Source organism: Arthrobacter sp. PM3, assembly GCF_003352915.1.
Classification (GTDB): Bacteria; Actinomycetota; Actinomycetes; order Actinomycetales; family Micrococcaceae; genus Arthrobacter.
Map to the genome: position 1 here is coordinate 3,558,286 of NZ_CP022314.1, position 115,343 is coordinate 3,673,628.

Genomic DNA, 115,343 nt, shown 5'->3' on the forward strand with positions numbered 1-115,343 from the left:
CCTCCATGTCCATGTAGGGTTCGCCGCCCTCGGTATACATGTAGTCCTCGGTGGGCTTGTTGAAGTATTCGAAAAAGCCGTTGAAGACCGACGGCGTCAGGAACCCGAGCATCTGCGTGTTGTGGGAGTCGAACGCGAAGGAGTGGATGGTTCCGGCGGGAGCGTGCAGGAAGTCGCCCTTGGTGAGAAGGACCTCGCGCCCGTTGGCATAAATCCACATCCGGCCCTCCGTGCAGAGGAAGTTCTCCGTGTGCTGTTCGTGGAAATGCAGCGGGATGTAGGGCGACTTGGCGCCTTTGGTGTGGACGGCAAAGTAGTTCGAACCCGTGTTCGCCGGCCGGGACAGGTACGTGAACATCGTCTGGTAGCTGACCATCCGCTCGCCTTCGCCGGCGCTGAGGAAGTACGGGCTCTGGGCGGCCGGCAGGCCGGCGTCCTGCCGGAACGCCGGGGCCACGCGCTCGATCTCCGGAAACGTCATCCCGAATTCCGCGCCGACGTCGGCGTACTCCCGCAGGCTGGGCTTCCGGCCCGGCGTCACCGGCGGGACGTGCGAATCCACGGGCGTCCCGATGCGTTCGTAATACGCTTCGGCGCCGCCGGGCGTCATCCAGTTCAGGAAGCGCGTGTAGTGGCTTGCCATCCGGTAGGCGTGCGGGGTTCCCGGCGGAATCACCACGGAATCTCCCGGCGTCAGGATGCGGCTTTCGCCGGGAAGCCAGACGTGCAGGATCCCATCGAACACGTAGAGGGTCTTGTGTTCCACCGTGTGGCTCACAAACGGTGATTCGGCCCCCATGCCGCCGGAGACATAGGCAGCACTGAAGATCCCGCCGGTGTCCGACGCGCGGGCGATCACCGTGACGAGCTGCCCGTTGATTTCGTAGCGGGCGCCCTCCCCGGAGGCCATGTAGTAGGGGACCGCAGCGCCCGGCAGCGCGTTGGCCACGGGCAGCTGTTTGTTCATTTCCTCAACGCTGAGGGACATCTCTTCCTTCTTTCCTGTGGGTCGACCTTGTCTGTCGGTCGAGCGCGGTCTGCCCCAAGACTGCCTTCGATTCTGCCCCGGGACGACTCCCGTTTCCAATGGATGAAACACTTCATAGTCGGGTGGCCGCGCCGGGCCTAGAGTGCCGGGGCGGCCACGGATACGGTCCTAAGTCCCTATTTCGGCGTCAGCGGACCCGGTTAGGGTGGCGTGAGGCGCATGGCGGTCCGTGATTCGAGCCGGTGCGCCCCCATTCATGAATCAGGCAGTCAGGCAGCTCTGCATCAATCGGTGTCAGGCAGCCAGGAATCCGGGGGGTACGTTGTCCAATGATTCAGTCATGACCTGGTGTCCGGGCGATCCGGGCCGTGCGGCGGCAACGGAGCCGTCGGAACGGAACGACACCCAACACAACGATTCCACCGGGCAGTCGTGGGACGGAGTGTTCCAGCCGGCAATCCCGGCGGCCAGCCGCGGCGGCTACTGTCGCGACCACTGGCCGCCGCTCTAGTGCCACCGGCAGTGCGCGGTTGACTGCTATTTACCCAGGATTTACGTGACCGGCCTTGTGGGCGTCTGCGGGCCGCAGAAAGACTAAGTAGACGGGCTGACGCCATCGGTTCAGCCGGCAGAACCAAACCAGCGGGCAGCAGCGAAGCTTCCCTTTCCACTCCAGGGCAACGTTGTCCGGACAGGGAGCCCGCGGACCGGGAGGACCATCATGGCAGGCACATTTGAACTCTTCGTCGACGCCGATGCCCGCTTCAGGTTCCGGCTCCGGGCACCTGACGGGGCGGTGCTGGCCGTCTCCAAGGCCTTCATGGACAAACCTGCAGCCGTAGCCGGCATCACCGCCGTGCGCGAGTACGCCGGCATGGGCCTCATCAGTGACCTCTGCCCCGCGGGCCCTGCCCCGGAACCGGCCGCGCCCCGCCCCAGGCCGGCCTCCACACCGGTTCCCGCCGTGGACCGCCGGGTGCACGACAACGACCTCCGCATCCGCGCCAGGGCCCTCCGCCGCCCGTCGCACGGGGCCGGGGCGGTCGGCGTCTCCTGAGGACTCCGGGACAGGCCTAGGGGACCATTCCGGCGTGCACCGGAACGAAATCGATCTTGTTGGCCGGGTGCACCGTCTTCTTTGGGGCACGTGAGTACCCCTTGGCATCCAAGTGGTTCTGCAACCGGTAGTCTGCCAGGGCTTCGTCATAGATGCCGTTGAGCCGCCGGCCGGTGTAGACCTGCTCTGAGCCGTCCGTGAACACGATGCTGATGAGTGCCGTGTCCGGGAAATGCCGGTTCATGCGGATGAAGCCTTCGGCGTCCTGTTTGAGATTGATCATGTGGTTCCCACTTTCGCGATCGAGATGATCCAGTCTGACGCTTCCGCCCTGCGTCCTCCAACCTGTTGGCGGTCCTCGTCCGCTGACCGGGCATGCGCCTACTCGGCGGCGTAGGCGTTCACTGCCTGCTCCAGCACCGGGCTGTAGAGGTCCCAGGAATCGGCGGGTGCGGCAGCCACCACAACACTGCTGCCCCGGGTTCCTGTAACGAGGCACGCTATTTCCCGGTACTTGTGGGAGCCGACGCGGGTGACATACGTGTCCTCCACGCAGGAACCGGAGCCTCCGCGGAACGCCATGCCGGCGCGGAAGGACAGCCGGTCCGCTGAGGCGGCGTTCTCACCCGTGAGGTGGGCCAGCCGGAACTCGGACCAGTTGGCCTGCGATTCCTCACCCTCCTGCGGCGTGGCGTTGAGATACAGCCTGAGCTCGCCGCCGGGGCCCGTCACGGTCGCGGAGACGCTGCCGGGGTCGCCCGGCGCCGGTGTGGCCTCAGGCGGGACGGACAGCACGGCGGTGGCGTCCGGAAGTTCCAGCGACTGCCAGCCTGCAGGCGCCGGGCCGCTGCGGAACCACGCGAACGGCGTTGCGCCGGACACAGGCGCGGCCGGCCCCCGGTTGCCCGGCGAACCGCAACCGGCGGCGGCCAGCACCGCCGTCGTCCCCAGCAACACAGCGCAGAGCAGCGTCCCGGAGTTTCGCGGGCGACGCCGGCCAGCGGTGCTACCTGTTGCCGTCACCGTCATCCGGTCCTCCGTTGTTATCGGCGTCGTGGTCGTTCCCTGCGGGCGGCCGGCCCGGCGGAACCATGGGCCGCGGGGCCGGGGCGGCTGGAGGTACCACCTGTCGGGGCGCCGGCGGCCGGACGGCCGGAACCGGTGCCGGGGCAGGCACGGCCGGTACGACGGGTTGCGGTGCTGCAGGCTTTGGTGGAAGGGGCTGTGGTGGAAGGGGCTGTGGTGCCACCGCCGGCGGCGCGGCGGGGACAACGCTGGCGGGGTCCTTGGGCGGCGGCGGGGCCGCCTTCGTTGCCGGCGCCGGTGTGACGGTGGCCGGTGACGGAACTCCTGCTGGCCCGGCGAAACAGGCGCCGAGCAGCAGGGTGGTGCCCAACGCGGCAGCAGCATACGCCGGGCGGGAAAACTTCATGGTGCGCTCCTTGGTGGGAAGGCCGGCCGTGTTCAGCCGGGCTGTCGCTAGAACGGCCCCGGCAGCGTGCGGGTTCAACGCGGTCCCCGTTTCCCAAGGAAGCGGGGACCGGTGAACCGTTGGGCCGCTGGCGTCGTAGTACTTCCAGGGAGGCGGAAAATGGCCGATCAGGAGGCCGAGCTGCTGCGGTCGCTGCACGAGGCCTACGCTCCGGCGCTACGGCGCTTCGTCATGAAGCTGACCGGTGACGGTACGCTGGCCGACGACGTCGTACAGGAAACGCTGATCCGCGCATGGCAGCACCCGGCGGTCCTGCAACGCCCGGAGGCGGCCGTGAGGGCGTGGCTCTACACTGTTGCCCGCAACCTGGTGATCGATGACCGGCGCAGTGCCCGCCGGCGCCATGAAGCCCGGACCGACCAGTTCCCCGAGGTTCCGGAAGCTGACCGGGTGGACCGGATCCTGGACGGCTGGGTGGTGTCGGATGCCCTGGCCGGGCTGACCGCCGAGCACCGCGCCGTTGTTATCCACGCCTATTACCGGCGCGAGACGACGGCGGAGATCGCGCAGAGCCTCCAACTGGCGGAGGGAACGGTGAAGTCCCGGCTTCACTATGCCCTGAAGGCGATGCGGCTGGCGTTGCAGGAGGGTGGCGTGACGCCATGAACCACAGCGGGACGGATGAGTACCGGAGCTGGGATGCCGCGTACGTCCTGGGGTCCCTGGTGTCCGCGGAGCGCCGTGAGTTCGAAGAACACCTGGCCGTCTGCCCGGGATGCCGGGCCGCCGTGGCCGAACTCGCCGGGCTGCCGCCGCTGCTGGCCGCGTTGTCGCCGGACGAAGCCCAGGCGATCGGGACGGCCGGGAGTGAACGGCCGGCCCGGGAGTTGGTTCCTGCACTGGCGCAAAGGGTCCGGCGGGGGCGCCGGCGCACGCGTCTGGCAGTCACCGGACTGGTGCTGGGCGCGGCCGCTGCCTCCGGCGCGCTCGCCGTTGCGGTCACGGCCCCCGCCCCGGTGGCCGTGCAGACGCAGGCGGTACCGCAAACGGTCCTGAAGTTTTCCCCCGTGACGGGGAGCGCGCTGGTGGCACAGGGGACGCTCACGGGTCAGTCGTGGGGAACCCGGATCGACTGGGAGTGCACCTACACGCCGTCCCCGGCGGACATCCCCTCGCCGGCGGGGCCCGGCGGGCATCGCGCACCGGAAGAGTACGGTCTGGTGGTTGTCGACGCCAGGGGGATCTCCACGCAGGTGGCCACCTGGACGGCAACGCCGGGTACGACGGCCACCCCGACGGCGACCACCGCGGTCCGGATCGAGGACATCCGCCGCGTCGACATCGTTGCCGTCGGGAGCGGGCGCACGTTGCTGAGCGCTCCCGTGTGAGGCGCGATGGACTCTCCGGAAGTTGCGGACTTGCCCTCACTCAAGGGGAATGAGCCGGGCCGTGTTCGCAGTGAGCCAATCCCTGAGCGAGATGCCCAGATGGTTGTCCCCCCGGGGGTACGTGATCCAGACCTTGCCCTTGCGGTCAAAGTCCACGTTCACCAGGTTGTCGAAGCCAGTGCGTGGCCAGCGGGGGACGGGACGATCGTCGGTGAACTCGACAAGGCGCTGCGGAGCCGTCAGCCAAGCGGGCTCCTTCCCGGGCTTACGGGCAGGTAGGGAGACAACGCGGCCCGACGCCGGGATGAGGCCCTTCGGATTGACCAGTTTCCGTGTGGCGCTGCCGCCTTCGAACGTGCTCAGGACAGTGTCGATGTTGACAAAGTCGTCGCCACCGAAGGTGGTTGAACGGCGGTAGAAGCAGATCCGGCCGTCGACAGTGAGGAAGGCCGTGCCGTCATCTTCGTTTTCCAGGGGCCAGCCGAGTGACTGGGCGACGAAATGCCACGTGGCCCAGTCGGTGCCCGCGGTGACGGCGGCAAGGCTGGTCGGCACGGCGTGCTTTCGCAGCCGCTTGCTCGCGCGTCCCAAAAGACGTTCCATCCGATCAGCCGCGACACGGCGTGCCGACTCGTAGATACCGGGGACACTCTCGTTGCCGGCGCGTCCGGCGGCGTGAGTGCGCGCCATGACCCGTTGCGTTCCATTCCCCGCATTTTCAAACGACATCGCAGCTCCCCGTTCGACCGCCTCGCATCCAGGGAACCGGCGGTTCCGGGGCAAGGCAGGGACTCCCGTTTCAGCCTAGGTCCATGGCGGCGGCGGGGCGCCCCGAAGCGCTAAATGTTCATCGAACGATCACCAGCCCCGTTTCGTGACGTCTCCGTCAGCCGGTGCGGAGCCCGCGGGTTTTGCAGAGACAATGGAGACGTGACCTCCCCGACCGCCCCCCTGGACCCCGCCCGCCTCAAGCGAGTCTTCGACCTCGGCGCCATCGGGGCCGGCCTGACTTTTGCCGGGTCCTTGCGGGATCTCGCCGCGGCACTGCAGTCCGGGGGAGGCGCCGCCGTCGTGCAGGCTCCGCCGGGTACGGGCAAGACGACGCTGGTACCGCCACTGCTGGCCAACATCGCTTCCGGCGGCAGCACCGGCTTGCCACGGATCGTGGTCACCCAGCCGCGCCGCGTGGCCGCACGCTCGGCCGCCCGGCGGCTCGCCGCCCTGGACGGCACCCGGCTCGGCGACCGGGTCGGCTACACGGTCCGCGGCGAACGCCAGTCCGGCCCGGATACCATGATCGAGTTCGTCACCCCGGGCATCCTGCTGCGCCGCCTGCTCGCCGATCTGGGCCTTGACGGCACCGACGCCGTGATCCTCGACGAGGTCCACGAACGCGGCCTGGAAACGGACCTCCTGGTCGGGATGCTCGCCGAAGTCCGCCAGCTGCGCGGCGACCTCGCGCTCGTCGCGATGTCGGCAACCCTCGACGCACCCCGCTTCGCCGCCCTGATCGGTGCACCGGCAACAGGTGATGACGACGGCGGCCCGGCGCCGGTGGTGGACTGCCCCTCCGCGCTGTTTCCCCTGGATGTGGAGTGGGCCCCGGCCCAGGCGGCACGGCTCGACGAGCGGGGTGTCACCCGGGCATTCCTGGACCACGTGGCCGACACCGCGGCGGCGGGGCACAGTGCCGCGCTGGCTGCCGGGCACGACATCGACGCCCTGGTGTTCGTTCCCGGCGCCCGGGAGGTCTCCCACGTGGCCGCCCGGCTTCGCAGCCGGAGCCGCGCCGGGATTCTCGAACTCCACGGCCAGGCGGCCCCGGCCGAGCAGGACCGCGCCGTCTCCGGACGCCGTCCCGGCGAGGCCGCCCGGATCATCGTCTCCACGGCGCTCGCCGAATCCTCCCTCACCGTCCCCGGCGTCCGCCTGGTCATCGACTCCGGGCTCGCGCGCGAGCCGCGGCGCGATTCCGGCCGCGGGATGTCCGGCCTTGTCACGGTGTCCTGCTCCCGGGCGTCCGCGGACCAGCGCGCCGGCCGTGCCGCACGCCAGGGCCGGGGCACCGTGATCCGCTGCTACGACCAGAAGGCCTACGGCGCCGCGCCGGCACACCCGACGCCGGAAATTGCGGCCGCGGACCTGACCGGCGCCGCCCTGGTCCTTGCCTGCTGGGGCGCCCCCGGCGGCCGCGGCCTGGCCCTGCCGGACGCGCCGCCCGCAGCCGCGATGGACGACGCCGTTGAAGTGCTCCGGGAGCTGGGCGCCGTGACACCGGCCGGCCAGGCCACCGCCTTGGGCAAGGTCCTGGCCCGGATCCCCACGGACCCCCGGCTGGGCCGCGCACTCCTGGACGGTGCGGCGATCGTGGGCCAGCGCAGTGCGGCCGAGGCCGTGGCCGCCGTCTCGGGGGACCAGCGCGCCCCGGGCGCCGACCTCACGCGACTGGTGGCCGCGCTGCGCACCGGCACGGATCCCGGGTCCCGGCGCTGGGCCGAGGACGTCCGCCGGATGGAAGGAATCGCACGGCAGGAGGCATCGGGCCCCGGGGCCGCCGCACCGTACGGCCCCACGGGCTCCGGCGAGGCGGTCGGCGTCGTCGTGGCCCTGGCCTTTCCGGACCGGGTGGCGCGCCGCGTCCCGGGCGACGGACCGGAACGGTACCAGCTGACATCCGGGACGCGGGCCGGGCTGCCGGCCGGCAGCCCCCTGTCCGGGCATGAATGGCTGGCGGTGGCAGAGGTTACGCGTGCGGACGGCCGCGACGCCGCGGGGACAGGCGCCGTTATCCGGGCGGCGGCGCCTCTGACACCGGAGAACGCTGAGAATGCCGCCCGCCATCTGCTCGTCGAGACGCTGGAGGCGCGGTTCAGCCAGGGCCGCGTCTCGGCCCGGCGGGAACGGCGCCTCGGCTCGATCCTGCTCTCGTCCACCCCGGTGCGGCCCTCAGCGGAGGAAGGCCGGGCGGCCGTTGCCCGCGGTTTGGCCAACGAGGGGCTGGCAGCCATCGGCTGGTCCGGCGCGGCAGAGGCCTTGCGCCGCCGGCTGGCCCTCCTGCACCGGGAACTGGGCGAGCCGTGGCCGGACGTGGCCGAACCGGCTCTGCTGAGGAGGCTGGACGAGTGGCTGGCACCGGAACTCACAGCGCTGGCAGGCGGGGCACCGACCGGCGGGATCGACCTCGCCGGACCGCTGAGCCGGCTGCTGCCCTGGCCCGAGGCATCACGGCTGGGTGATCTGGCCCCGGAAACCCTGGCGGTCCCCAGCGGCTCCCGGATCCGGATCGACTACCCCGCGGCGGACGACGCCACCGGACGACCGGTAGTCGCCGTCAAGCTGCAGGAATGTTTCGGCTGGGCCGAAACGCCGCGACTGGCCGGCGGGCGTGTGCCCGTCCTGTTCCACCTGCTCTCACCGGCCCGGCGGCCGCTGGCCGTGACTGATGACCTCGCCTCGTTCTGGTCCGGACCCTACGCCCAGGTCAGAGCGGAAATGCGTGGCCGTTACCCCAAGCATCCGTGGCCTGAAGACCCCTGGACCGCACCCGCGACGGCCCGAACCAAGCCGCGGGCCTGACGCCCGGCCGCTCCCACGAACCCGCGCGCGCTCCTCCTGTTTCCCCAACGGTCACAGATCAGGCATCCAGTCTTCACCCGCGCGAAACACCCCATCCGGCACACTGGAACCAGCACCGGACGCGGAGAACCGCATCCTGCTCCCTCGCCCGCCGGACTGGATCCGGCCGGCCGCGGCCCGCGGAAGGGGCCGCCACCCTCGCCGCACACCCGGACCACATCGCTCCGGACTGCGCCGCAGCCATCCTGCCGGCAGCCTGCAACCGCGGCGCCCGGCAACCCTTGATTCCCGTACCCCTTGGAAGGACCATGCCATGATCAAGACCAGAGCCGGCCTCGTACTCGAAATCGAGGCAGAGACCGCAGCCCTCCTGGCCGAAGAACTGGACGCCGCCGTCGCCGTGGCCCGTGCCCGCGCCATGGAAGAGAGCCGGCACGGCATCCTCGTCACGCGCCACAGCCCGACACTGTTCACCGTGGCGGTCAGCGCCGAAGTGCCGTACGGACTGACCCTCGAGCGCGGCTGACAGACACCTTGCCGGCCGCCCGGCCCTCGCGCCCCGGGAACAACAGGCGCATGATGAAGGAGGACGACGCCGGCGGACCTCCCGGCACGCGGGACGCCGCCTAACCGCTGCCCCGCCAAGGTATGAAGAGTGATGGCCATGCACTTCGCGTTCGTCTCCATTCCCGCGCACGGCCACGTGAACCCGACGCTGCCGCTTGTGGCCGAACTGGTCCGCCGCGGGCACCGCGTCACCTTCTTCACCGCCGCCGACTTCGAACCACAGATCCGCAACGCCGGTGCGGACTTCCAGGCTTCCGGCGTTAACTGGCTCGCATCGCTGCCTGCCCTGGGCCCCGGCCAGCGGACCCAGGCGCACCTGATGCTGCCGCTCATGAACGAGGTGTTCGAAAACCTTCGCTCGAGCTTTCCCGCCCTCGTGGACCGGCTCCGGCAGGACCCGCCCGACGCCGTCTGCTTCGACGCGATGACCCTCAGCGGCGGCATGGCGGCGGAGAAGATCGGTGCCCCGGCCATCGCACTGATGCCCACCTACGCCACCAATGAACACTTTTCGCTGCGGAAACTGATGCCGGCCCCGCCGCCGGAAGGGGCCGATGACATGGCGAAAGTCGCGATGGCCATGGGCCGGCTGGTGGCCGAGTTCGCAGCCGAGCAAGGGGTGCGCACACCGCGGATGTTCGACGGGCCGCCTGCGCCGTTCAACATCGTCTTCCTGCCCCGCGAATTCCAGCCCATGGGGGAGACCTTCGATGACCGCTTCCGGTTCGTGGGCCCCAGCGTCAGTGGCCGGGACGACGGCGGCGGTTGGGCCCGGGAGGGAACAGGCCCGCTGCTTTTCATCTCGCTCGGGACCACCCCACTGAATAACCGGCCCGACTTCTTCCGGATGTGCCTTGAGGCGTTCGGCGGGAGCGAATGGGAGGTTGCCATGGCCGTCGGGGAGCAGGCCGGGCCGGCCGGATTCGGCGCCGTGGCGCCCAACGTCCGGATCCGGCCTTTCTTCCCGCAACTGCAGGTGCTCCGCGAAGCCGATGTGTTCATCACCCACGCCGGCATGAACTCCACCATGGAAGCGCTCTACTTCGCGGTCCCGATGCTGGCCGTGCCGCAGCAGCCTGAACAGGCAGCCACCGCCCGCCGGCTGGAGGAGCTGGGACTCGGCCGGCAGGTGGCGGCCGAAGATGTGACGCCGGAGGTGCTCCGGGCCGGAGCCGATGGGCTCCGTGCCGACGCTGAGGTCCGGCGGAAAGTGGCCGCCATGAGCGAGATCGTCCGCAGCGCCGGCGGAGCCGCGGCCGCCGCCGACGCCATCGAAGCGCACGTGCGGCACGGGGCCGGCAGGTTCGGGGCCGTCGGCTAGGGCAGCGGATTCCCGGCGGTCCCGCCGCGGGTCTTGAGGAACTCCGCCACCGCGGGCGCCAGGGACGCCCCGGTCTCGTCCGCGCCGCGCTTCACGCCGGCCACGGCAAAGGAGTGGTCGCCGTCCTCACACCACTGCACGGTGGCCGACGGCCCGATCCTGGCGGCCACAGCCTCCAGCAGTTCCGGGGTGGCGAACGTATCGCGCGTACCCTGCAGGAACAGCATCGGCAGGGTGAGCCCGTACAGGTGCTCATCACGGAGCTTCTCCGGTTTCCCGGGCGGGTGCAGCGGATAGCCCAGGTACACCAGTCCGGCGGCGGGCATGCCCTCGGCCACCGCCATGGAGGCCATGCGCCCGCCGAAGGACTTCCCGGCGGCCCACAACGGCTGCCCGCCGGACCGCGACGCGGCGGCGTCCATGGCTGCCCGCCAGGCAGCGATCGCCGCCGGCGGCCGGTCCGGAAACTTCTTTCCGGCCTCGCGGTACGGAAAATTGAACCGCAGCGTGGCGACGCCGAGACCGTTCAGGGCCCTCGTGAATCCCGACAGGAACGGATGGTCCATCCCTGCGCCCGCACCGTGGGCGACCACCAGGGTGGCGAAGGCGCCGTCAGGGCCGGCGAAAACGCCCGACACGGTGGTGCCGCCGACGTCGATGGTGATTGGGGACTCGGGGGAGCTCATGCGTCCATCATGCCGGTTCCGCTCTTCAAATGCCCACGTCAGGAGCGTACGTTGTCCCCATGGCCAGGGAAGAAGCGCATCTGACTGTCAGCGGACCCAGCGGCGACCGGGAGCTCAGGGTGTCCAGCCCCGGCCGGATACTCTGGCCCGGACCGGGGCTGACCAAGCTGGACCTCGCCCGGTACCTGGTCGACGTCGGCGATGCCTTCATGGCTGCGAACGGGGGCCGGCCCGTGACCCTGCAAAGGTTCAAGGACACCGTGGACGGCGAACAGTTCTTCTCCAAGAACCCGCCCAAAGGGGCCCCGGACTACATCAGGTCGGTCGACGTCGTCTATCCCAGCGGGCGCTCGCATCCCCAGCTGGTCATCGACGAAATCGCTGCCGCGGTGTGGGCGGTGCAGATGAACACGGTGGTGTTCCACCCCTGGGCCTCCCGGGCCGCCAACCCGGACAACCCGGACGAACTGCGGATCGACCTTGACCCGCAGCCGGGCACCGGGTTCGCCGAGGCCGTGCCGGTCGCGCACGAACTGCGGCGTGTGCTCGCCGAGGCCGGCCTCGAGGCCTTCATCAAGACCTCGGGAAGCCGTGGCATCCATGTTTTCGCCCCGATCGAGCCCGCCAGGGAATTCCTTGACGTACGCCACGCCGTCATCGCAGCAGCGCGCGAACTTGAACGGCGCATGCCCGCCCAGGTCACCACGGCCTGGTGGAAGGAAGAACGCGGTCCCCGGACTTTCGTCGACTTCAACCAGGCCAACCGCGACCGCACTATGGCGGGGGCCTACAGCCCGCGCGCCCTGGCGAACGCAACGGTGTCGTGTCCGATCCGCTGGGAGGAACTCGACGGCGCCGATCCGGATTCCTTCACGATCCTGACTGTGCCGGACCGGCTCAAAGCGGCCGGGGACCCGTGGGCCGGCATGCATTCCAGCGCGGGCACCATCGACCTTCTCCTTCAGTGGTGGGAGCGGGACCTCGCGGCCGGGCTGGGGGAACTGCCGTTCCCGCCGGACTTCCCGAAGATGCCGGGGGAGCCGCCGCGGGTGCAGCCCAGCCGGGCGCGCAGTAAGGGCTGACCGCGGCCCTTGGACTCCTACCAGGTCAGGTCCTGGGCCTTGATCTCGTAGTGGCCGTCGCGTTCGGTAAACGTGGCCCGGTATCCGCGCTTGACGCCGTTGACCACCATTTGGCAGTCCGTGTGCGTGTTCACCTTGATGTCCGGGAAGTTCTTGCACTCGACCTCGGAGATGGTGACCCCGGGATCCTTGGGCTTGGCGCGGGCCTTGATCCGCTCCGCCAGGATCCTGCCGCTGGTCTGCGGGTCGAAGACCAGTATCGACGGCAGCGGCGTGGCGGTCACGGTGGTGGTGGCACCGGGGGTGGCGGCGGGGGCTGCGCAGCCTGCCATCAGGAGGGCCGCTGCCACGGATGCCGCACATGCTGACCAGAGGTTCTTCATCGCCGACCACATCCATTCGACGCCCGTCCAGAGACCGCCGGGGACCCGGGCTGCCCAAAACCCAACGATGTCCTGCCCGGCTTGGGGAATTCTTGGGTCGGCAGCCGGTGACCGTGCGGGGGACGAGCGGTGGCCCGGTTTGTCTGTATACCCCGGGGGGTATTACTCTTGAGGGGTGACAAAGAGGTGAGCGATCCTGGCCGTCCCCGCCCTCGTATACGGGGTGGGTATTCCGCTGGCCGCGGCCATCCCCAGCTCGCTCGTGGTGGTCGGGGCGTCCTCCGCCGTCGCGGTACTGCCCCGGCTGCGGGGCGGCGTGAACTGGCGGCTCGCGCTGATCATCGGTGCGGCCGGGACGGCCACCGCCTATCTCGGCGCCATGGTCAACCGGCTGCTGGACCCACGGGTCCTGCTCCTGGCGTTTGCCGCCATCATGGTTCTCGCCGGCCTCCGGATGCTGCGCCCCACGCAGGCCGAGGGCGGTGCCTGTGCGCTGCCCGGCGGCGGAGTCAACTGGCGCAGCTGCCTGCCCAAGGCCGTTGCCACGGGCGCCGTCGTAGGGTTTCTGACCGGGCTGCTGGGCGTTGGCGGCGGGTTCCTGATCGTTCCCGCGCTGTCTCTGGTCCTGGGGCTGCCCATGGCACTGACGGTGGGATCGTCACTGGTGATTATCGTCATCAACTCGATCGCCGGCTTCACCGCCCACCTCGGCGACCTGCATCTGGACTGGGCCGTCACCGGGGCCTTCGCCGGGGCGGCGATGATCGCATCGCTGGCAGCGGGGCGGCTCGGCACGAACATCCCGGACAAAGCGCTCAAACGCGGCTTCGGCGTCCTGGTCCTCGTCATCGCCGCCTATGTGGCGGGGCAGGCGGTCATGAGCTGAACAGGAAACGAATAACCAACAACGACACGAGGACGAAACGCCGGAGGCCGCGCCTCCGGCGTTTCGGCGTTTGGGCATTTGGTGTTGCTGCGGCAGCGGTAGCCCGCAACCCGCAGCCGCCTGCGGTCGGGAGGGCGAGTGTCAGCTGTGGGAGCGGCGCAGCAGGCCGCGGAAGGAAACCCCGACGGCGCACACCAGGGGAGCCAGCACCGCCAGCAGCACCACAGTGTTGGGCCGGAACATCATCCGGCCCGAGGGGCCCTTGGCGTAGACGCCGAGCGGAAGCACGAAGCCCCCGCCCCCGCCGCCGCTCCCGCCGGGGCCGGGCTCGCCTTCGGGACTGCTGCCTCCGCCGAAACCGAAGGACACTACGGCCACGGGGATGATTTCTTCGCCTGCGATTGTCACGGCGGGGCCGTACGCCCGGGTGACACCCACATTCTTGAAAGCGTCCACCAGGGACGAGAAGGACTCAGTCATAGGACACACCATAGGCAACCGTGCCCCGGCGGCGCCAGAGTCCCGCTGATCCGAAATCCGCCAGGCCCGAAATTCCGGGCCCGGGTCTGGTTGCGGCCCGGGTCGTGCCTCTAGATTTGAGCTTGCGGGCGGTTTGGGCCAACGATGTACCGCCAAACCGCCGACGGCGTGGCACGGGAAGCGAGGCACGGGACATGGTGAAACCCACTACTGCGACATCCACGACGGCGGCGTCACGGCTGGCCGGCGCCTTGGCGATCGTCCTTGGCACCGAGGGCATCCCTCTGCGGCTGCGGGCCTGGGACGGCACGGAGGCCGGCCCGGACGGCGCGCCCCTCGTGGTTTTCCGGTCCCGGAAGGCCCTGCGCCGGATGCTGTGGTCGCCCGGGCAGTTGGGACTCAGCCGCGCCTACGTGGCTGGCGACATCGATGCACCCGGTGACATTTTCGCCGCGTTCTCCGCCCTGAGTGCGGCCGGGAAGTTCACCGAGCCCGGCCCGTTCCGGCCGCCCACCCCCGGTGAAGTCTTCGCGCTGCTCCGGACCGCCGTCCGGCTCGGTGCGCTGGGACCCAACCCGGCGCCGCCGCCGGAAGAAGCACGCGTGGGCAAGTACGGCCGGCGGCACTCCAAGGGGCGTGACGCCGCGGCCATCTCCCACCACTACGACGTCGGGAACGACTTCTATGCTCTCGTTCTGGGCCCCTCTCTGGTCTACTCCTGCGCGGTGTGGGAATCGGAGGACGCCGGGCTGGACGCCGCCCAGGCGGCCAAGCTGGACCTCGTCTGCCGCAAGCTGGGGCTGCAGCCCGGTATGCGCGTGCTGGACGTGGGGTGCGGGTGGGGCAGTTTCGCGCTGCACGCGGCGCAGCGTTACGGGGTCGACGTGGTCGGGGTGACGCTCTCGGTCGAACAGGCCGCCCTCGCCCGCAAACGGGCCGCCGACGCCGGGCTGACCGACCGGGTGGACATCCGGGTCCAGGACTACCGCGATGTCGACGACGGCCCGTACGACGCCATCAGTTCCATCGGCATGTCAGAGCACGTGGGCCGCGAGCAGATCCTGCACTACGCGTCCAGGCTGCAGCAACTGCTCCGCCCGGGCGGCCGCCTGCTCAACCACGCGATCTCCTGGAATGCCGGCGCGGCCGCGCCGGACCCGGACTCCTTCATTCCCCGCTATGTCTTCCCGGACGGTGAGATGCTCAGCCTCGCCGAGATGGTGGCCGCGCTCGAAGGGGCGGACCTGGAAGTGCTGGATGTTGAGGCGCTGCGGCCCCATTACGCCCTGACGCTCCGGGCGTGGGTGCGGAACCTGGAGGACAACTGGGAGGAAGCGGCCCGGCTCGCCGGCGTGGGACGGGCCCGTGTCTGGCGGCTCTACATGGCCGCGAGCGCGCTTGGATTTGAAGCCGGCATCACCGGGGTCAACCAGGTCCTGGTGCGGCGGGCAGGCGGTACGGAACCGCCCTTGCGCCGCTCCGAATGGATCTGAGGCCTGTGCCGGGCCCGGGCCCTGTCGGGGTGCCGTGTCCCGGCTGACCGGCGCACTGCGCGGGGATAGGCTGTCATCATGAGCAATACCGAAGTCGCGCCCCAGGAGATCCTTTGTGAGACCGACGGGACCTGCGCCGGCGTCGAACTGCTGGTGCCGCGGCAGGTTCCGCTGGGCGGCCCGCGCGCGATGGATGTCCGGCGCACGCTTCCGCAGCGCCAGCGGAGCCTGATCGGCGCCTGGTGCTTCCTGGACCACTACGGCCCGGACCAGATCGGCGAGTCCGGCGGCATGAAGGTCCCGCGCCACCCGCACACCGGGCTGCAGACCGTCAGCTGGCTGTTCACCGGGGAGATCGAACACCGGGACTCCGCCGGTTTCCACGCCGCCGTGCGGCCGGGAGAAGTGAACCTCATGACCGCCGGCCGCGGCATCAGCCACTCCGAATACTCCACCCCGGACACCACGGTGCTGCATGGTGCCCAGCTGTGGGTGGCACTGCCGGACACCGTCCGCCACATGCCCCCCACGTTTGAGCATTACCGGCCCGAACCGGTCAGCGGCAACGGATGGACCCTGCGCGTCTTCCTGGGGGCACTCGCCGGATCTGTATCACCCGTTGCCACCCACACGCCCCTGCTCGGTGCGGAACTGCTCCTGGACGCCGGGGCCGAACTGACACTGGACACAGACACGTCGTTTGAACACGGGCTGCTGCTGGACTCGGGCACTCTCACCCTCGACGGACACGCCGTGCCAACAGATCACCTCGCCTACCTTCCGACCGGTCACGGGTCCCTGACCCTGGCAGCGGGAAGCGACGGAGCCCGGGTCCTCCTGATCGGCGGCGAACCCCTGGGCGAACAGATCGTGATGTGGTGGAACTTCGTCGGCCGCAGCCACGAGGAAATTGTCGCCTACCGGGCCCGGTGGCAGGCCGAGATCGGCGCGGAGCCCGGCCCGGTCACGGGAGTGCCGGACTCCGGCGAAGACACGGCGCTGCTGTTCGGCTCGTTCCCGCCCGGGCAGCCGGCGGCCCTGCCGGCCCCGGCCCTGCCCAACGCCCGTATCCGGCCGCGCGGCTGAACCGGCTACACAGAAACGCCCGTCCCATCGAAGGAGAACCCGCTTGAGCGCGATCACCGTTGCCAACAACCCGGAGCGCAGCCGTTTTGAAGTGCTCGACGCCGATGCCGACGCCGGGTCCGTGATCGGGCAGGCCGCCTACGTGGACGACGCCAGGTCGGGCCAGCGGATTTTCTATCACACGGTGATCAACGAGGAATATGGCGGGCGCGGACTGGCCAAGGTGCTGGCTGAGCAGGCCCTGGACGCGACCGTGGCCGAGGGGCTGGTGATCGTCCCGGTGTGCCCGTTCATCAAGAAATACCTGAGAAAGCACACCGGCTATGCAGACCACGTCGCGGCAGTCACTTCCGCGCATCTGGACTTCGTAAGGGACTCCCTGGCCCAGCGCGTCCATCAGTGACTTCCGAGGCCCCTGAGGAGTCCGGGACCCGGCTCATGGATGCGTGCACTCATGCATGCGCCAGGAACCGCTCCACCCGACGATCGGGAATGAGCCAGAGCGCCGCCACTGCTGCGTAGGTGGCGATGCCCAGGACGGGGTTCACAAAGGTCAGGGCCATCCCGGCGATATACAGGGCCGGGGAGCCCTTGCCCTTCCAGTCCCGCCCCATGGCCTCGTCCAGCGCGCCACCCCGCCCCTGCTGACGGATCAGCGTGATTTTCAAGATGTAGTACGCAATGGCCGCGAGCAGCAGATTCAGTCCGTAAACCAGGACGGGCACCTGTGCCAGACCGGCATCGTTGATCCAGCGCGTGGTGAAAGGGAAGAGGGACAGCCAGAACAGCAGATGGAGGTTGGCCCAGAGGACCCCGCCGTTGATCCTGCCGGCGAGATGCAGCATGTGGTGGTGGTTGTTCCAATAGATCCCCACGTACACGAAGCTCAGCACGTAGCTGAGAAACGTGGGAAGCTCGTGGAGCAGTGCCGGCCATGTGGGTTCGGCCGGGACGTGCAACTCCAGGACCATGATGGTGATTACGATGGCCAGCACGCCATCACTGAAGGCCTCCAGCCGGTTCTTGTTCATGTGGCGCCTTCGGGTCGGGCATCGTGGCCGATGCCAGGGGCGGCCGCCACCGGCCACGGTGCCTGCGACACCAAGGATCTAGCCCTCGGCTTCTTCCCCGAGCTCTGCCTCAAGCTCCGCTTCGACCACTGCGAGCGCGAATCCGAGTGCCTGTGCCAGGTTGCCCGAGGCCGCCACGATCCGGGGCGTGCCAACAATCGGGGCCACCGCGATCAGGATTCCCTGGACATCCTCCAAGGTGACGCCGACTTCAGACGCGGTGCCGGCATTGAGCAAGTAAGACGCCGGCGGGGCATCGACCGCCGCCAGGGCCGCGATCCGGGCCAACATCAGCTCGCGCGGCTCCAGGGTTGAGCGTTCGATTGACACGGCCGTGATATCGGCCAGGGCGTCCAGGACAGGGGTATCTTCTTCGGCCATGGTCATGCCTCCATCTGGATTCTGTGGTTCTGTGGCGGGTGGTTGAGTGGTGGGTGATTGTGCGGCGAGTGGCGCGGCGCGAACGGACCGCGACGACTCGGCACCAACGTAACCCTGTGGCGTGGAGCCGGGCATCACCCGAACGGCATGAGGCGTCCGCCCGCGCCGCCGGACTGCGGGCCGCTTCTTCGGCGGCGCGTTGACGGCGGGCCGTGCGCGGGCCACAATCGCAATAGCTGGAGCCGATGCGCGTTTGCGCGCCCGGCAGGAACTGACCACGGCAACCAGTGCCGGCGGCGGTTCCTGACGTCAGAGGGAGGTCGCCGATCATGGCCGAGACCAAAGTCAAGCACCTGAGCGTCGAGGAACGTGCCGCCGAGGGCAAGGGCGCCCGGAAGAAGACGCCTGCCGACAGCCATACGGGCTGGGCTCCCGCGCCCGACCGCCCGGACCCGGTGGCGCTGCTGGAGGAACAGAACCTCACCCGCGAACAGGACCTCGTGCCCGTCCGTCACGGCCGGATGCTGGCCTCGCCGTTCACGTTCTACCGGGGGGCCGCCAAGATCATGGCCGCCGACCTGAAAGACACGCCGCGCGCCGGCCTGATCTCCCAGCTGTGCGGGGACGCCCACCTGTCCAACTTCGGCGTGTTCGCCTCGCCCGAGCGGACGCTGCTCTTTGACCTCAACGACTTCGACGAGACGCTTCCGGGCCCGTTCGAGTACGACGTCAAGCGGATGGCCGCGAGTTTCACGATCGCGGCGCGCAACAACGCGTTTACCAAGCAGGAAACCCGCGATGTGACCCTGGCAGCCGTGCGGGCCTACCGGGAAGCGATGGCGCAATTCGCGCAGATGGGCACACTGGATATCTGGTACGCCCGGCTGTCCGAGGAACAGTTGATGAAAACAATGGAATTGGCCGTGGCAACCCAAAAGGGGAAGGCCCTCAAAAAGGCCGCCGAGGGCATGGAAAAGACAGCACGGGCGAATGTCGCGAAGGCCCGCACCCGGGACAGCCTGCAGGCACTCTCGAAGCTCGGTGAACTCGTCGAGGGGAAGTACCGCATCGTCAGCCAGCCGCCGATCGTCATCCCCGCCCGGGAGCTGGGCGACTCGTTCGGCCTGAACGCCGATGAACTGCAGCGCGTGATCCGGCACCAGCTTCGGTCATACCGGGCCTCGTTGCAGGACGACCGGCGTCGGCTGCTCGAGCGGTTCGAAATCATCGACGTCGCCCGCAAGGTGGTGGGCGTCGGCAGCGTCGGCACCAGGGCCTTCATCGCGTTGCTCCAGGGGCGCGATCAACAGGATCCGCTGTTCCTCCAGGTCAAGGAGGCCACCCGTTCGGTGCTCGAAGACCACTTGCCCAAGAGCAAGTTCAAGCAGCCGGGCGAGCGCGTGGTGCAGGGGCAGCGGATGATGCAGGCCGCGAGCGACATCTTCCTGGGATGGACCAAGGGTGAACAGGAAGACCGGTACCTGTACTGGCGCCAACTGCGCGACATGAAGGGCTCAGCCGTTGTGGAATCGATGAAACCGCTGGGCATGAACGTGTATGCCAACGTCTGCGGCTGGACCCTGGCGCGGGCGCATGCCCGGTCAGGCGACCCGATCGCCATCGCGGCCTACCTGGGCAAGAGCGCCAAATTCGAGGAGTCGATCACGGACTTCTCCGAACGCTACGCCGACCAGAACGAACAGGACTACCAGGCCTTCGCCGATGCCGTGCGGTCCGGCCGCCTCGAAGCCACCGAGGGTCTCTAGGCCGGCGGGAAGGATCGCGGGACGGGCCGGGCATGTTCCCGGGAAGGACGTGCCGTGGCTGATCACCTCGATGGGCGGCAGACCTCGCTCTGGGTTGCCACGGCCGGCACCACCGGCTATCCCGTGCTGGACGGGGATCTTGAGGCGGACGTGGCGGTGGTTGGGGCCGGTGTAGCCGGCCTGACCGCTGCGCTGGCCCTCAAACGCGACGGACACGCCGTCATCGTCCTGGACGCTGCCCGCATCGGAACGGGTGTCACCGGACACACCACCGGCAAGGTCACAGCGCTGCACCGCCTGGCCTACACCGAACTCGCTGACCGGCACGGCCCGGAGATTGCGCGCACCTACGGGCAGGCTAATCAGGCCGCGGTCGGGCACATAGCGGGCGTCGTGGCGGAAGAGGGCATCGACTGCGACTTCCGGACGGTGTCCAACTACACGTACGCGGAATCCGACGACACCCTTGCCCGGGTCCGCGACGAAGCGGATGTCGCCGCCCGGCTGGGCCTGCCCGCGGCTTTCACGTCCGACGTGCCGCTGCCTTTCGCCGTCCGCGGCGCGGTCCGGTTCGAGGACCAGGCGCAACTGCACGCGGTGAAATACCTCCACGGGCTTGCCCGCGCCGTCGACGGAAGCGGCAGCCGCGTGTTCGAGGACTCGCGCGTCATCTCGGTCCGCGACGGCCGCCCGGGCAGCGCGGCAACGGTGCGGACCGCCCGGGGTACAGTCCGGGCGCGCGAGGTAGTCATCGCCACCAACGTGCCGTTCGGCGACGCCGGGTCGTCCGCACGGGGCCTCTTCCTGCACCGCTCCTACATCGTCGCCAGCCCGTCGCCGGCGGAACGGCTGCACGGAACGTTCATCAGCGTCGACGAGCCGATGCGTTCGATCCTGGCGGCCGACGTCGGCGGCGACAGCTATGTCCTCACCGGGGGAGAGGGACACCCGGCAGGCGAGGCCGGCGACGCTGCCGCCCGCTACCGCCGCCTGGCGGCGTTTTCCCGGGAACGCCTCGGGACCGGTGACGCGGGCTTCCGCTGGTCCACACAGGACAGCATGCCGCTGGACGGACTGCCCGTCGTGGGGCGCATGTCCCCGGGCGCCGGGCATCTCCACATCATCACGGGGCTGCGCAAATGGGGCCTGACCAACGGGACCGCCGGCGCGCTCATCCTGGCCGACACCCTGTCCGGGCGGCACAACCCCTGGGCGGCCGTGTTCGACAGCACCCGCACAATGCCCGCCGGCCCGGCCGGCAGCACACGCCCCGGGCCGGCCGCGCCGGAAGAACCCGAACAGCCCGAACAGCCGCAGGCCAATGCGCGGGAAACCGCGGACGCCTTGCGCCCGGGCGAAGGCGCCGTCGTTGAGGTCGACGGCCGGCCCACTGCGGTCTTCGCCACCGAAACCGGAGACCTCCTCGCCGTCTCCGCCATCTGCACGCACCTGGGCTGCACTGTGGAGTTCAACCCCGACGACGCGACGTGGGACTGCCCCTGCCACGGCTCACGCTTTGCCGTCGACGGCACAGTCATCCAGGGTCCCGCGGCCGAGGACCTGCCACGGAGGCCGCTACCTTGAGCCGGCCGGCACGGCCGGGTGCGTGCGGCGGAGCCGTTCCAGCGTGAGCACGTCACGGCCGAAAGAGAAGGCCAGCAGCCCGAGGGCCGCGCCCAACACCAGGACCCCGAGCCACGGGGGGACGCCGGGCAGCAGGGCAAACAGCAGCGCGGCCGGTTGGATGGCTCCGATGACCTTGCGCACTGGGCTGGACGGCAGTTGCGCCTGCAAGGATGGCCGGAACCATGCGGCGGCCTGGAACGCGTAGTACATCAGGCCCATAGCCCACGGCCAGGGTCCAAACATTGCCGACGCCGCGCACGACAACGCCAGGACAAGGGCGGCATCCGTGTCCGAATCCAGCCGTGCGCCCTCGTCCGTCGCCGCCCCGGTCCGCCGGGCCACCCGTCCGTCCACGGCATCGAGCAGGAACGCGGCCGCCCCCAGCAGCACGATCAGGCCGGGGTCCCCGGACCGGGCGACAAGGCCCCACACGGCCAGCGCGGCGCAGCAGGCCACCACGACGGCCCGGCCCAGGGTGACCCGGTCCGCCGGGGTTGAAAACCGGGGCCGGCGGGCAAGAACGGAACCACCGGCCCGGAGGATCACCGCGGCACCGGCGGCCAACCCCGGAAACCAGAGCGCAGGATCAGGTTCGAACCCGGTGGCGAGCCAGAGCCCGGCCACCAGATAGGCGCCGACGGCAAGGCCGGAATCGGCCACGGCACGGCGTGCTCCGGCGCTCAGTGACGCCCCGCCGCCCGCTTCCAGTCTGTTCGCCTCCACGATGTCCACCGTAACCGTCTACACCGCGGACCGTGCACAGCCCGGAAACCGCCACGGCCCGCGCAGCGGATCAGCCCGGCTGCCGGGGCGCCCGGCGGCCGGTCCGGACGAAGCCGACGGCGGCCAGCACGGCTCCGGCGCCCTCGGCCACCGCGCTGGCGGTCTTCTCGAAGAACCAGACGGGATCGTACATCGCAGGGAACGGCCCGAACGCCGGAATGTCCACGTAACGGTAGAGGACCACCGCCACGAAGGCGCTGAACGCCACGGCGAACGCCACCGCGTAGGCGGCCCTGCTGCCGCGCAGCAGCACGTACAGCCCTGCGAGCACCGCCGCGGCCGACTCCAGGAGGAACAGGGTGCCCTGGCCCATCCCCGCGGAATTTCCCGCCTGGTAGCCCGGAGCCAGGTGGACATGGACACCGGCGTCGATGAACAGGGCGGCGGCCGTCAGGATGCGCAGGGCCATCCCGGACCCGCGGACGCCCGGCGCCCGGCCGGGCCGGCTTTGGACGCTCATTTGACGATCAGCGTCCCGTGCATGCCCGGGTGGAACGTGCAGTGATATGGGTAGGATCCCGGTCTTGTCGGCGCGGTGAAGGTGGCGGTCCCGCCGCCGCCCTTGGCCTCGGCATCAAACGCCGGGCCGTCGTCGGCCGTGACCGTGTGAGCCGCGGTATCCATATTGACCACCGCAACCGTCGCGCCGGGAGCCACCGTCAGCGGATCGCCGTAGGCGAAGTCCTTGATGGTGATCGTGACGGCGCCGGTCGCCGCACCGGATCCTGCGCCCGACGCGGACGCCGGAGCGGATGCGGTCGACGCCGGCATGCCGCTGCCGCCCGCGCACCCGGCCGTGCCGAACAGGATCAAAACCACGCCCAGCGACTGCAGCTTCCGGCCAGCACCCACGGTGTACCACCCCGAACCGATCATGGAAAAAGCGCGAATGAACGTCCTCGTCTCATTGTGCACCTGCGTGGCGGGATAGCGTAGGCACTGGCAGGCACTCGGGCTGCGCAGGAGGGAAGACGGCATGAAGCGTGACAAGTCCGGGCCCGTTTCTCTGACGGTGCTCATCGCCTTTGCAGCGAACGTCCTCGTCGCCGCGGCCAAGACCGTGGCGGCGCTCATTTCCGGCTCGGCATCCATGACCGCCGAGGCCGCTCACTCCTGGGCCGACACCGGCAACCAGGTCTTCCTGCTCATCGCGGAACGGAAGGCGGCCAGGAAACGGGACAAGTCCCACCCCATGGGCTACGGGCGAGAGGCCTATGTGTGGTCCATGATCGCCGCGTTCGGCCTGTTCACCGCCGGGGCAGTGGTGTCCGTGATGCACGGGATCCAGCAGCTGATCACCCCGGAGCCGCCAGGGGACTACGGGATCGCCTACGTGGTACTGGCGGTTGCCTTTGTCCTGGAAGGCGTGTCCTTCACCCAGGCCCTGCGGCAGACCCGGAAGGCGGCACGTGAATTTGACCGCAACACCCTGGAACAGGTCCTCAAAAGCTCCGACCCCACGCTGCGCGCCGTTTTTGCCGAGGACGGGGCCGCGCTGATCGGCCTCCTCATCGCGTTCGCCGGCATGGCCCTGCACCAGGCCACCGGGTCGTCCGTCCCGGATGCCGTGGGATCCATCCTCGTCGGCCTCCTGCTGGCGGGGATCGCCGTCGTGCTGATCGAACGCAACCGGCGCTTCCTCGTGGGGCAGGCCGTCCCCGCTGACATCGAAGCCGGCATGGCCCGCCGGCTCCTGGAGCACCCGGATATCGAGCGCCTCACCTACCTGCACCTCGAATTCGTGGGCCCGCGCAAGCTCTACGTCGTGGCGGCGGTGGACATGCAGGGGGACCGCCGCGAGCACGACGTCGCCGCGGCCCTCCGCCGCGTTGAACGCGAACTCGAGGACCACGAAACCGTCGAAGAGGCGGTCCTGACGCTCTCCACCGCGGACGAAGCGTCGCTGGTGTTTCCCGCCGGCTAGGAACAGTCCGGACTCAAGCGCCGGACATCGGCGCGCCGGCACCGGCCGGTGGCTCAAGCCGGGTACCCGAGCCCAGCAACGCCTCCAGCACCGGCGACGGGCTGGGCCCGGCCAGCAGGTATCCCTGGCCCATGTCGCAGCCGAGGGAACGCAGGAGCTCCAACTGGCCGGTGTCCTCGATGCCTTCGGCGATGACGGCCAGGTGCAGTTTCCGGGCCACCTCGAGGATGCCCTCCAGCATCGCCGCGGCCTGGGCGTCCCGGGGCAGGCCGGACAGGAAGGACCGGTCAATCTTGAGGATGTCCGCGGGCAGCACCGCGAGCGTGCTGAGCGAGGAAAAGCCGGTCCCGAAGTCGTCGATGGCGATGCGGACACCGAAGCTCTTCAGCCGGTGCAGGGCGCCCACCCCGCCGTCGGCGCTCGTGGCCAGGGCGGATTCCGTGACCTCCAGGATCACCTTGTCGGCCTGAACCGCCGGATTGGCCAGAATGCGTTCAAGGGCGGCGAGGTTCCGGTCGCTGGACAACTGCAGGGTGGAGAGGTTGACCGAGACCCAGATGTCGCCGGCGGTCCCCGGCGAGCGGCGCCACCCGGCAACGTGCCGGGTGGCCGTGTCGAGCACCCAGCAGCCGATGGGACCGATTTCGCCTGTCTCCTCCGCCAGCGGGATGAAGTCCGCGGGCCCCAGCCGGCCGAGGGTCGGGTGCTCCCACCGGACCAGGGCCTCCACTCCGAGGATCGTGCCGGTCCCGAGGTCAACCACGGGCTGGTAGTCAAGGCGCAGCTGCCCGGCCTGCACGGCCGAGGCAAGATCGGCCCGGAGCGCTGCGCGGTAGGTCATTTCGTCATAGCCGTGGGCATCAAAGAGCTGGAAGCGGCCTTTGCCCCCGTGCTTGGCCATGTACATGGCGAAGTCCGCCTGCCGCATCAGCTCGGCCGGGTCCGTGGTTGCCGCCGTGCGCTGGGCGGCGCCCATACTCACCGTCACTTTGAGCCGGACCTCGTCAATGGAGAACGGCTCGCGCAGCGCCGCCTGGATGCGCCCGGCGACATCGGCCGTGGCCGTGCCGGCGTCGTCCATCACGACGATCGCGAACTCATCGCCGCCCAGCCGGGCGACGAGGTCGCGGGCCCGCACACAGCCGCGCAGGCGCTGGGCCAGTTGGATCAGCAGCGCGTCGCCGCCTTCGTGGCCCAGTGAGTCGTTGACGTCCTTGAAGTCGTCGACGTCGATGATCAGCAGACCCTCGCGACGGTCCTTGTGCCCGGCGCCGGCAAGCCCGGCCTCCGGCCCGAACACGGCTGTCAGGCGCTCGGTGAGGACGGCCCTGTTGGCCAGCCCCGTCAGCGGATCATGCGTGGCACGGAATGTCAGTTCCAGGTGGTTGTCGTGCACCGTGGCCGCCATGGAATTGAAGGCTTCGGCCAGCTGGCCCAGCTCATCGTTGCGGACAACACTGATCCGGTGGCTGAAGTCGCCGGCCTGCAGCTTCAGGACGCCCTGATAAAGGCTCTCCACGGGGCGCACCAGGTATTTGGTCATGCGGCGGCGGAAATAGAACACGCCGGCCCCGGCGAGCACAAAGAGGGCCGTGCGGCCGGCCACGACCATCTGCTGGAGCTGCGCGCCGTAAGCGACGCCGTCGTCGAGGGCGTCCAAGGAAGCGCGGCGCACATCGGCCAGCAGCGCCCGTGCCCGGGCGCCCGACGCGGCTAAAGCCGGGGCCTCCGCCACGTGGTCGCCGTGAAGGCCTGCCACCTGGCTTCCCCACAGGCCGTGGGCGGCCAGCCCCTCCTGCCACGCATCCCTGGCCTCGCGGACGGTGGAGAGCATGCCATGGTCTTCGGGCAGGATCCGGGCGGCCGCGTCGAACCGTGCGGTGACGTCCTTCTGCTGCTGCAGGAAAGCCGCGGTGTCGACAGGCGCCGCGGACAGCAGCTGCAGGGCGGTTTGTTCGTGGGCATCGAGCGCCGACCGTAACTCGGCGACGGCCTCGGATTCGAGGCGGTGCTCGGCGGTCGCCTGCTGAATCTGATCCGTGACCACACGGACACCCACCACCGTCGCAGCGGCGCCCGCAAGCAAGGCCAGGAGCATCAGGGTAAACACCCGGGACCATTCGCGCTTCAGGCTGCCCATGCGGGCGGGCCGCCGGCTGCACCGCCGCGGACCGGCCGCGTCACCGGCCGGCGGGGCTGCCCGGGCCGGGCCGGGTTCCGGTGCACCGTTGGCGGCGCCCGACGGCGGTGCAACAGCAGGGTCCGCCAGCTTGCTGTTGGAGTCACTCATGGGGGTCAGCCTCCGGCCACGTGCCGGCACTCGCCGCATCGTCAAACAGGAGCGTAGCCGAACCCGCCGCGCCGGGTCATGTCGGGCGCCTTTCTGACACTATTGTGAAGCATGTGACAGGAGGGGATAACCTCCGTCTTTTCGCCGCCGGTCACCCGGCCGTCACCCGGCGTTAATGTACGGGCCTTAGCCTGATTCCTTAGGCAGCATCCAGCTTGGACACCATCCGCATCCGCCGGGAGGAAAAGACGATGGCCGATATCGCTGCAGTGCTCGGACGACTCACGCCGGACGAACTCGATGAACTGCGTTCCCTGGGACCCGCCGGCCATCTCAGCCGGCGCCTCACGGACGCCTTGGACCGCGCGGCCGGCGGCCCGGGAGCCGGGCGCGGCTACTACGTCCCGAACGGGAGCGTCAGCTCCACGGGCGGCCCGCACATGATCCTGCGCAGTGACGTGTCCGGCTGGCTCTTCGGGACGGCGCAGCAGGCGTAAGGAACCGCCCGGCGTCGCGCCACCCGCGCCGGGACACACGCCGGGTTCCTGCCCTACCAGCCCGAAAGGAGTCATACTGGCTGGAAAAAGGGAGGGTTCCTGGATTGCGGATTCTGCTGGTGGAAGATGAGCATGCCCTTGCGGAGACAGTCCGCCGCGGACTGAAGAACGAAGGCTTCGTCGTCGACGTCGCACACGACGGCATCCGTGGCCTGTCCGCGGCGCTGGAGAATCCCTACGATGCGATCCTCCTGGACCTCATGTTGCCGCGGATGAACGGCTACGACGTCCTGAAGGAGCTGCGGCAACGCAAAGTCTGGACGCCGGTGCTGATGCTCACCGCCAAGGACGGCGAATACGACCAGACCGATGCCTTCGACCTCGGTGCGGACGACTACCTGACCAAACCCTTCAGCTTCCTGGTCCTGGTGGCCCGGATCCGGGCACTCATCCGGCGCGGGGCCCCGGCACGGCCTGTGGTCATGCGGCTGGGGACGCTGTCCCTGGACCCGGTCAGCCACAGCGTGTGCCGCGGGCAAACCCCCATCAGCCTCACAGCCCGGGAATACGGGCTCCTCCAGTACCTGATGCGCCGGCACGGCCAGATCGTGTCAAAGGCGGAGATTCTGCAGAACGTCTGGGACCCGGCCTTCGAGGGCGCCGACAACGTCGTCGAGGTCTACATCGGCTACCTGCGGCGCAAGATTGACGCCCCGTTCGGCCTGCACACACTGAGCACCGTGCGCGGCATGGGCTACCTGCTCAGCGCCGACCCGAGCCCTGGGTCCCGTGACGGCGGGTTCCCCGGGGCGTGAGGACCGGCGGCTCTGCCGGGTCAGGACTCGGAAGCGCGATCTCGAACCGGCAGTGACCCGGGGGTGCCTCCGTGGGGCGGATGGTCCCGTGGTGGGCCGCCACGATACCGGCGGCGATCGCCAGGCCCAGGCCGCTGCCGCCGCCTTCGCGGGAGCGGCTGCCGTCGAGCCGGACGAACCGTTCGAAGATCCGGTCCCGGTCCGCCTCGGGGATGGGGTCGCCGTCGTTGTCCACCGTGATGATGACCTGCTGCCCGGCGGTGTGCAGGGCCACGTCGATCCGGGACAGGGCGTGGCGGTCGGCGTTGTCCAGGACGTTCCGCAGCACCTGGGCCAGGCGGTGGGCGTCGCCGCGGATCCTGGCCGGGACGAGGTCGGCTGAAATCCGGTGCCGGCTGGTCGAACGCAGCCGGCGGATCTCCTGGTCCAGGATGTCGTCGAGGTCGACGTCCTCGTGTTCGACCTTCAGGCCGCCGTCGTTGGCCTTGGCCAGTGTCAGCAGGTCCTCGACGAGGAAGCTCATGCGGGCGGTCTCCTCGGCCAGGACGTCCTTCATTTGGAGCCACATCTCCCCGGTGGGGTCCGCCGCCGCGATCTCGATTCCCGCCTTCAGCGTGGCCAGGGGGCTGCGCAGTTCGTGGCTGGCGTCCGAGACAAACCTGCGCTGCTCGCTGTCCGAGGCCTGAAGCCGGTCCAGCATCGTGTTCATGGTCAGCGCCAGGGCGTGGATTTCATCATGTGTCGGCGGCACGTCGACGCGGCCGTCGAGCCGGCCGGCGTTGATCCGGGCCACCTGGCCCCGGATCCGCTCCACCTGGCGCAGGGAACGCCCCACCAGCAGCCACACGGACACGGCCACGGTGCCCAGCAGCAGCGGGGTTGCCCCCAGCATGAACCACGCGACCGTGGAGATGGTGTCGGTCTGGATCTGCGACGTCTGGGCCACCACCACCGTGTACTCCACGCCGCGTGCGCTGGCCCCGACCGTCACGATGTAGTAGTCATCCGTGTCGCCGATACTTGGAAGGCCGGACACGTCCTGGACCGAGGTCCGGCCCGGCCCGGGCCGCTGGGCGGAGAGCGGGGCATCGGCAACCGCGGGATCCGAGGCGGCCACCACATACCCGGCGCCGTTCAGCACCTGGACGTACTGGCCGGCGTGGGCGGTATCGATGATGTACGCGCGGGCGTCCTCGACGTCCAGCTCCTCCATTTCGGCGACGACGTCCAGGGCTTTCTGCCCGGCCGCGATTTCGGTCGATCTGATCAGCGATGTCTGCAACAGCACCAGGAGGATCACGCCGCCGAGCAGCAGAGCCACCGCCACGACGCCGACGGCGACCGCCGTCGAACGCTTCCTGACGCCCCAGCGCGTCGCGCCGCTGCCGGAATCCCCGGAGCCGGCCTGCCTGCCCACTGCCATGCTCCAAGGATGCGCCAAGGAGGGGGTCCGGACAACCATTGCGGCCACATTGGCCGCCGCCGGCGCGCCGGGCGCGGTTCTCAGGCTCTTCTCAGGGCGATGGGGGAGAGTGTGGATAGGACTCCGGATGCGGGCCGCTGGTCATATCGGCGCCCGCCTGTCCACAGATTCCGGCCGCACGCTCTCCTCAACCAGCGTGCGGCCGGACACTTTCTACCCGGAGCCAGACAAACTGCCGCGGCTGCAGGACGATCCCGGTGTCGAGGCGCACCGTGCTGCCGGTCAGGACGTCGACCGCCCCGGGCGCGAAACCGGACAACGTGTCAGGCGAAACCTCCTGCGGGCCGTCGCCGAAGTTGGCGAGCACCAGGATCAGCGTGCCGTCACCCGGGCGCTGATACCCCAGGACGCCCGGGGTATTCGTGCGGAAGCCAAGCAGCCGGGTGCCCGCCAGCTCCGGGGTGGCGGACCGCACCGAGATCATCCGGCGCAGCCCGGCGTAGACCGCCCCGGCGGGCGTGCCCGGGTCATCGCGCAGGGCGTAGCCTGCCGCCGGATAGTGCGGCCGGTGCACCCAGCGGCTGTCCGCCCCGTGCCCCGCCTCGCGGGTGTACTGGTAGTCGTTGAGCTGGCCGACCTCGTCACCGAGGTACAGCAGCGGGACGCCGCCGGTGCTGAACGCCACCGAATGGGCCAGGAGGATCCGTTCCACGGCGTCGTCGGAACCGTCCTCCAGCCCGCACAGGGACGCCGTCGTGCCGGAAATCCGGCAGTCCCGGGTGCGGGGGTTGTCCTGGAAGGGCACGCCGCGGGCGAAGCTTCCCGGGAAGCGGTTGACGTAGAAGGAGTTCAGGAACCGGCGGTGGTCGAAGCTATTGACGCCGAGTTCGGCGGCGTCCTCGTCCGCGAACGTCCAGCCGATGTCATCGTGGCTGCGGACATAGTTCACCCAGGACGTGCCCGCCGGGATGTTGTGGCGCCGCTCGAGGGCCTGCGAGAGCAGCGCCACCTCCCGGGTGGCCAGGGCCTCCCAGATCAGCGCCATCTGCAGCGGGTTGTAGGAAAGCTGGCACTCCGCGGGATCGATGTAGCGGGCCACCTCGTCGGGGTGCACGATCGCCTCTGACTTGAACAACAGCGACGGTGCGGCGAGCCGGCAGACGGCGTTGAACGCCCTCAGCAGCTTGTGGGCTTCCGGGAGGTTCTCGCAGGGCGTTCCGAGTTGCTTCCAGATGAAGGCGACGGCGTCCATCCGGAGGATATCCACGCCCTGGTTCGCCAGGAAGAGCATCTCACCGGCCATGGCGCGAAAGACGTCCGGATTGGAGTAATTCAGGTCCCACTGGAACGTGTGGAAGGTGGCCCAGACCCAGCGGCCGTCCGGCATCCGGATGAAGGACCCGGGGTGGTCGTCCGGGAAGATCTCGCGCACGTTCTGCTCGAAGGCATCCGGCATGGTCCGGTCCGGGTAGATCCAGTAGTAGTCGCTGTACTCCGTTTCACCGGCGGCTGCCTTCCGGGCCCATTCGTGTTCGTCGGAGGTGTGGTTGAAGATGAAGTCGACGACGAGGCTGATTCCGTTCGCCCGGAGCTCGGCGGCGAGGTCGCGCAGCTGCTGCATGGTGCCCAGCTTCGGGTTGACGTCCCGGTAGCTGGAGACGGCGTAGCCGCCGTCCGAATGCGGCTCGGGAGCGAGGAACAGCGGCATGAGGTGCAGATAGGTCAGTCCCAGTTCCTTGAAATAGGGGATTCGGGCGCGGACGCCCGCCAGGTCTTCTGCGTACCGGTCGACATAGCAGACACCGCCGAGCATGCTGTTGGCCTGGAACCAGCCGCTGTTGCTTTCGCGTTCCGCGTCGAGGGCCTTGAGGTCGGCGGGCCTGGCGGCCCAGGACCGGGCGGCCTCCGTCACGAGTGTCGACAGCTGCTCGAGCCAGTCGCGCCGCGCGCCGTAGAGGTCGCGGAAGAGGCCGAACAGGACCGGGAAATGTTGCTCGAAGCGTTCTTCAAAGACGGCCCGGTCCGGTCCGGTCCAAGCGATTCCTGCGCCTGAATCCAGGGCGCTGAGCACGTGCTGCCGCGCTTCGTGCTCCATGACCGCGGATCCAGCCATGAGCGGCCTCCTTTGACGAACTTGGGCCCCGGACGGCGCCACGACAGTTCACATCCTCGCAGACGCACGGATGGGCGCCCAAGCAGGAGGGCCATGTTTCGGTACGCCCGCGGCGTCTCCGTGGTGGATGGCTAGGCTGGCTGGATGACCGGACCCGCCGACCTCATGCCTACCCTGCTGTGCGTCGGGCTCCTCCTTGTGGTCACCGTCGGGCTGCTGTCCGCTGTCCGGACCCCGCACAGTGAGGCGCCCGCGCTGGCCATCCTTCGGGGAGCCGGACAGTTGGCCGTCATCAGCCTGGTGCTCAGCGGAATCATCACCAGCCCGGTGTGGGTCGGCGCCGCACTTCTCGGGATGTTTGCAGTTGCCGCGGTGACCGCCGCGCGGCGTCTCGGCTGGAGCTGGACCCGGCTGGGGGTGGTCGGCGGCGCCATGGCCGCCGGCGTCGTCGTGACCCTGGTGATCGATTTCGGCACCGGTGCCATCGCCTTTACGCCCCGATACGCTCTGGCTATCGGAGGGATTGTGATCGGGAACGCGATGACGATTGCCACGCTGGCCGGCCGGCATTTCGCCGAGGCCGTGAATGAGCACTGGGATGAAGTTGAGGGCTGGCTGGCACTGGGGGCGACACGGCGCCAGTCGACGCTAGAGCTGGCCCGGCGCTCAGTCTATTCGGCGCTCATCCCGTCGACCGACCAGACGAAAACAACCGGCCTGGTCACCCTCCCGGGTGCATTTGTCGGCGCAATCTTCGGCGGCCTGTCACCGGTGGAAGCCGGCCGTTTCCAGATCGTGGTGCTTGCCTCGATCATGGCCGCCGGATCCATTACCGCCGTCGCGCTCATCCGTGTCCTGGCGCCGGTGCGGGTGCGTCCCGTCCGGCCCCGCTGAGCCCGGCACCGGGGGCGTCCGGTTCAGGCGGGTACCCGGATGATCAACGGGTCCATCGCCTGGCCGTCTGCGTATTGGCCGTCGAACAGTTCGGAGCCGGACTGGGAGATGGCGACGTCGACGTGTTCCCAGACCAGAAATCCGTCCACGTTGCGGGGCGCGGCGGTGCGCAAGGTGCCGACGCCGGTGCGGTCCGTGCCGCCGTCGCCGGTGCTGATGGACAGGACCCCGTGCCCGGCCGAGAATTCGACCCAGGGATCCAGGAGCCGCACGAACATCATTCCGTGGTGGCCGGCGACACGGACGTCGCCGCGGAACCGCAGCACGCCGGTGCCACGGGCGGGATCATACCCGGAACCGGCCGGGGCGAAACAGAACTCTCCGGTTGCGGTCACGGTGGCGCCGTCCGCCGCGGACACGGCCCCGTCCGGGAGGCTCGAAATGTACTCCATGAAGCTGCGCTTGATGCCCCAGGTCAGGCCCGGCGGGGGCAGCGGGGCGGGGGAAGCGGACGCTGGGTTCACGTAGGTTCTCCTGGGCTGTCGGGCGGCTCTTCGTCCGAGCCTAGCCGCCGATCGGCGCCGGGCTGAACTGTTGCACCGGTGCGGCTTCATCCGGCGTATTTCTCTGACGGCGTAGGAGCCCCGGGACTACCGGCCGGGCAGCGGTGGTTGACTTGGATGAGTACCGGTGAGCAGGAGGTGCGAAGTGGCCGCAGCCATCAGCAGGGTGTCCGGGCCCGAGCTGTCCGAGGACCCGATGGATTCCTATTCCGCCACGGTCATCCGCGTGGCCGCAACGGTCACACCCCACGTCGCAGCCCTCGAAATGACCGGCAGCCGGCGCGGCAACCGGATTACTGCCGGGGCGGGTTCGGCCGTTCTCATCACCTCGGACGGGTATCTGCTGACCAACGCCCATGTGGTCGGCGGCGCCCGGTCCGGCCGCGCCGTGTTCGCCGACGGCACCGCCACCGCCGTGGAGGTGGTCGGCGCCGATCCGCTCTCGGACCTTGCGGTGGTCCACGGCCGGGCGCCCACCGCCGCACCGGCGGATATGGGTGACGCCGAAGCGCTGCAGGTCGGGCAGCTCGTGATCGCCGTGGGCAATCCGCTGGGCCTGCAGGGGTCCGTGACCGCCGGAGTGGTCAGCGGGCTGGGCCGTTCGATTCCGGTCTGGGCCGGGCGCAACCGGCGCGTCATTGAGGATGTCATCCAGACCGACGCGGCTCTCAACCCCGGCAGTTCCGGAGGGGCCCTCGCGGACGCCCGCGGGCGGATCGTGGGCATCAACACGGCCGTGGCCGGGGTCGGGCTGGGCCTCGCTGTCCCCGTCAACGCCACGTCCCGGCGGATCATTGCGTCGCTGCTCAAAGACGGGCGGGTCCGCCGCGCCTACCTCGGCCTGGTGAACACGCCCGTCCCGCTGCAGCCCAGCGCAGTGGTCAGGACGGGCCGCAGGCAAGGCCTGCTCGTGGTGGAAGTCCTTCCGGACTCGCCCGCCGAACGCGCGGGAATGCGGGCCGGCGACATCCTCCTGAAGGCGGGCCAGATGTACGTCTCCAACGCCGAGAGCCTGCAGAAACTGCTGTTTGCCGAGGCCATCGGGGAGCCCCTGGAGCTGGCTGTCCTCCGCGACGGCGCCGAACTCAACCTGGTGGCGGTACCGGCGGAAATGACCGAAATCCAGTAGGAAATCGCCGCCCGACGGTGCTTCGCCAATGGACGGAAAACGCGCTGCCGGAGCCGAAAATCGGCGTCCTGCGGACTACCTGCATACCCGCTGCGGCCTCGCGCGTAACTACTTGTTTCGAGCCGGAAACACCTGCCCGCGACGCCGCAGCCTTACTCAACGGTACTGACCCCTGTACGCGTCTTTCTTCCGCGGAAAGATCGGGTAGCGGCATGCCTTGTTGCGTCCTGCCCGGCATGTCACGGTGGCAATGGAAAGCCGGAGAGAACAGAGTCTCAGTACGGCCTGGTCCCGAAGTTGGTCCGGCTTTTCGCAGACGATTGAGTTCGTTTTACCTGGGGAAATCGGAGACCATCGTGGAAAGCCTAACGGGACCTACACCCTCCATTTCGGTCCGCTTATTCGGATCATTCGAAGTCCGCCGGGACGGCGTCGCGCTCACGGCCGCCGACATGGGGGGATGCAAACCCCGGCACATCCTGGAAATTCTCTTGCTCAACCTTGGCACACCGGTGTCCAAAACCCGCCTCATCGATCTCCTCTGGGGCGCGGGAGCCAGCGACGGCTCGGTGGCCACCCTTGAGAGCTATATCAGCGGTATCCGGCGGGCCATCCAGCCCGGCCAGACCAAGACCGGCCCCTTGCGCACGGCCAACAGCGGCTACGTACTGGACCCCACTCTCGTGGATCTGGACCTGTTCCGGTTCCGCGCGCTGGTCCGCGATGCAGGCGAACTGCCCCCCGAAGAGGCCTATCCGCTGCTGCTCGAGGCCCTCGAGGTCTCAGCCGAGCCGCTTCTCGGGTTCGAACTTGCCTCGGACTGGGCCGAGGAAGCGCGCACACGCCATGCCGCCGACAAAGTGGCACTGCAGATCCTCGCCGCGGAAACCGCTGCCCAGTTGGACAAACCGGACGAGGCCGTCAACCTCGTCCAGGCTGCCATCCGGGCCGAGCCCCTCAACGAACGGGCGTGGACCGTGCTCGTGACGGCTTATGAGCAGGCGGGCCTGCCGGCGGAAGGCCTGGCGGCGTACGACAGGTGCCGCCGGCTGTTTGACCGAGACCTCGGCTGCGCCCCCGGTCCGGCCCTGCAGGAGGCCCATCTGCGGCTCCTGCGGCAGCGTGCGGAGAGCAACTCGGAACTCTCCGAAGTCCTCGCGGCCCTCCTGTTCCTGGGCGAGCGGCTGAACGGGCCCAAGAGCCGGCAATTGCCGCCGGCCGAGTCCCGGCGCATGCACGAGAACGCCGGACGGGTGCTGGATTCCTTCCTTCAGCGCGTCCGGGCCGCCGTCTGATCCCCGCCGCCTGAACCCCGCCGCCCCGGGGGCGGGAGTTAGCTTGGTCACGTGGCCGGGATTCTCCGGAAATCAGGACGCTGCGGGCCCCATACTTGGAAGGAACCCCGCGGACAGTCCCGCCGCCGGGTGTGAGGAGGGCCCATGGAAACCTTGAAGAAAGTCGTCACAACCGAGTACGCCGCCGCGGTGAAAAAGATCGTCGCCAACGAACACTTCCCCGCCGTGAAGAAAGTCGTCACGAACGAGTACTTCCCGGCGGGCGCCGTGCTGACCGCCGTCATCCTCTTCTGGGTCCTGGGCCTCTTCGGCGGACTGTCCCTCCTGAGCACCCACCAGTCACCGGTGACCACGCTGTCCTGGCTGTTGTTCGTCTATGGCGCCGCGGTCCTGACGCCGCTCGCCGGGCTCGTCGCCGCCATCGACCTCGTCCGCCGCTGGCTGCGCAACCGGCAGGCGCAGCCGGGCGAATCCGCCTAAGCCGGGCTGTGCCCGGCCCCGCCCCTACTCGAAGCGGGAGGGGTCGCCCATACCCCGCCGGACGATCTCGGCGACGCCGCTGGAGAAGTCGATGACGGTCGTCGGCTCGGCGCCGCAGTCACCGGAATCGATGACGGCATCCACCACGTGGTCCAGCCGCTCCTTGATCTCCCACCCCTGGGTAAGCGGCTCCTCCTCGTCCGGGAGCAGTAATGTGCTGGAGAGCAGCGGCTCGCCGAGCTCGGCGAGCAGCGCCTGCACCACACGGTTGTCCGGAATACGCACGCCGACCGTCTTCTTCTTGGGGTGCAGCAGCCGCTTGGGGACCTCCCTCGTGGCAGGCAGGATGAACGTGTAGCTGCCGGGTGTGACGGCCTTGATGCTGCGGAATACGTCGTTGTCGATCTGGACGAACTGGCCCAGCTGCGCGAAATCCTTGCAGACGAGCGTGAAATGATGCTTGTCGTCCAGGTGCCGGATGGCGCGGATTCGGTCCAGCGCATCCCGGTTGCCCAGCTGGGCGCCGAGGGCGTAGCAGGAATCGGTCGGGTAGGCGATCAGGCCCCCGGACTTCACCAGCTCCACCGCCTGGGTGATGGACCGCGGCTGGGGGTTCTCGGGGTGCACATCAAAATATCTCGCCATGGCACGAGCTTACGCCCGGCCGCCGGTTTCGCGCGGGCTCCCGGCGGCGGGTCAGGGCGGCGCGGACAGACAGCGAATGCCCGGCTTGTGAACAGACAAGTCTGTCTGATAGCTTCAAATCCGCCATAGACAATCCTGTCTGGTGGAGCAATTCTGAAAGAAGTACAACCCCTCCATGACTTCACACCGCACCCTCGTCGTCGTAGCCCATCCTGACCTGGCGGCGTCCCGGATCACCGCCGGGCTCGCCGCCGCCGTGAGCGACCTCGCCAACGTCACGGTCCGGCACCTCTCCGGCGCTTCGGCGGACCGCCGGTTCGACGTCGCGCACGAGCAGGCCTTGCTGCGCGAGCACGACACCATCGTGTTGCAGTTTCCCTGGCACTGGTACTCGGTACCCGGGGTACTGAAGGAATGGATGGACCAAGTCCTGACATACGGTTTCGCGTACGGTTCAGGCGGCGATGCTTTGCATGGCAAGAAGCTGCATCTGGTCACCTCCACGGGCGGACCTGCCGAGTCCTACGCCCCGAGCGGCCACAACCGCTTCACCATGGACGAGCTCCTCCGGCCGCTGCAGGCCACGGCGCACCTCTGCGGCTTCGACCTGGCCGAGCCGCTGGTGGTGCACTCCGCGCCGCGGCTCAGCGCAGAAGATCTGGCGGCACACGCCCAGCGCTACCGTGAGCTGCTGGCGCCGGTGCCGGCAGCGGCCTGACAGCAAGGGCGGGCACCGGGGGACCGGAAACGGGGACCGGGTACCGTCAGCCGGCCAGGGCGGCGAACATGACGGCGAACGCGGCGGCCCCGAGCACTTCCAGGGCCGCGTCGGCCACGTCCCGGAACCCGGGCGAACGGCCCGGCGAACGGCCCGGCGAACGGCCCGGCGAAGCGCCGTGGGCGCCGCGGAGGGGCCTGGGCCAACCCGGGTTCGGGAACACCGGCCGGAACCGGACTCGCGGCTGGACAAGTAACTGGGCAAGTAGCTGAACAATCCGGACAGTCCACAGCAGCGCGGCCAGCCCAAAAGCCACGGCCAGCCCGACAGCGGCGGCCTGCAGGGCGCCCGGCAACGGGCCCGGCTGGGCGCTCCACCCGGGGACGGGGACGGACAGCGGCACGGCCGCCGCACTGCCGTGGTGCGCCGCCGGAGCCGGGCCAAGTACACCGGGAAAGGCGGCGTCCCTGAAGCCCCCGAGTGCCAGCATAAAGGCCATCGCGGCCATGGCGGCGGCGTCGTAGAGGGGCTTCGCGCGCGCGGCCCCTGTCCCTGACCGCCGGTCGCCGCGGCGGGAGGTCCGCCGGGCCACGGCCTGGATGACGAACCACCAGGCACCCAGGGCAAACAGGAGCAATTGCGGCAGGACCGGCCACTGGCCGCCGGGCAGCAGCATCAGCGCCATGGCCGCCGTCGTGAGGGCGTGCAGCGTCTTGCCGATCCGCGCGGCCGGATCGGACGCGGCCACGGCCCGGCACGTCGTGTACAGCGTTGCCGCCATCAGCAGCACCGCGATGGTCCGGCCCAGGGCCTCGTCCGCGATCATGGCCGCACTGTTTCGTGTCTTCCCGTCACACCAGCCTCCATCACAGCTGCTCGTCGTGATGGATCCGTTCGCCGAGCTGCCGCAACGGTTCGCCGCTGCCGTTCCACTGCCGGGAGATGAACTCCGCGGCGATGGACACAGCCGTTTCCTCCGGGGTGCGGGCGCCGAGGTCGAGGCCCACCGGACTGTGGAGCCTGGCCAGTTCGGCGTCACCGAGCCCGGCCGCCCGCAGCCGGGCCATCCTGTCCTCGTGGGTGCGCCGGGAGCCCATGGCGCCGATGAAGGCCACCGGGCTTCCGCGCAAGGCCACCTCGAGGACCGGGATGTCGAACTTCGGGTCGTGGGTCAGGACGCACAGAACCGTCCTGGCATCGAGGAGTCCCTGGGCAAACTGCTCACTCAGGTACCGGTGGGGCCAAGCGTTGACCACCTCGGCGGCGTCGGGGAACCTCGCGGGCGTGGCGAAGACGGGCCGCGCGTCACAGACTGTCACCCGGTACCCCAGGAAAGCGCCCAGCCGGGCCAAAGCGGCGGCGAAGTCGATGGCACCGAAGACGATCATGCGCGGCGGCGGCGCGTAACTGGCGAAGAAGACGCGCATGCCGGTGTCCAGCCGTTCGCCGTCGACGCCGTAGGTCAGGATGCCGGTCCGGCCGGCGGCGAGCAGGCCCTGGGCGTCGTCGCCCACGGCGTGGTTGGTCCGTTCCGAGCCCAGGTCGCCGGCGCAGCCGTCGGGCCTGATGACGAGGTGCCGTCCCACCCGGGCGGCGTCAGGGTGCTCGATGACGGTCGCCACGCCCACCCGGCGCCCGGCGGCGATGTCCAGCGCGACGTCGCCGAGCTCCGCGAAGTGATGCTGCGAGACCGGTTCGACGAAGATGTCGATGATCCCGCCGCAGGTCAGGCCGACGGCGTAGGCGTCGTCGTCGCTGATTCCGTAGCGCACCAGGGCGGGCTTGCCGTCGTCCTTGACCTGGGTCGCGAGTTCATACACGGCCCCCTCGACGCAGCCGCCGGAGACGGAGCCGACGGCGTCGCCGCCGGCCGTCACCAGCATGGCCGCCCCCGGCAGCCTGGGGGCGGATTTGAAGGTGCTTACGACCGTGGCCAGGCCGGAGGTGGCGCCGTCCCGCCAGTCCGGCAACATGGCCGCGAGGATGTCGCGCATGGATGCCGCCTAGAGCCGTCCGCACAGCCGGAGCACGCGGAACGCCGATCGCCGGCCGGCCCAGTAGGCGATGCACGCCACCACGGCGACAACGGCGAGGACCTTGGCGGGGCTGGAGAGCTGATCCGCGGCGATGCCCCTGGCCAGGCTCAATGCGTCCAGGCTGCCGGCCGGAGCTGCTCCCGCCGTCGTCTCCTGGCCGGTGGCAGGCGCCGGAGCCCGTGCCGTCGCGGGGGCGGGTGCCGGCGCTGAAACCGCGGCCGACGCCGGTACCGGTTCCGGGATGGCCTCCGGAGCGTGCGCCGCTGCGGGGGCTGGAGCCGGTTCCGGGGTTGCCGGCGCCGCCTCGGCCAGCATGGCCTGCAGGTTGTCGGCGAACAACGCCATCATCTGCTCGGTGACGCTCCCGATCACGCTTTTGCCCATGGCTGCGGCCTTGCCGGACAGTGCGAGGTCCGCGCTGACCGTCCCCTGCGTGGCAGCGCCGTTTTCGGCCAGGGTGAGGGTCACGGTGGCCTCGGCCGTGCCCTGCCCGCGGGTCTCCTGGGCCTTGCCGGCGAGGACGGCGCGGTGTTCAGCCGCGTTGCGTTCGATGACATTGAGCAGGCCCTTGTACTGCATGGTGACCGGGCCGAGCTTGACCGTCATGCCGACCTGGTAGGCGTCGTCGGAGAGCTTATTCAGGATCCTGGCGCCGGGAAGGCACCCGGCCACCCGTTCAAAGTCCATCAGGGTGTCCCACACCTGGCCGATCGGGGCGATTACGGAGAACGTGCTGTCAATCTGCATAAGCTGGTTCCTTGCCTCTCGCTGGTTGTTCGTGCCTGTTCTCTGAAACCTGGGCGCCGCCGGAGGACCGTCCGTCGCCGCGGATCGCGGCTGCCACTTCGGCCAGTGCCGTGTAGCTGTGGCCGCTGAGGAAGGCGTCGCAATAGGGCAGTGCTGCCGCCATGCCGCCCACCAGAGGCTGGTACTGAGGAGCGGCCTTGCGCGGATTCACCCAGATGATGCGGCGGGCGAGCCGGCGCAGGCGGGCCATCTGCGCGGCAACCTGCCCGGGGTCTTCAGCGGCCCAGCCGTCCGAAAACACCACCACCACGGCGCCCCTGGCAAGTCCGCGGCGGCCGTGCTCGTCGACGAAGCGTCGGAGACACTCTGCAATCCGGGTCCCGCCGGCCCAGTCGGGCGCGGTCGCTGCTGCGCGGGCGAGGGCCTGGTCCGCATCGCGGCCGGCGAGCTGGCGCGTGATCCTGGTCAGCCGTGTGGAGAAGACGAAGGCTTCGGCCCTGGCGCCGGCCACCGCGCCCTGCAGCAGGGACACAAACACGCGGGCGTAGGGTTCCATCGACGCGGACACGTCACACAGGAGGACGAGTTTGCGGGGCTGTTCGCGGCGGCGGGCGTACAGCAGGCGGGGTCCGTCCGCACCCGACCGCCGGGCGGCGCGGACCGTCGCGCGCACGTCCAGCCGGGCGGTGCTGTGCGCCGAAGCGCGTGTGCGGCGGCTCATCCGTCGCGGCGTCGCCAGGAGCAGCCCCGAGGCCAGCCGCCGGACCGCCAGGACTTCCTCGGGGGAGAGTGCGGCGAAGGATGTCTCGTGCAGGTGCTCGTCCGCGGACATCATGGCCAGGACGGCATCCCGGTCAGCCGTGCCCGGGCCGCCGTCGCTGTCCCCGCCAGGGGTCGCCACGCGCGTATGCCGATGGCCGCCCGTGACACTGCCCGGGGCCCGGGCGTCCGGTGCCGACGGCCTGGTGGCCGCCCCCGGCCCGGGCGGCGGGGCTGCCGGCGCGGCGGGGCGGCCCGGTGCCGCGGGGACGGAAAGCCCGCGGAAAACGGCCGCGAACACGGCATCAAAGACGGGCAGCTGCTCGCGGGCGGACACGAGGACCACCCGGGAGGTCCAGTAGAGCTGTTCGGGCAGGTCCGGGGGGATCAGGTGCAGTGCTTCGGCCAGCCGGGCCGCCCGGTCCGGCGAGGCGGGCAGTCCGGCCCGGCGCAGTGCGGTAATGAACGCGGCCGACAACGCGGCTGCCTCGACGCTCGGGGGCCGGGCAGCCGTGGGCCGGACGGCTGCGGCCTTGGTGCTTTCAGCCATCGGTGCCCTCCACGAGCCAGGCCGCGCCGCGCGCGCCGACGAGTTCGAGGTCGTCCCGGTTCTTGACGATGGATCCCCACGTTTTTTCCGCCGTCCCGGCATCGATGCGCTCGACGCCCAGCACCGCCAGCGCCGACACCCAGTCGATGGCCTCGGAGATCCCGGGCGGCTTGGCCAGGTCCAGGGTGCGCAGCCGCGTGATGACGGCGGCCGCCTGGAGGGCCAGGGGCCCGCTGCTGGCGGGCACCCTGCGGCGCACGATCTCGGCGATCCGGGCGGGTCCCGGATAGTCGATCCAGTGGTAGAGGCAGCGGCGGGTCAGGGCGTCGTGGAGGTCCCGGGTCCGGTTGGATGTCAGGATCACGATCGGCGGATGGGTGGCGCGGATGGTCCCCAGTTCCGGGATGGTGACGGCGGCCTCGGCAAGCAGTTCAAAGGTGAAGGCCTCGAATTCGGCGTCGGCGCGGTCTATCTCATCCAGCAGGAGCACTGCGGGCCTCGGGCCGGGATGCTCGATCGCCTGCAGCAGGGGGCGCCGCAGCAGGTATTGCGGGGCGAAGAGGTCGGTCTCCGTAACGGCGGTGTCCCGGACTTCGGCCAGCCGGATGCCGAGCAGCTGGCGCTGGTGGTTCCATTCGTAGAGGGCCTCGCCGGCGTCGATTCCCTCGTAACATTGCAGCCGGTACAACGGCGTGTCGAGAAGCTCCGCGAGTGCCTTCGCGGCCTCCGTCTTACCGACCCCGGCCTCGCCCTCCAGCAGGATGGGTTGCGGCAGCCGGACGGCCAGGAACAGGGCCGTGGCAAGCCCGGCGTCGGCCAGGTAGTTAGTCCGGTCCAGGGCGGCGATCAGCGCCGGGACATCCGGGACCCGGCGCCGCACGTCCTCCTCCGCCCCGGCCCGCGCCGCCGCCGTCATGCGGACTCCTGCAGCCCGGCGGGCAGGCGCCGGTAGTCGTCCACGGTGTCCACGTCTTCAGGGACCGGGCCAGGGATGAGGGACGTCTCAGATGCTGACGGCATAGCGCTCCGGATCCTTGCGGAAGGCGGCCCGGCAACCGGGTGAGCAGAAGTACACGGTGACGCCGTTGTGCTCCAGGTGCAGGGACGATTCGGCAACGGGCACCGACATGCCGCACACGGGGTCCACCGCCGTGGCCGGTGCGGTGGCGGCTGCCGTGACCGGCTGCGGGACGGCCGGCTCCGGGATCCCGCTGGTGCGGGCCCGCGCCTTGGACCGTTCCCCGATCAGCTGGGCGAGGATCGAGAGCGCGATTTCCCCGGGCGTCCGGGCGCCGAGCCGCAGCCCGGCGGGGGTGAAGACCCGCGAGCGCGAGGCGGCGTCGACGTCGAGGGAGTCGAGCACGGCGGCGCCGCGGGTTCCGCTGGCCACCAGGGCGACGTACGGCACCCCGGCGCGGAGGGCCGCCTCGAGGGCGCCTTCCTCGGCCTTTCCGTGGGAGGCGACAATCAGGGCCGCGTCCCCGCCGCGGGGGTCGGCGGATTCGCCGTCGGTGAGTTCGACGTCGAATCCCACCCCGGAGCCGAGCGTCGCGAGGGCCTGGGCCACCGGCGTCGTGCCGACCACCAGGACCCGGGGCGCCGGGATGCGCGGCTGGAGGAAGATCTCGATCGCCCCGCCGCTGAGGCACGGGTTGGAGACTTCCACCGCGCCTTCCTCGGCGGCGCGCGACGGTTCGCCCGGCAGCACCCGCAGCAGCAGCGGCTCCTGGGCAGCCAGGACGTGCAGGCTGTACTCCCGGACCGAGGCCTCCACACAATTCCCGCCAACGAAGCCCTGGATCTCCCCGCTGGGCAACACCAGGGCCGTGTCCCCGGCGTGGGCGCTGGTGGGGCGCTGGGCGCGGACCACCGTGGCGAGGACGTAGGGCTCACGGCGGCCGGCGAGTTCATCCGCCCTGGCGGCCAGGGACTCTGCGGCGGTGGGCATGTCAGATCGGCGGCCTTGCGTGGCCCTGCATCGCGGCCCAGACCCGGGCCGGCGTGCAGGGCATGTCCATGTGTGTGACACCGAACGGCGCCAGGGCATCCACCACCGCGTTCACGACCGCCGGCGGGGAGCCCACCGTGGCGGACTCGCCTATGCCCTTCGCCCCGATCGGGTGGTGCGGTGACGGGGTGACAGTGAACCCGGTCTCCCAGTCCGGGACCTCCAGGGCCGTCGGGATCAGGTAGTCCATGAACGACCCGCCCAGGCAGTTGCCGGCCTCGTCGAATTCGATGATCTCCATCAGGGCCATGCCGACGCCGTCGGTCAGTCCGCCGTGGACCTGGCCTTCGATGATCATCGGGTTGATCCTGGTGCCGCAGTCATCGACGGCGATGAAGCGCCGCACCTTGACGTGCCCTGTGCCGGGATCGACGTCGACCACGCAGATGTAGGCGCCGAACGGGAAGGTGAGGTTCGGCGGGTCGTAGGTCACCTCCGCGTCGAGGTTTCCATCCACCCCCTCAGGCAGGGCGACCGTGCCGTGGGCGCCCATGGCGATCTCGGCGATGGTCTTCCCGACGCTGGGATCGCCCTTGACGAACCAGCGGCCCTTCTCCCATTCCAGGTCTTCCGGGCGGGTCTCCAGCATGGCCCCGGCGATCAGCTTCGCCTTCTCCCGCACCTTGCGGGCGACAAGGGCAACGGCGCCGCCGCTCACCGGCGTCGACCGGCTGCCATAGGTGCCCAGCCCGAACGGGGTCTGGTCCGTGTCCCCGTGCACCACGTCGATGTCCTCCGGCGGGATGCCGAGCTCCTCGGCCACGATCTGTGCGAACGTGGTCTCGTGGCCCTGGCCCTGGCTCTGCACCGAGAGGCGCACCACGGCCTTGCCAGTGGGGTGGACGCGCAGTTCGGCGCCGTCGGCCATGCCCAAGCCCACGATGTCGAAGTGCTTCCGCGGGCCTGCCCCGACGACTTCCGTGAAGAAGGAGACCCCGATGCCCATGAGTTCGCCGCGCTCGCGCTTTTCGGCCTGCTCGCGCCGCAGGTCCTCGTACCCGGCCAGCCGCATGGACAGCCGCATGGCGTCCTCATAGTTGCCGGAATCGTAGACCCAGCCGGTCTTGTTGGCGTAGGGGAATTGCTCCGGCCTGATGAAGTTCTTCAGCCGCAGCTCCGCCGGGTCCATGTCCAGTTTCCGGGCCAGGACGTCCACCATCCGCTCGACGAGGTACACGGCCTCGGTGACGCGGAACGAGCACGCATAGGCCACCCCGCCGGGGGCCTTGTTCGTGTAGACGCCGGTGACAGAGCAGTGGGCGGCCTTGAGGTCGTAGCTGCCGGTGAAGATGGAGAAGAAGCCTGCAGGGTTCTTGGTGGGCTGGGCGGTGGCGTTGAACGCGCCGTGGTCGGCCAGCACGTGGGTGCGGAGCGCCAGGATCCTGCCGTCCTTCGTGGCGGCGATCTCGCCCTGCATGATGTAGTCCCGCGCGAACGAGGTCGACATCAGGTTCTCCGAACGGTCCTCCATCCACTTGACCGGGCGTCCGGAGACAATGGAGCCGACGACGGCGAGGATGTAGCCGGGGTAGATCCCGACCTTGTTTCCGAAGCCGCCGCCGATATCGGGGGAGACGATCCGGATCTTGTGCTCCGGGATGCCGGCGACGATCGCGAACAGGGTCCGGTGCGCGTGCGGGGCCTGGGTGGTCTCGTAGAGGGTCAGCTTGCCGTTGACGGCGTCGAAGTCGGCGACAGCGCCGCACGTCTCCATCGGTGCCGGGTGGACCCGCGGGTAGACGACCTCCTGGCTCACCACCACGTCCGCGGAGGCGAACACGGCGTCGGTTTCGGCTTTGTCGCCCATCTCCCAGTCGAAGATCCGGTTGTCGGTCCGGCCTTCGATCTCGTCGCGGATTACGGGGGCGTCCGGGTCGAGCGCCTTCCGGGCATCCACCAGCGGGGGCAGGATGTCGTATTCGACGTCGATCAGCTCCAGGGCGTCCCGGGCGGCGTAGCGGTCCTCGGCGACGACGAACGCGACCTCCTGGCCCTGGAAGCGGACCTTGTCGGTGACCAGGACGGCCTGCACATCCGCGGACAGTGTCGGCGCCCACGCGAGCTTAAGCCCCAGCAGGTCCTTGCCCGTGATGACGGCGACCACCTTCGGGTGGGCCAGGGCGTTGGTGGTGTCGATCGAGACCAGCCTCGCGTGCGCCACCGGGGCGCGCAGGATGGCGCCGTGCAGCATTCCCGGCAGCACGATGTCGTCCACGTAGTGGCCCTTGCCGCGCACGAAGCGCGGGTCTTCCTTGCGCTGGATGCGGCCGTAGCCGATCGGGCGGTCCTCGTCGCCGGCAGCCGGGTTGGACGGCCGGTCGTGGATGACGGTCATGCCTTCACCTCTGAGTTCTGTGTCTGCGTTGCCTCTGCTGCGACATCCGGGACGGCGCTATCCGTACCGTCCAGGACCTCGTCCGCCGCAGCCGCCCCGGCCGGCCCGGCGCCGGCAGGATGGGCCGCGGCCCACTGCACCGAACGGACAATCGTTGCGTACCCGGTACACCGGCAGATCTGGCCGGAAATCGCTTGGCGGATCTCGGCGTCGTCCGGGTGCGGGTTCTTGTCCAGCAAGGCCCGCGCCGTCAGCATCATCCCCGGGGTGCAGAACCCGCACTGCAGGCCGTGCTCCTCCATGAAGCCCTGCTGGACGGGGTCCAGGGTGCCGCCGGCGGCCAGCCCCTCGACGGTGCGGATGTCGTGCCCCGCGGCCATGGCAGCCAGGACCGTGCAGGACTTCACCGGCTGCCCGTCCATCAGGACCACGCATGTGCCGCAGTTGCTGGTGTCACAGCCCCAGTGGGTGCCGGTGAGGCCCAGGACCTCACGGAGGTAATGGACCAGCAGCACGCGCGGCTCAATCTCGCTCGTGACGTCGCTGCCGTTGACGGTCATGCTGATCTGCATCGGGTTCAGCCTTCCTGCATCTGGGCGGCGCGGGCACAGGCCCGCCGCAGTACCCGCCGGGTGAGTTCATCGGCGAGATGCCGTTTGTAGTCGACCGGGCCGCGCTGGTCCTGCACCGGGTCGCAGGCCGCGGCGGCCAGCCGGCCGGCCTCCGCGAACAGTTCCTCGGCAGGGCGCCGGCCGCGCAGCACGGCAGCGGCCTCCTCCGCCGTGTGGTCCAGGCCCAGCGCTGTGAGCCCGACGGCGGCGTCGTCCACCGTCCCGTCCGCAGCGAGGACGACGGCGGCACCGGCGGCACCGACCGCCCAGTCGCCGGCCCGGCGTTCGACCTTCTCGTAGGCGCTGCTTGAGCGGGGCCGGATGGGGAACCGCACCTCGCAGAGCAGTTCGTCCGGCGCGACGGCGGTCTGGTAGGGCCCGATGTGGAATTCGGCCAGGGGCAGGACGCGCTCGCCGCCCGGCCCGCGGATCACTGCCTCGGCGCCCAGGACGTCGCAGACGGTGGAGAGGTCCTCGGCGGGATCGGCCTGGCAGAGTGAACCGCCGATCGTGCCGCGGTTGCGGACCACGGGGTCGGCGATCACGGTCTCGGCGTCCCGCACGATCGGGAAGAGCGCGGCGACCTCCTCCGATTCCAGCAAGGTGGTGTGGCGCGTCATGGCGCCCACCCTCAGCTTGTTGCCGTCACGGAGAATGAAGTCCAGCTCGTAGAGGTCATTGATGTCGATCAGCCATTCCGGCCTGGCCAGGCGAAGCTTCATCATTGGCAGGAGGCTGTGGCCGCCGGCCACGACCCGGGATTCCGGGCCGTACCGGGCGAGAAGTTCCAGGGCGTCCTCCACGGTCGTGGCGCGCACATAGTCAAATGGAGCCGGAATCTGCATAGTCCCTACCTCACTCCGAACAGCCGGCGGCGTGCTGGAACAGGTCTCTGGCGCCGGATTGAGGCCAGTCTTGCCCCGGCCTAAGTGGGATGTCAATATCGTCATAAGCGAAAGGTTATGAAGCCGTGGCGATGACATTGGGACAGTTGCGGACGTTCGCCCTGGTGGCCAAACTGGGATCGCTGCACGCCGCCGCGGCCCAGTTGGGAGTCAGCGAACCCGCCGTGTCGACGGCGCTCGCCGCCCTCAGGCAGGACCTCGGCGACCCCCTCTTTGTGCGCGCCCACGGCGGCATCGCGCTAACCCCCGGCGGCCGGGCGCTCGCCGAATACGCCCAGGACATCGTGGGCCTGGCGGACAAAGCCCGGTGGGAAGTGGCGCACGCCCAGACCGAGACGGGGCGATTGAAAATCGTGGCGACGGCACCGTTCGCGGAACACGCCGCCGGCCGGCTGCTGGACCTGTTCACCCGGCGGGTTCCCGGCGCCTCCGTCGATGTCGTGGTGGAGGAAGCCGAGGACATTGCCTCGCTGTTGCTGGAGCGTGTCTATGACATCGCCCTCGGAGCCCGGCCCGCCGTCCCCAACGGCGCGGCCGCCAACGGCACTGCCCCCAAAGTCGCCGCCGACGTCGGCCTCGACTCCGTGCCGTTCCTGCGGTACCAGCGGATCTTCGTGGTCGCCGCGGGACATTCCCTCGCCGCCCTCCACGGGCCGGTGCGGCTGGCCGACCTGCTCGGCCGGCCGTGGTTCGCCGGCCCGGCGGGAGTCCAGGAGGCCAGCGAGGAAGGGCGATGGCTGGCTTCCCAAGGGGTTGCGCCGGAGATCGTCCAGCTCAGCAGCGAGACGGAGGCCCTAGCCGCTGTCCGCGCGGGGGAGGGAACGATGCTGGCGCTCGGGCACATCGTCGCTGCTGAACTCCGCAGCGGCTCCCTGGTGCGGGTGCCGGTGGTCGGGACGCCGATCGCCGGCCTCTGGTGGGCCAGCACCCTGGACCGCCGCCGCGCCACCTCCATGGCGCTGACCCTGCAGAAGTTCGCCGGCACGGCCGACGCCACCGCGGCCATGGTCGCCCCCGGCGGATCCCGCGGACTGGAGCGCCGCGGATCCAAGTTCCACGTGGCGCTCTGGAGCTAAGGCACCTGGCTCCGATTCCTCCCCCGGGTACCTTCCGAATCCGCGGGCCCGGCCCCGCTGCCGCTGTGTCGCGTTGCACTACGCCGGGGCGGGTGCTACCCCTTGAGGGTTAGACGATCCGTTCACCACCGTGAGAAGGAGTAGTTATGACGTTGTCCCGGGACGAAGACAGCTCGCTGCGGCACTGGAGCAGCCGGCTCATCCAGGCCCTGCAAATCCTTGACCTGGAAGTCGACCACGAAAAGATCGTCCAGGTCGCGGACGAATCCGTTAAGGCCGTCGGCCCGCACGCCGATGCCATCAGCGCCTTCATCGTCGGCTACGCGGCCGGCACCGCGTCCACCCACGGCCGCAAGGGCACGCAGGAGGCCGTGCACGCGGCGTCGAACAAGGTCATTGAGCTCTGCGAACACGGTGAGGCCGGCGGTCCCGACGAGGAAGGCTGGACCAAACGGGCCCAGTAGCCGTGCCGCTCCACTAGCACCGTGCCAGGGTCTACTGGTGGGCCGGGTTTATTGGTGCGCCGTGGTTCCTGGGTGCGCCGTACCCGGCAGGGACCCCGTCCCGTGGGACATGCTCATTCTTCGGGGCGGGACACCCCGTCCCGTGGGACATGCTCATTCTTCGGGGCGGGACACCCCGGCCCGGGGGGACATGCTCATTCTTGGGCACCAAGGACGGGCATAGTGGGTCTATGTCCAGTGGCCGGGGCCAAGGGAGGGCATGTCCCGTGGGGGCGGGGGCGGCCGGGGAGCATGTCCAGTGGCCGGGGCCAAAGGAGGGCATGTCCCGTGGCCCCGGCCATCTAGGCGGGGAGCAGTGCCGCTAGGGGGCGGCGGTCCCGGCGGCTACTTCCCTCGCGGGCTCGGGCGCCTGGTCCGGGCTCGGCTCCAGGCGGACGATGACCGCCTTCGACACCGGGGTGTTGCTGCCCTCGGCCGTGTGGTTCAACGGCACGAGCACGTTGGCCTCGGGGTAGTATGCGGCAGCGCAGCCGCGGGCGGTGGGATAGGAGACCACGCGGAACCTGCGGACCACGCGCTCCTCGCCGTCGTCGTGCACGCCGCGGATGTCCACGAACTGCCCGTCGGCGAGGCCGAGTTCGGCGAGGTCGTCCGGGTTTACGAACACCACGTGCCGGCCCTTCTTGATGCCCCGGTAGCGGTCGTTGTGCGAATAGATCGTCGTGTTGAACTGGTCGTGGGAGCGCATGCTCTGCAGGATCAGGGTGCCTGCCGGGCGTTCGACAGGTTCGAGCTCGTTGACGGTGAGGACGGCCTTGCCGGTGGGCGTCGGGAATGTGCGGGAGTCGCGGGGACCGTTGGCCAGGATGAACCCGCCCTCCTGCCGGATCCGTTCGTTGTAGTCCTCGCACCCGCCCACCACATGGGAAATGTGCTCACGGATGAGGTCATAGTTCTTTTCGAAGCCGTCCCAGTCGGCCCTGATCCTGTCACCGACCAGGAGTTTGCCCAGCCGGCTCAGGATGGCCGGTTCCGAGAGCAGCTGGTGCGAGACAGGCTCGACACTGCCCCAGGACGGGTGCACGGCGCAGACGGTGTCCTCCACGGAGACGAACTGCGGCCCGGATTCCTGGATGTCAATCTCGGTCCGGCCCATCGTGGGGAGGATGAGGGCCTCGCGGCCGGTGACTGTGTGCGAGCGGTTAAGCTTCGTGGAGATCTGGACCGTCATCTCGGTGTTGCCCATGGCGGCCTCGGCCGCGTTGGTGTCCGAGATGGCGCCGACAAAGTTGCCGCCGAGGGCCACGAAAACTTTGATGCCGCCGTCGCGCATCTTGTTGACGGTCTCCACGGCATCCGTGCCGTGCTCGCGGGGCGGCTCGAAGTCAAACTCCTTGCCGAGGGCGTCCATGAAGGACTGCGGCATTTGCTCCCAGATGCCCATGGTGCGGTCGCCCTGCACGTTGCTGTGCCCGCGGATCGGCGAGGCGCCGGCGCCGGGCTTGCCGATGTTGCCGCGGAGCAGGAGGAGGTTGATGATCTCCTTGATCGTGGCCACGCCCTTTTTCTGCTGCGTGATGCCCATCGCCCAGGTGATGATGACTTTCTCCGCTTTAAGGTAGCGGGCAGCGAGTTCGTCGATGTCCTCGCTGCGCAGGCCCGTGGCTTCCAGGACGGCGCGCTCATCCAGCAGGGCCAGGTGCTCCCTGAGCTCGTCGAGTCCTTCGCAGTGTTCAGCGAGGAACGCGTGGTCCAGGACCGTTCCGGGGTTCTTTGCCTCGGCCTCGAGGATGCGCTTGGATACGGCCTGCAGCAGTGCCATGTCGCCGCCGATCCGGATCTGCAGGAACTGGTCCGCGATCTGGACGCCGTGGCCGATCACGCCGTTGACCTGCTGCGGGTTCTTGTACCGCCGCAGCCCGGCCTCGGGGAGGGGATTGACGGCGACGATCTCGCCTCCGTTGCGCTTGCAGGCCTCGAGTTCTGTCATCATCCGGGGGTGGTTCGTCCCGGGGTTCTGGCCCATGATGATGATCAGGTCAGCGTCGGCGTAGTCGTCAAAGTTCACGGTTGCCTTGCCGATGCCGATGGTCTGGCCCAGGCCCCAGCCCGAGGACTCGTGGCACATGTTCGAACAGTCCGGCAGGTTGTTGGTCCCGTAGCCGCGGACCAGCAACTGGTAGAGGAAGGCCGCCTCATTCGAGGTCCGCCCGCTCGTGTAGAACGCCGCATGGTCGGGGGAGTCCAGGCCCTTGAGCTTGTCGGCCAGGATCCGGAGGGCCTCGTCCCAGCTCACCGGCTTGTAGTGGTCCTCGCCGGCCGGCTTGTACACGGGCTCGGTCAAGCGCCCCTGCATGCCCAGCCAGTACTCGGTGCGGCCGCGCAGCTCGCTGACCGGGTGCTCGGCCCAGAAAGTTCCGGGAACCAGCACGGGGGTCGCTTCCCAGGTGACTGCTTTGGCGCCGTTCTCACAGAACTCAAACGCCTTCCGGTGGTGCGGATCCGGCCACGCGCAACTCGGGCAGTCGAAGCCGTCCTTCTGGTTCATGGCCATGACGGTCTTGCGGGTCCTGTTCAGCCCCATCTGCTCGATGGCCGGCTTCATGGAGTGATACACGCCCGGGACGCCGGCAGCCCAGCTCTTCGGGCCGTTCCCGACCTCAAGCTCCTTCTCGGACGGTTCCTCAATGTGAGGGGTCTTGCGAGTCACGTGAACTTCCCTTCTGCCAACACTGTCCGGACAGGGCCGTATGCCGCTCTGCCACTATGCACCCTACCGTCAGGCCTATCAGCTGACCCGGAGCGCCGCAAGCGATCCGCCGGCCGCCGCTGCCGGAACCTTGCACCGCCCGGACGCACGCGCAATGTACGCCGGGAACTTCCTGCATGCCGGCTGCAAGTAGCGGGCGCTAAAAAAACGAGTTCCACAGGGGTAGCCGTTACCTGCCCGTTACCTGCCGGCGCATCCCCTGCAGTGGTCGGCCCGCGTAAGCCGGATTGGCGCCCGCGGAGCCGGCACGAGTAGTTCACGGCGCCAGCCCGGGTACCCGATGCCCCGAATCCGGGTGGTCGGGAGCTGCCAAAATCGACGGACCGCGGTCCGGTTAAAAACTCAGGGGGAATTCCCAGCTTTCCCCAAGGAGGAACCCAGCACTCTTTGTCCATCACTCACTCCAAGAGGCAGGTGTGCAATGAATTTGTTCACATGCAGGAAGGTCGACGGCCAAAGACGTGTCTTCAGTCGACCCACCCGCGCAGTTGCCGCAGGGACAGCGATGACCCTGCTCAGTTTCATCGGGCTCACCACCGCGGCGCTTGGCGCCCACGCCGCCCCGGCTCCCGTCGGTGCAGGCTTCACAGTCACCCCGGCCGACCTGGCCTACATCCTCAAACAGATCAAGATCGCCGAGGCGCACGTCGCCAACACGACGTCGGCCACCGGCCCCTGCGGGGCACTCGTCGGGCGCGGCCCCAACCAGATCCCCGACGCGCTCACTTCCTACGGCCTCCGCACCGTTGACGGCTCGTGCAACAACCTGCTTGCCGGCCGCGAAACTTACGGGGCCGCTGACCAGGTGTTTCCGCGTTTAACGACGCCGTCGTTCGCGACAGCGGATTCCGTGCCGGCCGGCTTCGGCCCGGCCGGCACGTCGTCCTACCAACAGAAGTCGGGCAACGTGTTCGACGCCCAGCCCCGCCAGATCAGCAACCTGATCGTGGACCAGGCCGCCACGAACCCGGCCGCCGTGGCCGCTGCCGGATTCCCGGTCCGGACCCAGGGCAACCCGGGGCTCTTCCCGTGCACCACAGATCCCGACCCGCTGGCAAACCCGCCGGTCGCTGGCGTGCCGGCTGGCTGTGTTCCCACCGGGGACACGCTGTTCATCCCCAACGTCACCACCGACGTCGGCCTCTCCCCACCCTACAACTCCCTGTTCACGCTGTTCGGGCAGTTCTTCGACCACGGCGTGGACCAGACCGTCAAGGGCGGCGGCTCAGTGTTCGTTCCGCTCAAGGCCGACGACCCGCTGATCACTGTGGGTCCCGACGGCAAGGCCGGCACCGGTGACGAAGTGGCGCCCAACAGCCCCAACGCGTTCATGGTCCTGACCCGCGGGCAGAACCAGCCCGGCCCCGACGGTGTGCTGGGGACCGCGGACGACGTGCAGGAAACCAACAACACGGACTCGCCCTACGTTGACCAGTCCCAGACCTACACGTCCCACCCGTCCCATCAGGTGTTCCTCCGGGAGTACATCAACAACGCCGACGGCCGGCCGGTGTCCACCGGCAAGCTGCTGGGCGGTCCCGCCGGCCCCACCGCGGGCGGCATGGCCACCTGGCAGGACGTGAAGTTGCAGGCGGAGATCTTCCTGGGCCTCAGGCTGCAGGATAGGGACGTCACCAACATCCCCATGATTGCCGCGGACCCGTACGGGAAGTTCATCCCCGGCCCTGCCCGCGGACTGCCGCAGTACGTCACCCAGACCGGACTGGTCGAAGGCAATACGGCCAACCCGGTGCCGGTGCCGGCCAACGTCCGGTACTTCGACACCCCGTTCCTGACCGACATCGCGCACAACGCCGATCCCTCGCCGCAGGACACGGACCGCAACCCTGCCACCCCGCCGGTAGCGCCCACCCCGGACGCGGACAACACGGCGTCGGCGGACTTTGCGAACCAGCCCGCCGGGACCTACGACGACGAGATGCTCAACGCGCACTTCTGCGCCGGTGACGGCCGGGTCAACGAGAACATCGGCCTGACCGCCATCCACCAGGTGTTCCACTCGGAACATGACCGCCTCGTCGCCGACATGCAGAACACCCTGACCAACGACACCTCAGCCACCGGCGTTGCCGCACTGGCCGAGTGGAAGCTGGCCGCCGGTGCGAACGGGTGGAACGGCGAGCGCCTGTTCCAGGCGGCCCGGTTCGTGACGGAAATGGAGTACCAGCACCTGGTCTTCGAAGAATTCGCGCGCAAGGTCCAGCCTGCGGTCCAGCCGTTCCACGTCTACCACACGGACCTCAACGCGGCCGTGAAGGCGGAGTTCGCCCACGCGGTGTACCGGTTCGGGCACTCGATGCTGACCGAGACGATCTCCCGGACCAACTCGGACGGCAGCGACAACTCCATCTCCCTGCTTGACGGCTTCCTGAACCCGCCGGAGTACATCAACGGCGGATCAGCAGGGTCGCTGACCTCGGAAGACGCCGCCGGCAGCATCGTGATGGGCATGAGCGACCAGGTGGGCAACGAACTCGACGAGTTCGTGACCGGCACCCTGCGGAACAACCTGCTCGGGCTTCCGCTGGACCTGGCGACGATCAACATGACACGGGCCCGGTCCGAGGGTGTCCCGCCGCTCAACGAGCTGCGGCGCCAGATCAACAATGCCACGGGTGACGCGCAGCTGGCCCCCTACACCAGCTGGGCTGACTACGGGCAAAACCTCAAGCACCCGGAATCGCTGATCAACTTCGTTGCGGCCTACGGCACCTACCCGACCATCACCACCGAAACCACGCTGGCGGGCAAGCGGGCGGCTGCCAAGGCGATCGTTGATCCGGGGCCGCTCGCAACCCCTCCCACGGCCGACATGACGGACTTCATGAACAGCGCCGGACTGTGGGCGACGCAGGAGACCGGCCTGAACAAAGTTGACCTCTGGGTGGGCGGCCTGGCCGAGAAGACGAACCTCTTCGGCGGGCTCCTCGGTAGCACGTTCAACTACGTGTTTGAGAACCAGCTGACCGACCTGCAAAACGGCGACCGCTTCTACTACCTGCTGCGCACGCCGGGCATGAACCTGCGGGCGCAGCTGGAGAGCAACTCGTTCGCCGAGATGATCATGCGCAACACCAACGCGCACTCGCTCAAGGCGGACGCGTTCGCCACGGCGGACTGCAAGTTCCAGCTGCGCAACCTGGCCGGCACTCCGGAAGGCTATGCGGCGTCCGGAACGACGGTCGCCGACGACGCCACCACCGAGTGCCAGGAGAACCTGCTGCTTCTGCGCAAGCCGGACGGCACCATCCAGTACATGGAGAAGAACACGGTCGATCCCAGCGGCATCAACGGCCAGTCCGTTTACAACGGCACGGCCAACGCTGACCGCGTCACCGGCGGCAACGACAACGACACGTTCCTCGGCAACGAAGGAAACGACGTCATTGAAGGCAACGGCGGCGACGACATCGCACTTGGCGGCGACGGCAACGACAGGATCACCGATCTGTCCGGCGCCGACGTCCTCAAGGGCGGCCCCGGCAACGACTACCTGAACTCCGGCATCGGCGATGACATCAACATGGGCGGTGACGGGCAGGACTTCACCAACGGCGGCGCCAACGACAACGAGACGTTCGCCGGTGAAGGAAACGACTTCGTCCAGTCCGGTGACGGGGCGGACGCCACGTTCGGCGACGGCGGCGACGACTGGATCCAAGGCGGATCCGGCCAGGACCTGCTGATCGGCGACCACGGCGCACCGTTCTTCGATGACCCGGCGCAGACGAAGCCCGGCAACGACATCTTCGTCGGCCAGGTCGGAGAAAACGACTACGACGCCGAAGGCGGCGACGACATCATGACCAGCAACGCCGCCATTGACCGGTACGCCGGTGCCGCCGGCTATGACTGGGCTACGCACCAGTACGACACCGTGGCGGCCGATGACGACATGAAGATCAACAACAACCTCATCGGCGTCCCGCTGCCTGTGGTGGTCAACCGCGACCGCTGGCAGGAAGTGGAAGCCAACTCCGGTTCCAAGTTTGACGACGTCATCCGGGGCGACGACGCAGTGCCCAGCACCGTTGGTGGTGCAGGCTTCAGTGGCTGCGACGTCCTCGACCAGACGGGTATCAACCGGATCGCCGGCCTGGGGGCCATCCTCCCGGCACCGAGCACTCCGCTGGCACCTGTGGCTGCACTCTCCCCGATGGGCGTCTGCCCGCTGACCGGTCCGGTCTGGGGCGATGGCAACATCCTCATCGGCGGCCTTGGCAGCGACAAGCTCGAAGGCCGCGGCGGCAACGACGTCATCGACGGCGACAGGTACCTGAAGATCCGCATCAGCGTGCGGGATGATGCCGGCGCGGAGATCGGCACCACCGACCTCATGGAGCGCCAGTACCAGACGGGCAACCCGTTGTCCCTGGCCGCTGCAGTGGCGGCCGGGGTCGTCAATCCGGGCAACCTGGTGGCCGTCCGCGAAATAGTGACGCCTACTGCGCTGGAAACCGCGGGCAACCGGGACGTCGCCATCTTCTCCGGACCGCGGGCCAACTACACCGTCACGACGACGGGCGGCGACGGCACGCTGGGTTCGGCAGGCTCGACCACTACGGTGGTGGACAATGTGGGCGCTGATGGCACGGACACGATCCGCAACATCGAGTTCCTGCAGTTCTCCGACAACGTCCTGCCCAACGCGCCGGTGATCGGCGCGGCAACGGCAGGCGACGCGCAGGCGACAGTCACCTGGACGGCTCCGACCGTTGGCACTGCCGACTCCTTCTCAGTGAAGGTGCTCGACGTGACGACGAACGCCGCCGGCGTCCAGGTCGGTGCCCTGCGCACCGCCCCGGCCGGTGCTACCAGCCTGGTGGTCACGGGCCTGACGAACGGCTCCCGGTACACCTTCCAGGTGCTGGCCACCAACGCCCTCGGTGACAGCCCGTTCTCGGCAGCCTCCAACACGGTGACCCCGGCCGCAGTGACGGCACCGGGAGCGCCCACCATCGGAACGGCCACGGCCGGGAACGCTTCGGCAACCCTGACCTGGACCGCGCCGGCGTCGAATGGCGGTACCGCCATCACGGGATACACGGTGCGGGCCTTTGCCGGGACCGTCCTGGCACGCACACAGGCGGTCACCGGGAACGTCGGCACCGCCGTCGTCACCGGGCTGACCAACGGAACGGCGTACACGTTCGACGTCGCGGCCGTCAACGCACGGGGAACGGGCGGCTTCTCGGCCCGTACCGCAGCGGTGACACCGGCCACCGTACCGGGAGCGCCGACGATCGGGACGGCCACGGCCGGTAACGCGTCGGCGACAGTGCAGTGGACCGCACCGGCGACCAATGGCGGATCCGCCATCACCGGCTACACGGTGCGGGCCTTTGCCGGGACTGTCCTGGCCCGGACGCAGGCGGTCACCGGGAACGTCGGCACCGCCGTCGTGACGGGTCTGACCAACGGAACGGCGTACACGTTCGACGTCGCGGCCGTCAACGCAAGGGGAACAGGCGCGTTTTCGGCCCGTACCGCAGCGGTGACACCCCGGACAGAATTCGTGGCTCCTACCGTGACGTCCCGGACACCCGCGTCCGGGGAACGTTCCGTGAATCAGACCGCGAATGTGACGGCAACGTTCAGCGAGGCGGTGACGGGAGCGAACGGAACTACATTCCAGTTGCGGCTCGGCACTGCGCTGATTCCCGCCGTCGTGTCCTACAACCCGCTCACCCGGGTGGCGATCCTCAACCCGAGCGTCACGTTGACGTCAGACCGCGTGTACACGGCTTCCCTGTCGGGGATCCGTGACCTTGCGGGCAACACGATGGCGACCAGCACGTGGACGTTCATGACGGGACCGGCGCCCACTATCACCTCCACGACTCCCGCCGCGGGAGCCAGAGGGGCGCTGCGAAACAGCAACGTGACCGCCACGTTCAGTGAAGCCATCACCGGTTTCACGGCGGGCGGCACTGTCAGGATCAATCAGGTCTCCAACGGTGCCTTGATCTCCTCGGCGGTCACGTTCAACCCCACCACCAGGGTGCTGACGATCAACCCTGGAGCCAGCCTGCTCGCGAACACTTGGTACCGGGTCACCATCACCGGTGGCACGGCTGGGGTCCGTGACCTGGCCGGTAACCCGCTGGTCACCCGTACATGGACGTTCACCACGGGAGCAGCACTGTAGCAGCAGTTCGAGAACGCCGGCTGGCGGGCCGCCAAGGTCCGCCAGCCGGCTTCCTCACTTGTTCGAAAGTCACTTTTCGACGCGGTATTCAGTTCTATTGCCCACTTGGAGGGGCCATGACTACACGACGGGAAATCTTCAAACTGGGCGCGGTCGGCGCCTTTGGCCTTGCCGGACTCAAGGGCGGCGAGGACGACATCCCGACCACAAGCGCCACCACAGCCCCGGCGACGCTGCCGGTCACAGCCAGCCTTCTAGCACCCCAAAACATGCCCGTTCCCTACGCGGGCGTCTTCCGCCGCCCGCCCGAACTCGTCCCTTACCAAACGGGGTTCGACGGCGGCGACCCGGCCCGCCCCTTTGCCAAGTACGCCCTCACACAGAAGCTCGGCCAGGCCAAGTTCGTGCCGGGACTGAACACCACGGTAGCGGGCTATAACGGCATTTTTCCCGGTCCCACCATCCGCGCCACCCAAGGCACCCGGATCGAGGTGCGGATCCGTAACGGACTGCCCCCGCTCGGGCTTCTCCAGCCCGGGGCCTTCGACACCGTCACCCATCTGCACGGTTCGGCGTCGCTGCCGCAGTACGACGGGTACGCCAATGACATTACCGTCCCGGGAAACGTCAAGAACTACCGCTACCCCAACTTCCAGACAGCACGGACCTTGTGGTACCACGACCACAAGCACCACATCACCGCCCAGAACGTGTACTCGGGCCTCGCGGGCTTCTATCCGCTCTCCGACAAGTATGAACGCGCGCAGTTGCCCCAGGGCGAATTCGACGTACCGCTGATGATCTCTGATGCCATGTTCAACGCGGACGGCTCGCTCGCTTATAACGACAACGGCCGGAAGGGCCTTTGGGGCGACATCATCATGGTCAACGGCGTGCCGTGGCCCACCATGAAGGTAAAGCCCCGGATTTACCGCTTCCGGGTGCTTATTGCCTCGATTTCACGGTCCTACCGGCCCACGCTGTCCACCGGAGACCCCATTTACGTGGTGGGCACCGACGCCGGCATGGTTCCCAACGTCCAGGCCGTGAAGTCCTGGCGGCAGGGAACGGCTGAGCGATACGAGGTCCTGATTGATTTCCGCAAGTACCGCACGGGCCAATTGATCGAACTGCGGAACCTCAGCAACAAGAACAACATCGACTTCGCCAACACCAACAAAATCATGCGCTTCCAGGTGGTCGCCGACTCCGGTTCGGGAGCCGGTGCCATCGCCAGCATCCCCACCACCCTGGACGACGGCGGTTCCGTCAACGCGGCCCGGGGCGGGATTGCCACCATGAGTCTCACGCCGGCGATGGCCAAGGCGAAGCGCGAGATGAGATTCTTCCGGGCAAACGGACAGTGGACAGTCAACGGCGTCACGTGGGCCGACGTGGAGAAGTCCGGGTTCACCAAGCTGTTCGGCAACCCCCAGCCGTTCGATATCGAGCAATGGACCATCGTCAACGCGTCCGGGGGATGGTTCCATCCGGTGCATATCCACCTCATTGACGCCAAGATCATCGCAAGAAACACCAACGGGGGCCAGCCGTTTGCCTGGGAGAAAGGCCCCAAGGATGTCTTCTACGCCGGCGAGAACGAGTCCATCACCGCCCTCATGCAATTCGACACAGGGACCGGCGGCGGGGGGCGGTACATGATCCACTGCCACAACCTTGTCCATGAGGACCACGACATGATGGTGCAGTTCTCCGTGGGCGACCTTCGTGTCAATGATCCCATCACCTCCGACCCGCCGGTCCTGGACACCACGGCCCCTGGGGCGTTTCCGCCGGTGTACCGGCCCGGCTTCCCGGCGGGGACCTGACGTGCGCCGCGTTGGAGCAACGGGCGCGGCGGCCCTGCTCGTGCTGGCCCTGGGCGGCTGCACGGGCGCGCCGCCCAGCCCGCCGCAACCGTCGGTGCCGCCGCCTCCCACCGCGAGTGCCGCGCCCGTCTCGTTCGAGACGGGGACCGACGTCGGCAACGGCCGCCCGGACGTGAGCCACGACGGGCTCATGGTGCGGCGGCGGGCGGTCATCGCCGTTCACCCCGCCCCAGGAGCCGATTCCGGCGCAACCCGGGCGCGGCTCGAGCAGGCGGGGGCCGCTGCCGGCGTCGTTCTGTCCGACATCGTCCCGGCCGTCCTCGACCCGGCCATCCTGGAACACATTTCTCCGGAGCTCATCCTGGCGCTCCCGCCCGGAAGTACCGACGGCGACGCGGAGAAGCTCGCCGGGGCCGCCTTCGGTCCCGCCGGCAGCTATCCCGGCGTGGAGCATGTCCACGTGGACACCGTCCTGGTCCACGACCTCCGGTTTACCGTGGCCGCGGCCGACCCCGCAGCGGTGGCGACAGCGGTTGCCGAGGAAGGCATCCTCTCGGATGCGCTCGGAAACTACGCCACCGCCCTGGACGGCGGTGCCCTGACGGTCAACTACACGGGGCCGCTGCTCAGCGACGCGTTGGTGGAGGCTGTCCGCAACGGCATGGCCCGCGCCGCCGGTAAAGAGCTTTCCGACGTCGTGCTGGCGCCGCGCTCGACCACCGGCGAGGGCGTGGACCTGTCCCAGGAACCCGAACTGGAGGCGGAACCGGAACCGGAACCGTCGCCGCAGGAAAGCGCCGGGCACGCGCACGATGCCGGGCACTGAGGGATTGCACTGAGGTTTGGGGCACTGACCGCACCCGTGGCCGGCCGGAGCAAGGGGAACGCTCCGGCCGGCCACATCCACGTCCGGTGCCCGCCCTGACGTGACTTTAGGCCCTTGGCCGCCGGCGGACCCGGGCGGAAGCTGGGGCGTACAGCAGAGGTCCACGGGAGCGCGATGAAACACCAGCAGCCGAGCTTGACGTTTTTGGGTGCCACGGACACCGTGACCGGGTCCCGCTACCTGATCGAGGCCGGCGGCAGGCGTGTGCTGGTGGACTGCGGCCTCTTCCAAGGCTACAAGCGCAGCCGGGAGCGCAACCGGTCGCCCTTCCCGGTGCCGCCGCGGTCCGTTGACGCGGTGGTGCTGACGCACGCGCACCTGGACCACACCGGGTACGTCCCGGCCCTGGTCCGGGACGGGTTCGCCGGCCCCGTCTACGCCACAGACGGCACCACCGACCTCTGCAAGCTGATCCTGCCGGACAGCGGCCACCTGCAGGAGGAGGAGGCCCGGTATGCCTCCCACCGCGGATCGTCCGTGCACGATCCCGCCGTGCCGCTCTACACGGCCGCCGACGCCGTGGCCTCGCTCAACCGGTTCAGGGTTTGCGGATTCGATGACCCCCTGGACCTTGGCGGCGGCCTGGAACTGACGTTCGTGCCGGCCGGGCATATTCTCGGCGCCGCGCAGGTCCACGTCCGGCTCGGCTCCCAATCCGTGCACTTCACCGGAGACCTGGGCCGGGCCGATGACCCGTTCATGTACCCGCCCCGGCCGCTGGGCGACACGTCCATCCTGGTGACGGAATCAACCTATGGCAACCGGAAACACTCCACGGAGAACCCGGAGCAACAGCTCGGCGAGATCGTCAACCGCGTCGCGAAACGCGGCGGGGTCCTCATGTTCGCCGCGTTCGCCGTCGGCCGCGCCGAGACGCTCATGCTGTACCTGTCCCGGCTGCTGCGCCGGAACGCGATTCCGCGCATCCCGGTGTACCTGAACAGCCCCATGGCGATCGACGCCTCCGAAATGTACCAGCGCCACCCCGAAGAGCACCGGCTCAAACGGGAGGAGTACGTGGACATGTACAAGCTGGCCAAGCTCACCCGCACCGTGGACGAGTCCAAACTGCTGAATCTGCGCGGCGGCCCCATGATCATCATCTCGGCCAGCGGCATGCTCACCGGCGGACGGATCCTGCACCACGTCGCGGCGTACGGACCCGATCCGAAAAACGCCATCATCCTCAGCGGCTACCAGGCCGGCGGCACGCGCGGCGCCACCCTGGCCGCCGGCGAACGCGAGCTGCGCATCTACGGCGAAGACGTCAAGGTGCGGGCCGAAGTCATCCAGATGGACAGCCTGTCCGCGCACGCCGACGCCGACGGCATCATCGCGTGGATGAAAGCGGCAGCAAAGGAGCCCCGTATGACCTACATCACGCATGGCGACCCCGACGCGTCCGACGCCCTGCGCATCAGGATCAAACGCGAGCTCGGCTGGCGGGCCAGGGTGCCCGAACACCTGGAGACGATCGGGATTGAGGATCCGCGGTGAACCCCGGCGCCGTCACCCGGACCTCGGTCCTGAGGGAAATCCATGATCTTGCCCGGCCGCTGAAAAGCGACCGGGACCTCGACGGGCTGGTACAGCGCGCCGCCGACTGCCGGTTTGTCGCGATCGGCGAAGCTTCCCACGGCACCCACGAGTTCTACACCTGGCGCGACACCCTCAGCCGGCGGCTCATCGCCGAAGAGGGGTACAACTGGATCGGGGTGGAAGGCGACTGGCCCGACTGCTGGCGCATCAACCGGTGGGTCCGCGGCCAGGACGGCAAGGAACAGGGAGTCCACGCGCTGCTGGCAGGCTTCGAACGGTGGCCCACCTGGATGTGGGCCAACGAGGAAGTCGCGGCCTTCCTGGACTGGCTGCGCGGCTGGAATGCCGGCCGCCCCCTGGAAAAGCGCGTGGGCTTCTATGGGCTGGATGTCTATTCGCTCTGGGATTCGCTGCGTGAAATCATTGGCTGGCTGCAGGAGAACGTTCCCGACGCCGTGCCCGCGGCCATGCGCGCCTGGCAGTGCTTCCTTCCGCACCACGAGGACCCGCACCAGTACGCCTGGAGCACACGGCTGGTGCCGCAGTCCTGTGAGGCCGACGTCGTGGCCCTCCTCACCGAGGTCAGGAACCGGGTCTTCAGCCCGGGGCCCCACGACGAGGACGCTTTCGACGCCGTCCAGAACGCCGAGGTCGCCGCCAACGCCGAGCACTACTACCGCATCATGGTCCGTGGCGACCGGCAGTCCTGGAACGTCCGGGACCATCACATGGCCGACACCATCGACCGGGTGAGCCGGCACCTCGGGCCGGCGTCGAAGGGGCTGATCTGGGAACACAACACCCATGTCGGGGATGCCCGGGCCACCGACATGGCGCAGGACGGACTGGTCAACGTCGGGCAGCTCCTGCGGGAACGCCATGCGGGCGAGGGGGTGCTGCTGGTCGGATTCGCGGGGCACCGCGGCTCGGTGATCGCCGCCGACTCGTGGGGCCGGCCGGAACGCATCCTCACCGTGCCGGAGGCGCGCCCGGGCAGCCACGAAGACTTCCTGCACCAGGCCCTCGGGGTGCCCTCCGTGCTGGAGTTCGGTGACGACAGGAGCGGGCCGTGGCTTTCGACCTGGCTCGGGCACCGGGCCATCGGCGTCGTCTACCACCCGGAGCGGGAAGCGGGGAACTACGTGCCGACCCGGATGGGGGAGCGCTACGACGCCCTCATCTGGCTTGAACACACCGCGGCGCTGCGGCCCGTGCACCATGAGGGGCCGCCCCGGGAGCCGGAGCTGGAGACGGAGCCGACAGGCTACTAGCCGCGGGGCTTAAGGCCCTAACCCGGCCCGCAAAGGGAACGGCACACTGAAAGTGCCAGCGGGCCGCCGGCCCTGCCGCCCGGTCATGCGGGGAACAGTCACAGCCGTGGACAGCCACCGGCCCAGGTCACGCGATGGAAAAGAGCAGGTTTCAAAAATGAGCAAAGCAATCGTCGTCGGCATCAACGGGTCTGCAGGCAGCGACGCCGCCCTGACCTGGGCCCTGCAGCGGGCCTCCCGGGACAAGCTCCCGGTCATCGCCCTCCACGCGGTGGACGACCGCTGGATGTCGCCGGACTTCCAGTACCACGAACTGATCCGGCAGTCGGGAATGGACCTCCTGGAGAAAGCCAAAGCGAGCGCCCACGAACAGGCCCCCGACGTCGAGGTCGACATCCAGCTCCGGCACGGCAGCGGCGGATCAGTGCTGCGGGATGTCTCCAAGGAGGCTGCCATCATCGTGGTCGGCGGCCATGAAAAGCACCACCTGGACGGCGGTCCCGTCACCGACCGGGCCCTGCAGGTGGTCTCCGCCTCGGAATGCCCCGTGGCCGTCATCCCGGCCAAAGCCGGCGCCGCGGCCAAAGGCGTGGTGGTCGGGGTGGACGGCTCCGCGGAGTCGCAGCAGGCGGTCGCGGTCGCGGCCGCGGAGGCGGACAGCGGCGGCGACGAGCTCACGGTCGTCCTGGCGTTCAAGACCCCCGCCCGCTGGGTCGAGAAGCAGCTGCCCTCCAGCGGCCTCGCCGAGAGCATGGTCGAAGAAAACCGGATCGTGCTCGCGGAATCAGTGGCCGGACTCGGCGACAAATACCCTGACCTGGTGGTCCATCAGCGGCTCGAGACAGACACCCAGCCGGCGAAGGCCCTGGTGGATGCCGCCGCTGACGCCCGGCTGCTTGTGATCGGCAGCCACGGGCGCGGCGGGTTCTCCCGGACGGTGCTCGGCTCCACGGCGCACGCCGTGCTGCTGAACGTGCCGTGCCCCACCCTCGTCACACGCGTCCACAAGGTCAAGCACGGGGACTGACGCCCCGCCAGGATTCAGTTGCCCGGCGCCGCCCCGAGTTGCCCGGCGCCGCCCGGCACTGCCCGGACCAGACAGGCAGGCCCCCTCCGCGGAGGGGGCTTTCCGCCGTCGCCGGCGGATGGGAGGATGTTGCCGTGGACCCCATCAACGTGGATTCCTTCTTCAACTTTGTCACCCACTCCTGGTGGCTCGTCTTCCCCATGAGCGGACTGATCGGCGGGTGGGCCCGGTCCTGGTCCAAAGCCACTGAACGTCGGCACCGGCGCCGCGTCGAGCTCTACACGCTCAAGAACCAGGCGGCCCAGGCGGAACAGGCCAGCCACGCTCAGGTCACCGCCCTGCTGAAGGCACACGACGCCGTCAACCGGCGCTGGCTGGACTACGAACTCGACGTGGGGAAACTGATCGACTATCCGGTCATGAGCGATGTCCGGGAGCCCCTCACCGTGGCGTTCCTGCGGGCGAAGCGGGAGGCCGACGGCCTGCGCCCTGCAACGCCCGGGGACATCAGGACCGCGGCCGGGCTGGCGGAGTACCGGGCGGCGGTCACCGGTTTCGAGGTCGCCTTCGACGTCGCCGAACGCGAAGCCAAGCGGATCAGGGACAGCAAGTTCACCGGGCCGGAACGGCAGCGGCTCGAAACCGCCCGGAAGCTCCTGCGGATCGCCTCGGACGCCGCGGCCACGCCCGCCGAACGGCAGACGGCCTACCGGCGCGCCCGACGTGAACTCGACGGGATCATCGTGCTGCCCGAAGCCACGCTGGCGGCGCTGGAGGACAAGATCGCCTCCATGCTCGACGCCGGCCCGGCACCTGACGTCCGCCGGGCCGGCTGAGCGGGGAACGGCTCAGATCCACTTCGGGGCGGCCGGGACCGATCCGCCGCCGGAGGCGCCTGCTGCGCTAGCGCCGGTGGCGGTCACCTCGTTGCTGCCGCGGCCCGCGGCCCAGGCAACCACTGCGGGAAGCGGGCCTGAGACCACGGTCGGGGACTGCGCGCCGGTGTCCCCGAACGCTAGGTCCGTGCCTGCCACCGTGACGAGCAGCCCGCTGTCGGAACCGCGGGCGTGCCAGGCGCCGGTGATGTCCGCCAGGAGGCGCTCCAGGACCGGGGCCGGGATGTCGGCGAAGGTGGCGCCGTTGTCGAGGTCCACCGCGTGCATCCAGACTTCCCGGGTCCGCATCCAGACGGTTTCGCTGGCCGGGACCAGGCGGCCCTGGGCGGTCTTGACCGTGTGGTGCCAGGCATCGGCCGGCAGGTCCCGCCATTCGACGTTCAGATGGACCGCGGAGTGGTCGAACAGGTTCCGCAGCGCGATCGGGCTCAGGGTCGCGCCGAAGTCGATCTCGTGGTCCCGGGCGGCCGCGGAGGCGTACATCGGGGTCTCCACGCCCGTGGCCGCCCACTCGATGAGCCGGGCGATGGCGCGGGCGTTGTAGCCGATGTGCGCCGCGACGTGACGGCGGGTCCAGCCCGGCAGCAGGGACCCGCCGTCGAGGTCCGCGTCACTGAGCTCGTTGAGCTTTCGGGCGAAGAACGCGGTGCCCCGGCGCGCCTGCAGCAGGCCCGCGAGCAGTTCCGGGTCCGTCGTCTGGTCGTGGCGGGCAACCATCAGGCCTCCTTGACCACGCGGTTCTTCAGCTGGCCCAGCCCCTCGATGGTCGTGACCAGGACCTGGCCCTCCTGCAGGTACCGCTTGGGATCCTGGGCGTGGCCGACGCCGCCCGCGGTGCCGGTGGCAATCACGTCGCCCGGGTTCAGGGTGATGATGGTGGAAATGTAGGACACCAGGTACTCGGGGGTGAAGACGAGGTCGCCGGTGGGGGTTTGCTGCTGGATCTCACCGTCCACCTCGGAGGTCATGAGCGGGCCGGCGGTGAATTCGTCCTTGGTGACCAGCGCCGGGCCGAACGGGGTGGACTTCTCCCAGGTCTTGCCCTGCAGCCACTGGATGGTGCGGAACTGGTAGTCGCGCATGCTGACATCGTTCAGGACGGCGTAGCCGGCGATGTGCCCGGCGGCGTCCGCTTCGCTGATCCGGCGGCCCTTCTTGCCGATCACGACGGCGAGCTCGGCCTCCCAGTCGACGGCGTCGGATTCCTGCGGGAGGGCCAGGTCGTCGTTGGGGCCGATCAGGGATTCCTGGTACTTGGCGAACAGGGTGGGGAACTCGGGGACCTCGCGGCCCATTTCCTTGATGTGGTTGCGGTAGTTGTGGCCCACGCAGATGATCTTGCCCGGGGCGGGCACGACGGCGGCAAGGTCGGCGCCCTCAAGCGGATGGGTGGCGCCGCTGGCCGCCTTCGCGGTGGCTTCCCAAGTGGGGTCCTGCAGCAGGGCGCCCACGTCGGAGAAGCCCGGAATTTCGGTGAGGGTGTCGCCGTCCTGGCGGACCGCCGTCGTGCTCGTGCCGTTGCCGTCGGAAAGGCGGAGAGTGAGGAGTCTCATTACTTGGTGCGTCCTTCGATGTAGGTGCGGTTGAAGTTCAGGCGCTCGAAAATGGGAGCGTCGCTGAAGCGGAAGAGATCGAATTCCGTCTCTGCCTGGAGCGACCAGGCCGCCCAGGACGGGACGACGAAGAGGTCGCCCTTGGCCAGGGCCTTCGTTTCGCCGTCGAGGACCACGGAGCCGCTGCCCTCGAAAACCTGCCACACACTCGAACCAACTTCGCGGACAGCCTCGGTGGAAGCGCCGGCGCGGAGCCGGTGGAATTCGGCCCGGATGGTGGGCATGACGTCCCCGCCGGTGGTGGGGTTGGTGTAGCGGACGGCGGCGTGGCCCTGGGACACGGTGGCCGGGTGGCCCTCGTCCTCAAGGAGCAGCTGCTCGCGCAGGGCGCGGTCCGTGTATTCCCAGCGGTACGCGGCGATGGGGGAGCTGGTGGTGTTGTCCAGGCCGGAGAGCGGGCGCAGGCCGGGGTGCGCCCAGAGCCGCTCGGAGCGGGAGATGTCCGGGGTGGCCTCGTCGGTGACGCGTTCGGTGCCGAACTCGAAGAACCCGGCGTCGGCGTAGTGCACGAACGGAATGTCCAGGCCGTCGATCCAGGCCATCGGCTCGTCGGTGTCGTTGTGGTGGCCGTGGAAGTTCCATCCCGGGGTCAGCAGGAAGTCGCCGCGGGACATCCGCACCGGGTCGCCGTTGACGACCGTCCAGACGCCTTCGCCCTCGACGACGAAGCGGAACGCGTTCTGCGAGTGGCGGTGCTCGGGGGCCGTCTCGCGGGCACCAAGGTACTGGATCGCGGCCCACAGCGTGGGGGTGGCGTACGGCGTGTTCCCGAGCCCGGGGTTCGCGAGGGCGATGGCGCGGCGTTCCCCGCCGCGGCCCACCGGCACGAGGTCGCCGGCACGGGCCGCCAGCGGGTAGAGATCGTCCCAGCGCCACACGTGCGGGACGGCCTTCGGCGACGGGACCATCGGCATGAGGTCCGCGATCTCCGTCCACAGCGGGATCAGGTTCCCGGCGTCGAAGTCCCGGTACAGCTCCTCGAGCTGTGCGGCTTCCTCGGGCGTGGGTTCGGGCGCGATGTGCTGGGCCGCAACCGACTCGTGCGTGGTGTTATCGGCACTGATGGACACGGGGACCTCCTCGGTAGAAACGGAACTGTGCGTTGGCGTAGTCCGACTCTACGGAGGGGCCCGTGTGACCTCCAGCATATTCTGTCTGCCAGAATTAGCTCAGTCCGGCTCGGCAGGGTTCGCGGCGATGTCGATCTCCAGTTGGCGGCGGGTTTCGCGCAGGGCCGCCACCAGCCCGGCGTCGAACACCGCCCTGAACCGGATGGACGGCGCGGCGACGCTGAGCGCCCCCACCACCTGCCCTTGCCGGTTGTGGAGGGCCATGCCGAGGGCGCTGACGCCCTCTTCGGTTCCTTCAAAATTGGCGGCGAAGCCGTTCGCGCGGATGGACTCCAGCTCGCGGAGGAACGCCGGATACTCGCTGTCCGGGATGGTGTCGCCGCCGATCTCCGCGTTGCTGCTGCGGAACAGCTGCTCAAGGAGGGGCAGATCCAGCTCCGCCAGCATCGCCTTCCCCCCGGAGGTCCTGCTGGCCGGCATCACCGTGCCCTGGCGGTCGCCGACCCGCAGCACGTTGGTCCCCTCCACCGTGGCCAGGAACCGGACCTTCGTCCCGACCCGGATCATGAGGTTGACGGTCTCGTTGATCCGGGCCGAGAGCAGTTCCATGTGCGGCTGGGCGAGCGTGCGCAGCAGCTTGGTCCAGCTCAGGCCGGCCGGTCCCACGCCCATGGCCGGGCCCGGGACGTAGCGGCGGGTTTCGTCCTGCACGGCGAACCCCCGGTACACCAGCATGGCCAGGAGGCGGTGGGCGGTCGAGGGCGCCACGCCCAGTTCCGCCGCGGCGTCCTTGAGCCGCAGCGTGCCGGTGTCGCGCAGCAACTGCAGCAGCACCAGGGCGTTGTCCACCGCCTCGATGGAATAGGTGGGCCGCTTCTGCGCGGGCTTGCGGGCGGACACGGCTGCCGGTTTGTTCTGCACATCAGAATTATATTGGTGTTCTCCGGGCATCGCCATGACAGTAGTGGGATGAATCACACACCTTCCGCTGCAGCGCCGGAGCGGTCCGCGCCGGGCGTTCCCGGCCCCGCCACCGCTGACGGTCCTGCCTCACGGTTCTCCAAAGGCTCGGCACTGGCCGTCCTTGTCTGCTGGCTTCTGGTGGTCTTCGACGGCTACGACCTCATCGTCTACGGCACCGTCCAGTCGTCGCTGATCTCCGAAACCGGCTGGGGCCTGAACAAGGCCACCGCCGGAACGATCGGTTCCATGGCTTTCGTGGGGATGATGATCGGGGCGATCTTCGCCGGGCGCATGGCCGATTCCTGGGGCCGCCGCCGCACCATCCTGGGCTGCGCCATTGCCTTTTCGATTTTCACCATCCTCTGCGCCTTTGCCCCCAGCGCGCCCGTCTTCGGGGCCCTGCGGCTTCTGGCCGGCATCGGGCTCGGCGGCCTCGTGCCGTCGGCGAACGCGCTTGTGGCCGAACTCGTCACCGCGAAGTGGCGGTCCACGATCGCCACGTTGATGATGTCCGGCGTCCCGATTGGCGGATCCATCGCCGCGCTGGTCGGCATCCAGCTGATCCCCGCGTTCGGCTGGGAGTCCATGTTCCTGGTCGCGTCGGTTGCCCTGCTCGTCGTGGTGCCGCTCGGCGTGAAATACCTTCCGGAGACGCTGGCGCCGGCCGGCGCAGCGGACAGGACCGTCCGGACACCGGCCGGAAACGGGCAACCGGCCAGCGAGCCTGCCGGTTTCTCCTCCCTGCTCCGGGCCCCGTACCTGGGGGTGAGTGTGTTGTTCGCCCTGGCGACGATTGCGACGCTCTTCGCCTGGTACGGCCTGGGCACCTGGCTGCCGAACCTCATGCAGCTGGCCGGCTACAACCTGGGATCCGCCCTGACGTTCGCCCTGGCCCTCAACCTGGGCGCGGTGGCCGGCTCGGTCATCACGGCCTGGGCGGGCACCCGCTTCGGTCCCATCCCCACCGGGATCGCTGCGGCCGCCGTCGCCGCCGGTGCCCTCGTGGTCCTGGTGACCGGACCGCCCGTGGGCGTCGTCTACTTCATGCTGGTCCTCGCCGGCGTGGGCACCCACGGCACGCAGTGCCTCATTATCGCTGCGGTCGCGAGCCACTATCCCGGGCACCTGCGCGGCACCGCGCTGGGCTGGGCGCTGGGGACGGGCCGCATCGGCGCCGTCGCCGCACCCCAGGTCGGCGGGCTCCTGCTCGCCTCCGGGCTGGGCGTCACTTCGAATTTCCTCGCCTTCGCCGGTGCAGCGGTCATCGCCGCGGTCCTGCTGGCCGCCGTCGGGCTCAACCTCAAATCAAAAATCTCACCCTCATCTACAGGAGCAAGCAATGTCTGAGTACGCCCCGTCCACCAACGATGTCCGGTCCACCGATGTCCTCGTCGTCGGGGGCGGCATGGCCGGGCTGGCCGGGGCGCTTGCCCTGCGCGAGAACGGCGCCAACGTCACCCTCGTGGAGCGGGCACCCGAATTCGGCGAGGTCGGCGCGGGCCTGCAGATGGCCCCCAATGCCTCCCGCGTCCTGAAGCGCTGGGGCCTGCTGGAAAAGGCGCTGGAGATCGGCGTCCAGCCCGGGCACCTGGTCTTCCGCGACGCCGTCACCGGCGAGGAGCTCACCCGCCAGAGCCTTGGCGGGGAATTCGAGGAACGCTACGGTGCGCCCTACGTCGTGATCCACCGCAGCGACCTGCACCGGGTCCTGCTCGAAGGCTGCGAAGCTGCCGGGGTCACGCTCGTCAACGACGTCATGGTCGAGACCGTGGAAACCGTCAACGGCCGCGGCGTGGTCCACACCGCAGCCGGCGTGGACTATGAGGCCGACGTCGTGGTCGGTGCCGACGGCCTGAAGTCCACCCTGCGGCCGCTGGTGTCCGACGACGAGCCCGTCTCGTCCGCGTACGTGGCCTACCGGGGCACCGTGCCGATCACCGAAAACACGCCCAAGGCCGACCTCGAGGACGTGATCGTCTACCTCGGACCCGACTGCCACCTGGTCCAGTACCCGCTGCGCAAGGGCGAGCTGCTGAACACCGTGGCCGTGTTCAAGTCCGCCTCGTTCGAGCGCGGCGAAGAGCAGTACGGCGGCGTCGACGAACTGGAGGCCGCGTACAAGGACTGCGTCCCCGCCGTCCGGGAGGCCCTGAAGAACCTGGCCACCGGCATCCGCTGGCCCATGTACGACCGCAACCCGATCGAAAACTGGGTCGCCGGCCGGATGGTCCTCATGGGCGACGCCGCCCACCCGATGCTCCAGTACCTCGCCCAGGGCGCCTGCCAGGCGCTCGAGGACGCCGCCGTGCTGCAGGACGTGACCAACGGCACCGTCTTCACCGCGGACGGCGTAAACCCGGAAGCCTGGGACGGTGCGCTCCGGGAGTTCAACACCATCCGGGCCGGCCGCACCGCCCGGGTCCAGCGCACGGCCCGCATCTGGGGCGAGTCCTGGCACGTGTCCGGACTGGCCCGGACACTGCGCAACCTGCTGTTCAAGAGCCGGAAGGACAACGACTTCCAGTACAACGACTGGCTGTACGGCCAGGACGGCGACGGCGTGCCGGCCGCACACAGCGAGGCGGCCCGGCTGGTGCTTCCCGCCTAGCCTCTGTGACCGGACCGCGCGGCCCTGAAATTGCCGGCCATCTGCCAGGTGGCCGGCAATTTAGGGTCTTCCGGCACGTTTTGCCCTGCCGTCTTTCCCACGTACCATCGATAAGGTTTCAAGCTGCTTTAGCGGCCACTGGACGTTCATCGGATGGGTATCCGATGATGTTAGTGGCCATGCGGCACCGGGGAAGTGGAACTGCTGACCGTGGACACTCTAGATTGGGCAACAGGTGGAAATCACCGCAATGGTTGCGCTAGTGATATTGCTGGCGCTGTTCTTCGACTTCACCAACGGATTTCATGACACGGCGAACGCCATGGCTACCCCCATCGCGACCGGTGCCATTAAACCGAAGACAGCAGTCGCCCTCGCGGCGGTGCTTAACCTTGTGGGCGCGTTCCTCTCCACGGAAGTGGCCAAAACCGTTTCCGGCGGCATCATCAAGGAAGGCTCGGACGGGGTCCAGATCACCCCGGACATCATTTTCGCCGGTCTCATGGGTGCCATTCTCTGGAACATGATCACCTGGCTGAAGGGGCTGCCGTCCAGCTCCTCCCACGCCCTGTTCGGCGGCCTGATCGGCGCCGCGATCGTCGGTATCGGGATCCACTCCATCAACTTCGAGTCGATCCTCCAGAAGGTCATCCTTCCCGCCGTTTTCGCCCCCATCATCGCCGGCGGCGCCGCCTACATCTGCACGCGGCTGGCGTACGCGCTGACGTCCCGCCATGACCCGGAAACAGGAGACAAGCTGACGCAGAAGCGCGGCGGCTTCCGCAACGGCCAGGTCTTCAGTTCCAGCCTCGTCGCGCTCGCCCACGGCACCAACGACGCCCAGAAGACCATGGGCATCATCACCCTGGTCCTGATCTCCGCCGGACTGCAGGCGGCCGGCTCCGGCCCGCAGTGGTGGGTCATCACCACCTGCGCCTTCGCCATCGCGATCGGCACCTACGCCGGCGGGTGGCGGATCATCCGCACCATGGGCGCGGGCCTCACCGAAGTGAAGCCCGCCCAGGGCTTCTCCGCGGAGACCAGCACAGCCACCGCCATCCTGGCCTCGTCCCACCTCGGCTTCGCCCTCTCCACCACCCAGGTTGCCTCCGGCTCCGTGATCGGCTCCGGGATGGGGCGCCGCGGCACCACCGTGAAGTGGGGACTGGCCGGACGGATTGCTGTCGGCTGGCTCTTCACGCTCCCCGCAGCCGGCATCGTGGGCGCCCTCACCGCCTTGCTCGTGCAGACCGGCGTCATCGGCGTGGTCATCGCGGCAGTGGCCGGCACAGCCGCCGTCGTGTACATGTTTGTGCACTCCCGGAAGTCCCACGTGGGCCACCACAACGCCGTCCAGATCGAAGAAGTCGGCCAGGCCGTGCAGTTCCGCAAGAAGAAGAAGTCCGCCGCCAAGGCGATGAACAACGGGGGAACCAAGCGATGAAATGGTTTGAACTGTTCAGCGTGGCCGGTGCCACCCTGGTGTCAGCCGTGACAATCGTGGTCCTCTACGCTCTCGGCGTCCGCCTCACAGCAATCGCCGGCGACGTGCGGAACACGCCGCCGTCCTGGACCCGGCCGCTTTCATACGTGTGCTTCGGCCTGTGCGGACTCGCCGTACTCTTCGGGCTCTACCTGATCATTCCGTACTTCCACAAGTAGGGCCGCACGGTCCTTCATGGCTCCGTCGCCGCACTGCCTGACTGTCGGGCGCCCGGGGATGGGAACCGGGCGCGGCATTGGCTAGGCTGGGGGCCATGGCGAGCTTCCAGTACTTCGTGGCCTCCTCGATCGACGGCTTCATCGCCACGGACGATGACAACCTGGCCTGGCTGCTTCAGTTTGACGGCTTCGACGGCGGCCAGGACAGCTACGACGCGTTCCTTGCCGGGGTTGGCTGCATCGTCATGGGCGGCGAGACGTACGCCTGGCTCCTGGCGCACGAGCCGGGGAAGTGGCCGTACCCCGGCACGCCCTGCTGGGTTTTCACCCACCACGAACAGTCCGCGCCGAAAGGCGCCAATGTGACCTTTGTGCGCGGCTCGGTCCGGGAATTCGCCGACGACCTCAAGGACGAAGCCGGCGGCCGGAACATCTGGGTGGTCGGCGGCGGCGTGCTGGCCGCGCAGTTCGCGGACGCCGGGCTGCTGGACGAACTGTTTCTCTCCGTCATTCCCGTGGTGCTGGGCGGCGGCAAGCAGCTGCTGCCCATGACCGGCCCGACGCCGCCGCTGGAGCTGACCGCGTCCCGCACCCTGGGCCGGGGCATCGTGGAGCTGCGCTACCGTTTCCCGGGCAAGAGCTAGCCGGCGATATCGCGGATCAGGTTCGTGATCCGGGCGGTGGACAGCCGCCGGCCCTGTTCATCGGTCATGACGATCTCATGCGTCGTCAGCGTCCGGCCGAGGTGGATCGCCTTGCAGGTGCCGGTGACGGTGCCTGCGGCGACGGAGCGGTGATGCGTGGCCCCGACCTCGATCCCGAGCGCCTGCCGGCGCGGGCCCGCGTGCAGTCCGGCGGCGAAGGAGCCCAGGGTCTCGGCCAGGACCACGTGCGCGCCGCCGTGCAGGATGCCGGCCACCTGGGTGTTCCCCTCCACGGGCATGGTGGCCACGGTCCGCTCCGGACTCATTTCCAGGAAGCGGATTCCCATCTTCACCACGAGGGCGCCGACGCCGTACTGGCCCAGCCACTCGTGCATGTGCTCGGGAACCCCGGCCGCCGCAAGCTCCGCCGCGAAGGGTGCGGGCGTGAAATTGTCCATCATGGGAACTAGGCTGGCACCTGTGAGTGAAACTACCAAACCGGCCCCTTCTCCTGCCAGCACCCTGACCGCAGACGCCGCAGACGCCGCGGACGCCGTCGCCGACGCCGTGACCGGACCGGCCGCCGCCAAGGCCGGTGCCCCGGCCAGTAAGCCGCGCCGTGCCGCCGCGGAGGTCTCCGCGACAGACGCGCCGGTGGTGCCCCTCACGGACCAGCCCCGGCTCCTTGTCCTGGATGGACACTCGATGGCCTTCCGCGCGTTCTACGCGCTGCCGGCCGAGAACTTCGCCACTTCCACCGGCCAGCACACCAACGCCGTCCATGGTTTCACGTCCATGCTGATCAACCTCATCAAGGAACAGAAGCCCACGCACGTCGCTGTGGCGTTCGACGTCTCCGATGACACTACGTTCCGCAAGGCCGAGTACGACGGCTACAAGGGCGGCCGCAATGAGACGCCCAGGGAGTTCAGCGGCCAGATCGACCTCATCGAAAAGGTCATGACCGCCTGGGGCATCAGAACCATCAAGATGCCCGGCTACGAGGCCGACGACATCCTCGCCACGCTCGCCGCCCAGGGCGACGAAGCCGGCTACGAGGTCCTGCTCGTCTCGGGGGACCGCGACACCTTCCAGCTCATCACCGACAACGTTTTCGTGCTGTACCCGAAACAGGGCGTCAGCAACATCCCCCGGATGGACGCCGAGGCGATCGAAACCAAGTACTTCGTGTCCCCGCCGCGCTATTCGGACCTCGCCGCACTCGTCGGGGAGACCGCGGACAACCTGCCCGGCGTGCCCGGCGTCGGGCCCAAGACTGCCGCGAAGTGGATCAACCAGTACGGCGGCCTCGAGGGGATCCTGGAAAACCTCGAATCGATCGGCGGGAAGGTGGGCGATGCCCTCCGCGAGCACATCGAGTCCGTCAAGCGGAACCGCCGGCTCAACCGCCTCCTGACCGACCTCGAGCTTCCCGTGTCCCTGGCGGACCTCGAGGAGCCCCGCCCGGACCATGACGCCATCGAGGAAATCTTCGACCGGCTGGAATTCAAGACCCTCCGCACCCGGCTCTTCGCGCTCTACGGCAACGAACCGGCCGACGCCGGATCGGACAGCATCGAGATTCCCGAGTTCTCGACGCTCGGCTCCGCGGACGAGCTGCAGGCCTTCTTCGACGCCGGCAAGGGCCTCCGGTCCGCCGTCGCCGTCGACTTCGTGCCCGGACGGATTGTCGACGACGCGTCGGCGCTGGCCGTGGTCCGCAAAGACGCCGCCGCCTACATCGAGCTCACCGGCCTAGACGCCGCGGCGGACGCCGTGCTGGCCGGCTGGCTCCGGGACTCCGGCGCCGCGAAAGTCTTGCACGGTTTCAAACCGGCGCTGAAGGCCTTCAAAGCCCGCGGCCTCGATCTCGACGGCGTGGTGGACGACACCGCGATCTCCGGGTACCTGATCCAGCCGGACCGCCGCAGCTATGAACTCGCCGAGCTCGCCCAGCACCACCTCAAGCTCACCGTGTCCGCCGAGGCGGCCAAGACCGGTCAGCTGGAGCTCGCCTTCGGCGGCGAGGACGACGGTGCCGCCGCCGGCGCGCTGGTCCAGCAGGCCGCCGTCGTGCACGTCCTCAGCCACCACTTCGAAACGGAACTGAAGACCCGCAAAGCCCAGGAGCTCCTGACGAGCCTTGAGCTGCCGGTCAGCCGGGTCCTGGCGCAGATGGAACTCACCGGCATTGCGGTCTCGATGGAGCGCATGGACGAGCAGTTGGCCGACCTCGCCAAGGTGATCGACAACGCCCAGGAGCAGGCCTTCGCGGCGATCGGGCACGAGGTCAACCTCGGCTCGCCCAAGCAGCTGCAGACGGTGCTCTTCGACGAACTCGGGCTGCCCAAGACGAAGAAGATCAAGTCCGGCTACACCACCGACGCCGCGTCGCTGAAATCGCTGCTGGAGAAGACCGGCCACGAGTTCCTCGTCCAGCTGATGGCCCACCGCGAGTCTTCGAAGCTGCGCCAGATGGTCGAAAGCCTCAAGAAATCCGTGGCGGACGACGGCCGGATCCACACCACCTACGCGCAGAACGTGGCCGCCACCGGCCGCATCTCCTCGAACAACCCGAACCTGCAGAACATCCCGGTCCGGAGCGAGGAAGGCCGGCGGGTCCGCAGCATCTTCGTGGTGAGCGACGGCTACGACTGCCTGCTGTCCGCGGACTACTCGCAGATCGAAATGCGGATCATGGCGCACCTGTCCGGGGACGCCGGACTGATCCAGGCGTACAAGGACGGCGAAGACCTGCACCGCTACGTCGGCTCGCACATCTTCCACGTGCCGCCGGCCGAGGTCACCAGCGCCATGCGCTCCAAGGTCAAGGCCATGTCTTACGGCCTGGCCTACGGGTTGACCTCCTTCGGGCTCTCCAAGCAGCTGGAGATCTCCGTGGACGAGGCCCGGACGCTGATGAAGGAATACTTCGAACGCTTCGGTGCCGTCCGGGACTACCTCCGCGGGGTGGTCGACCAGGCCCGGATCGACGGCTACACGGCCACCATCGAGGGCCGCCGCCGCTACCTGCCGGACCTCACCAGCACGGACCGGCAACTGCGCGAAATCGCCGAGCGGGTCGCGTTGAACTCGCCCATCCAGGGTTCGGCGGCGGACATCATCAAGCGCGCCATGCTTGGCGTCTCCGGCGCCCTCGCGGAACAGGGGCTGAAATCCCGGATGCTGCTGCAGGTCCATGACGAACTGGTCCTGGAAGTCGCCGAGGGCGAGCGGGAGGCCGTGGAGAAGCTGGTCACCGTGCAGATGGGCTCGGCCGCGGACCTGAGCGTTCCGCTCGACGTCCAGATCGGCATCGGCTCCAGCTGGCACGAGGCCGGCCACTAGTCCGCCGGCGGGGCCGCCGCGGGACGCGTCCGCGCGCCTGTGGCGGCCGTGCGCTCCTTTGGTTAGGCTCGTGACTGTGTCAAATCCAAGAGGGGACTATGAAATCCGCCGGTTTGAGCCGGCGGCCAAGGACAGCCCGGAGTACCCGGAGTCCGTTGCATGGATGCAGGCGGTAGCTTTCGGCTTCCACGATGCCCGCCGCAGCGACGAGCGGGTGGACAAAGGCATCGAAATGCAGCGCGCGGACCGGCGTGTCATGACCGGGGCCTACCAGACCGGCGCCGTCGCCGACCATGCGCTGGGCGCCGAGGTGCCGGTGGCGACGTTCGGCACCATGGACAAAACGCTCAACATCGGCTTCGGCCGGCTGCTGGAGACCCGGCTCGTGACCGCCGTGACCGTGCGGACCTCGCACCGTCGGCGCGGCCTGCTGCGCCGGATGATGGTCGATGAGTTGACCCTGGCCCGCCGCCAGGGCCGGGCGATGGCGGCCCTCACCGCCTCGGAAGCATCAATCTACGGCCGCTTCGGGTACGGTGTGGCAACCTCCGAGCAGTCCATCAAAGTCGACACCAGCGCCCGGTTCGCGCTGCACCACACCGCTGTGGGAAGCGTCGAGGTCGCCGACCCCCAGGTGCTCCTGGAGTTGGCACCGCAGGTCTTCGACCGGCTGCACCGCATGACGCCGGGGTCCATCGACCGGCACGAGTTCTACCGGCAGTTCGCCTCGGGGTCCATCAGCCGGGACGGTGGCGAGGACCCCAAAATCAAGGTGGCGCTGCACTATGGCCCCGACGGCGAGGTGGACGGCTACGTGTCCTACAAGTTCGGCGGCTGGTCCAGCACGCCCTACACGATGGAGATCGTCGACCTCGTGGCCGCCACCCGGGCGGCGTACCTGGAGCTCTGGCAGTACCTCGGTGCCATCGACCTCGTCGAGCGCGTCACCTGGGAGGAAGCGCCGGTGGATGATCCTTTGCCGTGGGCGCTGGCCGACGCGCGCTGCGTCGAGGCGTCCGACGCAAGGGACATGCTCTGGCTGCGGGTGCTGGACGTCAAGGCGGTCCTCGAGGCCCGCCACTATCCGGCTGACGGGCGGCTGGTGCTGGAGGCGACCGACCCGCTGGGCCTGACCGGCGGCACGTTTGCCCTGGACGTGACCGGGGGCGCCGCCGTCGTCACCGAAACCGGCGGTGCGGGGGACGCCGGCGCCGGGGCCGACCTCCGGCTCGACGTCTCAGCACTGTCCTCCATCTATCTCGGCGGCGTGCACCCGGTCACATTGGCCGGCTCCGGGCGCATCCAGGAGCGGACGCCGGGGGCGGCGTTCCTCGCCGCCCGGATGTTCGCCGTCGAACGCCCCGCGCACTGCCTCACACACTTCTAGGAGGACGGTCCGCGCGCCGGCGTCGCCGCCCGCGCGCTTTGACCCGCGTTGACGTAAACGACTAGACTAAACGGGCGTGTACTACGTGTGCGCATCTACAATCCACAAAATCAGGATGACCCGGCGGATCAGTTGCTGAGAAGCCGTGTTCTTCGCCTGCATTCCATAATGCGGGCGAAGCGGTTTGCCTGACCGACTAACTATCCACAACGGAGCCCCTACTACATGACCATCACCTCCACCGAGAAGCCCGGTACCCCCGTAGTCGCGATTAACGACATCGGTACCGCTGAGGACTTCCTCGCAGCTGTCGACGCCACCATCAAGTACTTCAACGACGGAGACCTCGTCGAAGGTACCGTCGTCAAGGTCGACCGCGACGAAGTTCTGCTCGACATCGGTTACAAGACCGAAGGTGTCATTCCCTCCCGCGAGCTTTCCATCAAGCACGACGTTGACCCCGGAGACGTCGTCTCCGTTGGCGATCAGGTCGAAGCCCTGGTGCTCACCAAGGAAGACAAAGAAGGCCGCCTGATCCTCTCCAAGAAGCGTGCTCAGTACGAGCGTGCCTGGGGCGACATCGAGAAGGTCAAGGAAGAAGACGGTGTTGTCACCGGTACCGTCATCGAGGTTGTCAAGGGTGGTCTTATCCTCGACATCGGTCTGCGCGGCTTCCTGCCCGCATCCCTCGTCGAGATGCGCCGTGTGCGCGACCTCGCTCCGTACATCGGTCAGCAGATCGAAGCCAAGATCATCGAGCTGGACAAGAACCGCAACAACGTTGTGCTGTCCCGCCGTGCATGGCTCGAGCAGACCCAGTCCGAGGTCCGCTCCACGTTCCTCAACAAGCTGGAAAAGGGCCAGGTCCGTCCCGGCGTCGTTTCCTCCATCGTCAACTTCGGTGCCTTCGTGGACCTGGGCGGCGTAGACGGCCTGGTTCACGTTTCCGAGCTGTCCTGGAAGCACATCGACCACCCGTCCGAGGTTGTCGAAGTTGGCCAGGAAGTCACCGTCGAGGTTCTCGAGGTCGACCTGGACCGCGAGCGCGTCTCCCTGTCCCTCAAGGCTACGCAGGAAGACCCGTGGCAGACCTTCGCCCGCACCCACGCCCTCGGCCAGGTTGTTCCGGGTAAGGTCACCAAGCTCGTTCCGTTCGGTGCGTTCGTCCGCGTCGAAGACGGCATCGAAGGCCTGGTCCACATCTCCGAGCTCGCCGTGCGCCACGTTGAGCTGGCCGAGCAGGTTGTCTCCGTCGGCGACGAACTGTTCGTCAAGGTCATCGACATCGACCTCGAGCGCCGCCGCATCTCCCTGTCCCTCAAGCAGGCCAACGAGGGCGTCGACGCCGACAGCACCGAATTCGACCCGGCACTCTACGGCATGGCCGCCGAGTACGACGAAGAGGGCAACTACAAGTACCCGGAGGGCTTCGACCCGGAGTCCAACGAGTGGCTTGAAGGCTACGAGAACCAGCGCGCCGCCTGGGAGCAGCAGTACGCTGACGCCCAGACCCGCTGGGAAGCACACAAGAAGCAGGTTGCCCAGCACGCTGCCGACGACGCTGCAGCTGCAACGTCCGGCGAGAGCGACTCCGGCGCCACCAGCTACTCCTCCGAGCCGGCCACGACCGAAGCCGGTGCAGGCACGCTTGCATCCGACGAGGCCCTCGCCGCTCTGCGCGAGAAGCTGACCGGCAACTAATTGCCCCGCTGCTCAAGGAGCCATTCCCTGAGCCAAGGCAGTTCGTAGCCTGGACACCGCACCCGTGGGTGCGCAGCAGGCAAGGTGCACAGCAGGCAAGGTGCACAGTAAAGGTGGCCGTCCCTTCGGGGGCGGCCACCTTTTCGTGTAAGCCCAGGGACATGCCCCAGGGAGCCCTGGCCACGTTCACCCCCTCCACTGGACATGCTCATTCTTGGAGCCCGGCCCTTCGGGACATGCTCCGTGGCCGTTGAGATCGCGGCGCATGCTCATTTTTGGTGGCCGCCTCCAGGGGACATGCCCCGTGGCTGTCAGCATCGCGGCGCATGCTCATTTCTGGTGCCCGCCTCCAGGGGACATGCCCCGTGGCTCTCAGCACCGCGGCGCATGCTCATTTCTGGAGCCCAGCTCTTGGGGACATGCTCATTCCTGGACCGGCCCTGTGAGCATACGGGCAATATGTCCTTTCCTGGCTTCCCGCGGGGGACATGCCCACTGCTCCGGACCGCTGCTTGGGAGCATGCTCATTCTTGGAGACCAGCCCCTGTTGCGCCGCGGTGTCGCGCTGTTGAACGGCCCGATGGATCGGCCATGGGAAACCGCACGGCCAGTTATCGGGATCTGGCCGGACACATCCGGGAATTGGCGCATTAGGAACCGAGGAATCGCGCCGCACGGGGCTTGAACTCGCCAGCAGCGGAGGGCATGTCCATTGTTTGGCTCGAGGGACGAGCATGGTGGCGCTATGTCCATCGCTAGGGGCCCAGGTGGGGCATGTCCCGCGGCGGAGTCCTGCCTGCCAGCACCGGACCTCCGAACTGCCACCACTAGTCCATGCCACCACTGAAGCCCCGCCGACCCGCTACCCGCGAAGCGCGGACGTCAGCCCATCGGGACGTCGATCCACTCCGTCTCCTCCGGCATCAGGCGCGCGTTGCCGGCGGACAAGGCGGCCACGTGCTCCGCGGCGGCGGCCAGTGAATCCGGGTCGTCGGGCAGGGCAATCCGCAGGACCGTCTCCTGTGCCTCGTACCGGGTGTCGGCCATGACGTAGCCTGCAGCGCGGAGGTCGTTCTCGAGCCGTCCGGCGGCGGCATGGCCTACGGGAACCGAGCAGATGCGAAGGCGTCGGCGCCGCACGAGGGGCGCGAGCGCCAGCGCTGAGGACACCGATTCCGAGTAGGCGCGCACCAGTCCGCCGGCACCCAGGAGAACGCCCCCGAAATAGCGCACCACGACCGCGGCGACGTCACTGAGGTCGGCGACGCCGGGCACGGTCTCACGCTTCAGGAGCGCCTCGAGCATGGGGATGCCCGCGGTGCCGGACGGCTCGCCGTCGTCGTTGGAGCGCTGCACGTCCTGGTCGGGGCCGAGGACGAAGGCGAAACAGTGATGCCGGGCGTCGTGGAATTCCCTGCGCAGGCCGGCCAGGACAGACCGGGCTGCGTCCTCGTCGGGTGTGCGGGCCAGGACGGTGATGAACCGGGACCGTTTGACCTCGATTTCGTGGCGGAACGGGGACCCCGCGGCCAGGGTGGTGTAAACGGATCTCCTGCTCCCGGGGTAATCCGCCTCATCTGCCACCGGATCAGTTTAGTCTGGTGGGGTGTTGAAGATCGGGTTGACGGGCGGGATCGCCTCGGGGAAGTCCATGGTGGCTGCGCGCCTCCGCGAGCTCGGCGCGGTGCTGGTCGACGCTGACGCGCTGGCCAGGGAGGTCGTGGAACCCGGCACGCCCGGGCTGGCCAAGGTGGTCCAAGCGTTCAGTGCCGCAGTCCTGACGCCGGAGGGCCGGCTGGACCGGGCCCGGCTGGGGTCACTGGTCTTCGGCAACCCGGAACGCCTGGCCGTGCTGAACGGCATTATCCACCCCTTGGTGCGGGAGCGCGCCGCCGCCCTGGTTGCCGCCGCCCCCGCGGGCGCGGTCGTGGTCCAGGACATCCCGCTGCTGGTGGAAACCGGGCAGGGGAAGAACTTCCACCTGGTGGTGGTGGTGGACGCGCCGGACGACGTCCGGGTCCGGCGGATGGCCGAACACCGGGGGATGAGCGCTGGCGAGGCGCGCGCCCGGATGGGCGCCCAGGTGGCACGCGGGGACCGGCTCGCGGCTGCCGACGTCGTGCTCGACAACTCGGGCACCCCGGAAGACCTCCGCGCGGCCGTGGACGCGCTGTGGGAGGGCCGGCTGATGCCGTTTGCGCTCAACCTCAAGGAGCAGAGGGTTGCCCCGCGGACCGCCGGTCCGGTCCTCGCCCCGGCCGATCCCGGCTGGGCGGCCCAGGCGGCCCGGCTGATCGCACGGCTGCACGCCGCGGTCCCCGAGGACGTCCTCGCCATGGACCACATCGGCTCCACCGCGGTCCCGGGCCTGGACGCCAAGGACGTGATCGACCTCCAGTTGACCGTCCGCGACCTCGACACCGCGGACCGGATCGCGCCGCTGCTGGCCGAGGCCGGGTATCCGCGCTGGCCCGGCATCATCGCCGACAACCCCAAACCCGCGCACCCGGATCCTGCCGACTGGGGCAAGCGGCTGCACGGGAGCGCCGATCCCGGCCGGCCGGTGAATCTGCACCTGCGCGCCGCCGGCTCGCCGGGGTGGCGGTACGCGCTGTGCTTCCGCGACTGGCTCCGCACCGATGCCCGGGCCCGGGCGGACTACGTGGCCGAGAAGAACCGCGCCGCAGGGCTGCACGAGACGGACAAATCCACCGCGGGCTACGCCGCGGACAAGGAAAGCTGGTTCACCGACTACGCCGCACCGCGGATGGAGGCGTGGGTGGCGCGCACCGGCTGGCGGCCGCCGTCGTACGCCGACGACGCCGGGTCCGCCGACGCCGGGACCGGCACCGCCGGCGGCGGTACAGGAGCCGGGACCGGCACGGGCGCCCCCGGCCCGGGTACAGCCCAAAGCTGAATGCGGTCTGGCTGTCGGAGGCCGGCGGTAGATTAGATACATGAGCCTTGCCCAGGAAATCAACCGTGTCGTGGCCCCCTTCGAAGTCATCAGCGAATACCAGCCTGCCGGTGACCAGCCGGCGGCGATTGCGGAGCTCACCGAGCGGATCCGCAACGGCGAAAAGGATGTGGTGCTGCTGGGCGCCACGGGTACCGGCAAAAGCGCGACGACGGCGTGGCTCATTGAGCAGGTCCAGCGCCCCACGCTGGTGATGGTGCAGAACAAGACCCTGGCCGCCCAGCTCGCCAACGAATTCCGCGAACTGCTCCCCAACAACGCGGTGGAGTACTTCGTCTCCTACTACGACTACTACCAGCCCGAGGCCTACGTGCCGCAGACGGACACCTTCATCGAGAAGGATTCCTCCGTCAATGAGGAAGTTGAGCGGCTGCGCCACTCGGCTACGAACGCCCTGCTGACCCGCCGCGACGTCGTGGTGGTCGCCACGGTGTCCTGCATCTACGGCCTCGGCACCCCGGAAGAATACATCGCCGGCATGGTGACGCTCCGCAAGGGCGCCGAAATGAACCGCGACGACCTGCTCCGGCGGTTCGTAGCGATGCAATACACCCGCAACGACATGGACTTCCACCGCGGCACGTTCCGGGTCCGCGGCGATACCGTGGAAATCATCCCGATGTACGAGGAACTCGCCATCCGGATCGAATTCTTCGGCGACGAGATCGAGAACATTTACACCCTGCACCCGCTGACCGGCGAGGTCATCCGGGACGAGACGGAGATGTACGTCTTCCCGGCCTCGCACTATGTCGCCGGGCCCGAACGCATGAGCCGGGCCATCTCGCGGATCGAGGACGAGCTCGCCGAACGGCTCAAGGTCCTGGAGGGCCAGAACAAGCTCGTCGAGGCACAGCGGCTGCGGATGCGCACCACGTACGACCTCGAAATGATGCAGCAGATGGGCTTCTGCAACGGGATCGAGAACTATTCCCGCCACATCGACGGGCGCGACGGCGGCACCGCGCCGCACTGCCTCCTCGACTACTTCCCGGACGACTTCCTGCTGGTCATCGACGAATCGCACGTCACCGTCCCGCAGATCGGTGCCATGTACGAGGGCGACATGTCCCGCAAGCGCACCCTCGTGGACCACGGTTTCCGGCTGCCCTCGGCCATGGACAACCGGCCGCTGAAATGGGACGAGTTCCTCGAACGGATCGGCCAGACCGTCTACCTCTCCGCCACGCCGGGCAAGTACGAGCTCGGCAAGTCCGACGGCTTCGTCCAGCAGATCATCCGCCCCACCGGCCTGGTGGACCCGGAGGTGATCGTCAAGCCGACCAAGGGCCAGATCGATGACCTGCTGGGCGAGATCCGCACCCGGACCGCGAAGAACGAACGGGTCCTGGTCACCACGCTGACCAAGCGGATGGCCGAAGACCTCACCGACTATCTCCTGGGCCACGGCGTCAAGGTGGAGTACCTGCACTCCGACGTCGACACCCTGCGCCGCGTGGAACTGCTGCGGGAACTGCGGATGGGTGTCTTCGACGTCCTCGTGGGCATCAACCTGCTCCGTGAAGGCCTTGACCTGCCGGAAGTCTCGCTGGTGAGCATCCTGGACGCGGACAAGGAAGGCTTCCTGCGCTCCGCGACTTCCCTGATCCAGACCATTGGCCGCGCGGCGCGTAACGTCTCCGGCCAGGTTCACATGTATGCGGACCGGATCACTGACTCGATGGCCCAGGCGATCGATGAGACGAACCGCCGGCGCGCCATCCAGGTTGCCTTCAACACCGAGCACGGGATCGACCCCCAGCCGCTGCGCAAGCGGATCGCGGACATCACGGACCAGCTGGCCAAGGAGGACGCGGACACCCGTGAGCTCCTCGCCGCGGCCGGCAAGAACCGCGGCAAGGGCAAGGGCGCCGCGGTCATCCGGGAAGACGGCCTCGCGGCCGCCCCGGCGGAGGATCTGGTGGGCCTGATCGAGCAGCTGACGGAGCAGATGCACGCCGCCGCCGCGGAACTGCAGTTTGAACTTGCGGCCCGGCTCCGCGACGAAGTGGGCGAATTGAAGAAGGAACTGCGGCAGATGCAGTCCGCGGGCCACGCCTAGGGTAAACTCGGACGGACGTAGGGGAGTATCCCAAGCGCTACGATCGTCAACACGCACGGCATGGATGCCGTGCCGGGCGTAGCGGGTAGCCAGGCAGCAACTGCCGGCGGCCGGAGAGACTTACACCGCTGTGCTGTACCCTACGAAAGGTTTCTCCGTGCCCGAACTTCCGCTGTGGTTCGAGATCGGCTCGTTTGTCGTCCTCGGCGTCATCCTGGCCATCGACCTGCTGATGGTCCTCAAACGCCCGCACGAGCCCTCCATGAAAGAAGCCGGACTGTGGGTCGCGTTCTACGTGGCCCTGGCCCTGGTTTTCGCCGGCGCAATGTTCGCTTTCACCGGCCCCGAATACGGCGGCCAGTTCATCGCCGGCTGGGTCACGGAATACAGTCTCAGCATTGACAACCTGTTCGTGTTCATCATCATCATGGCGCGCTTCTCGGTACCCCGTAAGTACCAGCAGGAAGTGCTCATGGTGGGCATCATCATCGCCCTGATCCTCCGCGGCATCTTCATCATGCTCGGCGCGATCGTGATCGAACAGTTCAGCTGGGTCTTCTACATCTTCGGCGCGTTCCTGCTCTGGACCGCATGGAAGCAGGCCCAGGACGAGGGCGAAGACGAGGAAGACCGGGAAAACCCGCTCATCGCCCGGATCCGGCGGGTCCTGCCGATGTCCGAGAAGTTCGACGGCGGCAAGCTGCGCACCGTTGTGGATGGCAGGAAGGTGTTCACCCCCATGCTGATCGTCTTCGTGACCATCGGCATGACGGACCTGCTCTTCGCGGTCGACTCCATCCCGGCCATCTTCGGCCTTACCCAGAGCGCCTTCATCGTCTTCACCGCGAACATCTTCGCCCTCATGGGGCTCCGCCAGCTCTACTTCCTGCTGGGCGGCCTGATGAACCGGCTCATCTACCTCAAACACGCCCTGTCCGTCATCCTGGCGTTCATCGGCGTCAAGCTGATCCTGCACGCGATGCACGTCAACGAGCTGCCCTTCATCAACGGCGGCCACCACATTGAGTGGGCCCCGGAAATCCCCACCTTCGTCTCGCTCGCCGTGATCATCGGCACGATCGTCATCGCCGTCGTCGCAAGCCTCGCCAGTTCCAAGGCGTCCCAGTCCAAGCTGGACGCCAGGCTCGAAGAGGACGCCCGCAAGAGCCTGAGCGACGCCGAATAGCCCAGCCCGCCGCACGCGTTATGCTCGGACCGTGAAGACCTTCTACGCGGCCGCATCCTACGGTACGGCGTTTGACCTGCACCGGGTCCGGCGCCGTACCGTTGCCGTGCTCAGCGTTGCCCAGCTCCTGAGCAGCGTGGGCAGCGGGGCCAGCCTGTCGGTCGGGTCCCTGCTCGCCGTCCAGCTCTCCGGGTCCAACGCGTGGGCCGGTTCCGTGACCACGGCCGTGACGCTGGCCGCCGCCGTCGCAGCCCTTCCGCTGGCCGGGCTGGCCGGACGCCGGGGCCGCCGCACGGCGCTCGTGACCGGCCAGCTGGCAGCCATGGCCGGCTGCCTGCTGATCATCCTCTCGACGGTGTCCGGGGCCTTCCCGGTGCTGCTGCTGGGGGCGGCGCTGCTGGGCCTGGGGACCGCCGCCAACCTGCAGGCCAGGTTTGCCGCCGTCGACCTCGCCGACGCCGAACACCGCGGGCGTTCCCTTGCGATCGTCGTGTGGGCTGTGACGATCGGCGCCGTTGCCGGGCCCAACCTGATCCGCCCGGGAGCGGCGGTCGGTGAGGCCCTCGGGCTCCCGGCGCTGGCCGGGCCGTTTGTGTTCTCCGCCGCCGGGCTGGCCCTGGCCGCCCTGCTGCTGCTGTTCGGCCTGCGGCCGGATCCGCTCCTGCTGGCGGCGCGTCTGCGGACCGCCGGTGCGCCGCAGGCGGGGAACGTCCACGGCGTGCGGCGGCGCCACGGCCTCCGCGCCGGTCTCCGGGCGGTCGGGAAATCACCGCGCGCCCGCCTGGCGTTGTTCGCGATCGTCGCCGCGCACGGCTGCATGGTGGCGGTGATGTCGATGACGCCGCTCCATCTGCAGCTCCTCAGCGAAGGGCCGATGGCCGGGATGGAAGCCGGACATGTCCATGCCGCCAGCACCGACGTGCTGGTCCTCATCGGCTTCACGATTTCACTGCACATCGCCGGCATGTACGCGTTGTCGCCGGTCATGGGCTGGCTTACCGACAAAACCGGCCGCCTGCCCGTCATCATCCTCGGCCACGGGCTGATTCTGACCGCCGTCTGCGTCGCCGGCTTCGGGCAGCGGCAACCGGTCCTGGTCACGGTGGGCCTGGTGCTCCTCGGCCTGGGCTGGTCCGCGGCCACCATCGGAGCCTCCACGCTGCTTGCCGAAAGTGTCCCGGCAGACGACCGTGTCCTGGTGCAGGGCGTCTCGGACACCATGATGGGGGCCGCCGGGGCTCTGGGGGCAGGTTTCTCCGGCCTGGTCATGGCCGGGCTCGGCTATCAGGGCCTGAACCTGGCGGCGGCCGCCCTCGCGGCGTCCGTCCTGGCGGTCGCCGTTGCGGCCGCGGCAACGAACCGGGCGGCAGCCGCCGCGGCATAGGCCCCGGTCAACGGCGGGCTGAGCGGGCCATTCCCAGCAGCCGGCCGAAGATGGCCTCACCGTCGTCCGCGATGCCGTCGTGGTGGAACTCGTCGGACTCCCAGACCTGCAGGCCGCGCACGGCTGCGGCGGTTTCCAGGGAAAGGTCACGGTCCACGTAGATGTCGTCGGAGTACACGGCCGCGGCGGCCGGCACCGTGTTGAGCGCCAGCCGTTCCGGATCGTAGAGCGGCGCCCAGTCGTCTTTCTCCGCGAGCAGCCGGGCGACCTCCTGCAACGGGCGCAGCGCCGGGTCCTGCTCGAAGTACCAGGGGTAGACCATTTCGCCGGTCAGCAGCGGTTCCGCCGCGTCGGGGCGGAATTCGGGGAAGTCGTCCAGCACCCGCCACGCGGCCCACCGGGTGGGGCCGCCCTGCCCGTAAATGGACTCATGCATCAGCGCGTACAGGGGATTGGGGGCGCGGGACACGATGCCCCGGACCTGCTCCAGGAAAGCGTCGGAGAGCCGGTCGCCGCCGGGCGTGGCCACGAAGGCGTCCTCCAGCAGGTGGTGCAGGGCGTCCACCCGCGTGTTGCCGCCCAGGAACTGGCCCACCATCTGGAACCGTTCCACGGTGAGGCGGCCGCCGTCGGGCAGGAATTCCTCCGTCTCGCGCAGGTGTCGGGCAATCCGGGTCACGGCGGCACGGTCCTCGGGGTACCACCCGAAGTACTCGGCGTTGCGGGCCGCGACCCGCCGGAACGTCGCCCGGTACACGCGGTCCGCGGAGCCGGCCAGCGGGGCGAGGCCGCCTGTGACGAGCGCGGCGCGGAGCCCTCCGGGTGCGAAGGACAGGTACGTGAGAGCGCAGAAGCCGCCGTAGCTCTGGCCGTAGATGGTCCATGGCCCGGAGCCCAGGGCGGCCCGGATGGCCTCGGCGTCGGCCACGATGGAGTCGGCGCGGAAATGCGTCAGGTAGCGGGTCTGCTCCTCCGCGCCACCGCGCCCGGGCAGTGTGTTGCGGTCGATCGGCGCGGACAGGCCGGTGCCGCGCTGGTCCAGCATGAGGATCCGGAAGTCCCGCGCGGCCGCCTTGCTCCACCCGCCCAGCGACGGAAGCCGGTTGCCGCGTCCGCCGGGGCCGCCCTGCAGGAACAGCAGCCAGGGGAGCCGTGCGGCGTCGTCCTCGCTGTGCTCCGTGGAGACGTACTCGCGGGCGAACACCGTGATGGTCTCGCCGCGGCGGCCGGCCTCGCTGAAATGGTCCAGCGGCAGCTGGAAGTAGTGCTCTGCGGTGCGCATGCCACGGTAGGTGTGCCGCGCCCGGACGTGGTGCCGGACGGTGCCACCGACACGGCCCTGGGCGCTGGACGCAGCCTCCAGGAGGGCGGCCGCCGTGGACCCGGTCGCGGGAAGGTCAGCCACGGACGGCCTCCGCGTGGGAGCCGGTGCGGCCGCCGCCGAAGGCTTCCAGCGCGGTGCCGGTGAGGCGGAACGTGGACCATTCCTCCATCGGGGCGGCGCCGAGCTTCTTGTAGAAGTTGATCGAGGGCTCGTTCCAGTCCAGGACGCTCCACTCGACCCGGGCGTAGCCGCGTTCGACGGCGGTCGCGGCCAGGTGCTGCAACAGGGCTTTCCCGTGGCCCTCGCCCCGGGCCTCGGGCCTGACGTAGAGGTCCTCCAGGTAGATCCCGTGGACACCTTCCCACGTGGAGTAGTTCAGGAACCACAGGGCGAAGCCGCGGACCTCGCCGGCCGCGTTCTCCGCCATGGTGGCGAAGACCCGGGGATTCTCGCCGAACAGGACTTCGGTGAGCATCTCCGGGGTGTTCCGGACCGCGTCCGGTTCCTTCTCGTAGAGGGCGAGGTCGTGGATCATCTGCAGGATGGCGGGGACATCAAAAGGCGCGGCGGGCCGGATTACACTCATTGTTCGAGTTTACTCGGCGGCCACCGACCCGGAACCTGCCGGGCTCCGCCGACGGTGCCTCCCCGGCGGCCGGCTAGAGCCGGTTGACGTCCGTGACGCGTACGACGGCGGTCCCGGACTCGTCCGATGCCGCCAGGTCCACCTCGGCCGAGATGCCCCAGTCGTGGTTCCCGGCCGGGTCGTCGAAGATCTGCCGGACCTTCCACACAGCCGGTTGCTCGGTAATGATCAGCAGCGCCGGGCCGCGGGCGTCGGGCCCGGTACCGATGTCGTTGTGCTCGTCGAAGTAGTCATCCAAGGCATCCTCCCAGCGCTCCGCGTCCCAGCCGGACCCGGCGTCGAGCTCGCCCAGGGCGGTGGCGGCCTCATCGGCGAACAGTTCCACCCGGCGGAACATTTCGTTGCGCACCATCACCCGGAAGGCGCGGATGTTGGAGGTCAAGGACGGCGGCGGGGGCGGGGGAGCGTCATGCGGGGTGGGAGCGGCGCCGGACGTGAGCTCCTCCCACTCGTCCAGCAGGCTGGAGTCCACTTGCCGGACCAGTTCACCCAGCCAGGCGATGAGGTCCTCGAGGTCCTCCCGGAGGGCGTCCTGCGGGACGGTCTGGCGGAGGGCCTTGAAACCGTCCGCGAGGTAGCGCAGCACGATCCCTTCCGAACGGGCCAGCCCGTAGAACTGGACGAATTCGCCGAAGTTCATGGCGCGCTCGTACATGTCCCGGACCACGGATTTGGGCGTCAGTTCAAAGTCACCCACCCAGGGCGCGGCCTTGCGGTAGACGTCGAATGCCTCTCCGAGGATCTCGGCGAGCGGCTGCGGGTAGGTGACGTCCTCGAGCATCGCCATCCGCTGGTCGTATTCGATGCCGTCGGCCTTCATGGCCGCGATGGCTTCGCCGCGTGCCTTCTTCTGCTGTGCGGAGAGGATCTGCCGCGGCTTTTCGAGGGTCGCCTCGATCACGGACACCACGTCCAGGGCGTACGACGGCGACTCCGGATCCAGCAGCTCCAGCGCGGCAAGCGCGAACGGGGACAGCGGCTGGTTGAGGGCGAAGTTCGCCTGCAGATGGACCGTGAGCCGCACCGCGCGGCCGTCCGGTCCCTGTTCGTGGGGCGGGATCCGCTCCACGACGCCGGCAGCGAGCAGCTCCCGGTAGATGCCCAGCGCCTTCTTCATCAGCCGCAGCTGGGAAGCGCGCGGCTCGTGGTTCTCGGTGAGCAGGCGGCGGGCGGCCTGGAACGGGTCGCCGGGGCGTTCCATGAGGTTCATCAGCATCGCGTGCGTCACGGTGAAGCTCGATGTCAGCGGATCCGGCACGGATTCCACGAGCCGCTTGTATGTCGGTTCGCCCCAGGAGACGAAGCCCTCCGGCGGTTTCTTCTTGACCACCTGGCGCAGCTTCTTCTGGTCGTCACCGAACTTGGCGGTGGCCTTGGCCATCGCCTTAACGTTTTCGGTCACGTGTTCGGGCGCCTGCACCACCACGGTCCCGGCGGTGTCGTAGCCGGCGCGGCCGGCCCGTCCGGCGATCTGGTGGAATTCCCGTGAGTTCAGCAGCCGGGTGCGCACGCCGTCGTACTTGCTCAGGGCGGTCAGCAACACGGTGCGGATGGGCACGTTGATGCCCACGCCGAGGGTGTCTGTGCCGCAGATGACCTTCAGCAAGCCGGCCTGGGCCAGCTGCTCCACCAGGCGGCGGTACTTGGGCAGCATGCCGGCGTGGTGGACGCCGATGCCGTGCCGGACCAGGCGGTTGAGCGTCTTGCCGAAGCCCGCGGCGAAGCGGAAGCCGGCGATCAGCTCGGCAATCCTGTCCTTCTCCTCCCGGCTGCAGACGTTGATGCTCATCAGGTTCTGGGCCCGGTCGATCGCCTCGACCTGGCTGAAGTGCACCACGTAGACCGGGACCTGCTTGGTGGCGAGCAGCTCCTCGAGGGTCTCGTGCACCGGGGTCTGCTCGTAGTAGTAGTGCAGCGGAATGGGGCGTTCGGCGGAACTGACGGTCGTCGTCGGGCGGCCGGTCAGGGCGGTGATGCCCTCCTCGAAGCGGCTGACGTCCCCGAGCGTGGCGGACATGAGCAGGAACTGCGCCTGCGGCAGCTCGAGCAGCGGCACCTGCCACGCCCAGCCGCGCTGCGGGTCGGAGTAGAAGTGGAACTCGTCCATGATCACGGCGCCCAGGTCCGCGCCGGAGCCTTCCCGCAGGGCAATATTGGCCAGGATTTCGGCAGTGCAGCAGATGATCGGGGCATCCTGGTTCACACCGGAATCGCCGGTGATCATGCCGACGTTTTCGGCCCCGAAGATCTCACAGAGGGCAAAGAACTTCTCCGAGACGAGGGCCTTGATGGGGGCCGTGTAGTAGCTGCGTTGCCCGCGGGCCATGGCTTGGAAATGGGCGGCGATGGCCACCAGGGACTTCCCGGAGCCGGTGGGCGTGGCCAGAATGACGTTGGAGCCTGCCGCCAGCTCCATGATGGCCTCGTCCTGGGCGGTGTAGAGGGCCAGCCCGCGGGCCTCGGTCCACTCCACAAACCGGGTGTAGAGCTCGTCCGGGTCCAGGGCCGTCCTGCCGGAAACGCGGGCGGCCGGGGCGGGGAGCTGATCAACGAGTTTCATTGCTGTCCAGCTTAGTGCCCGCGCCGTGTTACCGCCCGCCCCGGCGTCCCGGGCATGGCACACGCCGGATGCGTGCCTCCTTGGCTGACGCCTTGGCTCGAAAAGAGACGCGGGGCTACGCTTCGGGTAGGGCAACAGCGCCGGGAACTGGAGGCAACCGTGAAGTGGGATCCCGAAAAGTACGTGCAGTTCGGGGATTACCGGGACAGGCCGTTCTTTGACCTGACGGGCAGGATCCATGCTGACGCGCCACGGCATGTCGTCGACCTCGGCTGCGGGCCCGGCAACCTGACCGCGACCCTCGCCGAGCGGTGGCCCGGGGCGCACGTGACGGGCCTGGATTCGTCGCCGGAAATGCTGGCCAAAGCGGAGGCCCACGCGGCCGGGACGGCCAATCTGTCCTACGAGCTGGCCGACATCGGGCACTGGCTGCCCTCCGGCGACACGGACGTCGTGGTCACCAACGCCGCGCTGCAGTGGGTGCCCGGGCACCGCGACCTGCTGCCGGCATGGCTCGATGCGCTCAAACCGGGCGCCTGGTTCGCGCTTCAGGTGCCGGGGAACTTCAACGCCCCGTCCCACACCCTGATGCGGGAGCTCGCCGAATCCCCGGCCTGGGCCGGGCGGCTCGCCGGCGTGCTGCGCCATGACGATGTTGTGGGCGAACCGGACGAATACCTGGGGATCATGCTCGACGCCGGGTGCGCCGCCGACGCCTGGGAGACCACCTACCTGCAGCTGCTGCAGGGCCCCAGCCCGGTGCTGGAGTGGGTCCGCGGCACCGGGCTGAGGCCGGTCCTGGCGGCCCTGCCGGCTGAGGAAGCCGGTGAGTTCGAAGCGGAGTACTCGGCGCGGCTGGACGCCGCGTATCCGGGCAGCCGGCACGGGACCGTGTTCCCGTTCCGGCGCACTTTCGCGGTGGCACAGAAACGCGGCTGACCGGTGCGTGCGCCAGTTGACCCGAAGCACTCCGTGATGGGGCTTACAATGACGTGGCGGTATGGGGGCGGCCGGTAGGCTGATTCCTATTCCGGGCCCTGGCAAGCGATGGAGGTTCGGTGCTTATAGGCCTGATGGCGCGGCTGCTGTCCGCGCATAAAGGGAGCGTGCTGGCCATTGTCGTGTTGCAGCTCGTGCAAACCACCGCCAACCTGCTCCTGCCCACCCTGAACGCCGCGATCATCGACGACGGCATCATCGCCGGGAACACGGCCGAGATCCTCCATCTGGGCGGCTGGATGGCGGGGATCGCCGCCGTGCAGGTGGCCGCGGCCATCGCCGCCGGCTACCTTGGCGCAGTCGTCGCCATGGAGCTCGGCGGCCAGCTGCGCGGGGAGCTCTTCGCGAAGGTGCAGTCCTTCTCCACCCAGGAGGTCGGCGTCTTTGGTGCGCACAGCCTCCTCACCCGGGCCACCAACGACGTCGTCCAGATCCAGAACCTCGCAGTCCTGGTCTTCACGATGCTCATTGCGGCCCCCGCCATCTTCATCGGCGGGATCGCCCTGGCCATCCACCAGGACGCAGCGCTGTCCTGGATCGTGGTCGCGGTCATCCCGATCCTCACGCTCATCATGACCGTGATTGTGCGCCGCCTCATTCCCCTATACCGCGAGGGCCAGGGGCTCCTGGACAGGATCGGGCGTGTGCTGCGCGAGCAGATCATCGGCGCGAACGTCATCCGCGGGTTTGTCCGGCAGGACCACGAAATGCGTCGTTTCGACGACGCCAACAAGGACCTCACCCGGAACAACCTGCGCTCGGCCCTGCTGGTGGCCGGGATGATGCCGATGATCATGCTGGTGGTCAACCTCTCGTCCGTGTGCGTGGTGTGGTTCGGCGGCCACAGGATCGACGCCGGCGAAATGAGGCTGGGCGCGCTCACCGCCTTCATGGCCTACATCCTGCAGATCCTGATCGCCATCATGATGGCGATGTACGTGTTCATGACGGCGCCCCGGGCATCGGCCTGCGCCGAACGGATCCGCGAGGTGCTGGACACCGTCCCGTCCATCGCGGACCCGGCCGGTCCCGCCGCAGCCCCCGCCGGGCCGGCAGGCGCGTCCGGCGGGCCTGCCACAGGCAACACCGTCGAGTTCCGGAACGTGTCCTTCGCGTATCCCGGCGCCGAGGCACCCGTGCTGGAAGGAATCACGTTTACCGCAGCCCCCGGGACCACGACGGCGATCATCGGCGCGACCGGCGCCGGCAAGACGACCCTGCTGAACCTGCTGCCCCGTTTCCTCGACGCAACCTTCGGCGAGATCTGCATTGGCGGACGCAATGTGCGGTCCATGCCGCTGGAGGTCCTGCGCGGCCTCATTGCCATGGTCCCGCAGCAGTCCTACCTCTTTTCCGGCACCATCGCCGAGAACCTCAGGATCGGCGCGCCCGGAGCGGGCGGCCCGGAGCTGTGGCAGGCGCTGGAAACCGCCCAGGCTGCCGAGTTTGTCCGTGCCCTCCCGCTTGGCCTCGACGCCCCCGTGAGCCAAGGCGGCACCAACTTTTCCGGCGGCGAACGCCAGCGCCTGTGCATCGCCCGGGCGCTGCTGAAGGACTCCCCGGTCTACCTCTTCGACGACAGCTTCTCCGCCCTGGACTACGGCACCGATGTCCGGCTCCGCGCCGCGATCGAACCGCTGCTGCGCTCCGCGACCGTGGTGATCGTGGCCGAACGCGTGGCGACGATCGTGGACGCCGGGCTCATCCTGGTCCTCGAGGACGGCCGCCTTGTCGCGCAGGGAACCCACAGCGAGCTCATGGAGTCCTCGCCGAGCTACCGGGAAATCGCCGCGTCCCAGCTGGCGCTGGAGGAAACCCTGTGAGACGCGGCAAGGCAGCAGGCACCCCGCCCGGCGCCCCGACCGGGCCGCCGGAGCACACCAGGTGGCGGACGGCCACCCGGTTGCTGGGTCTGCTGCGCCCGCTCAAGTGGCGGATGGCCGGCGTCATCGCGGCCACCTGCGCCTTCGTGACCCTGAACGTGGCCGCCCCTAAAGTCCTGGGTGACGCCACCGACGTCGTGGTGGCAGGCTTCATGGGCGGGACACTCAACGAAACGGAGCTGGCCGGGCGTCTGCTCACGGTCTCGGCCCTGTATGTCGGAGCGTCGCTCTTCAGCTGGATCCAGGGCGCGCTGACCGCCACCGCCGTGCAGCGCGTCAGCTATGGGCTCCGCGGCTCTGTCGAAAAGAAACTGCACGTGCTGCCGTCCAGCCACTTCGAGGAGCAGCGCCGCGGCGACGTACTGAGCCGGGCCACGAACGACGTCGACAACATCGCCCAGGCCCTCAACCAGCTCCTGAACCAGATGATCATGTCCGTCCTGATGCTCTCGGCCGCCCTGGCCATGATGCTGTGGCTCTCACCCCTGCTGGCACTGATCGCCATACTCTCCGTGCCGGTATCGACGGTGATCACGGTGCTGGTGGCACGGCATTCGCAGGCCCACTTCACCGAACAGTGGAGCAGCACCGGGGCCCTGCACGCTCAACTCGAAGAATTCTTCACCGGGCATGAAGTGGTGAAAGCCTTCGGCCGGCAGGAGGCCTCCGCGGCGAGCTTCCGGGACTTCAACGACAAGCTCACCCGCTCCAGCACCCGCGCCCAGTACATTTCCGGCGTCGTGCAGCCCCTCATGGTCTTTGTCTCCAACCTCAACTACGTGGCAGTGGCGGTCGTGGGAGCGCTCCAGGTGACCGCCGGGGCCCTGACGATCGGCGGCATCCAGGCCTTCATCCAGTTCTCCCGCCTCTTCAGCCAGCCGATGGCCCAGATCGGCGGCATGCTGACCCTGCTGCAATCCTGCCTTGCCTCCGCGGAACGCGTGTTCGAGCTGCTCGACGCCCCGGAGATCCCGGCGGACAGCGCCGCTCCGGCGGCGACGGCCAACGGCGCCGGCCGGCTTCACGGCGCGGTCGCCGCGCTAAAGATCCAAGCGCTGCAAAAATCCAACGGGCGGCACAAATCCAACGGCCGGCACCATCCGCCCGGCCCGCGGACCGCCACGCACCGCCACGCATCCCGCGACGGACGTGAAACGCCGGCCCTGCCCGATCATCTTCTGTCGTCCCATGTCCTGCCGGATCACGCGGGTCCGGCCGGGCGCGTCACCTTTGAGAACGTCAGCTTCAGCTACAGTCCCGGCACGCCCGTGGTGAAAGATCTTTCCTTCACCGTGGAGCCGGGGCAGAGCGTCGCGATCGTGGGCCACACCGGGGCGGGCAAGACCACGGTGGTGAACCTCCTGATGCGCTTCTACGAACTGGACTCCGGACGCATCCTCGTCGATTCGGCCGACATCGCCACCATCCCGCGCGACGAGCTCCGGTCCACGTTCGGAACCGTCCTGCAGGACGCCTGGCTGTTCACTGGCACCATCAGGGAGAACATCGAATACGGCCGGCCGGGGGCCACCGATGCCGACATCGTCCAAGCGGCCCGCGCCAGCCACGTCGACCAGTTTGTCCGTGCCTTGCCCGCCGGCTACAACACCATGGTCGGCAATGACGGCGACTCCCTGAGCCGGGGGCAACGCCAGCTCGTCTCGATTGCCCGGGCGCAACTCGCGGGACGCAGCATCCTGGTACTGGATGAGGCGACGAGTTCCGTGGACAGCCGCACCGAACTGCAGATCCGCCACGCCATGGAGAGGCTGCGGCAAGGTCACACGAGCTTCGTGATCGCGCACCGTTTGTCCACGGTCCGCGACGCTGATCTAATACTCGTCATGGACCACGGACGGATCGTTGAACACGGGACCCACCAGCAGCTGGTCGCCCGGAACGGCCTCTACAAGGATTTGTACGAGGCGCAGTTCGCCGGTCGCGAACAGGTGCAGGCCGTGCCGGAGCCGGAACAGTGAGCCCCGCGGACACCGCGGGGGAGCGCTTCCCGGGTGCCTGGCGGACCAACCCGGCCAGCTCGGTCCCGCTCTTTGAACAGCTCCGGCTGTACGTGATCGAGCGCGCCGACAACGGCACCCTCCCGCCCGGGACCAGGCTCCCGGCGGTACGAAGCCTCGCCGGCGAACTGGGCGTGGCGCCCCATACCGTGGCCCGCGCCTACAAGGAACTGGAAGCCGCCGGGGTAGTCGTGACGCGGGGCCGGAACGGCACGGTGGTCTGCGCCCGGGACGCCGCCTGGAGCACGCTGACCGCCGCCGCCGGCGAGTTCGCGGCCGCCGCCAAAGCGCAGGGCGCGAGTTTCGCCGAGGCCGTGCAGCTCCTCGCCGCCGCCTACGACCGCCCGTAGCACATCCCGGCGGCGCCGGCCGCACGCAGAATGGTTTTTCGAAGAAGTTTTCGATTAGCATTAGAACCGTGCCTAAAGCCGTAGCTGAAGATCCAGCCGTTGAAATCCACTCCGCCGCCGAACCGCAGGCGGTCCGGGACGTCGCCACATCCCGTCCCGAGCTGAAACGCCCGGACATGACCCGCCTCGTGGTCAAGGGCGCGCGCGAGCACAACCTCCGCAACGTCGACCTCGACCTGCCCCGCGACGCGATGATCGTGTTCACGGGCCTGTCCGGCTCCGGCAAGTCCTCGCTCGCGTTCGACACCATCTTCGCCGAAGGCCAGCGCCGCTACGTCGAGTCGCTCTCCGCCTATGCCCGCCAGTTCCTCGGCCAGGTGGACAAGCCCGACGTCGATTTCATCGAGGGCCTCTCGCCGGCCGTGTCGATCGACCAGAAGTCCACGAGCAAGAACCCGCGCTCCACCGTGGGTACCATCACCGAGATCTACGACTACATGCGCCTGCTCTGGGCCCGGGTGGGCCGGCCGCACTGCCCCGTCTGCGGCGAACCCGTCGCGAAGCAGACCCCGCAGCAGATCGTGGACCAGCTCCTCGAACTTCCGGACGGCACGCGCTTCCAGGTGCTCGCACCGGTGGTCCGCGGCCGCAAGGGGGAATTCGTTGACCTCTTCAAGGAACTTACCGCCAAGGGCTATTCCCGCGCCCGCGTGGACGGCGACCTCGTCCAGCTCAGCGACCCGCCCAAGCTGGGCAAGCAGTTCAAGCACACCATCGAAGTGGTGGTGGACCGCCTCGTGGTCAAGGAAGGCATCAGCCAGCGGCTGACCGACTCCGTGGAAACTGCCCTCGGCCTCGCCGAAGGCCGCGTCCTGGCCGAATTCGTCGACCTCGAGGCGGAGGACCCGGGACGCATCCGGGCGTTTTCCGAGCACCTCGCATGCCCCAACGAGCACCCCCTCGCCATCGACGAGATCGAGCCCCGCTCCTTCTCCTTCAACAACCCGTTCGGCGCCTGCAGTGCCTGCAGCGGCATCGGTACCCGCCTGGAGGTCGACGAGGAACTCATCATCCCCAACCCGGAGCTGTCCCTCTCCGAGGGAGCCATCGCGCCGTGGTCGCTGGGCACGGCCACCACCGAATACTGGAACCGGCTGCTGGCGGGCCTCGCGGACGAGCTCGGCTTCTCCATGACCACGGCCTGGGAAAAACTCGACGCCGACGTCCGGAAGACCGTCCTGCACGGCAAGGACCACAAGGTGGTAGTGCAATACCGCAACCGCTTCGGCCGCGAACGCAAGTACAGCACCGGCTTCGAGGGCGTCGTACAGTACGTCCACCGCAAGCACGGGGAGACCGACTCGGACTCCGCGCGCGACCGTTACGAGGAATACATGCGCCAGGTCCCGTGCCCGGCCTGCAACGGCGCCCGGCTGAACCCCGCCTCGCTGTCCGTGCTGATCAACGGCAAATCAATCGCCGAGGTCGCCGCGCTGCCCATGCGCGAATGCGCGCACTTCCTCGACAATCTGGTCCTCACCGGACGCGAAGCCCAGATCGCCCACCAGGTCCTCAAGGAGATCCAGGCCCGCCTGACGTTCCTCCTCGACGTCGGGCTCGAATACCTGAACCTGGAACGGCCTTCAGGGACGCTCTCCGGCGGCGAAGCCCAGCGCATCCGCCTGGCCACCCAGATCGGTTCGGGACTCGTGGGTGTCCTCTACGTCCTGGACGAGCCCTCCATCGGCCTGCACCAGCGGGACAACCGCCGCCTGATCGAAACCCTCACCCGGCTCCGGGACCTCGGCAACACCCTGATCGTGGTGGAGCACGACGAGGACACCATCCACGAAGCCGACTGGGTGGTGGACATCGGACCCGGCGCCGGCGAACACGGCGGCATGGTGGTCCACTCGGGCTCCTACCAGGCGCTGCTGGAGAACACGGATTCCCTCACCGGCGACTACCTCGCGGGCCGGAAAAAGATCGAGATCCCGAAGAAGCGGCGCAAATACGACAAGAAGCGCGAGCTCAAGGTGGTTGGGGCCAAAGAGAACAACCTCCTCAACGTCGACGCCAGCTTCCCGCTGGGCCTTTTCACCGCCGTCACCGGCGTCAGCGGATCCGGCAAGTCCACCCTGGTCAACGAGATCCTCTACAAGGTGCTCGCCAACAAGCTCAACGGCGCCAAGCAGGTCGCCGGCCGGCACAAGACCGTCCAGGGCCTTGAGCACCTCGACAAGGTGGTGCACGTTGACCAGAGCCCCATCGGACGCACCCCGCGGTCCAACCCGGCCACCTACACGGGCGTGTTCGACCACATCCGGAAGCTCTTCGCCGAGACCACCGAGGCCAAGGTCCGCGGCTACCTGCCCGGCCGGTTCTCGTTCAACGTCAAGGGCGGCCGCTGCGAGGCCTGCTCGGGCGACGGCACCCTGAAGATCGAGATGAACTTCCTGCCCGACGTCTACGTCCCCTGCGAGGTGTGCCACGGGGCCCGGTACAACCGGGAGACGCTCGAGGTCCACTACAAGGGCAAGACCATCGCCGACGTGCTCAACATGCCGATCGAGGAGGGCGCCGAGTTCTTCGCGGCGTTCTCCCCGATTGCCCGGCACCTCAACACGCTCGTCGACGTCGGCCTTGGCTACGTCCGCCTGGGCCAGCCCGCCACAACGCTCTCCGGCGGCGAGGCCCAGCGTGTGAAGCTCGCGGCCGAGCTCCAGAAACGCTCCAACGGGCGCAGCGTGTACGTCCTCGACGAGCCCACCACGGGCCTGCATTTCGAGGACATCCGCAAGCTCCTCATGGTGCTCCAGGGCCTCGTGGACAAGGGCAACACGGTGATCACGATCGAGCACAACCTGGACGTCATCAAGAGCGCCGACTGGATCGTGGACCTTGGACCCGACGGCGGCTCCGGCGGCGGCCGGATCGTCGCCTCCGGCACGCCGGAACAAGTCGCCGCGTCGGGCGAGAGCCACACGGCCACGTTCCTTTCGGAGCTCCTCGCCTGATGTATTCCTGAACGGGCATGCGAATTTCTGGCATCCGCGCACTCGTGAGAAACTAAGCCGGTGACGCATACAACAGTGCCCGTAATCTTCGACCTCGACGGCACTCTTGTCGATCCGGCCGGGGGAATCACGGGCGGGATCGCCGCGGCCCTCACCGAACTCGGGCTGCCCGTCCCGGGGCCGGCCCGGATGAACGAGATGGTCGGCCCCAAGCTGAGCCACGCGCTCAGCGACATCGCCGGCGTGCCTGCCTCGCTGGTCGGCGACGTCATCCGGATCTACCGCGGCCACTACAAGGCCACCGGGATCGCGCAGAGCCGGCTCTACCCGGGCATCCGTGAACTCCTGGAGGGCTTCGTCGCCGCCGGGCGGCCCATCGCCGTCGCCACCCAGAAACCCGAGGGGATTGCCCGGACCGTGCTGGAGCACCACGGCATCGCGGGGCTTTTCCACAGCATCCGCGGCTCCGCCACCGATGAGGCGGGCACGGGACCGGAGGCCGCGGCCGCCGGCAAGGCCGGGATCGTCGCCGCCGCGCTCTCGGACCTCGCCGGCGTCGTCCCCGCGACGGCCGCCCGGGCCGTGATGGTGGGGGACCGGGCGCAGGACGTCGCGGGTGCCGCTGCCAACGGATTGGGCTGCATCGGCGTAGGCTGGGGCTTTGCGCCCGACGGCGAACTGCAGGCGGCGGGCGCCGTCGAGATCGTGCAGGACACCGCGGCGCTTCACACGACGATCACCAGACTCTCCGAACGCCCGGGGACCACAGCCCTGAACGAGGTGCACACCGATGGCAATGTTTGACGCAATCCGCTGGACCACGCGCGGGCTCATATCCTCCACGTGCCGTCCGACGGTCATCGGCCTGGACAATGTGCCCAAGGACGGTCCGTTCATCGTGGCCCCCAACCACCTCTCGTTCCTGGACAGCGTGATCGTCCAGGCCCTCATGCCGCGCCCGGTTGCGTTCTTTGCGAAGGCCGAGTACTTCACCACCGGCGGGGTCAAGGGCAAGGTGATGAAGTCTTTCTTCGAGGCTGTGGGCTCCATCCCTGTGGAGCGCGGCGAGCAGGCCGCCAGTGTCCAGGCGTTGAAGACGCTGCTGGACATTCTCGACTCCGGCAAGGGGGTGGGCATCTACCCCGAAGGCACCCGCTCGCGCGACGGAATTTTGTACCGCGGCCGCACCGGCGTCGGCTGGCTCGCCCTCACCACGGGCGCGCCGGTGATCCCGGTGGGCCTGATCGGCACAGAGCACCTGCAGCCCGCGGACAGCAACAAGGTCCGGCCGCAGCACTTCACCATGAAGGTCGGCGAGCCGCTGTACTTTGACAAGACGGGTCCGGACCACTCGCTGCCCGCGCGTCGCGAGGTCACCGACCGCATCATGGATGCGATCGCGGAACTGAGCGGCCAGCAGCGGTCCGCGAGCTACAACCAGAGCAAATCGGCCGAATAACCCCGGGCCCGGCCTGGCGCGCACGGCGGCGGCCAGGCCCGGACGCATCGAACTAAGTAGACTTGGACAGTGGCAGATCCAGCGAGTTACCGACCCCAGACGGGTGAAATTCCGACCAATCCGGGCGTGTACCGCTTCCGCGACCCGCACGGCCGGGTCATCTATGTCGGCAAGGCCAAGAACCTCCGCTCCCGCCTGAACTCGTACTTCGCCAACCCTGCGGGGCTGATGCCGAAGACCTACGCCATGGTGCACACGGCCAGCAGCGTCGAATGGACCGTGGTCGGCAGCGAGCTCGAGTCACTGCAGCTCGAATACACCTGGATCAAGGAATTCGCGCCGCGGTTCAACGTGATGTTCCGGGACGACAAGAGCTACCCGTACCTCGCCGTCACGATGGGGGAGAAGTACCCGCGCGTGCAGGTGCTGCGCGGGGACCGGCGCAAGGGCACCCGGTACTTCGGCCCGTACACCGCCGGTGCCATCCGTGAGACCATGGACACCCTGCTGCGGGTCTTCCCGGTGCGCAGCTGCAGCGCCGGCGTCCTCAAACGCGCCGAAGCCAGCGGCCGGCCCTGCCTGCTGGGCTACATCGACAAGTGCGCCGCACCCTGCGTCGGGCGGATCTCCGCCGAGGACCACCGCGCCCTCGCCGAGGACTTCTGCACCTTCATGGGCGGCGAGGCCAAGCCGTTCGTCAACCGGCTGGAGAAGGAGATGGCCGCCGCCGTCGCCGAACTCGATTACGAGCGCGCCGCCCGCCTGCGGGACGACATCGTGGCACTCAAGAAGGTCTTCGAACGCAACGCGGTGGTCCTCGCCGAGGGTACGGACGCCGACGTCTTCGCCCTGCACGAGGACGAACTCGAAGCCGCCGTCCAGGTCTTCCACGTCCGCGGCGGCCGGATCCGCGGCCAGCGCGGCTGGGTCGTGGAAAAAGTCGAGGACTCCACCACCCCGGAACTCCTCGAACACCTGCTCCAGCAGGTCTACGGCGACGAAGCCGGCCTCCAGGGCAGGCTGCCGCGGGAGGTCCTGGTGCCCGCCGAGCCCAGCAACGCCGACGAACTCGCGCAGTGGCTCAGCGGCCTGCGCGGGGCCCGGGTGGACGTCCGGGTTCCCCGGCGCGGCGACAAGGCGGCGCTCCTGTCCACCGTCCGCGAGAACGCCGAGCACGCCCTCAAGCTCCACAAGTCCCGGCGCGCCGGTGACCTGACCATGCGGTCCCAGGCGCTGCAGGAACTCCAGGAGGCGCTTGAGCTGCCCGTGGCGCTGCTCCGGATCGAATGCTTCGACATCTCCCACGTCCAGGGCACCAACGTGGTCGGTTCCATGGTCGTGGTCGAAGACGGCCTGCCGAAGAAGTCCGACTACCGCAAGTTCTCGGTTACCGGAGCGGCCGCTACCGACGACACCGCGGCCATGCACGACGTCCTGACCCGCCGGTTCCGGCACTATCTCGACGAGAAGGCCGAGCACGCGGCCGCCGCGGCGAAACCGGCCCGCCAGGCCGCCCTCGAAGCGGCCACGGCGGCCGCGGTCGCGGACTCCACCACCCCGGCACCGCGCAGCAAATTCGCCTACCCCCCCAACCTCGTCGTCGTCGACGGCGGCAAGCCCCAGGTCAACGCCGCCGCCCGGGCCCTGGCCGAACTCGGCGTCGAGGACGTCTACGTGGTCGGGCTCGCCAAACGCCTCGAGGAAGTGTGGCTGCCGGACAGCGACTTCCCGGTGATCCTGCCCCGGGCCTCGGCCGGCCTGTACCTGCTGCAGCGCATCCGTGACGAGGCCCACCGCTTCGCCATCACCTTCCACCGGCAAAAACGCGGCAAGGCCATGACCGTTTCCGCGCTCGACGGCGTGCCCGGACTCGGGGCGTCCAAACGCAAGGCCCTCCTGGCCGAATTCGGTTCCCTCAAAGGCATCAAGGCGGCGACGGCGGAGGAACTCACCGGAGCCAGGGGGATCGGCCCGTCCCTGGCCGCCGCAATCGTCCGGCACTTCGACTCCGGCGGCGCCGGTGCCGCCGACGAGGCTGTCACCGTCCCGGCCATCAACATGACCACCGGCGAAATCCTCGAAACTTAGCTAGCACCGCCAAACTTAGCTAGGGTAAAGACTTGGAAACGGCACGCCCGCGGCCTCACGGCCGCCCGGCGGTGACCTGACCGCGACAGCAGACCGCACAGGCAGAGATGGGGCTTCACTGATGGCAGACTCGACGGCAGGATCCGGGACGGAAACGGACGGCATGACACCCGTCAAACCCGTCGAGGCGGAACTGCTCGTAGTGACCGGCATGTCCGGAGCCGGCCGGAGCACCGCCTCGGATGCCCTGGAGGACCACGGCTGGTACGTCGTGGAGAACCTTCCGCCGCAGATGCTCGGCACGCTCGCGGAACTGGTGTCGCGCACACCGCACTCGATGTCGAAGCTTGCCGTCGTCATGGACGTCCGGAGCAAGGAACTGTTCGCGGACATGCGCACGGCCCTCCGCGCCCTGGAAGCGACCGGTGTGAGCTTCCGGGTCCTGTTCCTCGACGCCAACGACGGTGTCCTGGTCCGCCGCTTCGAACAGGGCCGCCGGCCCCACCCGCTGCAGGGCGGCGGCCGGATCCTGGACGGCATCGCCGCCGAACGCGAACTCGTCCGCGACCTGAAGGACACGGCCGACATCGTCCTGGACACGTCCGCCCTCAACGTCCACGGGCTGGCCACCGCCATCACGGAACTGTTCAGCGAGACCGGCCCGGTCGCGCTGCGCCTGAACGTCATGAGCTTCGGCTTCAAGTACGGGCTGCCGGTGGACGCCAACTTCGTGGCCGATGCGCGGTTCATCCCCAACCCGCACTGGGTGCCGCAACTGCGCCCGCACACCGGGCTGGACAAGGATGTCAGCGACTACGTCCTCGAAGCCCAGGGCGTCAGCGACTTCGTGGAACGGTACGTCCTGGCCCTGGAACCGGTCCTGGACGGGTACCGGCGGGAGAACAAGCACTACGCCACCATCGCCGTCGGCTGCACCGGCGGCAAACACCGCTCGGTCGCGGTCGCCGTCGAACTCTCCCGGCGGCTGGCGCAATACCCGCGGGTCACCGTGACCACCACGCACCGGGACCTGGGCCGCGAATAATGGCGCTCCTGACCGGCCCGCTGCCCCTCGTCCCGCCCGCCAGCGCGGCGTTCGCCAGCCAGCAGGACAAGGGCCCCTCCGTGGTGGCGCTCGGCGGCGGACACGGCCTCTCCGCCTCACTGTCCGCCCTTCGCCTGCTCACCTCCGAACTCACCGCGATCGTCACCGTCGCGGACGACGGCGGGTCTTCCGGCCGGCTCCGTGAAGAGTACGGCGTCCTGCCGCCCGGGGACCTCCGCATGGCCCTGTCGGCACTGTGCGACGACACCGACTGGGGCCGCACCTGGCGCGACGTCATGCAGCACCGCTTCGCCCCGGGCAAGGGCCGCGGCGGGTCCCTGGACGAGCACGCCATGGGCAACCTCCTCATCGTCACCCTCTGGGAACTCCTGGGCGACACGGTCGCCGGCCTCAAATGGGCCGGCGCCCTGCTCGGCGCCCGCGGTGAAGTCCTGCCGATGTCCAGCATCCCGCTGACCATCGAAGGCCAGGTCCGGATCACGGCCCCCGACGGCACCACCGCACTGCAGACCCTGACGGGCCAGGCCAGGTGCGCCGTGGCCGGGTCCCTGGAGCACGTCCGGCTCCTGCCCGAGAACGCCCCGGCCTGCCTGGAGGCGCTGACTGCGATCGAGCTGGCCGACTGGGTCGTCCTGGGCCCGGGCTCCTGGTATACCTCCGTCCTGCCGCACCTGCTGCTCCCGGAAATGCGCGAGGCCCTCTGCAACACCGCCGCCCGGCGCTGCCTGACCATGAACCTCGCCACCGACACCAAGGAGACCGCCGGCATGAGCGCGGCAGACCACCTCCGGGTGCTGCGGGACTACGCGCCGGAGTTCACGGTCGACGTCGTGCTCGCCGATCCGGCATCGGTGCAGGACATGCCCGACTTTGAGCGGGCGGCCGGAATGCTCGGTGCCGAGGTGGTCTTGGGTAAAGTGGGGGCGTCTGGTCGCCGTCCGGTCCACGATCCGTTGCGGCTGGCGACGGCGTACCACGATATTTTCGGGAACAGTTAGGAAAGGTGCCATGGCACTGACAGCATCAGTCAAGGAAGAACTTTCCCGTCTGGATATTAAGAAGTCCTCGGTCCGCAAGGCCGAGGTATCGGCCATGCTCCGCTTCGCGGGCGGACTGCACATCATTTCCGGCCGGATCGTCATCGAGGCCGAGGTCGACCTCGCCTCCACCGCCCGGCGGCTGCGTGCAGCGATCGCGGAAGTCTACGGACACCAGAGCGAAATCATCGTTGTCTCCGGCGGCGGCCTGCGCCGCGGCAGCCGCTACGTGGTGCGCGTGGTCCGCGACGGCGAGGCCCTCGCCCGCCAGACCGGCCTCCTGGACGCCCGCGGCCGCCCGGTCCGGGGCCTGCCTTCCGTGGTGGTCAACGGGTCCGCGGCGGATGCCGAGGCCGTCTGGCGCGGCGCCTTCCTGGCCCACGGCTCCCTCACTGAGCCCGGCCGTTCCTCCGCGATGGAGGTTACCTGCCCCGGCCCCGAATCCGCCCTCGCCCTCGTCGGCGCCGCCCGCCGGCTCGGCATCCAGGCCAAAGCCCGCGAAGTCAGGGGAGTGGACCGCGTCGTGATCCGCGACGGCGACACGATCGCCGCGCTGCTGACCCGGATGGGGGCCCACGATGCGCTCATGGTCTGGGAGGAACGGCGCATGCGCAAGGAAGTCCGGGCCACCGCCAACCGGCTCGCGAACTTCGACGACGCCAACCTGCGCCGCTCCGCACAGGCCGCCGTCGCAGCCGGCGCCCGGGTGGACCGCGCCCTGGAAATCCTCGGCGACGACGTACCCGACCACCTCAAGTACGCCGGCGAACTGCGGGTGGCACACAAACAGGCCAGCCTGGACGAACTCGGCCGCCTGGCCGACCCCGTCATGACCAAAGATGCCATTGCCGGGCGGATCCGCCGGCTCCTTGCCATGGCAGACAAACGTGCCCAGGACCTCGGCATTCCGGGCACGGAGGCCAATGTGACGCCGGAAATGCTCGACGATTAGTCCGCCCCTAGAATCGACAGCGGAACCGCCAAAATCTTCCGGATGCCCAGCATCCGGATGCACAATCCGAGATTTACCAAACCGGACGTCCCGTCCACTACATTGGAGGATTTTGTGACCGAGTACGTACTGCCTGAGCTCGACTACGACTACGCCGCGCTGGAGCCGCACATCTCCGCGAAAATCATGGAGCTGCACCACAGCAAGCACCACGCGGCCTACGTGGCCGGCGCCAACAACGCCCTCGCCCAGCTGGCCGAAGCGCGTGAAAAGGGCGACTTCGCCAACATCAACCGCCTTTCCAAGGACCTCGCGTTCCACACCGGCGGCCACATCAACCACTCCGTCTTCTGGAAGAACCTCTCCCCGGACGGCGGCGACAAGCCCGAAGGCGAGCTCGCTGCGGCCATCGACGACGCCTTCGGCTCGTTTGACGCTTTCCGTGCCCAGTTCAGCGCTGCGGCGCTGGGCCTGCAGGGTTCCGGCTGGGGCTTCCTGGCCTACGAGCCCATCGGCGGCAACCTCGTCATCGAGCAGCTCTACGACCAGCAGGGCAACGTCGCGCTCGGCACCACGCCGCTGCTGATGCTCGACATGTGGGAACACGCCTTCTACCTGGACTACGTCAACGTCAAGGCTGACTACGTCAAGGCCTTCTGGAACATCGTGAACTGGGCCGACGTCGCCAAGCGCTTCGACGCCGCCCGCAAGAACGCGACGGGTCTCATCACGCTCTAGGTCACGCCGGTTCACGCGCTGGTTCACGGCCGTCGGCCGGGCACCACGTGTGACAGGGCCGACTCCTGTTTGTAACAAACCTCACATTACGGGCCGCGCGGCCCGAAATGTGGACGGACTGCCCCCGCAGTTGCGGGGGCAGTCCAAGTTAAACGTAAGATGGATCACGGAAGGCGGTTAGCCTTCAGCAACGTGGCTGGTCGTCCTCCGATCTGGTAATTATCTCTGCCCAATGGCGTGCGGGATCTGTTAGTTGGCTTGAACGCCTTCTCAACTAGTCGTGCTCGCAAGAGCACCAAGGAGACTGAAAACGTGACGACCCGTATTGGCATCAACGGCTTTGGCCGTATCGGCCGCAACTACTTCCGCGCCGCCCTCGCACAGGGCGCAGACCTCGAGATCGTTGCGGTCAACGACCTCACCAGCCCGGAAGCCCTCGCTCACCTCTTCAAGTACGACTCCGTGGGCGGACGCCTGGCGGAAACCATCGAGGTCAAGGACGGCAACATCGTCGTCGACGGCAAGACCGTGAAGGTCCTCGCCGAACGCGACCCCGCCAAGCTGCCCTGGGGCGAGCTCGGCGTCGATATCGTCATCGAGTCCACCGGCTTCTTCACCAAGGCCGCCGACGCGCAGAAGCACATCGACGCCGGGGCCAAGAAGGTCCTGATCTCCGCCCCCGCCTCCGGCGAGGACATCACGATCGTCATGGGCGTCAACGACGCCCTGTACGATAACGCTGCGCACCACATCATCTCCAACGCCTCCTGCACCACCAACTGCCTCGGCCCGCTGGCCAAGGTGGTCAACGACGCCTTCGGCATCGAGCGCGGCCTCATGACCACCGTCCACGCGTACACCGCCGACCAGAACCTGCAGGACGGCCCGCACAACGACCTCCGCCGCGCCCGCGCCGCCGCCATCAACATGGTCCCCACTTCCACGGGTGCGGCCAAGGCAATCGGCCTGGTCCTGCCGGAGCTCAAGGGCAAGCTCGACGGCTACGCGATCCGCGTCCCCGTCCCCACCGGCTCCGCCACGGACCTGACCGTCACCGTCTCCCGCGAAACCACCGTCGAGGAAGTCAACGCCGCCCTCAAGGCCGCCTCCGAGACCGACGCGCTCAAGGGCCTGCTGACCTACACCGACGAGCCGATCGTCTCCTCCGACATCGTCGGCGACCCGGCATCCTCGATCTTCGACTCCGGCCTGACCAAGGTGATCGGCAACCAGGTCAAGGTTGTGTCCTGGTATGACAACGAATGGGGCTACTCCAACCGCCTCGTGGACCTCACGGAGCTTGTCGCGTCCAAGCTGGGCTAGGGTAAGACACATGACATTCCACACCCTCAACGAACTGATCGCTGATGGTGTCCGCGGGCGGTACGTTCTGGTCAGAAGTGACCTGAACGTGCCGCTCGACGGCTCTACAGTGACTGACGACGGCCGCATCAAGGCCTCCCTGCCAGTGCTGGCGAAGCTCACGGACGCCGGTGCCCGCGTGCTGGTCACAGCACACCTGGGCCGCCCGAAGGGCGCCCCCGAGGACAAGTACTCGCTCAAGCCCGCCGCTGCGCGCCTGGCCGAGCTTGCCGGTTTCAAGGTCACCCTCGCCGCCGACACCGTCGGCGAGTCGGCCAGGGAACTCGCCGCCGCCCTGCAGGACGGCGAAGTGCTGATCCTGGAAAACGTGCGTTTCGACGCCCGGGAAACGTCCAAGGACGACGCCGAACGCGGCGCCTTCGCGGACGAGCTCGTCGCCCTCACCGGCGGCGACGGTGCCTTCGTGGATGACGCCTTCGGCGCCGTGCACCGCAAGCACGCCAGCGTGTACGACGTCGCCACCCGGCTGCCGTCGTACCAGGGCGACCTCGTCCGCACGGAGGTCGAGGTACTGCGCAAGCTCACTACCGACACCCAGCGGCCCTACGTGGTGGTCCTCGGCGGCTCCAAGGTCTCCGACAAGCTTGCCGTGATCGACAACCTGATCGGCAAGGCGGACACGATCCTGGTGGGCGGCGGCATGCTCTTCACCTTCCTCGCCGCCGCAGGCCACAAGGTAGCCGGCAGCCTCCTCGAAGAGGACCAGATCCCGGTGGTCCAGGAATACCTGAAGCGGGCCGCGGACGCCGGAACCGGGTTTATCGTGCCCACCGACGTCGTCGTGGCCAGCAAGTTCGCGGCCGACGCCGAACACGAGACCGTCGCCGCCGACGCCATTGAGTCGAGCAGCTTCGGCGCCCAGGGCATCGGCCTGGACATCGGACCGGACTCCGCAGCTGCCTTCGCGGACCGCATCAAGAGCGCCAAAACGGTGTTCTGGAACGGTCCCATGGGCGTGTTCGAATTCGCGGCCTTCGCCGGCGGCACCCGGGCCATCGCCCAGGCGCTGACCGAGACGGACGCGTTCACGGTGGTCGGCGGCGGGGACTCGGCGGCCGCGGTCCGGACCCTCGGCTTCGCCGATGACCAGTTCGGCCACATTTCCACCGGCGGCGGCGCCAGCCTGGAGTACCTTGAAGGCAAGGAACTCCCGGGCCTGAGCGTACTGGACCGCTAGCAGCACCGGCCGCCACCAGCCCGGCCGCGCCCGCACGGCCGCCAGGCAAACCAGCTGGCAGGGCGCCCCTCCGCAAGGAAGCGGGCACCCTGCCGGCTGCTCATACGACAAGAACTCTTGGAGACCACGTGACCACGTCAACCAACGGAAAATTCGACCGTAAGCCCTTCATCGCCGGCAACTGGAAGATGAACATGGACCACGTCCAGGGCATCACCCTCCTGCAGAAGCTGGCCTGGACCCTGTCCGACGCCAAGCACGACTACAGCCGGGTCGAGGTTGCCGTCTTCCCGCCGTTCACGGATCTCCGCGGCGTCCAGACCCTCGTCCAGGGCGACGAGCTCGAGGTCGTCTACGGCGGCCAGGACCTGTCCCAGTTCGACTCCGGCGCCTACACCGGTGACATCTCCGGTCAGTTCCTCGCCAAGCTGGGCTGCGGCTACGTGCTGGTGGGCCACAGCGAACGCCGCACCATACACAACGAGTCCGACGAAACCCTGAACGCCAAGACCAAGGCCGCCTTCCGGCATGGCATCACCCCGGTGCTCTGCGTCGGCGAAGGCCTCGAGATCCGGCAGGCCGGCACCCACGTGGACCACACCCTGGCCCAGCTGCGCGCCGGCGTCGAAGGCCTCACCCCCGAGCAGGCCGCCGAACTTGTCGTCGCCTACGAACCCGTCTGGGCCATCGGCACCGGCGAGGTCGCCGGACCGGAGGACGCACAGGAAATGTGCGCCGCGATCCGCGCCGAACTGACCGCCCTGTTCGGCGCCGACACGGCCGCCAAGACCCGGCTGCTCTACGGCGGCTCGGTGAAGGCGAACAACGCTGCCGCGATCCTTAAAGAGCGCGACGTCGACGGCCTGCTGGTCGGCGGTGCCAGCCTGGACGCGGCCGAGTTTGCTAATATTGTCAGGTTCGAGAGTCACCTGGTGACGGATTAGTCCGGACGCAGCTGTGGCCCCCGCAATCCAACACTTCTGAAAGGCCGTCGTGGACGTTCTTCATGTCATTCTGCAGGTCCTCCTGGGCATCACCAGCCTCCTGCTGACGTTGCTTATCCTGCTCCACAAGGGACGCGGAGGCGGCCTGTCCGACATGTTCGGCGGCGGCATGAGTTCCGGGCTGAGCTCCTCCGGCGTCGCGGAGCGGAACCTGAACCGCTTCACAATCGTCCTCGGCATCACGTGGGGCGTTGTGATCATTGCCCTCGGCCTGCTTATGCGGTTCAGTACCGGCGCCGACTCCTAGCGCCTTTCAGCTAATTCCATATTGGGCCTTGCGGCCCTGCCTGCATCGGGAACTCTCGAACTACACTGTGGCTGGCAAGCACCATTCCGCCAGCTGAGTAGCCAGGAGTTCCCGATGCTGCATTCTGCTTCCGGATTCAAGGGAATCCGTGTGGGCGCTACCGAGGGGGCATCTCCCCGCCACGAGCCAATGAACGGGGCTGGCGTACGCCAGCCCCGTATTCGTGTCTGTTACCGGTGCGCCAAAGGCCATGAAACCGCGCTCGTGTTCGCACAGCTGCCCGAGGAACAGATCCCGGGAGTCTGGGACTGCCGGCGCTGCGGCGGGACCGCCACCCGCGATGAAACGAAGTTCGCCCTGGAAGACGCGCCGGCGGAGGGGTTCAAGACCCATCTGGAATACGTTAAAGAACGACGCTCCAGCCAGGACGCCGAAGACGTCCTGGCTGGAGCGCTGGAACGGCTACGCGCCGGCCGGGCCCTTCCGGACGAGCTGCTCCGGGACCCGTGAGGCCGCGTTCTCGTCGATGAGCCAGAGCGTCTCCTGCCGGCCCCGCGGTCCGGCCGCGGGAACCTGGACGGGATTGGCGCCGGCCAGGGCCAGTCCCACGGCACCGGCCTTGTCCTCGCCTGCCACCACCATCCACACTTCGGCTGCCGTGTTGATGGCGGGCAGGGTCAGTGAGACCCGGGCCGGTGGCGGCTTGGGGGAGTTCTGGACTCCCACCACCGTAAGGTCCTTCTCCCTGATGCCCGCCTGCTCCGGGAAAAGCGATGCGACGTGGGCGTCGGGGCCGACACCGAGGAGGACGATGTCCAGGCGGGGCAGGCGGCCCGGCTGCTCGGGCCGGTCATCGGACATGTCCGCGGCGTGCTCGGCGGCGGCAGCCTCGGCGAGCCTGCGCGCATAGTCCGCCGCGGCGTCATCTGGAGTGTCGAAGTCGTCCGTGGACCCCGGCATATGGACGCGTGCCGGATCAACGGGGACGCGGGACAGAAGCGCCTCCTGGGCCTGGCGGACGTTGCGCTCGGCATGGTCCTCCGGAAGGAACCGCTCGTCACCCCACCAGAAGTTCACCTTGGACCAGTCGACGGCCTTCGCCGCCGGTGATTCGGCCACGGCCTTGAGCGAACCAATCCCCATCGTGCCCCCGGTAAGCACCACCGTGGCCTCGCCATGCCGGTCCTGGATGTCGACGAGCTTGGTGATCAGCCGGGCGGCGATCGCAGCCATCAGGACGGTCGAGTCAGGATGGATACTTACTCTCGGATCAGCGCTCACTGGGACGGACACTCCTTAGATTGGTACGTGGCAGTCCCATAGTAATCACTTCACCGAACACTTCGTCGGGATCCAGCCGGCGCAGTTCCTCCGCCAGGCAGTCCTTCAGGCTGCGGCGCGGCAGGGAAATCCGCTGCGCCGGCTGACCGGGTTGCGTCAGTTCCGCGATGGTCAGCCCCGGCCGGAAAAGCTGGATGTCGCCGCCGGTCCGGGTCAGCCGGACCCGCCGGATCCCGGTGCCGGCGGGATCCGCGACAATCGTCACGGGCACGTCCAGCGCAAGGGTCAGCCAGGCCGCGAGCAGCAGCGTGCTGGGGGAGTCCGACGCGCCTTCGACCGCGACGGCTGTGACCGGCGAGTCGTCCACCTGGTCCAGGACAGCGGCCAGCTGGATCCGCCAGTTGGTCAGACGGGTCCAGGCAAGGTCCGTGTCGCCGGCCTTGTAGGTGCGGCGGATGTTCTCCAGCGCCGCGACCGGGTCCGCCTCGTTGGCCGAGTCGGTGATCCGGCGGTGCGCGATCGCCCCGATGGAGGTCTGGCACGCGTTCCTGGGTGCTCCGTGCGGCCACCAGGCCACGATCGGCGCGTCCGGGAGCAGCAGGGCCGCGACCAGGGATTCGCTTTCCTCGGCGAGTTCACCGTACCCGCGCAGCAGGATGACCTCGGACGCGCCGGCGTCGCCGCCGACCCGGATCTGGGCGTCCAGCCGGGTCGGGGCCTCGGCCCCGGCGTCGGCGAGGACGATGATCCGGCACGGGTGTTCCCGGCTGGCCTCGTTGGCGGCTTCGATGGCCTCCTCCTCAAGCCCGGAGCGGGTCACGACCACGAGGGTCAGCACACGGCCCAGGGCGATCACGCCGCCCTGCTCGCGCAGCGCCATGATCTTCTTGGAAATTTTCGAGGTGGTGGTGTCGGGAAGATCTACGATCATGGCCTTCTCCAGGTTCGTCCGTCGCGGGCAAGGAGCTCGTCGGCTGAGGCGGGGCCCCAGCTGCCGGGCGCGTAAGGCTCGGGCTGTTCGTCCAGGGACGCCCAGTAGTCCTCGAACGGGTCCAGGATCTTCCAGGACAGCTCGACTTCCTCGTGCCGGGGGAACAGCGGCGGCTCGCCGAGCAGCACATCGAGGATGAGCCGCTCATACGCTTCCGGGCTGGATTCGGTGAAGGAGTGGCCGTAGCCGAAGTCCATGGTGACGTCGCGGACCTCCATCTGGGTGCCCGGGACCTTGGACCCGAACCGGATGGTGGCGCCCTCGTCCGGCTGGACCCGGATCACGACGGCGTTCTGGCCGAAGTCGTCCTCGCCGTGGTCGGTGAACAGCAGGTTGGGGGCGCGTTTGAACACGACGGCGATCTCCGTCACGCGGCGGCCCAGCCGCTTGCCGGCGCGCAGGTAGAACGGCACGCCGGACCAGCGGCGGGTGTTGATGTCCACCCGGATTGCGGCATACGTCTCGGTCTTGGAATCCGCAGGGATGCCTTCTTCCTCCAGGTAGCCCTGGACCTGCTCGCCGCCCTGCCAGCCGCCTGTGAACTGGCCGCGCGCCGAGTGCGCGGACAGGTCCGCGGGGAGCTTGACCGCGGAGAGGACCTTCTCCTTTTCCGCGCGCAGGTCATCGGCGTTGAAGGAGACCGGCTCCTCCATGGCGGTCAGCGCCAGGAGCTGGAGCAGGTGGTTCTGGATGACGTCGCGGGCCGCGCCCACGCCGTCGTAATACCCTGCCCGGCCGCCGGTGCCGATGTCCTCGGCCATGGTGATCTGGACGTGGTCCACGTAGTTGGCGTTCCAGAGCGGCTCGAAGAGCTGGTTGGCGAAGCGCAGCGCCAGGATGTTCTGAACCGTCTCCTTGCCGAGGTAGTGGTCGATCCGGAAGACGGAGTCCGGCGGGAACACCGATTCGACGATGTCGTTGAGCTGCCGGGCCGATTCGAGGTCGTGCCCGAACGGCTTTTCGATCACGACGCGCCGCCATTTGTCGCCCTCGGCCTGGGCCAGGCCGTGCTTGGACAGCTGGCGGCAGACCTGTTCGAACGCCTTCGGCGGGATCGAGAGGTAGAACGCGTGGTTTCCGCGCGTCCCGCGTTGCTCGTCGAGCTCATCGATCGTGGCGGAGAGCCGCTTGAACGCCTCGTCGTCGTCGAATTCGCCCTGCACGAAGCGGATGCCCTCGGAGAGCTGCTTCCAGACGGTCTCGTCAAACGGGGTCCGGGCGTACGCCTTAACGGACTCCTTGACCTCCGCGGCGAAGTCCTCGTTCTCCCACTGCCGCCGGGCAAAGCCCACCAGGGCGAAGCTCGGCGGCAGCAGTCCGCGGTTGGCGAGGTCGTACACGGCCGGCATGAGCTTTTTGCGGGCAAGGTCACCCGTCACGCCGAACAGGACCAGTGATGACGGTCCGGCAATGCGGTTCAGGCGGCGGTCACGGGGGTCGCGGAGCGGGTTGCGCCCCCGGCCGGCCGTGCTCCTGCCGCCGTTGTAGGTTTCTGGCATGGTTGCGTAAGTGCCTTAGCTCTCAGTGGACGGTGCTGCCTGGCCGGCAAGCGAAGCAATGAGCTCCTGCAGCTGCCGGACACCCGCGGCGCGGTCAGTCAGGTGCAGCCGGAGGACCGGGCGGCCGTGCTCGGACAGGACCTGGGCGTCACCTGCGGCCTGCGCCGAGATCAGTTCGCCGAACGTGAACGGCCGGCCCGGGATGGCGAGGTCCGTGGCGGACGCTGCCGTGACCTGCAGGAAGACCCCGATCGCGGGTCCGCCTTTGTGGAACTGGCCTGTGGAGTGCAGGAAGCGCGGACCC

Annotated in this window: 99 protein-coding genes (2 of these 99 only partly in view); 59 read left to right on the forward strand and 40 right to left on the reverse strand. The window is 68.6% G+C overall.

Translation table 11 applies throughout. The features are described from left to right. Positions 1-988, reverse strand: the 5' portion of a protein-coding gene (locus CFN17_RS16230; RefSeq protein WP_208748769.1) for a quercetin 2,3-dioxygenase. It extends 80 nt beyond the left edge of the window; only the first 988 of its 1,068 coding nucleotides appear in the window; it begins with the start codon at positions 986-988; its stop codon lies beyond the left edge, outside the window. A 721-nt stretch (positions 989-1,709) separates the two neighbouring features. Between CFN17_RS16230 and CFN17_RS16235 the strand changes: the two genes are divergently transcribed. After that, complete coding sequence (locus CFN17_RS16235; protein WP_208748770.1) at positions 1,710-2,045, forward strand: DUF1508 domain-containing protein; 336 nt, start codon at positions 1,710-1,712, stop codon at positions 2,043-2,045. 16 nt (positions 2,046-2,061) lie between these two features. Here CFN17_RS16235 and CFN17_RS16240 read toward each other — a convergent pair whose 3' ends face one another. Then, complete coding sequence (locus CFN17_RS16240) at positions 2,062-2,328, reverse strand: hypothetical protein (RefSeq protein ID WP_208748771.1); 267 nt, start codon at positions 2,326-2,328, stop codon at positions 2,062-2,064. Positions 2,329-2,426: 98 nt separating this feature from the next. Continuing rightward, positions 2,427-3,002, reverse strand: coding sequence for a hypothetical protein (locus CFN17_RS16245; protein ID WP_222612641.1), 576 nt, complete (start codon positions 3,000-3,002; stop codon positions 2,427-2,429). A gap of 634 nt (positions 3,003-3,636) precedes the next feature. On the opposite strand from CFN17_RS16245, the gene CFN17_RS16250 reads away from it, so the two are divergent. Together CFN17_RS16250 and CFN17_RS16255 are read left to right on the forward strand one after the other, a co-directional pair. Continuing rightward, positions 3,637-4,143 (forward strand): sigma-70 family RNA polymerase sigma factor, encoded by a 507-nt coding sequence (locus tag CFN17_RS16250; protein ID WP_208748773.1) that lies wholly within the window; start codon positions 3,637-3,639, stop codon positions 4,141-4,143. Further along, complete coding sequence (locus CFN17_RS16255; protein ID WP_208748774.1) at positions 4,140-4,865, forward strand: anti-sigma factor; 726 nt, start codon at positions 4,140-4,142, stop codon at positions 4,863-4,865. Before CFN17_RS16250 ends, CFN17_RS16255 begins: the two co-directional genes overlap by 4 nt. A 36-nt stretch (positions 4,866-4,901) precedes the next feature. Here CFN17_RS16255 and CFN17_RS16260 read toward each other — a convergent pair whose 3' ends face one another. Then, positions 4,902-5,555, reverse strand: coding sequence for a hypothetical protein (locus CFN17_RS16260; protein ID WP_208748775.1), 654 nt, complete (start codon positions 5,553-5,555; stop codon positions 4,902-4,904). 240 nt (positions 5,556-5,795) lie between these two features. Here CFN17_RS16260 and hrpB point away from each other — a divergent pair, with 240 nt between their 5' ends. The 3 genes from hrpB (at position 5,796) to CFN17_RS16275 (ending at position 10,329) form a co-directional block, all read left to right on the forward strand. After that, entirely contained in the window at positions 5,796-8,441 is a 2,646-nt protein-coding gene (hrpB, locus tag CFN17_RS16265) for an ATP-dependent helicase HrpB (RefSeq protein WP_261792231.1), read from the forward strand. Positions 8,442-8,754: 313 nt separating this feature from the next. Continuing rightward, positions 8,755-8,967, forward strand: coding sequence for a hypothetical protein (locus tag CFN17_RS16270; RefSeq protein ID WP_261792232.1), 213 nt, complete (start codon positions 8,755-8,757; stop codon positions 8,965-8,967). A 132-nt stretch (positions 8,968-9,099) separates the two neighbouring features. Continuing rightward, entirely contained in the window at positions 9,100-10,329 is a 1,230-nt protein-coding gene (locus CFN17_RS16275) for a macrolide family glycosyltransferase (RefSeq protein WP_261792477.1), read from the forward strand. Here CFN17_RS16275 and CFN17_RS16280 read toward each other — a convergent pair. Then, positions 10,326-11,015: an alpha/beta family hydrolase gene (locus CFN17_RS16280; RefSeq protein WP_208748778.1), complete on the reverse strand. Its 690-nt coding sequence runs from the start codon at positions 11,013-11,015 to the stop codon at positions 10,326-10,328. The genes CFN17_RS16275 and CFN17_RS16280 overlap by 4 nt on opposite strands. A gap of 59 nt (positions 11,016-11,074) precedes the next feature. On the opposite strand from CFN17_RS16280, the gene ligD reads away from it, so the two are divergent. Continuing rightward, positions 11,075-12,097 (forward strand): non-homologous end-joining DNA ligase, encoded by a 1,023-nt coding sequence (gene ligD, locus CFN17_RS16285; protein WP_208748779.1) that lies wholly within the window; start codon positions 11,075-11,077, stop codon positions 12,095-12,097. Between the two features lie 17 nt (positions 12,098-12,114). On the opposite strand, the gene CFN17_RS16290 is transcribed toward ligD, so the two are convergent. Continuing rightward, the gene (locus tag CFN17_RS16290) at positions 12,115-12,480 is read right to left on the reverse strand and encodes a hypothetical protein (RefSeq protein ID WP_208748780.1); all 366 of its coding nucleotides are present in this window, start codon (positions 12,478-12,480) and stop codon (positions 12,115-12,117) included. Between the two features lie 196 nt (positions 12,481-12,676). Between CFN17_RS16290 and CFN17_RS16295 the strand changes: the two genes are divergently transcribed. Further along, positions 12,677-13,366 carry a sulfite exporter TauE/SafE family protein gene (locus CFN17_RS16295; RefSeq protein ID WP_261792478.1) on the forward strand — a complete coding sequence of 230 codons (690 nt, stop codon included), beginning with the start codon at positions 12,677-12,679 and terminating at the stop codon, positions 13,364-13,366. A 141-nt stretch (positions 13,367-13,507) separates the two neighbouring features. On the opposite strand, the gene CFN17_RS16300 is transcribed toward CFN17_RS16295, so the two are convergent. Continuing rightward, on the reverse strand, positions 13,508-13,846 hold the full coding sequence (locus tag CFN17_RS16300) for a hypothetical protein (RefSeq protein WP_208748781.1): 339 nt from the start codon (positions 13,844-13,846) through the stop codon (positions 13,508-13,510). A gap of 194 nt (positions 13,847-14,040) precedes the next feature. Here CFN17_RS16300 and CFN17_RS16305 point away from each other — a divergent pair, with 194 nt between their 5' ends. From CFN17_RS16305 to CFN17_RS16315, 3 genes are all read left to right on the forward strand, one after another. Continuing rightward, positions 14,041-15,339, forward strand: coding sequence for a cyclopropane-fatty-acyl-phospholipid synthase family protein (locus CFN17_RS16305; RefSeq protein ID WP_208748782.1), 1,299 nt, complete (start codon positions 14,041-14,043; stop codon positions 15,337-15,339). Positions 15,340-15,417: 78 nt separating this feature from the next. Next, a complete protein-coding gene (locus tag CFN17_RS16310; protein ID WP_208748783.1) occupies positions 15,418-16,425 on the forward strand; it encodes a pirin family protein in 1,008 nt (335 codons plus the stop codon). Between the two features lie 43 nt (positions 16,426-16,468). Next, positions 16,469-16,828 carry a GNAT family N-acetyltransferase gene (locus CFN17_RS16315; protein ID WP_208748784.1) on the forward strand — a complete coding sequence of 120 codons (360 nt, stop codon included), beginning with the start codon at positions 16,469-16,471 and terminating at the stop codon, positions 16,826-16,828. 49 nt (positions 16,829-16,877) lie between these two features. Here CFN17_RS16315 and CFN17_RS16320 read toward each other — a convergent pair whose 3' ends face one another. Continuing rightward, positions 16,878-17,456 carry a TMEM175 family protein gene (locus CFN17_RS16320; protein ID WP_208748785.1) on the reverse strand — a complete coding sequence of 193 codons (579 nt, stop codon included), beginning with the start codon at positions 17,454-17,456 and terminating at the stop codon, positions 16,878-16,880. 78 nt (positions 17,457-17,534) lie between these two features. Beyond that, positions 17,535-17,876: a carboxymuconolactone decarboxylase family protein gene (locus tag CFN17_RS16325; protein WP_208748786.1), complete on the reverse strand. Its 342-nt coding sequence runs from the start codon at positions 17,874-17,876 to the stop codon at positions 17,535-17,537. A 329-nt stretch (positions 17,877-18,205) separates the two neighbouring features. On the opposite strand from CFN17_RS16325, the gene CFN17_RS16330 reads away from it, so the two are divergent. Then, the gene (locus tag CFN17_RS16330) at positions 18,206-19,642 is read left to right on the forward strand and encodes a DUF2252 domain-containing protein (protein WP_208748787.1); all 1,437 of its coding nucleotides are present in this window, start codon (positions 18,206-18,208) and stop codon (positions 19,640-19,642) included. Positions 19,643-19,696: 54 nt separating this feature from the next. Continuing rightward, positions 19,697-21,226, forward strand: coding sequence for an FAD-dependent oxidoreductase (locus tag CFN17_RS16335; protein ID WP_208748788.1), 1,530 nt, complete (start codon positions 19,697-19,699; stop codon positions 21,224-21,226). On the opposite strand, the gene CFN17_RS16340 is transcribed toward CFN17_RS16335, so the two are convergent. The 3 genes from CFN17_RS16340 to CFN17_RS16350 all read right to left on the reverse strand — a co-directional run bounded on the left by CFN17_RS16340 (position 21,218) and on the right by CFN17_RS16350 (position 22,927). Continuing rightward, positions 21,218-21,892, reverse strand: a complete 675-nt coding sequence (locus tag CFN17_RS16340) for a CDP-alcohol phosphatidyltransferase family protein (protein WP_395925381.1) — start codon at positions 21,890-21,892, stop codon at positions 21,218-21,220. The genes CFN17_RS16335 and CFN17_RS16340 overlap by 9 nt on opposite strands. Before the next feature lie 169 nt (positions 21,893-22,061). Then, entirely contained in the window at positions 22,062-22,511 is a 450-nt protein-coding gene (locus tag CFN17_RS16345; RefSeq protein WP_261792234.1) for a hypothetical protein, read from the reverse strand. Beyond that, positions 22,508-22,927 (reverse strand): cupredoxin domain-containing protein, encoded by a 420-nt coding sequence (locus CFN17_RS16350; RefSeq protein ID WP_208748789.1) that lies wholly within the window; start codon positions 22,925-22,927, stop codon positions 22,508-22,510. The genes CFN17_RS16345 and CFN17_RS16350 overlap by 4 nt, the downstream gene beginning before the upstream one ends. Before the next feature lie 100 nt (positions 22,928-23,027). Here CFN17_RS16350 and CFN17_RS16355 point away from each other — a divergent pair, with 100 nt between their 5' ends. Further along, positions 23,028-23,975: a cation diffusion facilitator family transporter gene (locus CFN17_RS16355; RefSeq protein ID WP_208748790.1), complete on the forward strand. Its 948-nt coding sequence runs from the start codon at positions 23,028-23,030 to the stop codon at positions 23,973-23,975. 13 nt (positions 23,976-23,988) lie between these two features. Here CFN17_RS16355 and CFN17_RS16360 read toward each other — a convergent pair whose 3' ends face one another. Next, the gene (locus CFN17_RS16360; RefSeq protein WP_261792235.1) at positions 23,989-26,265 is read right to left on the reverse strand and encodes a bifunctional diguanylate cyclase/phosphodiesterase; all 2,277 of its coding nucleotides are present in this window, start codon (positions 26,263-26,265) and stop codon (positions 23,989-23,991) included. A gap of 215 nt (positions 26,266-26,480) precedes the next feature. On the opposite strand from CFN17_RS16360, the gene CFN17_RS16365 reads away from it, so the two are divergent. Then, a complete protein-coding gene (locus CFN17_RS16365) occupies positions 26,481-26,762 on the forward strand; it encodes a hypothetical protein (protein WP_261792236.1) in 282 nt (93 codons plus the stop codon). 104 nt (positions 26,763-26,866) lie between these two features. After that, positions 26,867-27,577 (forward strand): response regulator transcription factor, encoded by a 711-nt coding sequence (locus CFN17_RS16370; RefSeq protein WP_208748791.1) that lies wholly within the window; start codon positions 26,867-26,869, stop codon positions 27,575-27,577. Here the strand turns inward: CFN17_RS16370 and CFN17_RS16375 are convergent. Together CFN17_RS16375 and CFN17_RS16380 are read right to left on the reverse strand one after the other, a co-directional pair. Further along, positions 27,525-29,000, reverse strand: a complete 1,476-nt coding sequence (locus CFN17_RS16375; RefSeq protein WP_208748792.1) for a cell wall metabolism sensor histidine kinase WalK — start codon at positions 28,998-29,000, stop codon at positions 27,525-27,527. The two genes, CFN17_RS16370 and CFN17_RS16375, sit on opposite strands and share 53 nt — an antisense overlap. A gap of 187 nt (positions 29,001-29,187) precedes the next feature. Then, complete coding sequence (locus CFN17_RS16380) at positions 29,188-31,113, reverse strand: alpha-amylase family glycosyl hydrolase (RefSeq protein WP_208748793.1); 1,926 nt, start codon at positions 31,111-31,113, stop codon at positions 29,188-29,190. A 144-nt stretch (positions 31,114-31,257) separates the two neighbouring features. Here CFN17_RS16380 and CFN17_RS16385 point away from each other — a divergent pair, with 144 nt between their 5' ends. Then, positions 31,258-32,007 (forward strand): ABC transporter permease, encoded by a 750-nt coding sequence (locus CFN17_RS16385; RefSeq protein WP_208748794.1) that lies wholly within the window; start codon positions 31,258-31,260, stop codon positions 32,005-32,007. A gap of 23 nt (positions 32,008-32,030) precedes the next feature. Here the strand turns inward: CFN17_RS16385 and CFN17_RS16390 are convergent, their stop codons facing one another. Beyond that, positions 32,031-32,531 (reverse strand): HtaA domain-containing protein, encoded by a 501-nt coding sequence (locus tag CFN17_RS16390; protein WP_208748795.1) that lies wholly within the window; start codon positions 32,529-32,531, stop codon positions 32,031-32,033. 235 nt (positions 32,532-32,766) lie between these two features. Between CFN17_RS16390 and CFN17_RS16395 the strand changes: the two genes are divergently transcribed. From CFN17_RS16395 to CFN17_RS16405, 3 genes are all read left to right on the forward strand, one after another. Then, on the forward strand, positions 32,767-33,699 hold the full coding sequence (locus CFN17_RS16395; RefSeq protein WP_208751541.1) for a S1C family serine protease: 933 nt from the start codon (positions 32,767-32,769) through the stop codon (positions 33,697-33,699). A 356-nt stretch (positions 33,700-34,055) separates the two neighbouring features. Further along, positions 34,056-34,994: a BTAD domain-containing putative transcriptional regulator gene (locus CFN17_RS16400; protein ID WP_261792237.1), complete on the forward strand. Its 939-nt coding sequence runs from the start codon at positions 34,056-34,058 to the stop codon at positions 34,992-34,994. A gap of 144 nt (positions 34,995-35,138) precedes the next feature. Next, a complete protein-coding gene (locus tag CFN17_RS16405; RefSeq protein ID WP_261792238.1) occupies positions 35,139-35,474 on the forward strand; it encodes a hypothetical protein in 336 nt (111 codons plus the stop codon). A 24-nt stretch (positions 35,475-35,498) separates the two neighbouring features. On the opposite strand, the gene CFN17_RS16410 is transcribed toward CFN17_RS16405, so the two are convergent. Further along, the gene (locus CFN17_RS16410; protein WP_208748796.1) at positions 35,499-36,119 is read right to left on the reverse strand and encodes an L-threonylcarbamoyladenylate synthase; all 621 of its coding nucleotides are present in this window, start codon (positions 36,117-36,119) and stop codon (positions 35,499-35,501) included. Between the two features lie 175 nt (positions 36,120-36,294). Between CFN17_RS16410 and CFN17_RS16415 the strand changes: the two genes are divergently transcribed. Then, entirely contained in the window at positions 36,295-36,837 is a 543-nt protein-coding gene (locus CFN17_RS16415) for an NAD(P)H-dependent oxidoreductase (RefSeq protein WP_208748797.1), read from the forward strand. Positions 36,838-36,883: 46 nt separating this feature from the next. On the opposite strand, the gene CFN17_RS16420 is transcribed toward CFN17_RS16415, so the two are convergent. From CFN17_RS16420 to CFN17_RS16460, 9 genes are all read right to left on the reverse strand, one after another. Beyond that, the gene (locus CFN17_RS16420; protein WP_208748798.1) at positions 36,884-37,663 is read right to left on the reverse strand and encodes a DUF5134 domain-containing protein; all 780 of its coding nucleotides are present in this window, start codon (positions 37,661-37,663) and stop codon (positions 36,884-36,886) included. A gap of 40 nt (positions 37,664-37,703) precedes the next feature. After that, on the reverse strand, positions 37,704-38,831 hold the full coding sequence (locus CFN17_RS16425; RefSeq protein WP_208748799.1) for an XdhC/CoxI family protein: 1,128 nt from the start codon (positions 38,829-38,831) through the stop codon (positions 37,704-37,706). Between the two features lie 9 nt (positions 38,832-38,840). Continuing rightward, positions 38,841-39,620 (reverse strand): SRPBCC family protein, encoded by a 780-nt coding sequence (locus CFN17_RS16430; protein ID WP_208748800.1) that lies wholly within the window; start codon positions 39,618-39,620, stop codon positions 38,841-38,843. Continuing rightward, entirely contained in the window at positions 39,610-40,929 is a 1,320-nt protein-coding gene (locus tag CFN17_RS16435) for a VWA domain-containing protein (RefSeq protein ID WP_208748801.1), read from the reverse strand. The genes CFN17_RS16430 and CFN17_RS16435 overlap by 11 nt, the downstream gene beginning before the upstream one ends. Continuing rightward, on the reverse strand, positions 40,922-41,845 hold the full coding sequence (locus tag CFN17_RS16440) for a MoxR family ATPase (protein WP_208748802.1): 924 nt from the start codon (positions 41,843-41,845) through the stop codon (positions 40,922-40,924). Before CFN17_RS16440 ends, CFN17_RS16435 begins: the two co-directional genes overlap by 8 nt. Before the next feature lie 87 nt (positions 41,846-41,932). Then, positions 41,933-42,877, reverse strand: coding sequence for an XdhC family protein (locus CFN17_RS16445; protein ID WP_208748803.1), 945 nt, complete (start codon positions 42,875-42,877; stop codon positions 41,933-41,935). 1 nt (position 42,878) lies between these two features. Continuing rightward, on the reverse strand, positions 42,879-45,272 hold the full coding sequence (locus CFN17_RS16450; RefSeq protein ID WP_208748804.1) for an aerobic carbon-monoxide dehydrogenase large subunit: 2,394 nt from the start codon (positions 45,270-45,272) through the stop codon (positions 42,879-42,881). Further along, complete coding sequence (locus CFN17_RS16455) at positions 45,269-45,844, reverse strand: (2Fe-2S)-binding protein (RefSeq protein ID WP_208748805.1); 576 nt, start codon at positions 45,842-45,844, stop codon at positions 45,269-45,271. The genes CFN17_RS16450 and CFN17_RS16455 overlap by 4 nt, the downstream gene beginning before the upstream one ends. A gap of 5 nt (positions 45,845-45,849) precedes the next feature. Continuing rightward, the gene (locus CFN17_RS16460) at positions 45,850-46,728 is read right to left on the reverse strand and encodes a xanthine dehydrogenase family protein subunit M (protein ID WP_208748806.1); all 879 of its coding nucleotides are present in this window, start codon (positions 46,726-46,728) and stop codon (positions 45,850-45,852) included. Positions 46,729-46,859: 131 nt separating this feature from the next. Here CFN17_RS16460 and CFN17_RS16465 point away from each other — a divergent pair, with 131 nt between their 5' ends. Further along, the gene (locus CFN17_RS16465) at positions 46,860-47,864 is read left to right on the forward strand and encodes a LysR family transcriptional regulator (protein ID WP_208751544.1); all 1,005 of its coding nucleotides are present in this window, start codon (positions 46,860-46,862) and stop codon (positions 47,862-47,864) included. 146 nt (positions 47,865-48,010) lie between these two features. After that, positions 48,011-48,328 (forward strand): DUF6457 domain-containing protein, encoded by a 318-nt coding sequence (locus CFN17_RS16470; protein ID WP_208748807.1) that lies wholly within the window; start codon positions 48,011-48,013, stop codon positions 48,326-48,328. A gap of 361 nt (positions 48,329-48,689) precedes the next feature. Here CFN17_RS16470 and CFN17_RS16475 read toward each other — a convergent pair whose 3' ends face one another. Beyond that, positions 48,690-51,038: an FdhF/YdeP family oxidoreductase gene (locus CFN17_RS16475; protein WP_208748808.1), complete on the reverse strand. Its 2,349-nt coding sequence runs from the start codon at positions 51,036-51,038 to the stop codon at positions 48,690-48,692. A 565-nt stretch (positions 51,039-51,603) separates the two neighbouring features. Between CFN17_RS16475 and CFN17_RS16480 the strand changes: the two genes are divergently transcribed. The 7 genes from CFN17_RS16480 to CFN17_RS16510 all read left to right on the forward strand — a co-directional run bounded on the left by CFN17_RS16480 (position 51,604) and on the right by CFN17_RS16510 (position 64,655). Beyond that, positions 51,604-57,267, forward strand: coding sequence for a peroxidase family protein (locus CFN17_RS16480; RefSeq protein WP_261792239.1), 5,664 nt, complete (start codon positions 51,604-51,606; stop codon positions 57,265-57,267). A gap of 116 nt (positions 57,268-57,383) precedes the next feature. Next, positions 57,384-59,096 (forward strand): multicopper oxidase family protein, encoded by a 1,713-nt coding sequence (locus CFN17_RS16485; protein ID WP_261792240.1) that lies wholly within the window; start codon positions 57,384-57,386, stop codon positions 59,094-59,096. Position 59,097: 1 nt separating this feature from the next. Next, the gene (locus CFN17_RS16490; RefSeq protein ID WP_208748810.1) at positions 59,098-59,922 is read left to right on the forward strand and encodes a hypothetical protein; all 825 of its coding nucleotides are present in this window, start codon (positions 59,098-59,100) and stop codon (positions 59,920-59,922) included. A gap of 174 nt (positions 59,923-60,096) precedes the next feature. Then, a complete protein-coding gene (locus CFN17_RS16495) occupies positions 60,097-61,479 on the forward strand; it encodes an MBL fold metallo-hydrolase RNA specificity domain-containing protein (protein WP_208748811.1) in 1,383 nt (460 codons plus the stop codon). Next, on the forward strand, positions 61,476-62,792 hold the full coding sequence (locus CFN17_RS16500; RefSeq protein ID WP_208748812.1) for an erythromycin esterase family protein: 1,317 nt from the start codon (positions 61,476-61,478) through the stop codon (positions 62,790-62,792). Before CFN17_RS16495 ends, CFN17_RS16500 begins: the two co-directional genes overlap by 4 nt. A 157-nt stretch (positions 62,793-62,949) precedes the next feature. Then, positions 62,950-63,819, forward strand: coding sequence for a universal stress protein (locus CFN17_RS16505; protein WP_208748813.1), 870 nt, complete (start codon positions 62,950-62,952; stop codon positions 63,817-63,819). Between the two features lie 149 nt (positions 63,820-63,968). Continuing rightward, positions 63,969-64,655 (forward strand): hypothetical protein, encoded by a 687-nt coding sequence (locus CFN17_RS16510; protein WP_208751546.1) that lies wholly within the window; start codon positions 63,969-63,971, stop codon positions 64,653-64,655. 12 nt (positions 64,656-64,667) lie between these two features. On the opposite strand, the gene CFN17_RS16515 is transcribed toward CFN17_RS16510, so the two are convergent. From CFN17_RS16515 to CFN17_RS16530, 4 genes are all read right to left on the reverse strand, one after another. Further along, entirely contained in the window at positions 64,668-65,432 is a 765-nt protein-coding gene (locus tag CFN17_RS16515; RefSeq protein WP_208748814.1) for a maleylpyruvate isomerase family mycothiol-dependent enzyme, read from the reverse strand. Beyond that, positions 65,432-66,268: a fumarylacetoacetate hydrolase family protein gene (locus CFN17_RS16520; protein ID WP_208748815.1), complete on the reverse strand. Its 837-nt coding sequence runs from the start codon at positions 66,266-66,268 to the stop codon at positions 65,432-65,434. The genes CFN17_RS16515 and CFN17_RS16520 overlap by 1 nt, the downstream gene beginning before the upstream one ends. Further along, positions 66,268-67,398: a cupin domain-containing protein gene (locus CFN17_RS16525; protein WP_208748816.1), complete on the reverse strand. Its 1,131-nt coding sequence runs from the start codon at positions 67,396-67,398 to the stop codon at positions 66,268-66,270. Before CFN17_RS16525 ends, CFN17_RS16520 begins: the two co-directional genes overlap by 1 nt. 99 nt (positions 67,399-67,497) lie before the next feature. Next, positions 67,498-68,319: an IclR family transcriptional regulator gene (locus CFN17_RS16530; RefSeq protein WP_261792241.1), complete on the reverse strand. Its 822-nt coding sequence runs from the start codon at positions 68,317-68,319 to the stop codon at positions 67,498-67,500. 48 nt (positions 68,320-68,367) lie between these two features. On the opposite strand from CFN17_RS16530, the gene CFN17_RS16535 reads away from it, so the two are divergent. The 5 genes from CFN17_RS16535 (at position 68,368) to CFN17_RS16555 (ending at position 73,275) form a co-directional block, all read left to right on the forward strand. Then, positions 68,368-69,708, forward strand: coding sequence for an aromatic acid/H+ symport family MFS transporter (locus CFN17_RS16535; protein ID WP_208748817.1), 1,341 nt, complete (start codon positions 68,368-68,370; stop codon positions 69,706-69,708). Then, on the forward strand, positions 69,701-70,969 hold the full coding sequence (locus tag CFN17_RS16540) for an FAD-dependent oxidoreductase (RefSeq protein ID WP_208748818.1): 1,269 nt from the start codon (positions 69,701-69,703) through the stop codon (positions 70,967-70,969). The genes CFN17_RS16535 and CFN17_RS16540 overlap by 8 nt, the downstream gene beginning before the upstream one ends. A gap of 235 nt (positions 70,970-71,204) precedes the next feature. Further along, positions 71,205-72,413: an inorganic phosphate transporter gene (locus tag CFN17_RS16545; protein ID WP_208748819.1), complete on the forward strand. Its 1,209-nt coding sequence runs from the start codon at positions 71,205-71,207 to the stop codon at positions 72,411-72,413. Then, on the forward strand, positions 72,410-72,631 hold the full coding sequence (locus tag CFN17_RS16550) for a hypothetical protein (protein ID WP_208748820.1): 222 nt from the start codon (positions 72,410-72,412) through the stop codon (positions 72,629-72,631). Before CFN17_RS16545 ends, CFN17_RS16550 begins: the two co-directional genes overlap by 4 nt. Before the next feature lie 95 nt (positions 72,632-72,726). After that, the gene (locus tag CFN17_RS16555; protein WP_208748821.1) at positions 72,727-73,275 is read left to right on the forward strand and encodes a dihydrofolate reductase family protein; all 549 of its coding nucleotides are present in this window, start codon (positions 72,727-72,729) and stop codon (positions 73,273-73,275) included. On the opposite strand, the gene CFN17_RS16560 is transcribed toward CFN17_RS16555, so the two are convergent. Next, positions 73,272-73,736 carry a hotdog fold thioesterase gene (locus tag CFN17_RS16560; protein WP_208748822.1) on the reverse strand — a complete coding sequence of 155 codons (465 nt, stop codon included), beginning with the start codon at positions 73,734-73,736 and terminating at the stop codon, positions 73,272-73,274. The two genes, CFN17_RS16555 and CFN17_RS16560, sit on opposite strands and share 4 nt — an antisense overlap. Positions 73,737-73,980: 244 nt before the next feature. Here CFN17_RS16560 and polA point away from each other — a divergent pair, with 244 nt between their 5' ends. The 3 genes from polA to rpsA all read left to right on the forward strand — a co-directional run bounded on the left by polA (position 73,981) and on the right by rpsA (position 79,711). Further along, positions 73,981-76,623 carry a DNA polymerase I gene (polA, locus tag CFN17_RS16565; protein ID WP_395926918.1) on the forward strand — a complete coding sequence of 881 codons (2,643 nt, stop codon included), beginning with the start codon at positions 73,981-73,983 and terminating at the stop codon, positions 76,621-76,623. A 76-nt stretch (positions 76,624-76,699) separates the two neighbouring features. Next, a complete protein-coding gene (locus CFN17_RS16570; RefSeq protein ID WP_208748824.1) occupies positions 76,700-78,010 on the forward strand; it encodes a GNAT family N-acetyltransferase in 1,311 nt (436 codons plus the stop codon). A gap of 225 nt (positions 78,011-78,235) precedes the next feature. Next, the gene (rpsA, locus tag CFN17_RS16575) at positions 78,236-79,711 is read left to right on the forward strand and encodes a 30S ribosomal protein S1 (protein WP_208748825.1); all 1,476 of its coding nucleotides are present in this window, start codon (positions 78,236-78,238) and stop codon (positions 79,709-79,711) included. Positions 79,712-80,593: 882 nt separating this feature from the next. Here the strand turns inward: rpsA and CFN17_RS16580 are convergent. Next, positions 80,594-81,295: a YigZ family protein gene (locus tag CFN17_RS16580; protein ID WP_208748826.1), complete on the reverse strand. Its 702-nt coding sequence runs from the start codon at positions 81,293-81,295 to the stop codon at positions 80,594-80,596. Between the two features lie 22 nt (positions 81,296-81,317). On the opposite strand from CFN17_RS16580, the gene coaE reads away from it, so the two are divergent. From coaE to CFN17_RS16600, 4 genes are all read left to right on the forward strand, one after another. Next, positions 81,318-82,628: a dephospho-CoA kinase gene (coaE, locus tag CFN17_RS16585; RefSeq protein WP_208748827.1), complete on the forward strand. Its 1,311-nt coding sequence runs from the start codon at positions 81,318-81,320 to the stop codon at positions 82,626-82,628. 40 nt (positions 82,629-82,668) lie between these two features. Then, complete coding sequence (gene uvrB, locus CFN17_RS16590; protein ID WP_208748828.1) at positions 82,669-84,750, forward strand: excinuclease ABC subunit UvrB; 2,082 nt, start codon at positions 82,669-82,671, stop codon at positions 84,748-84,750. A 157-nt stretch (positions 84,751-84,907) separates the two neighbouring features. Next, a complete protein-coding gene (locus tag CFN17_RS16595) occupies positions 84,908-85,936 on the forward strand; it encodes a TerC family protein (RefSeq protein WP_208748829.1) in 1,029 nt (342 codons plus the stop codon). A 31-nt stretch (positions 85,937-85,967) separates the two neighbouring features. Beyond that, entirely contained in the window at positions 85,968-87,320 is a 1,353-nt protein-coding gene (locus CFN17_RS16600; RefSeq protein ID WP_208748830.1) for an MFS transporter, read from the forward strand. Positions 87,321-87,327: 7 nt separating this feature from the next. On the opposite strand, the gene CFN17_RS16605 is transcribed toward CFN17_RS16600, so the two are convergent. The 3 genes from CFN17_RS16605 to CFN17_RS16615 form a co-directional block, all read right to left on the reverse strand. Then, complete coding sequence (locus tag CFN17_RS16605) at positions 87,328-88,602, reverse strand: alpha/beta fold hydrolase (protein ID WP_208751548.1); 1,275 nt, start codon at positions 88,600-88,602, stop codon at positions 87,328-87,330. A 115-nt stretch (positions 88,603-88,717) separates the two neighbouring features. Next, the gene (locus CFN17_RS16610) at positions 88,718-89,230 is read right to left on the reverse strand and encodes a GNAT family N-acetyltransferase (protein WP_208748831.1); all 513 of its coding nucleotides are present in this window, start codon (positions 89,228-89,230) and stop codon (positions 88,718-88,720) included. 73 nt (positions 89,231-89,303) lie between these two features. Beyond that, positions 89,304-91,850: an RNA helicase gene (locus CFN17_RS16615; protein WP_208748832.1), complete on the reverse strand. Its 2,547-nt coding sequence runs from the start codon at positions 91,848-91,850 to the stop codon at positions 89,304-89,306. Between the two features lie 159 nt (positions 91,851-92,009). Between CFN17_RS16615 and CFN17_RS16620 the strand changes: the two genes are divergently transcribed. From CFN17_RS16620 to CFN17_RS16700, 17 genes are all read left to right on the forward strand, one after another. Next, positions 92,010-92,789: a trans-aconitate 2-methyltransferase gene (locus CFN17_RS16620; RefSeq protein ID WP_208748833.1), complete on the forward strand. Its 780-nt coding sequence runs from the start codon at positions 92,010-92,012 to the stop codon at positions 92,787-92,789. A gap of 134 nt (positions 92,790-92,923) precedes the next feature. Next, entirely contained in the window at positions 92,924-94,672 is a 1,749-nt protein-coding gene (locus CFN17_RS16625) for an ABC transporter ATP-binding protein (protein ID WP_208751549.1), read from the forward strand. A gap of 113 nt (positions 94,673-94,785) precedes the next feature. After that, complete coding sequence (locus CFN17_RS16630; protein ID WP_208751550.1) at positions 94,786-96,711, forward strand: ABC transporter ATP-binding protein; 1,926 nt, start codon at positions 94,786-94,788, stop codon at positions 96,709-96,711. Beyond that, positions 96,708-97,100, forward strand: coding sequence for a GntR family transcriptional regulator (locus CFN17_RS16635; RefSeq protein WP_208748834.1), 393 nt, complete (start codon positions 96,708-96,710; stop codon positions 97,098-97,100). The genes CFN17_RS16630 and CFN17_RS16635 overlap by 4 nt, the downstream gene beginning before the upstream one ends. Positions 97,101-97,168: 68 nt before the next feature. After that, positions 97,169-100,117: an excinuclease ABC subunit UvrA gene (uvrA, locus tag CFN17_RS16640; RefSeq protein WP_208748835.1), complete on the forward strand. Its 2,949-nt coding sequence runs from the start codon at positions 97,169-97,171 to the stop codon at positions 100,115-100,117. Positions 100,118-100,177: 60 nt separating this feature from the next. Beyond that, positions 100,178-100,921 carry an HAD hydrolase-like protein gene (locus tag CFN17_RS16645; RefSeq protein ID WP_208748836.1) on the forward strand — a complete coding sequence of 248 codons (744 nt, stop codon included), beginning with the start codon at positions 100,178-100,180 and terminating at the stop codon, positions 100,919-100,921. Further along, complete coding sequence (locus tag CFN17_RS16650) at positions 100,908-101,576, forward strand: 1-acyl-sn-glycerol-3-phosphate acyltransferase (protein ID WP_208748837.1); 669 nt, start codon at positions 100,908-100,910, stop codon at positions 101,574-101,576. The genes CFN17_RS16645 and CFN17_RS16650 overlap by 14 nt, the downstream gene beginning before the upstream one ends. A gap of 69 nt (positions 101,577-101,645) precedes the next feature. Next, entirely contained in the window at positions 101,646-103,664 is a 2,019-nt protein-coding gene (uvrC, locus tag CFN17_RS16655) for an excinuclease ABC subunit UvrC (RefSeq protein WP_208748838.1), read from the forward strand. Positions 103,665-103,785: 121 nt separating this feature from the next. Beyond that, positions 103,786-104,709, forward strand: a complete 924-nt coding sequence (rapZ, locus tag CFN17_RS16660; protein ID WP_208748839.1) for an RNase adapter RapZ — start codon at positions 103,786-103,788, stop codon at positions 104,707-104,709. After that, on the forward strand, positions 104,709-105,728 hold the full coding sequence (yvcK, locus tag CFN17_RS16665; RefSeq protein WP_208748840.1) for a uridine diphosphate-N-acetylglucosamine-binding protein YvcK: 1,020 nt from the start codon (positions 104,709-104,711) through the stop codon (positions 105,726-105,728). Before rapZ ends, yvcK begins: the two co-directional genes overlap by 1 nt. A gap of 10 nt (positions 105,729-105,738) precedes the next feature. Then, entirely contained in the window at positions 105,739-106,719 is a 981-nt protein-coding gene (whiA, locus tag CFN17_RS16670; protein WP_090577741.1) for a DNA-binding protein WhiA, read from the forward strand. A gap of 114 nt (positions 106,720-106,833) precedes the next feature. After that, positions 106,834-107,457, forward strand: a complete 624-nt coding sequence (locus tag CFN17_RS16675) for a superoxide dismutase (protein ID WP_028276840.1) — start codon at positions 106,834-106,836, stop codon at positions 107,455-107,457. A 312-nt stretch (positions 107,458-107,769) separates the two neighbouring features. Then, positions 107,770-108,780, forward strand: coding sequence for a type I glyceraldehyde-3-phosphate dehydrogenase (gap, locus tag CFN17_RS16680; protein WP_208748841.1), 1,011 nt, complete (start codon positions 107,770-107,772; stop codon positions 108,778-108,780). Between the two features lie 10 nt (positions 108,781-108,790). Further along, positions 108,791-110,017 carry a phosphoglycerate kinase gene (locus CFN17_RS16685; RefSeq protein WP_208748842.1) on the forward strand — a complete coding sequence of 409 codons (1,227 nt, stop codon included), beginning with the start codon at positions 108,791-108,793 and terminating at the stop codon, positions 110,015-110,017. 128 nt (positions 110,018-110,145) lie between these two features. After that, positions 110,146-110,961 (forward strand): triose-phosphate isomerase, encoded by an 816-nt coding sequence (gene tpiA / locus CFN17_RS16690; RefSeq protein WP_208748843.1) that lies wholly within the window; start codon positions 110,146-110,148, stop codon positions 110,959-110,961. 49 nt (positions 110,962-111,010) lie between these two features. Further along, positions 111,011-111,268 carry a preprotein translocase subunit SecG gene (secG, locus tag CFN17_RS16695; RefSeq protein ID WP_208748844.1) on the forward strand — a complete coding sequence of 86 codons (258 nt, stop codon included), beginning with the start codon at positions 111,011-111,013 and terminating at the stop codon, positions 111,266-111,268. A gap of 189 nt (positions 111,269-111,457) precedes the next feature. After that, positions 111,458-111,778 (forward strand): RNA polymerase-binding protein RbpA, encoded by a 321-nt coding sequence (locus tag CFN17_RS16700; RefSeq protein WP_261792480.1) that lies wholly within the window; start codon positions 111,458-111,460, stop codon positions 111,776-111,778. Here CFN17_RS16700 and pgl read toward each other — a convergent pair. The 4 genes in view from pgl to CFN17_RS16720 are tightly spaced (at most 15 nt apart) and all read right to left on the reverse strand, a layout consistent with a single transcriptional unit that may run on beyond the window. After that, positions 111,731-112,549, reverse strand: coding sequence for a 6-phosphogluconolactonase (gene pgl, locus CFN17_RS16705; RefSeq protein ID WP_208748846.1), 819 nt, complete (start codon positions 112,547-112,549; stop codon positions 111,731-111,733). The two genes, CFN17_RS16700 and pgl, sit on opposite strands and share 48 nt — an antisense overlap. Beyond that, positions 112,539-113,480: a glucose-6-phosphate dehydrogenase assembly protein OpcA gene (locus tag CFN17_RS16710; protein ID WP_208748847.1), complete on the reverse strand. Its 942-nt coding sequence runs from the start codon at positions 113,478-113,480 to the stop codon at positions 112,539-112,541. Before CFN17_RS16710 ends, pgl begins: the two co-directional genes overlap by 11 nt. Then, a complete protein-coding gene (gene zwf / locus CFN17_RS16715; protein ID WP_208748848.1) occupies positions 113,477-115,039 on the reverse strand; it encodes a glucose-6-phosphate dehydrogenase in 1,563 nt (520 codons plus the stop codon). Before zwf ends, CFN17_RS16710 begins: the two co-directional genes overlap by 4 nt. 15 nt (positions 115,040-115,054) lie before the next feature. After that, positions 115,055-115,343, reverse strand: partial view of a glucose-6-phosphate isomerase gene (locus CFN17_RS16720; protein ID WP_208748849.1) — the final stretch only. It continues 1,349 nt past the right edge of the window; the window shows 289 of its 1,638 coding nt (coding positions 1,350-1,638); its start codon lies off the right edge, out of view; the stop codon is at positions 115,055-115,057.

Excerpts from the sequence above, each read along its gene's own strand:
- CFN17_RS16235 (WP_208748770.1), top strand. The coding sequence starts at position 1,710 with ATGGCAGGCACATTTGAACTCTTCGTCGACGCCGATGCCCGCTTCAGG.
- CFN17_RS16240 (WP_208748771.1), bottom strand. The coding sequence starts at position 2,328 with ATGATCAATCTCAAACAGGACGCCGAAGGCTTCATCCGCATGAACCGG.
- CFN17_RS16250 (WP_208748773.1), top strand. The coding sequence starts at position 3,637 with ATGGCCGATCAGGAGGCCGAGCTGCTGCGGTCGCTGCACGAGGCCTAC.
- CFN17_RS16255 (WP_208748774.1), top strand. The coding sequence starts at position 4,140 with ATGAACCACAGCGGGACGGATGAGTACCGGAGCTGGGATGCCGCGTAC.
- CFN17_RS16260 (WP_208748775.1), bottom strand. The coding sequence starts at position 5,555 with ATGGCGCGCACTCACGCCGCCGGACGCGCCGGCAACGAGAGTGTCCCC.
- CFN17_RS16270 (WP_261792232.1), top strand. The coding sequence starts at position 8,755 with ATGATCAAGACCAGAGCCGGCCTCGTACTCGAAATCGAGGCAGAGACC.
- CFN17_RS16275 (WP_261792477.1), top strand. The coding sequence starts at position 9,100 with ATGGCCATGCACTTCGCGTTCGTCTCCATTCCCGCGCACGGCCACGTG.
- CFN17_RS16280 (WP_208748778.1), bottom strand. The coding sequence starts at position 11,015 with ATGAGCTCCCCCGAGTCCCCAATCACCATCGACGTCGGCGGCACCACC.
- ligD (WP_208748779.1), top strand. The coding sequence starts at position 11,075 with ATGGCCAGGGAAGAAGCGCATCTGACTGTCAGCGGACCCAGCGGCGAC.
- CFN17_RS16290 (WP_208748780.1), bottom strand. The coding sequence starts at position 12,480 with ATGAAGAACCTCTGGTCAGCATGTGCGGCATCCGTGGCAGCGGCCCTC.
- CFN17_RS16300 (WP_208748781.1), bottom strand. The coding sequence starts at position 13,846 with ATGACTGAGTCCTTCTCGTCCCTGGTGGACGCTTTCAAGAATGTGGGT.
- CFN17_RS16305 (WP_208748782.1), top strand. The coding sequence starts at position 14,041 with ATGGTGAAACCCACTACTGCGACATCCACGACGGCGGCGTCACGGCTG.
- CFN17_RS16310 (WP_208748783.1), top strand. The coding sequence starts at position 15,418 with ATGAGCAATACCGAAGTCGCGCCCCAGGAGATCCTTTGTGAGACCGAC.
- CFN17_RS16320 (WP_208748785.1), bottom strand. The coding sequence starts at position 17,456 with ATGAACAAGAACCGGCTGGAGGCCTTCAGTGATGGCGTGCTGGCCATC.
- CFN17_RS16325 (WP_208748786.1), bottom strand. The coding sequence starts at position 17,876 with ATGGCCGAAGAAGATACCCCTGTCCTGGACGCCCTGGCCGATATCACG.
- CFN17_RS16330 (WP_208748787.1), top strand. The coding sequence starts at position 18,206 with ATGGCCGAGACCAAAGTCAAGCACCTGAGCGTCGAGGAACGTGCCGCC.
- CFN17_RS16345 (WP_261792234.1), bottom strand. The coding sequence starts at position 22,511 with ATGAGCGTCCAAAGCCGGCCCGGCCGGGCGCCGGGCGTCCGCGGGTCC.
- CFN17_RS16350 (WP_208748789.1), bottom strand. The coding sequence starts at position 22,927 with ATGATCGGTTCGGGGTGGTACACCGTGGGTGCTGGCCGGAAGCTGCAG.
- CFN17_RS16355 (WP_208748790.1), top strand. The coding sequence starts at position 23,028 with ATGAAGCGTGACAAGTCCGGGCCCGTTTCTCTGACGGTGCTCATCGCC.
- CFN17_RS16360 (WP_261792235.1), bottom strand. The coding sequence starts at position 26,265 with ATGAGTGACTCCAACAGCAAGCTGGCGGACCCTGCTGTTGCACCGCCG.
- CFN17_RS16375 (WP_208748792.1), bottom strand. The coding sequence starts at position 29,000 with ATGGCAGTGGGCAGGCAGGCCGGCTCCGGGGATTCCGGCAGCGGCGCG.
- CFN17_RS16380 (WP_208748793.1), bottom strand. The coding sequence starts at position 31,113 with ATGGCTGGATCCGCGGTCATGGAGCACGAAGCGCGGCAGCACGTGCTC.
- CFN17_RS16385 (WP_208748794.1), top strand. The coding sequence starts at position 31,258 with ATGACCGGACCCGCCGACCTCATGCCTACCCTGCTGTGCGTCGGGCTC.
- CFN17_RS16395 (WP_208751541.1), top strand. The coding sequence starts at position 32,767 with ATGGATTCCTATTCCGCCACGGTCATCCGCGTGGCCGCAACGGTCACA.
- CFN17_RS16405 (WP_261792238.1), top strand. The coding sequence starts at position 35,139 with ATGGAAACCTTGAAGAAAGTCGTCACAACCGAGTACGCCGCCGCGGTG.
- CFN17_RS16410 (WP_208748796.1), bottom strand. The coding sequence starts at position 36,119 with ATGGCGAGATATTTTGATGTGCACCCCGAGAACCCCCAGCCGCGGTCC.
- CFN17_RS16415 (WP_208748797.1), top strand. The coding sequence starts at position 36,295 with ATGACTTCACACCGCACCCTCGTCGTCGTAGCCCATCCTGACCTGGCG.
- CFN17_RS16420 (WP_208748798.1), bottom strand. The coding sequence starts at position 37,663 with ATGATCGCGGACGAGGCCCTGGGCCGGACCATCGCGGTGCTGCTGATG.
- CFN17_RS16425 (WP_208748799.1), bottom strand. The coding sequence starts at position 38,831 with ATGCGCGACATCCTCGCGGCCATGTTGCCGGACTGGCGGGACGGCGCC.
- CFN17_RS16430 (WP_208748800.1), bottom strand. The coding sequence starts at position 39,620 with ATGCAGATTGACAGCACGTTCTCCGTAATCGCCCCGATCGGCCAGGTG.
- CFN17_RS16435 (WP_208748801.1), bottom strand. The coding sequence starts at position 40,929 with ATGGCTGAAAGCACCAAGGCCGCAGCCGTCCGGCCCACGGCTGCCCGG.
- CFN17_RS16440 (WP_208748802.1), bottom strand. The coding sequence starts at position 41,845 with ATGACGGCGGCGGCGCGGGCCGGGGCGGAGGAGGACGTGCGGCGCCGG.
- CFN17_RS16445 (WP_208748803.1), bottom strand. The coding sequence starts at position 42,877 with ATGCCCACCGCCGCAGAGTCCCTGGCCGCCAGGGCGGATGAACTCGCC.
- CFN17_RS16450 (WP_208748804.1), bottom strand. The coding sequence starts at position 45,272 with ATGACCGTCATCCACGACCGGCCGTCCAACCCGGCTGCCGGCGACGAG.
- CFN17_RS16455 (WP_208748805.1), bottom strand. The coding sequence starts at position 45,844 with ATGCAGATCAGCATGACCGTCAACGGCAGCGACGTCACGAGCGAGATT.
- CFN17_RS16460 (WP_208748806.1), bottom strand. The coding sequence starts at position 46,728 with ATGCAGATTCCGGCTCCATTTGACTATGTGCGCGCCACGACCGTGGAG.
- CFN17_RS16465 (WP_208751544.1), top strand. The coding sequence starts at position 46,860 with ATGACATTGGGACAGTTGCGGACGTTCGCCCTGGTGGCCAAACTGGGA.
- CFN17_RS16470 (WP_208748807.1), top strand. The coding sequence starts at position 48,011 with ATGACGTTGTCCCGGGACGAAGACAGCTCGCTGCGGCACTGGAGCAGC.
- CFN17_RS16480 (WP_261792239.1), top strand. The coding sequence starts at position 51,604 with ATGACCCTGCTCAGTTTCATCGGGCTCACCACCGCGGCGCTTGGCGCC.
- CFN17_RS16485 (WP_261792240.1), top strand. The coding sequence starts at position 57,384 with ATGACTACACGACGGGAAATCTTCAAACTGGGCGCGGTCGGCGCCTTT.
- CFN17_RS16495 (WP_208748811.1), top strand. The coding sequence starts at position 60,097 with ATGAAACACCAGCAGCCGAGCTTGACGTTTTTGGGTGCCACGGACACC.
- CFN17_RS16505 (WP_208748813.1), top strand. The coding sequence starts at position 62,950 with ATGAGCAAAGCAATCGTCGTCGGCATCAACGGGTCTGCAGGCAGCGAC.
- CFN17_RS16515 (WP_208748814.1), bottom strand. The coding sequence starts at position 65,432 with ATGGTTGCCCGCCACGACCAGACGACGGACCCGGAACTGCTCGCGGGC.
- CFN17_RS16520 (WP_208748815.1), bottom strand. The coding sequence starts at position 66,268 with ATGAGACTCCTCACTCTCCGCCTTTCCGACGGCAACGGCACGAGCACG.
- CFN17_RS16535 (WP_208748817.1), top strand. The coding sequence starts at position 68,368 with ATGAATCACACACCTTCCGCTGCAGCGCCGGAGCGGTCCGCGCCGGGC.
- CFN17_RS16540 (WP_208748818.1), top strand. The coding sequence starts at position 69,701 with ATGTCTGAGTACGCCCCGTCCACCAACGATGTCCGGTCCACCGATGTC.
- CFN17_RS16550 (WP_208748820.1), top strand. The coding sequence starts at position 72,410 with ATGAAATGGTTTGAACTGTTCAGCGTGGCCGGTGCCACCCTGGTGTCA.
- CFN17_RS16555 (WP_208748821.1), top strand. The coding sequence starts at position 72,727 with ATGGCGAGCTTCCAGTACTTCGTGGCCTCCTCGATCGACGGCTTCATC.
- CFN17_RS16560 (WP_208748822.1), bottom strand. The coding sequence starts at position 73,736 with ATGATGGACAATTTCACGCCCGCACCCTTCGCGGCGGAGCTTGCGGCG.
- polA (WP_395926918.1), top strand. The coding sequence starts at position 73,981 with ATGGCCTTCCGCGCGTTCTACGCGCTGCCGGCCGAGAACTTCGCCACT.
- rpsA (WP_208748825.1), top strand. The coding sequence starts at position 78,236 with ATGACCATCACCTCCACCGAGAAGCCCGGTACCCCCGTAGTCGCGATT.
- uvrB (WP_208748828.1), top strand. The coding sequence starts at position 82,669 with ATGAGCCTTGCCCAGGAAATCAACCGTGTCGTGGCCCCCTTCGAAGTC.
- CFN17_RS16605 (WP_208751548.1), bottom strand. The coding sequence starts at position 88,602 with ATGCGCACCGCAGAGCACTACTTCCAGCTGCCGCTGGACCATTTCAGC.
- CFN17_RS16610 (WP_208748831.1), bottom strand. The coding sequence starts at position 89,230 with ATGAGTGTAATCCGGCCCGCCGCGCCTTTTGATGTCCCCGCCATCCTG.
- CFN17_RS16615 (WP_208748832.1), bottom strand. The coding sequence starts at position 91,850 with ATGAAACTCGTTGATCAGCTCCCCGCCCCGGCCGCCCGCGTTTCCGGC.
- CFN17_RS16625 (WP_208751549.1), top strand. The coding sequence starts at position 92,924 with ATGGCGCGGCTGCTGTCCGCGCATAAAGGGAGCGTGCTGGCCATTGTC.
- CFN17_RS16630 (WP_208751550.1), top strand. The coding sequence starts at position 94,786 with ATGGCCGGCGTCATCGCGGCCACCTGCGCCTTCGTGACCCTGAACGTG.
- CFN17_RS16650 (WP_208748837.1), top strand. The coding sequence starts at position 100,908 with ATGGCAATGTTTGACGCAATCCGCTGGACCACGCGCGGGCTCATATCC.
- rapZ (WP_208748839.1), top strand. The coding sequence starts at position 103,786 with ATGGCAGACTCGACGGCAGGATCCGGGACGGAAACGGACGGCATGACA.
- yvcK (WP_208748840.1), top strand. The coding sequence starts at position 104,709 with ATGGCGCTCCTGACCGGCCCGCTGCCCCTCGTCCCGCCCGCCAGCGCG.
- whiA (WP_090577741.1), top strand. The coding sequence starts at position 105,739 with ATGGCACTGACAGCATCAGTCAAGGAAGAACTTTCCCGTCTGGATATT.
- CFN17_RS16685 (WP_208748842.1), top strand. The coding sequence starts at position 108,791 with ATGACATTCCACACCCTCAACGAACTGATCGCTGATGGTGTCCGCGGG.
- CFN17_RS16700 (WP_261792480.1), top strand. The coding sequence starts at position 111,458 with ATGAACGGGGCTGGCGTACGCCAGCCCCGTATTCGTGTCTGTTACCGG.
- CFN17_RS16710 (WP_208748847.1), bottom strand. The coding sequence starts at position 113,480 with ATGATCGTAGATCTTCCCGACACCACCACCTCGAAAATTTCCAAGAAG.
- zwf (WP_208748848.1), bottom strand. The coding sequence starts at position 115,039 with ATGCCAGAAACCTACAACGGCGGCAGGAGCACGGCCGGCCGGGGGCGC.